This window comes from Novosphingobium sp. MBES04 (genome assembly GCF_000813185.1).
Taxonomy (GTDB): Bacteria; Pseudomonadota; Alphaproteobacteria; order Sphingomonadales; family Sphingomonadaceae; genus Novosphingobium; species Novosphingobium decolorationis.
This window is the reverse complement of record NZ_DF850488.1, coordinates 1761977-1871986: the sequence shown is the minus strand read 5'-3', so window position 1 is coordinate 1871986 and position 110010 is coordinate 1761977. Positions and strand designations below refer to the sequence as shown.

108 protein-coding genes and 6 pseudogenes (1 of these 114 running past the window's edge) are annotated in these 110010 nt (G+C 66.0%); 57 read left to right on the top strand and 57 right to left on the bottom strand.

Features of this window, described 5'->3' with window-relative positions; genetic code table 11:
• Positions 1–156: 156 nt before the first annotated feature.
• Positions 157–1491, bottom strand: a complete 1335-nt coding sequence (locus MBENS4_RS08200) for a hemolysin family protein (protein WP_039390022.1) — start codon at positions 1489–1491, stop codon at positions 157–159.
• A gap of 193 nt (positions 1492–1684) precedes the next feature.
• On the opposite strand from MBENS4_RS08200, the gene MBENS4_RS08195 reads away from it, so the two are divergent.
• Both MBENS4_RS08195 and MBENS4_RS08190 read left to right on the top strand, forming a co-directional pair.
• Entirely contained in the window at positions 1685–2359 is a 675-nt protein-coding gene (locus MBENS4_RS08195) for an OmpA family protein (protein WP_039390019.1), read from the top strand.
• Between the two features lie 651 nt (positions 2360–3010).
• On the top strand, positions 3011–3322 hold the full coding sequence (locus MBENS4_RS08190) for a hypothetical protein (RefSeq protein WP_039390017.1): 312 nt from the start codon (positions 3011–3013) through the stop codon (positions 3320–3322).
• Here MBENS4_RS08190 and MBENS4_RS08185 read toward each other — a convergent pair.
• On the bottom strand, positions 3310–4104 hold the full coding sequence (locus MBENS4_RS08185; RefSeq protein WP_039390016.1) for a 3'(2'),5'-bisphosphate nucleotidase CysQ: 795 nt from the start codon (positions 4102–4104) through the stop codon (positions 3310–3312). The genes MBENS4_RS08190 and MBENS4_RS08185 overlap by 13 nt on opposite strands.
• A gap of 216 nt (positions 4105–4320) precedes the next feature.
• On the opposite strand from MBENS4_RS08185, the gene sucC reads away from it, so the two are divergent.
• The 4 genes from sucC (at position 4321) to MBENS4_RS08165 (ending at position 8532) form a co-directional block, all read left to right on the top strand.
• Complete coding sequence (sucC, locus tag MBENS4_RS08180) at positions 4321–5517, top strand: ADP-forming succinate--CoA ligase subunit beta (protein WP_039390015.1); 1197 nt, start codon at positions 4321–4323, stop codon at positions 5515–5517.
• Between the two features lie 285 nt (positions 5518–5802).
• Complete coding sequence (locus tag MBENS4_RS08175; RefSeq protein WP_039390014.1) at positions 5803–6549, top strand: electron transfer flavoprotein subunit beta/FixA family protein; 747 nt, start codon at positions 5803–5805, stop codon at positions 6547–6549.
• Positions 6549–7478, top strand: a complete 930-nt coding sequence (locus tag MBENS4_RS08170) for an electron transfer flavoprotein subunit alpha/FixB family protein (protein WP_039390013.1) — start codon at positions 6549–6551, stop codon at positions 7476–7478. Before MBENS4_RS08175 ends, MBENS4_RS08170 begins: the two co-directional genes overlap by 1 nt.
• 151 nt (positions 7479–7629) lie before the next feature.
• On the top strand, positions 7630–8532 hold the full coding sequence (locus MBENS4_RS08165; RefSeq protein WP_039390012.1) for a TonB family protein: 903 nt from the start codon (positions 7630–7632) through the stop codon (positions 8530–8532).
• 1 nt (position 8533) lies between these two features.
• On the opposite strand, the gene MBENS4_RS08160 is transcribed toward MBENS4_RS08165, so the two are convergent.
• From MBENS4_RS08160 to sciP, 5 genes are all read right to left on the bottom strand, one after another.
• On the bottom strand, positions 8534–9106 hold the full coding sequence (locus MBENS4_RS08160) for a GNAT family N-acetyltransferase (RefSeq protein ID WP_242404838.1): 573 nt from the start codon (positions 9104–9106) through the stop codon (positions 8534–8536).
• Complete coding sequence (locus MBENS4_RS08155; protein ID WP_039392015.1) at positions 9103–10335, bottom strand: DUF445 domain-containing protein; 1233 nt, start codon at positions 10333–10335, stop codon at positions 9103–9105. The genes MBENS4_RS08160 and MBENS4_RS08155 overlap by 4 nt, the downstream gene beginning before the upstream one ends.
• A gap of 95 nt (positions 10336–10430) precedes the next feature.
• The gene (locus MBENS4_RS08150) at positions 10431–13871 is read right to left on the bottom strand and encodes an efflux RND transporter permease subunit (protein ID WP_039390010.1); all 3441 of its coding nucleotides are present in this window, start codon (positions 13869–13871) and stop codon (positions 10431–10433) included.
• A gap of 20 nt (positions 13872–13891) precedes the next feature.
• A complete protein-coding gene (locus MBENS4_RS08145; RefSeq protein ID WP_039390009.1) occupies positions 13892–15121 on the bottom strand; it encodes an efflux RND transporter periplasmic adaptor subunit in 1230 nt (409 codons plus the stop codon).
• A 292-nt stretch (positions 15122–15413) separates the two neighbouring features.
• Positions 15414–15713, bottom strand: a complete 300-nt coding sequence (gene sciP, locus MBENS4_RS08140) for a CtrA inhibitor SciP (protein WP_039390007.1) — start codon at positions 15711–15713, stop codon at positions 15414–15416.
• A gap of 423 nt (positions 15714–16136) precedes the next feature.
• Between sciP and mnmA the strand changes: the two genes are divergently transcribed.
• Positions 16137–17300 (top strand): tRNA 2-thiouridine(34) synthase MnmA, encoded by a 1164-nt coding sequence (gene mnmA / locus MBENS4_RS08135; RefSeq protein WP_039390004.1) that lies wholly within the window; start codon positions 16137–16139, stop codon positions 17298–17300.
• Between the two features lie 21 nt (positions 17301–17321).
• On the opposite strand, the gene MBENS4_RS08130 is transcribed toward mnmA, so the two are convergent.
• Entirely contained in the window at positions 17322–17801 is a 480-nt protein-coding gene (locus MBENS4_RS08130) for a hypothetical protein (protein ID WP_242404837.1), read from the bottom strand.
• Between the two features lie 32 nt (positions 17802–17833).
• On the opposite strand from MBENS4_RS08130, the gene MBENS4_RS08125 reads away from it, so the two are divergent.
• Positions 17834–19135 carry a serine hydrolase domain-containing protein gene (locus tag MBENS4_RS08125; RefSeq protein ID WP_242404836.1) on the top strand — a complete coding sequence of 434 codons (1302 nt, stop codon included), beginning with the start codon at positions 17834–17836 and terminating at the stop codon, positions 19133–19135.
• Here MBENS4_RS08125 and MBENS4_RS08120 read toward each other — a convergent pair.
• Positions 19132–20091, bottom strand: a complete 960-nt coding sequence (locus MBENS4_RS08120; RefSeq protein WP_039390002.1) for a cation diffusion facilitator family transporter — start codon at positions 20089–20091, stop codon at positions 19132–19134. The genes MBENS4_RS08125 and MBENS4_RS08120 overlap by 4 nt on opposite strands.
• A gap of 28 nt (positions 20092–20119) precedes the next feature.
• Positions 20120–20731 carry a pyridoxamine 5'-phosphate oxidase gene (pdxH, locus tag MBENS4_RS08115; RefSeq protein ID WP_039390000.1) on the bottom strand — a complete coding sequence of 204 codons (612 nt, stop codon included), beginning with the start codon at positions 20729–20731 and terminating at the stop codon, positions 20120–20122.
• A 234-nt stretch (positions 20732–20965) separates the two neighbouring features.
• On the opposite strand from pdxH, the gene MBENS4_RS08110 reads away from it, so the two are divergent.
• Entirely contained in the window at positions 20966–21934 is a 969-nt protein-coding gene (locus MBENS4_RS08110) for a DnaJ C-terminal domain-containing protein (protein ID WP_039389998.1), read from the top strand.
• Positions 21935–22160: 226 nt separating this feature from the next.
• Positions 22161–22865 carry a DUF1013 domain-containing protein gene (locus MBENS4_RS08105; RefSeq protein WP_039389995.1) on the top strand — a complete coding sequence of 235 codons (705 nt, stop codon included), beginning with the start codon at positions 22161–22163 and terminating at the stop codon, positions 22863–22865.
• 210 nt (positions 22866–23075) lie between these two features.
• Here the strand turns inward: MBENS4_RS08105 and MBENS4_RS08100 are convergent, their stop codons facing one another.
• Together MBENS4_RS08100 and MBENS4_RS08095 are read right to left on the bottom strand one after the other, a co-directional pair.
• The gene (locus tag MBENS4_RS08100) at positions 23076–23483 is read right to left on the bottom strand and encodes a bactofilin family protein (protein WP_039389992.1); all 408 of its coding nucleotides are present in this window, start codon (positions 23481–23483) and stop codon (positions 23076–23078) included.
• Between the two features lie 10 nt (positions 23484–23493).
• Positions 23494–24567 carry a M23 family metallopeptidase gene (locus MBENS4_RS08095; RefSeq protein WP_084592005.1) on the bottom strand — a complete coding sequence of 358 codons (1074 nt, stop codon included), beginning with the start codon at positions 24565–24567 and terminating at the stop codon, positions 23494–23496.
• Between the two features lie 383 nt (positions 24568–24950).
• Here MBENS4_RS08095 and MBENS4_RS08090 point away from each other — a divergent pair, with 383 nt between their 5' ends.
• The 6 genes from MBENS4_RS08090 to MBENS4_RS08060 all read left to right on the top strand — a co-directional run bounded on the left by MBENS4_RS08090 (position 24951) and on the right by MBENS4_RS08060 (position 31239).
• Entirely contained in the window at positions 24951–26240 is a 1290-nt protein-coding gene (locus MBENS4_RS08090; protein WP_039389987.1) for a glutamate-5-semialdehyde dehydrogenase, read from the top strand.
• Between the two features lie 361 nt (positions 26241–26601).
• Complete coding sequence (locus tag MBENS4_RS08085; protein WP_039389986.1) at positions 26602–27648, top strand: aldo/keto reductase; 1047 nt, start codon at positions 26602–26604, stop codon at positions 27646–27648.
• Between the two features lie 13 nt (positions 27649–27661).
• A complete protein-coding gene (locus MBENS4_RS08080) occupies positions 27662–28330 on the top strand; it encodes a nicotinate-nucleotide adenylyltransferase (RefSeq protein WP_039389984.1) in 669 nt (222 codons plus the stop codon).
• A 132-nt stretch (positions 28331–28462) separates the two neighbouring features.
• Entirely contained in the window at positions 28463–28861 is a 399-nt protein-coding gene (rsfS, locus tag MBENS4_RS08075) for a ribosome silencing factor (protein WP_199904354.1), read from the top strand.
• Positions 28862–29073: 212 nt separating this feature from the next.
• On the top strand, positions 29074–29499 hold the full coding sequence (locus tag MBENS4_RS08070; RefSeq protein ID WP_039389982.1) for a 23S rRNA (pseudouridine(1915)-N(3))-methyltransferase RlmH: 426 nt from the start codon (positions 29074–29076) through the stop codon (positions 29497–29499).
• Positions 29500–30003: 504 nt separating this feature from the next.
• Positions 30004–31239 carry a murein hydrolase activator EnvC family protein gene (locus MBENS4_RS08060; protein ID WP_039389978.1) on the top strand — a complete coding sequence of 412 codons (1236 nt, stop codon included), beginning with the start codon at positions 30004–30006 and terminating at the stop codon, positions 31237–31239.
• 21 nt (positions 31240–31260) lie between these two features.
• Here MBENS4_RS08060 and MBENS4_RS08055 read toward each other — a convergent pair whose 3' ends face one another.
• Positions 31261–31443, bottom strand: coding sequence for a hypothetical protein (locus MBENS4_RS08055; protein ID WP_039389976.1), 183 nt, complete (start codon positions 31441–31443; stop codon positions 31261–31263).
• A gap of 248 nt (positions 31444–31691) precedes the next feature.
• On the opposite strand from MBENS4_RS08055, the gene MBENS4_RS08050 reads away from it, so the two are divergent.
• The 4 genes from MBENS4_RS08050 to MBENS4_RS08035 all read left to right on the top strand — a co-directional run bounded on the left by MBENS4_RS08050 (position 31692) and on the right by MBENS4_RS08035 (position 34834).
• Entirely contained in the window at positions 31692–33113 is a 1422-nt protein-coding gene (locus MBENS4_RS08050; protein WP_052322105.1) for a S41 family peptidase, read from the top strand.
• Positions 33114–33125: 12 nt separating this feature from the next.
• Complete coding sequence (locus MBENS4_RS08045) at positions 33126–33605, top strand: disulfide bond formation protein B (RefSeq protein ID WP_039389974.1); 480 nt, start codon at positions 33126–33128, stop codon at positions 33603–33605.
• Positions 33606–33610: 5 nt separating this feature from the next.
• Positions 33611–34153 carry a demethoxyubiquinone hydroxylase family protein gene (locus MBENS4_RS08040; RefSeq protein WP_039389972.1) on the top strand — a complete coding sequence of 181 codons (543 nt, stop codon included), beginning with the start codon at positions 33611–33613 and terminating at the stop codon, positions 34151–34153.
• Positions 34154–34282: 129 nt separating this feature from the next.
• Positions 34283–34834 (top strand): hypothetical protein, encoded by a 552-nt coding sequence (locus MBENS4_RS08035; protein ID WP_039392006.1) that lies wholly within the window; start codon positions 34283–34285, stop codon positions 34832–34834.
• Between the two features lie 212 nt (positions 34835–35046).
• Here the strand turns inward: MBENS4_RS08035 and fabI are convergent, their stop codons facing one another.
• The 4 genes from fabI to MBENS4_RS08015 form a co-directional block, all read right to left on the bottom strand.
• Positions 35047–35850 (bottom strand): enoyl-ACP reductase FabI, encoded by an 804-nt coding sequence (gene fabI / locus MBENS4_RS08030; RefSeq protein ID WP_039389971.1) that lies wholly within the window; start codon positions 35848–35850, stop codon positions 35047–35049.
• Positions 35847–36851, bottom strand: a complete 1005-nt coding sequence (locus tag MBENS4_RS08025) for a YhjD/YihY/BrkB family envelope integrity protein (protein WP_039392004.1) — start codon at positions 36849–36851, stop codon at positions 35847–35849. Before MBENS4_RS08025 ends, fabI begins: the two co-directional genes overlap by 4 nt.
• A gap of 87 nt (positions 36852–36938) precedes the next feature.
• On the bottom strand, positions 36939–37586 hold the full coding sequence (locus MBENS4_RS08020; protein ID WP_039389969.1) for a glutathione S-transferase family protein: 648 nt from the start codon (positions 37584–37586) through the stop codon (positions 36939–36941).
• Positions 37587–37640: 54 nt separating this feature from the next.
• Positions 37641–38642, bottom strand: coding sequence for an NAD(P)H-quinone oxidoreductase (locus MBENS4_RS08015; RefSeq protein ID WP_039389967.1), 1002 nt, complete (start codon positions 38640–38642; stop codon positions 37641–37643).
• An 88-nt stretch (positions 38643–38730) separates the two neighbouring features.
• Here MBENS4_RS08015 and MBENS4_RS08010 point away from each other — a divergent pair, with 88 nt between their 5' ends.
• From MBENS4_RS08010 to MBENS4_RS07985, 6 genes and pseudogenes are all read left to right on the top strand, one after another.
• Positions 38731–39021, top strand: a complete 291-nt coding sequence (locus MBENS4_RS08010) for a DUF1192 domain-containing protein (RefSeq protein ID WP_084592133.1) — start codon at positions 38731–38733, stop codon at positions 39019–39021.
• 137 nt (positions 39022–39158) lie between these two features.
• Positions 39159–41558 carry an ATP-dependent Clp protease ATP-binding subunit ClpA gene (clpA, locus tag MBENS4_RS08005; RefSeq protein WP_039389964.1) on the top strand — a complete coding sequence of 800 codons (2400 nt, stop codon included), beginning with the start codon at positions 39159–39161 and terminating at the stop codon, positions 41556–41558.
• Between the two features lie 168 nt (positions 41559–41726).
• A complete protein-coding gene (locus MBENS4_RS08000; protein ID WP_052322103.1) occupies positions 41727–42668 on the top strand; it encodes a formylglycine-generating enzyme family protein in 942 nt (313 codons plus the stop codon).
• 126 nt (positions 42669–42794) lie between these two features.
• The gene (locus MBENS4_RS07995) at positions 42795–43865 is read left to right on the top strand and encodes a ligase-associated DNA damage response exonuclease (protein ID WP_052322102.1); all 1071 of its coding nucleotides are present in this window, start codon (positions 42795–42797) and stop codon (positions 43863–43865) included.
• A 1-nt stretch (position 43866) separates the two neighbouring features.
• Positions 43867–45476: pseudogene (locus MBENS4_RS07990) on the top strand (cisplatin damage response ATP-dependent DNA ligase).
• A gap of 298 nt (positions 45477–45774) precedes the next feature.
• Positions 45775–46158: a group II truncated hemoglobin gene (locus MBENS4_RS07985; RefSeq protein ID WP_052322344.1), complete on the top strand. Its 384-nt coding sequence runs from the start codon at positions 45775–45777 to the stop codon at positions 46156–46158.
• Positions 46159–46173: 15 nt separating this feature from the next.
• Here the strand turns inward: MBENS4_RS07985 and MBENS4_RS07980 are convergent, their stop codons facing one another.
• The 7 genes and pseudogenes from MBENS4_RS07980 to MBENS4_RS26550 all read right to left on the bottom strand — a co-directional run bounded on the left by MBENS4_RS07980 (position 46174) and on the right by MBENS4_RS26550 (position 52658).
• On the bottom strand, positions 46174–46455 hold the full coding sequence (locus tag MBENS4_RS07980; protein WP_039389957.1) for a DUF167 domain-containing protein: 282 nt from the start codon (positions 46453–46455) through the stop codon (positions 46174–46176).
• Between the two features lie 6 nt (positions 46456–46461).
• Positions 46462–47024: pseudogene (locus tag MBENS4_RS07975) on the bottom strand (gamma carbonic anhydrase family protein).
• Positions 47021–49252, bottom strand: a complete 2232-nt coding sequence (locus MBENS4_RS07970) for a fused MFS/spermidine synthase (protein WP_039389955.1) — start codon at positions 49250–49252, stop codon at positions 47021–47023. The pseudogene MBENS4_RS07975 and the gene MBENS4_RS07970 overlap by 4 nt, the downstream one beginning before the upstream one ends.
• On the bottom strand, positions 49249–49827 hold the full coding sequence (locus MBENS4_RS07965; protein WP_039389953.1) for a GNAT family N-acetyltransferase: 579 nt from the start codon (positions 49825–49827) through the stop codon (positions 49249–49251). The genes MBENS4_RS07970 and MBENS4_RS07965 overlap by 4 nt, the downstream gene beginning before the upstream one ends.
• A gap of 10 nt (positions 49828–49837) precedes the next feature.
• Positions 49838–50827 carry a porphobilinogen synthase gene (hemB, locus tag MBENS4_RS07960; RefSeq protein ID WP_039389951.1) on the bottom strand — a complete coding sequence of 330 codons (990 nt, stop codon included), beginning with the start codon at positions 50825–50827 and terminating at the stop codon, positions 49838–49840.
• A gap of 227 nt (positions 50828–51054) precedes the next feature.
• The gene (locus tag MBENS4_RS26555; RefSeq protein WP_242404835.1) at positions 51055–51849 is read right to left on the bottom strand and encodes a M23 family metallopeptidase; all 795 of its coding nucleotides are present in this window, start codon (positions 51847–51849) and stop codon (positions 51055–51057) included.
• Positions 51762–52658, bottom strand: a complete 897-nt coding sequence (locus MBENS4_RS26550) for a hypothetical protein (protein WP_242404834.1) — start codon at positions 52656–52658, stop codon at positions 51762–51764. Before MBENS4_RS26550 ends, MBENS4_RS26555 begins: the two co-directional genes overlap by 88 nt.
• A gap of 197 nt (positions 52659–52855) precedes the next feature.
• Here MBENS4_RS26550 and MBENS4_RS07950 point away from each other — a divergent pair, with 197 nt between their 5' ends.
• The 6 genes from MBENS4_RS07950 (at position 52856) to MBENS4_RS07925 (ending at position 59206) form a co-directional block, all read left to right on the top strand.
• On the top strand, positions 52856–55756 hold the full coding sequence (locus MBENS4_RS07950) for a helicase-related protein (RefSeq protein WP_084592004.1): 2901 nt from the start codon (positions 52856–52858) through the stop codon (positions 55754–55756).
• A gap of 35 nt (positions 55757–55791) precedes the next feature.
• On the top strand, positions 55792–56109 hold the full coding sequence (locus MBENS4_RS24680) for an RNA-binding S4 domain-containing protein (protein WP_084592003.1): 318 nt from the start codon (positions 55792–55794) through the stop codon (positions 56107–56109).
• On the top strand, positions 56106–56444 hold the full coding sequence (gene fdxA, locus MBENS4_RS07940; RefSeq protein ID WP_039389942.1) for a ferredoxin FdxA: 339 nt from the start codon (positions 56106–56108) through the stop codon (positions 56442–56444). Before MBENS4_RS24680 ends, fdxA begins: the two co-directional genes overlap by 4 nt.
• A 401-nt stretch (positions 56445–56845) precedes the next feature.
• Positions 56846–57379, top strand: a complete 534-nt coding sequence (locus MBENS4_RS07935; RefSeq protein WP_039389939.1) for a CarD family transcriptional regulator — start codon at positions 56846–56848, stop codon at positions 57377–57379.
• A gap of 111 nt (positions 57380–57490) precedes the next feature.
• Positions 57491–57823 carry a hypothetical protein gene (locus MBENS4_RS07930; RefSeq protein ID WP_039389936.1) on the top strand — a complete coding sequence of 111 codons (333 nt, stop codon included), beginning with the start codon at positions 57491–57493 and terminating at the stop codon, positions 57821–57823.
• A 42-nt stretch (positions 57824–57865) separates the two neighbouring features.
• Positions 57866–59206: an anti-phage deoxyguanosine triphosphatase gene (locus tag MBENS4_RS07925; RefSeq protein WP_039389933.1), complete on the top strand. Its 1341-nt coding sequence runs from the start codon at positions 57866–57868 to the stop codon at positions 59204–59206.
• A 69-nt stretch (positions 59207–59275) separates the two neighbouring features.
• On the opposite strand, the gene MBENS4_RS07920 is transcribed toward MBENS4_RS07925, so the two are convergent.
• The gene (locus tag MBENS4_RS07920; protein WP_039389930.1) at positions 59276–60223 is read right to left on the bottom strand and encodes an L-threonylcarbamoyladenylate synthase; all 948 of its coding nucleotides are present in this window, start codon (positions 60221–60223) and stop codon (positions 59276–59278) included.
• A 54-nt stretch (positions 60224–60277) separates the two neighbouring features.
• Between MBENS4_RS07920 and MBENS4_RS07915 the strand changes: the two genes are divergently transcribed.
• Positions 60278–61123 (top strand): DUF815 domain-containing protein, encoded by an 846-nt coding sequence (locus MBENS4_RS07915; RefSeq protein WP_199904353.1) that lies wholly within the window; start codon positions 60278–60280, stop codon positions 61121–61123.
• 24 nt (positions 61124–61147) lie between these two features.
• Here the strand turns inward: MBENS4_RS07915 and MBENS4_RS07910 are convergent, their stop codons facing one another.
• On the bottom strand, positions 61148–62647 hold the full coding sequence (locus MBENS4_RS07910; protein WP_039389927.1) for a PQQ-dependent sugar dehydrogenase: 1500 nt from the start codon (positions 62645–62647) through the stop codon (positions 61148–61150).
• Positions 62648–62708: 61 nt separating this feature from the next.
• Here MBENS4_RS07910 and MBENS4_RS07905 point away from each other — a divergent pair, with 61 nt between their 5' ends.
• A complete protein-coding gene (locus tag MBENS4_RS07905) occupies positions 62709–63194 on the top strand; it encodes a GAF domain-containing protein (protein WP_039391997.1) in 486 nt (161 codons plus the stop codon).
• Between the two features lie 138 nt (positions 63195–63332).
• Positions 63333–63716 (top strand): hypothetical protein, encoded by a 384-nt coding sequence (locus MBENS4_RS07900; RefSeq protein WP_039389925.1) that lies wholly within the window; start codon positions 63333–63335, stop codon positions 63714–63716.
• Between the two features lie 142 nt (positions 63717–63858).
• Here MBENS4_RS07900 and MBENS4_RS07895 read toward each other — a convergent pair.
• From MBENS4_RS07895 to MBENS4_RS07870, 7 genes and pseudogenes are all read right to left on the bottom strand, one after another.
• Positions 63859–64847, bottom strand: a pseudogene (locus tag MBENS4_RS07895) (ParB/RepB/Spo0J family partition protein).
• Positions 64844–65620: a ParA family protein gene (locus MBENS4_RS07890; RefSeq protein WP_039389922.1), complete on the bottom strand. Its 777-nt coding sequence runs from the start codon at positions 65618–65620 to the stop codon at positions 64844–64846. Before MBENS4_RS07890 ends, MBENS4_RS07895 begins: the two are co-directional and overlap by 4 nt.
• Positions 65617–66258: a 16S rRNA (guanine(527)-N(7))-methyltransferase RsmG gene (gene rsmG / locus MBENS4_RS07885; protein WP_039389920.1), complete on the bottom strand. Its 642-nt coding sequence runs from the start codon at positions 66256–66258 to the stop codon at positions 65617–65619. The genes MBENS4_RS07890 and rsmG overlap by 4 nt, the downstream gene beginning before the upstream one ends.
• Positions 66255–68044 (bottom strand): annotated as a pseudogene (mnmG, locus tag MBENS4_RS27360) (tRNA uridine-5-carboxymethylaminomethyl(34) synthesis enzyme MnmG). Before mnmG ends, rsmG begins: the two are co-directional and overlap by 4 nt.
• A gap of 9 nt (positions 68045–68053) precedes the next feature.
• A pseudogene (locus MBENS4_RS27355) lies at positions 68054–68116 on the bottom strand (FAD-dependent oxidoreductase); the annotation flags it as partial.
• Between the two features lie 122 nt (positions 68117–68238).
• A complete protein-coding gene (gene mnmE / locus MBENS4_RS07875; RefSeq protein ID WP_039389917.1) occupies positions 68239–69543 on the bottom strand; it encodes a tRNA uridine-5-carboxymethylaminomethyl(34) synthesis GTPase MnmE in 1305 nt (434 codons plus the stop codon).
• Between the two features lie 63 nt (positions 69544–69606).
• A complete protein-coding gene (locus MBENS4_RS07870; RefSeq protein ID WP_039389915.1) occupies positions 69607–69882 on the bottom strand; it encodes a DUF6489 family protein in 276 nt (91 codons plus the stop codon).
• Between the two features lie 151 nt (positions 69883–70033).
• Here MBENS4_RS07870 and MBENS4_RS07865 point away from each other — a divergent pair, with 151 nt between their 5' ends.
• From MBENS4_RS07865 to MBENS4_RS07855, 3 genes are read left to right on the top strand one after another with little or no spacing between them, the layout of a single operon-like run.
• Positions 70034–70732 (top strand): dienelactone hydrolase family protein, encoded by a 699-nt coding sequence (locus MBENS4_RS07865; RefSeq protein ID WP_039389912.1) that lies wholly within the window; start codon positions 70034–70036, stop codon positions 70730–70732.
• Complete coding sequence (locus MBENS4_RS07860) at positions 70729–72345, top strand: FMN-binding glutamate synthase family protein (protein WP_039389909.1); 1617 nt, start codon at positions 70729–70731, stop codon at positions 72343–72345. The genes MBENS4_RS07865 and MBENS4_RS07860 overlap by 4 nt, the downstream gene beginning before the upstream one ends.
• Before the next feature lie 14 nt (positions 72346–72359).
• Positions 72360–73340 (top strand): quinone oxidoreductase family protein, encoded by a 981-nt coding sequence (locus MBENS4_RS07855; protein ID WP_199904352.1) that lies wholly within the window; start codon positions 72360–72362, stop codon positions 73338–73340.
• Between the two features lie 171 nt (positions 73341–73511).
• Here MBENS4_RS07855 and MBENS4_RS07850 read toward each other — a convergent pair whose 3' ends face one another.
• From MBENS4_RS07850 to hemE, 4 genes are all read right to left on the bottom strand, one after another.
• The gene (locus MBENS4_RS07850; protein ID WP_039391995.1) at positions 73512–74222 is read right to left on the bottom strand and encodes a YjbE family putative metal transport protein; all 711 of its coding nucleotides are present in this window, start codon (positions 74220–74222) and stop codon (positions 73512–73514) included.
• 30 nt (positions 74223–74252) lie between these two features.
• A complete protein-coding gene (rho, locus tag MBENS4_RS07845; RefSeq protein WP_039389906.1) occupies positions 74253–75509 on the bottom strand; it encodes a transcription termination factor Rho in 1257 nt (418 codons plus the stop codon).
• Positions 75510–75786: 277 nt separating this feature from the next.
• Complete coding sequence (locus MBENS4_RS07840; RefSeq protein WP_039389904.1) at positions 75787–76230, bottom strand: CopD family protein; 444 nt, start codon at positions 76228–76230, stop codon at positions 75787–75789.
• Between the two features lie 75 nt (positions 76231–76305).
• Positions 76306–77334, bottom strand: coding sequence for a uroporphyrinogen decarboxylase (gene hemE, locus MBENS4_RS07835; RefSeq protein ID WP_039389901.1), 1029 nt, complete (start codon positions 77332–77334; stop codon positions 76306–76308).
• A 370-nt stretch (positions 77335–77704) separates the two neighbouring features.
• Between hemE and MBENS4_RS07830 the strand changes: the two genes are divergently transcribed.
• The 10 genes and pseudogenes from MBENS4_RS07830 to MBENS4_RS07790 all read left to right on the top strand — a co-directional run bounded on the left by MBENS4_RS07830 (position 77705) and on the right by MBENS4_RS07790 (position 84310).
• Positions 77705–78550: a pyruvate, water dikinase regulatory protein gene (locus MBENS4_RS07830; protein WP_039389899.1), complete on the top strand. Its 846-nt coding sequence runs from the start codon at positions 77705–77707 to the stop codon at positions 78548–78550.
• A 43-nt stretch (positions 78551–78593) separates the two neighbouring features.
• Complete coding sequence (locus tag MBENS4_RS07825; protein ID WP_039389897.1) at positions 78594–79178, top strand: Maf family protein; 585 nt, start codon at positions 78594–78596, stop codon at positions 79176–79178.
• An 8-nt stretch (positions 79179–79186) separates the two neighbouring features.
• Positions 79187–80058: pseudogene (aroE, locus tag MBENS4_RS07820) on the top strand (shikimate dehydrogenase).
• Between the two features lie 34 nt (positions 80059–80092).
• A complete protein-coding gene (gene coaE, locus MBENS4_RS23995; protein WP_052322101.1) occupies positions 80093–80689 on the top strand; it encodes a dephospho-CoA kinase in 597 nt (198 codons plus the stop codon).
• A 50-nt stretch (positions 80690–80739) separates the two neighbouring features.
• Positions 80740–81423, top strand: a complete 684-nt coding sequence (gene dnaQ, locus MBENS4_RS07815; protein WP_039389895.1) for a DNA polymerase III subunit epsilon — start codon at positions 80740–80742, stop codon at positions 81421–81423.
• 28 nt (positions 81424–81451) lie between these two features.
• Positions 81452–82039, top strand: a complete 588-nt coding sequence (gene hpf, locus MBENS4_RS07810) for a ribosome hibernation-promoting factor, HPF/YfiA family (RefSeq protein ID WP_039389893.1) — start codon at positions 81452–81454, stop codon at positions 82037–82039.
• 119 nt (positions 82040–82158) lie between these two features.
• The gene (locus tag MBENS4_RS07805; protein ID WP_039389891.1) at positions 82159–82620 is read left to right on the top strand and encodes a PTS sugar transporter subunit IIA; all 462 of its coding nucleotides are present in this window, start codon (positions 82159–82161) and stop codon (positions 82618–82620) included.
• Entirely contained in the window at positions 82610–83107 is a 498-nt protein-coding gene (locus tag MBENS4_RS07800) for a PaaI family thioesterase (RefSeq protein WP_039389889.1), read from the top strand. Before MBENS4_RS07805 ends, MBENS4_RS07800 begins: the two co-directional genes overlap by 11 nt.
• 5 nt (positions 83108–83112) lie before the next feature.
• On the top strand, positions 83113–83442 hold the full coding sequence (locus MBENS4_RS07795; RefSeq protein ID WP_039389886.1) for a DUF1491 family protein: 330 nt from the start codon (positions 83113–83115) through the stop codon (positions 83440–83442).
• Between the two features lie 196 nt (positions 83443–83638).
• A complete protein-coding gene (locus MBENS4_RS07790; RefSeq protein WP_039389884.1) occupies positions 83639–84310 on the top strand; it encodes a cell wall hydrolase in 672 nt (223 codons plus the stop codon).
• A 77-nt stretch (positions 84311–84387) separates the two neighbouring features.
• Here MBENS4_RS07790 and xth read toward each other — a convergent pair whose 3' ends face one another.
• The 3 genes from xth to MBENS4_RS07775 all read right to left on the bottom strand — a co-directional run bounded on the left by xth (position 84388) and on the right by MBENS4_RS07775 (position 86187).
• Complete coding sequence (gene xth, locus MBENS4_RS07785) at positions 84388–85164, bottom strand: exodeoxyribonuclease III (RefSeq protein WP_039389881.1); 777 nt, start codon at positions 85162–85164, stop codon at positions 84388–84390.
• Between the two features lie 132 nt (positions 85165–85296).
• Complete coding sequence (erpA, locus tag MBENS4_RS07780) at positions 85297–85629, bottom strand: iron-sulfur cluster insertion protein ErpA (protein WP_039391991.1); 333 nt, start codon at positions 85627–85629, stop codon at positions 85297–85299.
• Between the two features lie 132 nt (positions 85630–85761).
• Positions 85762–86187, bottom strand: a complete 426-nt coding sequence (locus MBENS4_RS07775) for a CBS domain-containing protein (protein WP_039389879.1) — start codon at positions 86185–86187, stop codon at positions 85762–85764.
• Between the two features lie 333 nt (positions 86188–86520).
• On the opposite strand from MBENS4_RS07775, the gene MBENS4_RS07770 reads away from it, so the two are divergent.
• Positions 86521–86817 carry a hypothetical protein gene (locus tag MBENS4_RS07770; RefSeq protein ID WP_039389877.1) on the top strand — a complete coding sequence of 99 codons (297 nt, stop codon included), beginning with the start codon at positions 86521–86523 and terminating at the stop codon, positions 86815–86817.
• A gap of 9 nt (positions 86818–86826) precedes the next feature.
• On the opposite strand, the gene MBENS4_RS07765 is transcribed toward MBENS4_RS07770, so the two are convergent.
• The 5 genes from MBENS4_RS07765 to MBENS4_RS07745 all read right to left on the bottom strand — a co-directional run bounded on the left by MBENS4_RS07765 (position 86827) and on the right by MBENS4_RS07745 (position 90269).
• Positions 86827–87204, bottom strand: coding sequence for a (2Fe-2S) ferredoxin domain-containing protein (locus MBENS4_RS07765; protein ID WP_242404833.1), 378 nt, complete (start codon positions 87202–87204; stop codon positions 86827–86829).
• Complete coding sequence (locus MBENS4_RS07760) at positions 87201–87623, bottom strand: acyl-CoA thioesterase (protein ID WP_052322100.1); 423 nt, start codon at positions 87621–87623, stop codon at positions 87201–87203. The genes MBENS4_RS07765 and MBENS4_RS07760 overlap by 4 nt, the downstream gene beginning before the upstream one ends.
• A 74-nt stretch (positions 87624–87697) precedes the next feature.
• Complete coding sequence (locus tag MBENS4_RS07755; protein ID WP_039389872.1) at positions 87698–88162, bottom strand: DUF2497 domain-containing protein; 465 nt, start codon at positions 88160–88162, stop codon at positions 87698–87700.
• A gap of 50 nt (positions 88163–88212) precedes the next feature.
• A complete protein-coding gene (locus tag MBENS4_RS07750) occupies positions 88213–89667 on the bottom strand; it encodes a TolC family outer membrane protein (protein WP_039389870.1) in 1455 nt (484 codons plus the stop codon).
• 2 nt (positions 89668–89669) lie between these two features.
• A complete protein-coding gene (locus tag MBENS4_RS07745) occupies positions 89670–90269 on the bottom strand; it encodes a protein-L-isoaspartate O-methyltransferase family protein (RefSeq protein ID WP_039389868.1) in 600 nt (199 codons plus the stop codon).
• Between the two features lie 246 nt (positions 90270–90515).
• Here MBENS4_RS07745 and MBENS4_RS07740 point away from each other — a divergent pair, with 246 nt between their 5' ends.
• The 3 genes from MBENS4_RS07740 to MBENS4_RS07730 all read left to right on the top strand — a co-directional run bounded on the left by MBENS4_RS07740 (position 90516) and on the right by MBENS4_RS07730 (position 94536).
• Entirely contained in the window at positions 90516–92039 is a 1524-nt protein-coding gene (locus MBENS4_RS07740) for a fumarate hydratase (protein WP_199904351.1), read from the top strand.
• Between the two features lie 309 nt (positions 92040–92348).
• Positions 92349–93776: a sensor histidine kinase gene (locus MBENS4_RS07735; protein WP_039389866.1), complete on the top strand. Its 1428-nt coding sequence runs from the start codon at positions 92349–92351 to the stop codon at positions 93774–93776.
• Between the two features lie 7 nt (positions 93777–93783).
• Positions 93784–94536 carry a LytR/AlgR family response regulator transcription factor gene (locus MBENS4_RS07730; RefSeq protein WP_052322099.1) on the top strand — a complete coding sequence of 251 codons (753 nt, stop codon included), beginning with the start codon at positions 93784–93786 and terminating at the stop codon, positions 94534–94536.
• A 251-nt stretch (positions 94537–94787) separates the two neighbouring features.
• Here the strand turns inward: MBENS4_RS07730 and MBENS4_RS07725 are convergent, their stop codons facing one another.
• Positions 94788–95129 (bottom strand): UrcA family protein, encoded by a 342-nt coding sequence (locus MBENS4_RS07725; protein ID WP_039391981.1) that lies wholly within the window; start codon positions 95127–95129, stop codon positions 94788–94790.
• Between the two features lie 317 nt (positions 95130–95446).
• Between MBENS4_RS07725 and MBENS4_RS07720 the strand changes: the two genes are divergently transcribed.
• The 3 genes from MBENS4_RS07720 to MBENS4_RS07710 all read left to right on the top strand — a co-directional run bounded on the left by MBENS4_RS07720 (position 95447) and on the right by MBENS4_RS07710 (position 97607).
• A complete protein-coding gene (locus tag MBENS4_RS07720; protein ID WP_242404832.1) occupies positions 95447–95719 on the top strand; it encodes a hypothetical protein in 273 nt (90 codons plus the stop codon).
• A gap of 38 nt (positions 95720–95757) precedes the next feature.
• On the top strand, positions 95758–96669 hold the full coding sequence (locus MBENS4_RS07715) for a diacylglycerol/lipid kinase family protein (protein WP_084592002.1): 912 nt from the start codon (positions 95758–95760) through the stop codon (positions 96667–96669).
• A gap of 71 nt (positions 96670–96740) precedes the next feature.
• Entirely contained in the window at positions 96741–97607 is an 867-nt protein-coding gene (locus tag MBENS4_RS07710; protein ID WP_039389863.1) for a metallophosphoesterase family protein, read from the top strand.
• Positions 97608–97803: 196 nt separating this feature from the next.
• Here MBENS4_RS07710 and MBENS4_RS07705 read toward each other — a convergent pair whose 3' ends face one another.
• The 3 genes from MBENS4_RS07705 to MBENS4_RS07695 form a co-directional block, all read right to left on the bottom strand.
• Positions 97804–98529: a GIN domain-containing protein gene (locus MBENS4_RS07705; protein WP_039389860.1), complete on the bottom strand. Its 726-nt coding sequence runs from the start codon at positions 98527–98529 to the stop codon at positions 97804–97806.
• Between the two features lie 144 nt (positions 98530–98673).
• On the bottom strand, positions 98674–99117 hold the full coding sequence (locus tag MBENS4_RS07700; RefSeq protein ID WP_242404831.1) for a DUF1700 domain-containing protein: 444 nt from the start codon (positions 99115–99117) through the stop codon (positions 98674–98676).
• On the bottom strand, positions 99104–99502 hold the full coding sequence (locus MBENS4_RS07695; RefSeq protein WP_039389858.1) for a PadR family transcriptional regulator: 399 nt from the start codon (positions 99500–99502) through the stop codon (positions 99104–99106). The genes MBENS4_RS07700 and MBENS4_RS07695 overlap by 14 nt, the downstream gene beginning before the upstream one ends.
• A gap of 314 nt (positions 99503–99816) precedes the next feature.
• Here MBENS4_RS07695 and MBENS4_RS07690 point away from each other — a divergent pair, with 314 nt between their 5' ends.
• A complete protein-coding gene (locus MBENS4_RS07690) occupies positions 99817–101499 on the top strand; it encodes an arylsulfatase (RefSeq protein WP_242404830.1) in 1683 nt (560 codons plus the stop codon).
• Positions 101500–101590: 91 nt separating this feature from the next.
• On the opposite strand, the gene MBENS4_RS07685 is transcribed toward MBENS4_RS07690, so the two are convergent.
• From MBENS4_RS07685 to MBENS4_RS07655, 8 genes are all read right to left on the bottom strand, one after another.
• Positions 101591–102208, bottom strand: coding sequence for a DUF2238 domain-containing protein (locus MBENS4_RS07685; RefSeq protein ID WP_039389856.1), 618 nt, complete (start codon positions 102206–102208; stop codon positions 101591–101593).
• A 140-nt stretch (positions 102209–102348) separates the two neighbouring features.
• A complete protein-coding gene (rpsI, locus tag MBENS4_RS07680; RefSeq protein ID WP_039389854.1) occupies positions 102349–102879 on the bottom strand; it encodes a 30S ribosomal protein S9 in 531 nt (176 codons plus the stop codon).
• A complete protein-coding gene (rplM, locus tag MBENS4_RS07675; RefSeq protein WP_039389852.1) occupies positions 102879–103358 on the bottom strand; it encodes a 50S ribosomal protein L13 in 480 nt (159 codons plus the stop codon). The genes rpsI and rplM overlap by 1 nt, the downstream gene beginning before the upstream one ends.
• A gap of 208 nt (positions 103359–103566) precedes the next feature.
• Entirely contained in the window at positions 103567–104469 is a 903-nt protein-coding gene (locus tag MBENS4_RS07670) for a VOC family protein (protein ID WP_039389850.1), read from the bottom strand.
• Positions 104466–105185: an aromatic ring-hydroxylating dioxygenase subunit alpha gene (locus MBENS4_RS23990; RefSeq protein ID WP_144400870.1), complete on the bottom strand. Its 720-nt coding sequence runs from the start codon at positions 105183–105185 to the stop codon at positions 104466–104468. The genes MBENS4_RS07670 and MBENS4_RS23990 overlap by 4 nt, the downstream gene beginning before the upstream one ends.
• Positions 105095–105493: a Rieske 2Fe-2S domain-containing protein gene (locus MBENS4_RS23985; protein WP_052322096.1), complete on the bottom strand. Its 399-nt coding sequence runs from the start codon at positions 105491–105493 to the stop codon at positions 105095–105097. Before MBENS4_RS23985 ends, MBENS4_RS23990 begins: the two co-directional genes overlap by 91 nt.
• 24 nt (positions 105494–105517) lie before the next feature.
• Positions 105518–106513: an MBL fold metallo-hydrolase gene (locus tag MBENS4_RS07660; RefSeq protein WP_039389848.1), complete on the bottom strand. Its 996-nt coding sequence runs from the start codon at positions 106511–106513 to the stop codon at positions 105518–105520.
• The gene (locus MBENS4_RS07655) at positions 106513–109014 is read right to left on the bottom strand and encodes a TonB-dependent receptor (RefSeq protein ID WP_039389847.1); all 2502 of its coding nucleotides are present in this window, start codon (positions 109012–109014) and stop codon (positions 106513–106515) included. The genes MBENS4_RS07660 and MBENS4_RS07655 overlap by 1 nt, the downstream gene beginning before the upstream one ends.
• Positions 109015–109135: 121 nt before the next feature.
• On the opposite strand from MBENS4_RS07655, the gene MBENS4_RS07650 reads away from it, so the two are divergent.
• Positions 109136–110010, top strand: partial view of a LysR family transcriptional regulator gene (locus MBENS4_RS07650; protein ID WP_052322095.1) — the 5' portion only. It continues 58 nt past the right edge of the window; the window shows 875 of its 933 coding nt (coding positions 1–875); its start codon is at positions 109136–109138; its stop codon lies off the right edge, out of view.

Below are 110010 nucleotides of genomic sequence, written 5' to 3'. Positions count from 1 at the left end.
AAATATCGTTTGGTTTGATGAATGTCCGTCATGGGGCGAAGCCCGAGGTACGAATCTGCCCACGCCGCCTGAATCAAGGCTAGGCATGTAAGGTGCGCTCGACAGTTTGGGGAGCCCGAGGGCGATGGCCCTCGGAAAGCTGCTTCTGGTGGCATCTCACCCCTCGCCGGTGACGCCGTCGCCTTCCGCCTCGTCGCCCTGCCGCTGGACGAGGATCTTGTCGATCTTGAGGCCGTCCATGTCGACCACCTCGAAACGCCAGCCCTGCTCGGTAAAGTGGTCGCCCTCACCCGGCACCTTCTTGAGGACGGCGAGGACATAGCCCGCCGCCGTCGCGAATTCGCGGTCTTCGGGCAGCGTCATGGCAAGTCGGTCGGCCAGCGCATCGGCCGGCATCGCGCCCGAGACGAGCATCGAGCCGTCCTCCCGGTCGATCACCAGCGGCGCGTCGCCCACGTCCTGATGGCTGGCGAAGTTGCCCACCAGCGCCTCAAGCACGTCGGTGGGTGTCACGATGCCTTCCAGGTGCCCGTATTCGTCGTGGACGAAGGCCATCGCCACGGGCGCGCTCTGGAGCTTGCGCAGCGCGTCCATGGCGTCGAGCTGGTCGGGAATGACTTCGGCGCGCGTCATCATGGTCGCGATATCGACGCGCTCGCCTGCGACCAGCGCAGCGAGGACTTCGCGCACCTTGAGGACACCAACGATAGTGTCGCGCGATTCCTCCTGCGCCACGGGCAGGAGGGAGTGCGGTGTCTCCTCGATCCGTGCGCGCAGTTCCTCCTCGGTGGCGTCGAGAACGATCCAGTCGAGCTGGTTGCGGGGTGTCATCAATTCGCGCACCGGACGGTCGGCCAGACGCATGACGCCCGCCATCATCGCGCGCTCCTCTTCCTCGATCACGCCTGAGCGGGTGGCTTCGGCAAAGATCATCTGGAGTTCCTCAGAGGTCAGCCGCTCCTGCGCGCCGCCACGGATCGCCAGAAGGCGCAGGATCAAGCCTGAGGAGCGGTCGAGCAGCCACACGAACGGCGCCATGATGCGCGCCATCCAGGCCATCGGCAGGGCCATCACGATGGCGACCGGCTCGGCCGCGCGCAGCGCGAGCTGCTTGGGGACCAGCTCCCCCGCCACCAGGCTGGCGTAAGTCGTCGCCACGATCACGAGGGCAAAGCCCACTTCGTCGGCATAGGCCGCAGGCACGCCCAGCATGGCCAGACGCTCGCCCACCGGACCGCCCAGGCTCGCGCCCGAATAGGCGCCCGCGACGATGCCGATGAGGGTGATGCCGATCTGGACGGTGGAGAGGAACTTGCCCGGGTCCTGCGCCAGCGCGATCGCGGTCCGGGCCGCCGCATTGCCCTTGTCCGCACTGACCTGCAGGCGCGGGACACGCGCCGACACGATCGCGAGCTCGGACATGGCGAAAAGGCCATTGAGCAGGATCAGCCCAACGATGACGAGAAGGTCGGTCCAGGGAAATGGCGTCACAATGGATCAGCGCTAGCAGAGTTCGACGGCGGCGCGAAGCGGTTGCGTGCCCTCGCCCTGCCAAAAATGTCTTTGGCCCCGCCTGCGGAACACCCTGACCCATTGTTCGTTGTGGGCAAGGTGGACAGGACGGATTAATGTGCACGACAGCACAGACCTCCTGCAGGCATGCGGATCTAGGAAAGGCATCGTTATGAAAAAATCGCGTTTGATCGTCAGTGCAGCGGCCGCTCTTTCGCTGGTGGGCCTCTCGGCCTGTGTCACCGATCCCAACACGGGCGAGCGCAAGGTGTCGCGCACGGCCATCGGCGGTGCCGGCGGTGCGGGCCTCGGCTACCTTCTGGGCAGCGTCATCGGCGGCAAGACCGCACGTATTGTCGGTGCAGGCATTGGCGGCGTCGCAGGCGGCGTGGTCGGCTACCAGATGGACAAGCAGATCAAGGAGCTGAAGGAAGACACCGCGGGTTCGGGCATCGACGTGACGCAGGAAGGCGACGGCATTCTCGTCAACCTGCCCGACGTGACTTTCGCCGTCGATTCGACCGCGATCAGCCCCTCGTTCCAGAGCTCGCTCGACAAGGTCGCGCAGTCGATGGTCGAGTATCCCAACAGCCTCGTCGACGTCTACGGCCACACCGATTCGACGGGCGCGGCCAGCTACAACCTCGACCTTTCCAAGCGCCGCGCCGATTCGGTCGCGCGCTACCTGATCGGCCGCGGCGTCGCATCGGCCCGTCTGCAGACCCAGGGCATGGGTGAGGACTACCCCGTCGCCGACAACACCACCGCCGAGGGCCGTGCGCTCAATCGCCGCGTGGAAATCAAGATCACCCCGGTCACGACCGAGGACGCCCGCTCGGCGAACTGATCCTCCGACATACCAGGCGTGCGCGCTCATCGCGCGCGCCTCTTCATCTTCGCCTGCGCAGGGCAAAAAAAAGGCCGGTCCATGTCGGACCGGCCGTTTTAGTTCATTTGGGAGAGGATGCCTGAAAGGCCCTTCCTCTTTAGGTGCAAGCCCGGATACGGGCAAATGACGAAACGGCGAATGTGGTTGCACAATGCGCAACAGGCACGCTTTTCAGGGCCTAAGGAATCAGGCTCCAGTTGCGCCTGACTCACCCACCATCTCTCGCTTCTTGTTATTTTTCCACCAGATTGACGCTTAACTAGCCCTTCCTCCTCCATACGGGCCGACCTCCTAGTAATCACACCTAAACTCAAATCACCATTGGTCATCCATTACGTGAAATACGAACTCAATTCATTCCTGATTTTATGAAATTTATTGAGAGAGATTATTTTGAGTATGGAGGCGAAAGTGGAAAGAGCGCAGGTTGTATTGATAGACGGCGATGTTCATCGGCGCGCGCGAATCGCATATGAGCTGACAAATCTAGCAAGTTACGTAATTCCACTTGAACATTATTCGGAGCTTACACAATATTGGCCAAGGGATGCCGTCCTGCTGGTCGAGGATTCCGGAGGCACCGTCGATTCTCTGTGCCGCCTCCTCAAGATGCACCAGAAGGACTTACCCTTCGTTGCCTTCTCGGCCGACGCGAGCCCGCAGCGCCGTTCCGCAGCGCTCCTGAAGGGTGCGGGCGCCTACCTGCCCTGGCCCTGCGGCGCCGAGGAACTGAAATCGACGCTGCTCTCTGTGGCCGCAGCGCACTCTGCCAAGGCACCGGCGACCAGCGAACCGGAGAGCGTCTTTCCCCAGCTCGCCCCGAGCGTGATCCAGCCTCAGGAAGATGCGGGTCTTCGCCAGATGCGCGAGCTGTGGCGGGCCTCGAACGAGAGCCACGCCCCCCAGGCTTACGCCGAGTAACGCGCGGCCCGGTCGGCGAGGCGGGCCACCGCCTCGCCGTGCATCGCGCTCGAACAGCACAGGACGCCGAAGGCACGCGGATCGTGCTTGTTGTAGTTGAGCGGCTTGCCGAAGGCATCGGTCACGGCCGCGCCCGCCTCGCGGGCAATCAACCCAGCGGCCGCAATGTCCCATTCGAACCCCCAGCGCAGCGTGGCCAGCAGGTCCGCCTCGTCGGCCGCGACCATCGCCATGCGCAGCGCGATCGAGTTGGGCTGCTCGATGCGCAACAGATCCGCGTCTTCGGGCGCGAGCTTGCGCGCAGGCACCCGCGCCCCCGCCAGGGCGGGACGTGCGCTCGCCGTGAGAGGGATGCCGTTGCGCGTGGCGCCCTGCCCCAGTTCACCTTTCCAGAACTCCCCGCCTTCCGCGCGCCGGCGCGCGGGCGCGTAGAGATAGCCGAAGAGCGGACGGTGGCGGTTGACCAGCGCCACGGACACAGCCCAGCCATCGCGCCCGCCGATGAAGTCGCGCGTGCCGTCGATGGGATCGACCAGCCAGACCAGGTCCTGTGCGCAGCGCGCGCCGCTGTCGAGCGTCTCCTCGCTCAGCCATCCCGCAGCGGGCAGCAGCGCGCGCAGTTCGCGTTTCAGATAGGCATCCACGGCGAGGTCGGCGGCGCTGACCGGACTGCCCGGGTCCTTTTCCCAGTGCGCAAGGACGTGTCCGTCGCCCGGCCAAGCCGCAAGCGCAATACGCCCGGCCTCGCGCACGATCGCTTCGAGACGTGCGCGGTCGATCATCGCGGGAAGCCCTCCGGCGTCGATCTATTGATATTGCTTCGCATTATGCCGAAACTCCCTCGCGATTTGCCGACAAAGTCGCCCGGATGTCCATTTCCCACGTCATGCGGAGCCTTAGAGGCCTTTTCAAGCGCGCAGGGATATGCTTAGGCGGCGTTGCAAAAATCACCATTCGCGCCCTCCTTCGAGGAAACTCCAGCAGAAAGCGACTGACCGATGAACATTCACGAATATCAGGCCAAGGAACTGCTTGCGAAGTACGGCGTGGGCATCCCCGCCGGCATCCCCGCCCTGACCGTCGAAGAAGCCGTTGCCGCCGCCAAGCAGCTCCCCGGACCGCTCTACGTCGTCAAGGCGCAGATTCACGCCGGTGGCCGCGGCAAGGGCAAGTTCAAGGAACTCGGCCCCGACGCCAAGGGCGGCGTGCGCCTCGCCAAGTCGATCGACGAGGTCGAGGAATTCGCAAAGGAAATGCTCGGCAACACCCTCGTCACCATTCAGACGGGTGATGCTGGCAAGCAGGTCAACCGCCTTTACGTGACCGACGGCGTCGACATCGCCAAGGAATACTACTTCTCGATGCTCGTTGACCGCGCCACCGGCCGCGTCGCGATGATCGCCTCGACCGAAGGCGGCATGGACATCGAGGAAGTCGCCCACTCGACTCCGGAAAAGATCACCACGATCACGATCGACCCGGCCGAAGGCTTCCAGCCCCACCACGGCCGCGCCGTCGCCTTCGGTCTCAAGCTGACCGGCGATCTCAACAAGCAGGCGCAGAAGATCGCCAAGCAGATCTATGAGGCCTTCATGGACCTCGACTGCGACATGCTCGAGATCAACCCGCTGGTGGAAAGCGCCGACGGCCAGCTGCTCGTCCTCGACACCAAGATGAGCTTCGATTCGAACGCGCTGTACCGTCACCCCGACGTGCGCGAACTGCGCGACGAGACCGAGGAAGATCCGGCCGAGATCGAAGCTTCGAAGTACGACCTTGCCTACATCAAGCTCGATGGTGACATCGGCTGCATGGTGAACGGCGCAGGGCTTGCCATGGCGACCATGGACATCATCAAGCTCAACGGCTCGTTCCCCGCCAACTTCCTCGACGTGGGCGGCGGCGCCACCACCGAAAAGGTGACCGCGGCGTTCAAGATCATTCTCGGCGATCCCAACGTGAAGGGCATCCTCGTGAACATCTTCGGCGGCATCATGAAGTGCGACGTCATTGCCGAGGGCATCGTGGCCGCGGCCAAGGAAGTGAATCTGGGCGTGCCGCTCGTGGTTCGCCTTGAAGGCACCAACGTGCAGCAGGGCAAGGACATCCTCGCCAACTCGGGTCTGCCGATCGTTCCGGCCAACGACCTGGGCGATGCGGCCAAGAAGATCGTCGCCGAAGTTCAGGCGGCCTGATCGGCGCCACAGGCACCGATACGACATGCAAAGCGGCGGGGGCCTCGGGCTCCCGCCGCTTTCTTTTTGCCCTTCGAACAGGGCCCGGCCCCGCTCTGTACGCCGGGAGCAGACCTCCTCATGCACTTCGCGGGCCAATTGCCCCGGCGCGACTAAAGCCCCTCTTGGGGCGATGGAACAATTGCGGGGGTTGACGTCTTGAGCGTGGGGCGCGATGGCATCCACCGCGCAATTTAATCGCATGGCTAAACAGCCCTGCAGCAGAGTTTGAGAGGACATATTCTCATGAAAATCCTCGTGCCCGTGAAGCGGGTGATCGACTACAATGTGAAGCCGCGGGTAAAGGCGGACGGGTCCGGCGTGGACCTTGCCAACGTGAAGATGAGCATGAACCCCTTCGACGAGATTGCCGTCGAGGAAGCGCTGCAGATCAAGGAAGCGGGCAACGCCGAAGAGGTCATCGTGGTCTCGATCGGCCCGGCCAAGGCCGCCGAAACCCTGCGCACGGGCATGGCGATGGGCGCGGACCGCGCGATCCATGTCGCCACCGACGAGGAAGTCGAGCCGCTCGCGGTCGCCAAGATCCTCAAGGCCGTGGTCGAGGAAGAGAACCCGGGCCTCGTGATCCTGGGCAAGCAGGCGATCGACGACGATTCCAACCAGACCGGCCAGATGCTCGCGGCCCTGCTCGGCCGTCCGCAGGGCACCTTCGCCTCCAAGGTGGTGGTCGAGGGCGATAGCGTGGCCGTCACCCGCGAAGTCGACGGCGGTCTCGAGACCGTCAAGCTCGCGATGCCCGCCATCGTCACCACCGACCTTCGCCTGAACGAGCCGCGCTACGCCTCGCTGCCCAACATCATGAAGGCCAAGAAGAAGCCGCTCGATGCCAAGACGCCCGCCGACTACGGCGTCGACATCGCGCCGCGCCTCAAGACGCTCAAGGTCGCCGAGCCGCCGGTGCGCAGCGCCGGCATCAAGGTCGAGAACGTCGATGCGCTTGTCGCCAAGCTCAAGGAAATGGGAGTCGCGTAATGAAGACGCTTGTTTGGGTCGAACACGACAACGCCGCCGTCAAGGACGCGACGCTCTCCACGGTCACCGCCGCTGCAAAGCTGGGTGAAGTTCACCTCATCGTTGCAGGCGCAGGCTGCGCGGCCGTCGCCGACGAAGCCGCCAAGATCGCCGGCGTCGCCAAGGTGCACCTCGCCGACGACGCGGCTTACGAGCATGGTCTCGCCGAGAACGTCGCCCCGCTCATCGTCGAGCTGATGGGCGATCACGACGCCTTCCTCGCGCCCGCCACGACCACTGGCAAGAACATCGCGCCGCGCGTCGCCGCCCTGCTCGACGTCATGCAGGTCTCGGACATCCTCTCGGTCGAGGGCGAGAAGACCTTCACCCGTCCGATCTATGCCGGCAACGCGATCGCCACGGTCGAGAGCACCGACGCCAAGCTCGTCATCACCGTGCGCGGCACCGCCTTCGAAAAGGCCGATGCCGAGAGCGGTTCGGCCAGCGTCGAGGCCGTCTCGGGCAAGGGCGATGCGGGTCTCTCCAGCTTCGTGGGCCAGGAGATCGCGACCAGCGAGCGCCCTGAGCTCACCAGCGCCAAGGTCATCGTCTCGGGCGGCCGTGCCCTCAAGGACGCGGACACCTTCGAGGCCACCATCCTGCCGCTCGCCGACAAGCTCGGCGCAGCCGTCGGTGCCAGCCGCGCGGCGGTCGATGCGGGCTATGTCCCCAACGACTACCAGGTCGGCCAGACCGGCAAGATCGTGGCTCCCGAAGTCTACATCGCGGTCGGCATCTCGGGCGCGATCCAGCACCTTGCGGGCATGAAGGACTCCAAGACCATCATCGCCATCAACAAGGACGAGGACGCCCCGATCTTCCAGGTCGCGGACATCGGTCTTGTCGCCGACCTCTACGACGCGGTGCCGGAACTTACCGGCAAGCTCTGAGGCCTCGGCCCGAAAGTTTGGAAAGCCCCCGCCAGGCTCCGGCCCGGCGGGGGCTTTTTCGTAGATCGACGCGACATTGCTTCCCCGCAAGAGTCTTGCCCCCTACCCTGCCTCATGCCAGTCTTGGTCAACTGGATAGGGGGATATCGAGATGCGCAGAACGGGTTGGGCCATCGCGGCGGTTTGTGGGCTGCTGACGGCGCAGGGCGCTCAGGCGAAGCCGGACACCTTCGTTCTGGAAGCCTCCTCGCCGTGGAACGTGGATTGGGCCGACAACGCCTGCGTCCTGCAACGCATTTACGGCGAAGGCGACGAAGGCGTCCTCCTGCGCTTCATGACCTTTACGCCTGACGCCAAGTACCAGATCCAGCTCACCGGGGGCCCGGCCAAGCTCAACCTGCCGCACCGGGACATCAAAGTCGCCTTTGCCCCCTTCCCTGCGTACGAAGCCGATGCAATTGCAGCGAAGGTCGATGACACCTACAACTCCCTCCTGTTCAGCACACAGATCGCTCTCGATCATGCCGAATTCGACCGTATGGATGCGGCCCAGCGTGCCCGCGCGCTTGCCAAGGGGAAAGAGCCCAATCCGCACTACGTGCGTCCCGTTTCCGCTGAAATCGAGCGGCTCGATATCGACCTTGGCCCGCGCACGCTCACCTTCGAAACCGGCTCTCTCGACAAGCCCCTCAACGCACTTCGTAAATGCGCGCGCGATCTGCTCAGCCGATGGGGAATTGACCCTGCTGTTCAAGACCAGGTCGAAACCACCCCCAGGCCCCTGGATATCTCGGGTATAGCTCGACAACTGGCGCAGCACTATCCACGCGATCTCGCCCGAAAAGGGGCACAGGCACGCGTTAACGTAGTCCTGACGATTGATCCGCAAGGGAAGGTGCAGGGATGCCGCGTCCCCCTCTCCCAGAACGATGCGCGTTTCGATGACCTGGTCTGCGAACGCATCGCAGGCGTGACGTTCGAACCGGCCCGTCTTGCCGATGGATCTTCCGTGACAAGCTATTGGGCGACCACCACCCTCTTCCGGATCAACTAGCTTACGACAGTCCAACCTTGGGCTGACGCTCGTAAAGGTTGAGCGCGACCGGGTCCTCGGCGTCGGGCTCCTTGCGGCCGTAGGCGACAAAGCCCAGCGCAGCGGCAAGACGCTCGGACGCAAGGTTGCCCTCCTCGATCATGCAGACCATGCGGCGCGGGCCATGGCGTTCCTCGAACCAGGCGAGGCTCGCCTCCATGACCTCGCGCGCAACGCCTTGGCCCCACCAGTCGCGCGCCACGATCCAGCCCGCCTCGGTGGCATCGTCGAACCCCTTGCCGAAGCCCCGGTTGGAGTGAAACAGGCCGCAGCTCGCGATCATCGCCTCCGATCCATGCGGGCGCACCGCGAAGAGCCCATAGCCGTGCTGGAGCCAGCTTTCGGCATGGCGGATCAGACGCTCCATGTGCTTTTCCGGGTCGGGGGGCGTGGGCGCGAGATAACGCGTCACCTCCGGATCGGCGAGCAGCGCCATGTGCGCCGCCAGATCCCCCACCCGCGGCTGCCACAATTCAAAGCGCGTGGTGGTAAGGAGGGGCGCGGTCAGCCCCTCGGGCCACGGCTCCTGGCTCACAGAAAGCGCTCCACAGTATGGATGGCAAGGCCGAAGAGGCCGCCCACCAAGGTTCCGTTGATGCGGATGAACTGGAGGTCGCGGCCGACAGCCCCCTCGATCCGGGCCGACACCGTCTGCGCGTCCCAGCGCTTCACCGTCTCGGAGACGAGCCGCACGATCTCGCTGCCGTAGCGCGCACTCACACCGACAAGCGTGCGGCGGGCAAAGCGGTTGACCATGACCTGCAGGCGCGCGTCGCCGCCGAGCGCCGCGCCCAGCTGGCCAAGCCCCTGCCCCAGCGTCGCGCCGAGCGAGCTGGAGAGCGCGGCCTCGGGGTTGCGCATGGCTTCGAGCAGGGCGGTGCGGCCCCGCTCCCACATCGCCTCTATCCAGGCGCCCAGCGCCGGATTGGCCAGCAGTTCGGCCTTGATGCGCGCCACCCGCGCCTGCATTTCGGGATCGCTGCGCAAGTCCCGCACGAGGGCCGTCAGCGCCTCGTCGACCTTGCCACGCAAGGGATGGTCGGGCTGCACGATAATTTCGGCAAGAAGGCGGTAGGTTCCGTCGAGGACCCCGTTGGCAAGGCGCTCATCAAGGCCGGTCCAGCGCATGATCGTGTTGGCGCGCGCGTGGATCATCTCGCGGATCATCGGCTCGTTGGCCTCGATCACCTCTCCCACCTTGCGCAGCATCGCCTCCAGGACAGGCAGGTGGCGCTGGTCGGCAATCGCGTTCTCGAGCATCTGGGCAAGGAGCGGCGCGGCATCGATCCGCGCGAGCTGGGACTTGAGGCCGGTCTTGACCATGCCTCCCATCTGCTCGGGGTCGAGCGATTCCAGCACATCGGCAAGGAGATTGGCCGCGCCCGCCCGGATCCTCGGATTCTCGCCCCGCGTCGGATCGCCGAGGAAACCGCCCAGGCTCGCGGCAAAGTTGAAGCCCTGCAGGCGCCGGGCGACGACCTGCGGGGTCAGGAAATTCTCGCGCAGGAAGCGCGCCATCGAATCGGCGATCCGGTCCTTGTTCTCCGGGATGATCGCGGTGTGCGGGATCGGCAGGCCCAGCGGCCGACGAAAGAGCGCGGTGACTGCAAACCAGTCCGCCATCCCACCCACCATCGCCGCCTCGGTAAAGGCGATGGCGTAGCCCAGCGGCGTGTCCCAGGCGGGAAAGAGCCCGTGCAGGCGGTGAAGCGCCAGGAACAGCGCGGCCATGGTCAGGAGGAGACCGGTCGCGAAGAGGCGCATGCGGCGCGCCCTGTCGGCCTTGTCAATACCGGCGCCAATGCCGACGCCGATCTCCCTGAATGTACTGTCCTGCGCCAAAACTACGCGCCTTTCCCTTATTCGGCGGGAAGCGCGGTCCCCCCTTGCGAACGGGCGTGCGCCTCCTCGGCATGGTGCGGCTCGAACGTCAGCAGCGTCGTGCGCAGCTTGGGTCCGATCCGCTTCTCGAAACCATCGGCAAGGCTAAAGGCTGCGGGCACAATTACCAGAGTAAGCAGGGTGGAAAGGAGGAGCCCACCGATCACCACGAGGCCCATCGGCGCGCGGAAGGCCCCGTCGCCCGAGATCGACAGCGCGGTCGGCACCATGCCCGCCGTCATTGCGACGGTGGTCATCACGATCGGCTGCGCGCGCTTGTGCCCGGCATCGATGATCGCGGTCACCTTCTCCACGCCCCGGTGCATTTCCTCGATCGCGAAATCGATGAGGAGGATCGAGTTCTTGGCGACAATGCCCAGCAGCATGAGAATGCCGATGAAGACCGGCATCGAGATCGGTTCCCCCCGGATCGCGATGGCCAGCAGGCCGCCGAGCGGCGCCAGGAGGAGCGAGGCCATGTTCACCAGCGGCGAGACGAAGCGCTTGTAGAGCAGTACCAGCACCGCGAAGACGAGGAAAATGCCGCTGATGACCGCGATGATGAAGTTGGTGATCATCTCGGCCTGCCACTGGTCCTCGCCCACCGGCGCGTTGGAGACGCCCATCGGCAGGTTCTGCATGATCGGCAACTGCTGGATCGCCTCCATCACCGTGCCCTTGATCTGCCCGGGTCCAAGGTCGGCGCCAACGAAGACGCGGCGCGCCTGGTTGTAGCGCGCGATCTCGGTCGGACCTGCGCCAAAGCGGATTTCAGCCACGCGCTTCAGGGGAACACTGCCCCCTGCGCTGGTCGTCACCGGCAGGTTCTCGATGGTCGAGAAGTCGCGGCGCGAATCCCGGTCGAGCACCACGCGGATCGGCACCTGCCGGTCCGAGAGCGAGAACTTGGCCGCGTTCTGGTCGATCTCGCCCAGGGTCGCGATTCGGATCGTCTGGCTGAGCGCAGTGGTGGTCACGCCAAGCTGGGCGGCGAGGTCGAGCCGGGGCACGATGACAAGTTCAGGGCGCTGGAGGTCGGCCGCGATACGCGGCGCGACGACGCCCGGGATCGAACGCATCTGGTCGACCAGGATCTGTGCGGTCTCGTTGAGCTGGTCGGAATCGCTGCCCGACAGCATGACCGAGATGTCGCGGCCCGACCCGAAGCCGCCCGACTGGGTGGCAAAGCTCACGCGCGCATCGGGGATGCGCTGCAGTTCGGGCGCCAGGCGGCGTTCGAACTCGATGCTGGTCGCATCGCGCTTATCGGCAGGCTTGAGCGTGATGTAGAGCGTCGCCTCACCCTCGCGCGAGGCGGCCATGACCAGCTCCACCTCGGACTGCGCCTCGATGATGTGGGTCACCTCGTCGGCCACGGCCTCGGTCTGCTCGAGCGTGGTGCCGGGCACCATCTCGATATTGACCCGGCTCGTGTCGGAGTTGTTGGCCGGCATGAACTCCTGCGGCAGGCCCAGCAGCAACGCGAAGGTCACCACCAGCGCGTAGACACCGGCGAGGAAGGCGTAGAAGCGGTGATCGCGCGTGCGCGCGGCCACGCGGTCATGCCAGTAGCGGTACCACTGGCCAAAGGTGCCCATGAGCCCCCAGACCAGTCGGAACACCTTGCCAAGCCCGAAGATCACGAGCGGGACCGCCAGCGGCGCAATCAGCGAGGGCAGGACGACCTGCGCGCTGTTGCCAAGCCCCAGCGCGGCCACGCCTGCGGCCAGCGCCTGGAACGCGGCGACGGCCCCCGCAATACCGGCAAGGAGGAGCACAAAGAGCAGCGCCACGGCCGGGAGCGCATACCAGCGGCCATGCTCCGGGCGCACCAGCGCGGCCTTGCGGCGCAGCGCCTCGCGGCTGTCGAGCGTCCAGGCGAGGATCTTCACGTAAAGGTCCATGATCCGCCCGCCGCCATGCTCGGCATGGCCATGCGACTTCAGGAAATAGGCCGCGACCATCGGCGTGATCATGCGCGCGACCGCAAGGCTGATCAGCACGGCCACGACGATGGTAAGACCGAAGGCCTTGAAGAACTGCCCCGAAATGCCCGGCATCATGCCGACGGGGAAGAACACCGCCACGATCGAGAAGGTGGTGGCGACAACCGCGAGGCCAATCTCGTCGGCCGCGTCGATCGAGGCCTGGTAGGCGCTCTTGCCCATGCGCATGTGGCGCACGATGTTCTCGATCTCGACGATGGCGTCATCGACAAGGACACCGGCCACCAGGCTCAGCGCGAGCAACGAGAGGAAGTTGAGCGTGAAGCCCATGAGATCCATGAACCAGAAGGTCGGGATCGCGGAAAGCGGGATGGCGATGGCGGCGATGAAGGTCGCGCGCCAGTCGCGCAGGAACAGGTAGACGATGACGATGGCCAGCACCGCGCCCTCCACCAGCATCTCCATCGAGCTGGTGTACTGCTCGCGGGTGTAGTCCACCTGCGAGAACAGGCGGGTGAAGTGGACCGACGGGTTGGCCTTGCGGATCGCGTCGAGCTTTTCCATCGCGCCGTCGTAGACCGCGACATCCGAGGCGCCGATGGCGCGGTCGAAGCTGAAGGTGACGACCTCGCGCCCGCGCAGCTTGGCCATGCGGTAGCGCTCGGAATAGCCGTCGTAGACCTTGGCAACATCGGAAAGCTTGACCTGGCGGCCATTGCCCAGGTTGATGCGCGTCTGCGAAAGGTCGTAGGCGCTGTCGGCATTGCCCAGCACGCGCACCGACTGGCGCGAACCGGCAATTTCCGCCTCGCCGCCCGCCGCATCGGTGTTCACCTGGCGCAGCACCGTGTTGATGTCGCGCGCGGTCACGCCAAAGGCGATCATCTTGTCGGGATCGACCACGACGCGGATCTCGCGGTCCACGCCGCCGTTGCGGCTGACCGAGGCAAGCCCCTGGACCGAAAGCAGGTTCTTGGAAACGGTATCGTCGATGAACCAGCTCAGCTGTTCGATGGTCATGTCATCGGCGCTGACCGCGAAGACTGCAAGGGTCCCCCCGCCACCCGCTTCGACCTTGGAAATCTGCGGTTCGAGAATGCCGTCAGGCAGGTCGCCGCGCACCTGATCGACCGCGTTCTTCACCTGGTTGGTGGCCACGTCCGCATCGGTGCCGATGGCAAAGCGCACGAAGGTGACCGAGCTGCCTTCCGAGGCGTTGGATTCAATCTCCTCGACCCCGCTGATCGAGCGGGCGGCGCCCTCGACGATCTGGGTGATCTGGGTCTCGATCTCGGTCGGCGCGGCGCCGGGCTGGCTGATGCGCACGACCACGCCCGGGAAATCCACATCGGGCATGTTGTTGACGTTCATGCGCCCGAACGAGACCATCCCCGCGATCATCAGGCCGATGAAGAAGACGATCGGAATGATCGGGTTGCGGATCGACCAGGCCGAGATGTTGCGAAAGTTCATGTCTGTCCCTGCCCGACGCGTCAGTCCGCGGTCTTGGCCATGCGCGGCTCGACGGTGTCCTCGGGATTGAGGAAGCCACCGGCGCGCAGGACGACCGTCTCGGTGCCGGCAAGGCCCTTGGAGATGACGATGCCATCAGCGGTGACGAGCCCGGTTTCGACCCCGCGCCGCGCCACCTTGTTGTCCTTGCCCACGACATAGACAAAGCTGCCCTCGGCATCGCTCTGGATCGCCGATTCCGGAAGCATCGGCGCCACCACGGTGCCGCTGGTCAGCGTGGCGCTGGCAAAGCCCCCCGGACGCAGCGCGCGGTCATAGGCCAGCGCGATGCGCGCGGTGCCCTGGCGCGAGGTCGGGTCGATGATCGGCGAGACCTGCCAGACCTGCCCGGTGAAGGCGCGCTCCGAGCCGACCGGAGTCACCTCGGCCTGCGCACCGACGCGCACGCGCGCCAGGTCGTCCTCGCTGAGATTGGCGAGCAGTTCCATCTCGCCGCCCTTGGCAAGGCGGAACAGTACGCTCGAGCCGCCGCCCACGACCTGGCCCGGCTCGACATTGCGTTCAAGCACGAGCCCGGCGGCGGGCGCGACGATGTTGAGGCGCGCGGCCTGGGCCTGAAGCTGGCGCAGCGAAGCGCGGGCCAGTTCGACCTGGGCCAGCGCGGCGTCGCGCGTGGCGGTGAGGCGGTCGACGTCGGCCTTGGAGATGAAACCGCGATCGACCAGCTGGAGCGCGCGGTCGAGATTGGACTGGGCGAGGCGCGCGTCGGCCTGGGCGGCCTTGATCTGCGCGGCCTGGCTGGCCTGCTGCTGGACCTGCACCGAACTGTCGACGACGGCGAGCACCTGGCCGGCCTTCACCCAGTCGCCCGGTTCGACGAGGACGCTGCGCACCTGCCCGCCCTCACCCACCGAACCGATCGGCATGGCGCGGCGCGCGGCGAGCGATCCGGTGGCGGTGATCGTGCCCACGACGGTCGAGCGGCCCGGCTTGACGACGGTCACGACCGGCACCTGTGCCGCCTCGACCGGGCCGGTTTCCGAACCGCTGTGGAGGTAGAACCAGATTCCCACGATGAGCACGAAAGCCCCGGCAACGCCAAGCCAGATCAGCCGCGAGGAGCCTTTTTCCGGTCCTTGCGTCTGCGCCTCGTGCGCCTCGAAAGCCCCGTCCGCGCCCGTCTGTGCGCCCAGGTCCTCCTTGCTCACGACTTCGGCGCGATCCTTGTCCAACTTGCTCGTGTAATTCATTCCGTCACCGCACTGGCCGCATCGTCCCGGCACCCTCACAGGTCCCCCAGTTTCCCGTGCAAGGTCACGCATCGCCCCGCACGGCCCGGATCATGGCCGTTAATCCCTGATCCTGACGTATACGTGTGCCTACGACGGGTGGCAACGCGATCTGGCGCCAGATACGCCCCCGGATCGACCAACGACTTCTCGCCTCGTTCAACGGCATGAAAACAACAGGCATAGAAAAACGGCGACAAACCCGGAAGGTTCGTCGCCGTTTGTCGGTCCCGCGGAACTGATCGGGGGGTGATCAGTACTTTTGCTGGCGCTCGTAGAGATCGCGGTAGTGCTGGATGCGCGTGACGCGCAGCCCCTGCATTCCAGAGCGATCCACGGCCCGCTGCCAGGAGGCGAATTCCTCGAGCGTCAGCTGGTAACGTTCACACACTTCGTCGATGGTCAACAGACCGCCATTGACGGCGGCCACGACCTCGGCCTTGCGGCGCACGACCCAGCGCGTGGTATTGGCGGGGGGAAGCGACTCGAGAGTGAGCGGTTCACCCAGTGGCCCGATTACCTGCGCGGGTCTGATTTTCTGATTTTCGATCATCTTAGCCCTCGCCCACCGGTTTTGCTGGAGCCGGTGGTGAGCCTCTCTTTGTCCATGCGGACTTGCCATTGCTTGAAGCAGTACGGTTAACGAGCATTAGGGACTCTTGTTAAGGATTTTCCACGGGGCGTTTGGGGGCTTTCATCAAGTAGGAAAAGTTCGAGAGTTCATTAAGTTGCATCGTCATTCCTGCCTCCCGCACCTCCGGCCCGACGCACATGGCCAGTCAAGGAGCCCTTCGGCGCAGGCAACCTTCCCGTCGCGCCAAGGCAGGACCACACCGAAACGACCCGGCTTATGGCGGCAGGATAGGGCTCACATGGTCAATGGAAGATTAATGACAGGCCTGGTGCGATCCCAATGGCCCTGCCTTCGCGCCGATCGGGTAGGAATTCGCGACAAGGCGCTGTATGAGCGCTGCCCATGTCCCCTGACGCAAATCTCTTCAACGGCCTCGATCCGGCCGACCTGTTCCAGTTGCCCGCGCCGCTCTCGGCGCGCCGCATCGTCGTGGCCATGTCGGGCGGCGTCGATTCCTCGGTCGTCGCCGCGCTGGCCGCAGCCACCGACGCCGAGACCATCGGCATCACGCTGCAACTCTACGACTACGGCGCAGCCACGGGCCGCAAGGGCGCGTGCTGTGCCGGCGACGACATTCGCGACGCGCGCGCGGTCGCCGACCGCCTCGGCATCGCCCACTACGTCTTCGACCACGAGAGCGCGTTTCGCGAAGAGGTCGTCGACCGTTTCGCCGACGACTACCTCGCCGGCCGCACCCCCATCCCCTGCATCCGCTGCAACATGGGGCCCAAGTTCACCGACCTCCTGCAGATGGCCCGGGACCTTGGCGCCGATTGCCTCGCGACCGGCCATTACGTGCGCCGCGTGGAAGGTCCGGCGGGCTCCGAACTGCACCGCGCGGCCGACCCGGCGCGCGACCAGAGCTACTTCCTCTACGGCACGACCGAGGCCCAGCTCGACTTCCTGCGCTTTCCCCTCGGCGGCCTTCCCAAGACCGAGACACGGCGCCTCGCCGAAGCGGCGGGCCTGCGGGTCGCAGACAAGCCCGACAGCCAGGACATCTGCTTCGTGCCCGACGGCGACTACGCCAAGATCGTGCGCTCGGTCCGTCCCGAGGGAGCCGCGCCCGGCGACATCGTCCATGTCGAGACCGGCGCGGTCCTCGGATCGCACCAGGGCGTCATCCACTACACCGTAGGCCAGCGCCGGGGGCTCGAGATCGGCGGCCAGCCCGAACCGCTCTACGTGGTGGGGATCGATGCGCCCTCGCGCCGGGTCCTTGTCGGCCCGCGCCATCTGCTGGCGGTCGCCTCGGCCCGGATCATCGAGACCAACCGCATCGGCCCCCTCCCCGAGGGGGTGCCGCTCACCGCCAAGGTCCGTTCGCTGGCCAAGCCCGTGCCCGTCACGCTCGAAGGTCCGCTCGGCGAGGGCGCGGAGACCACCTTGCGCTTCGCCAATCCCGAATACGGCGTCGCGCCGGGACAGGCCGCGGTGATCTATGCGGGCGAGCGCGTGGTCGGCGGAGGCTGGATCGAGGACACCACGCCCGCCACCCCGCTCTGAGCAACGCGTCGGATCACTCGATCACTCGTCCCAGGGTTCGAGACGGCAGCCATGGCGGCTGTCGTAGCGCGCACTCTGGTAGCCGAGCAGCGGTAGCCCGGCGCTGACGCTGCGCGTCTCGGTATCCTCGCTCAACCAGACGCGCCCCGCGATGCCGCCAAGCGGGGCCACCGCGAGGTCGGCCTCGCAGCTTTTGAGATCGCGCTGCGAGACATGGCGGCACACGCAGCCGAGCCGCGCGGCATAGGCGCCGCCAATACGTGTCCGCTCGCGCAGGTCCGCCCACTGCCAGGCCAGGAGCCCGCCCCCCACCAGCAGCGCAAGGACCACCAGGTTACGCAGCCAGCGCGAAGGCTGGCGCGCGGCGTGACGCGCACGCGCAGCCCCGGAAGCAGCCTGTCCGTCCGGGGCGCGCCCGCGCCCAAGCCCTCCCGACGCCTGCCGCTGCTGCCAGGCCTGCCGCAGCTTGTCCCCGGCTCCCGATTTGGGCGGTGTTGCCATTCCCGATCTTCTCGCACACTACACCGCGCGTCATGCCGGTGCATCCGATCCGCCTTATCCTCCCGCTGCTGGCCCTGCCAAGCCTGTGGGCCTGTGGAGAACCCGCGAGCGAGGGCCCGCCCCCGCCCAGCACCGAGGCCGAAGCCGCCATCGCCAACGACGGCGGGGCCCCCCACGCCGAACTCGGCCGGGCGATCGACGGATTGTTCAACACCGATGCGGTCGGCCCGACGCACGCGCTTGTCATCATGAAGCGCGGGTCGGTCATCGCCGAGCGCTATGGCCCCGGTATCTCCGACACGACGCGCCTGCCGGGATGGAGCGCGGGCCAGTGCCTCACCAGCCTGATGATCGGCCAGCTCGTCAGCGACGGACGCCTGCGCCTCAACGAATCCGCGCCTGTCCCCGAATGGCGCCGGCCCGGCGATCCGCGCGGCGAAGTGACGCTGCGCCAACTTCTCCAGATGCGCTCGGGCCTGCGCTTTGCCAAAGGCCGCCCGGGGCGCGAAGGCGGCATCGCGGAGCAGTCCGATGCGATGCGCCTCCTCTACCTCGACGGGCGCGACGACATGGCCGCCTACGCCGAGGCACAGCCGCTCGAGTCCCCTGCGGGCCAGACTTTCGCGGATTCGGGCGCGAACGCGATCATCCTCGCCGATCTTGCCGCACGGGTCCTCGCCCCCGACGGATCACCCGAAGCGCGCCGCGCCGCGGTCATGGGCTACCTGCAAAGCCGCGTTCTGACCCCCATCGGCATGGAATCGACCCAGGCCGGGTTTGACCGGGCGGGCACCTTGACCGGCTCGGGCATGATTCACGCCAACGCGCGCGACTGGGCCAAGCTCGCCGAGTTCCTGCGCCACCGTGGTTCGGTCGCTGGCGCACAGATACTGCCACGCCGCTGGATCTCCTTCATGCGCGAGCCGAGCCCGCGCAACGCCGCCTACGGCGCCGGGGTCTGGCTCAACACCGCGCCTCCCGGTGAAACCGCAAGGCTCTGGCCCGCCACCGCACCGGCCGACGTCTTCGCGTGCCTGGGCGAGTACGGCCAGTACGTCGTAAGCTCACCCGAACAGCTCCTCACCGTGGTGCGCCTGGGCCGCAGCCACCCAACCAGGAACGCGCCGTGCACGAGCGCATCGGAGCGCTTCTGGCGTTGTTTCCGGGCGGGAAGTAACAGTTCACAGAGCAGGAAAGACGATTCCGAGGGCCATCGCCCTCGGGCTCCCAAAATCGTCACCCTCACCTCCCACGCGCCAGCTTGGCTGCGCAAGGTGAGGTCGACCATTTGGGGGTCAAGGGGTGATGACCCCTTGAAGAATATCAACTTCTAAAGCTTCACGTCCTGCTCCAACCCAACGCGGATCGGCGGCAGCACGTCGCGTCCTGCCTCGCCCTTCTCATCGACCAGGCCATCGGGATCGGTGTGGATGAGGATCTCCACGCCGGGGAAGTCGGCTTCGAGGCGGTGCTCGATCCCGTCCATCACCCGGTGCGCCTCGCGCACGGTCATCTGCGGGTCGACCCAGATATGGAACTGCACGAAGTCCTTGTCGCCCGAGGTCCGGGTGCGCAGGTCGTGGACCCCGCTGATGTCCGGAAACGTCGCCAGAAGTTGGAGGAAGCGTTGCTTCTTCTCCTCGGGCCACTCGTGGTCCATGAGTTGGTCGAGCACCTCGTCCGAGGCGCCCCAGGCCCCATAGGCGAGCCAGGCCGCGATGCCGAAGCCGAACACCGCATCCGCGCCCGCAAGCCCCACATAGGTTTCAAGCACCAGGCCCACGATCACCGCGAGGTTGAGAAACAGGTCCGACTGGTAGTGCACGCTGTCGGTGGTGATCGCGAGGCTGCCAGTGCGGCGGATGACGTGGCGCTGCCAGGCCAGCAACGCAATCGTCACCACGATGGCCGCAATGGAGACGCCGATGCCCTGCTCGGCGGCCTGCACCTCGTTGCCCACGAGCAGCCGCTCGACGGCGCGCGCCGCGATGCCCAGCGCCGAGATGACGATCAGCACGATCTGGAACAGCGCGGTGATCGCCTCGGCCTTGCCGTGCCCGAAGCGGTGCTTGTCGTCGGCCGGCTGCGCGGCGATCCACACGCCCAGCAGTGTCGCCAGGCTGGCGACGAGATCGAGCGTGGTGTCCGCAAGACTGCCCAGCATCGCAGTCGAATCGGTGGTGATCGCCGCCCAGATCTTGAGCACGAGCAGAAACAGCGCCGCCGCGATACTGGCGAACGCCGCACTGCGGGTCAGCATTGCGCGGACCTGGCTGCGTCCATCGCTCATGAATCAATTCCCATCGAAACCAGAGACATCAGGGGTAGAGCAGCGTGCTCGACCAGGGCCCCTCGCCCACCCGCTCGAAGCGGCGGCGTTCATGGAGACGGTAGGGACGGTCCTGCCAGAACTCCATGGCGACAGGCACCACGCGGTAGCCGCCCCAGTGCGCCGGACGTTCGACCTCGCCGCCCTCGAAGCGCGCACGCACCTCTTCGTAGCGGGCAAGGAAGGTCTCGCGGCTGTCGAGCGGGGCGGACTGGTCGGAGGCCACCGCACCCAGCTGCGAATCGCGATGGCGCGAGTGGAAGTACGCGTCAGCTTCCGCCGGCGTCACCGGGCTCAGGGCTCCCTCGATGCGGATCTGGCGGCGCAGGCTCTTCCAGTGGAACAGCAGCGCAACGTGCGGGTTCGCCGCGATCTCACCGCCCTTGCGGCTGTGGCCATTGGTGTAGAACACGAAGCCATCGGGGCCATGGCCCTTCAGGAGCACCATACGCACCGAGGGAACGCCGTCGGGCGTTGCCGTTGCCAGGGCCATCGCGTTGGAATCGTTGGGCTCGGTCCCGCGCGCCTCGTCGTACCAGGCGCTGAACAGGGCAAAGGGATCGCCATCGGGGATGACTTCGCGGGTCTGTTCGGATTCCATCGTATCTCGTCCTGTTGCTGTGGCCGTAGGCTCCACGTCGCCAGCAAGGTACACCCGTACAGGGAAGCGACCTTGATCGGCGGCACGTGGCCGCTTCGCGCCGCCGAATAGCCCGCCCCGCCGCACCTGGGAAGGTCCGGGGCGGGTATTGCAGCCACAGCAAACGAAAAAGCACCGCCCGAGCATCGCGAAGAACTTGTCGGAACGCGCTCTACAACCTAGCTAAGTGGCATTATGGCAACAGATCCTTACACCACTCTCGGCATCGCACGTGGCGCTAGCGAGAAGGACATCAAGTCCGCCTACCGCAAGCTCGCCAAGGAGCTCCATCCCGACCGGAACAAGGACAACCCGAAGGCGGCCGAACGCTTCTCGGACGTGACCCGCGCCTACGACCTTCTCTCCGACAAGGAAAAGCGCGCCCAGTTCGACCGCGGCGAGATCGACGCGGAGGGAAACCCTACCATGCCCTTCGGGGCCGGTGGTTTCGGCGGTGGCGGCGGTCATCGGTCCGGCATGGGCGGCGGCGCGGGCGGTTTTGGTGGTTTCGGCGGAAACGACGGGATCGACCTTGAGGACCTGTTCGGCGGCATCTTCGGCGGCGGCGGCCAGCGCGGCGGCCCCGGAGGCATGGGTGGCGGAATGGGAGGCGGCTTTGGCGGCGGACGTTCGCGCTCGGCCCCGCGCGGCGCCAACGTCAACTACCGCCTCTCGGTCTCGCTGACCGACGCGGCCGAACTCGCCAACCAGCGCATCACCCTGTCCGACGGCAAGACCATCGACCTCAAGCTGCCCAAGGGGGTCGAGGACGGCACCCAAATGCGCCTTTCGGGCAAGGGTGAGCCGGGTCCGGGCGGCGCGGGCGATGCGATCATCACCATCTCCATCGCGCACCACCCCTATTTCGAGCGCGACGGCGACGACCTGCGCCTCGACCTGCCGATCACCCTCGACGAGGCGCTCAGCGGCGCCAAGGTGCGCGCGCCCACCGCGTCCGGCGCGGTCATGCTGACGGTGCCGGCCGGGTCCAGCTCGGGCAAGACCCTGCGCCTCAAGGGCAAGGGCATGACCCGCAAGGACGGCACGCGCGGCGACGAGCTTATCCGCCTCGAAATCACCCTGCCCGAGGGCGACGAGGATCTCGCAAAGCGGCTTGAGGGCTGGAAGGATGCCCGCAACGTGCGCGAACGCATGGGTGGCTGAATAGGCGGTGGCGGATGCGGGGGACAGGTGAGTTCGGCTTGTCCCTTCCCCTGCCTCCCTCGCGCGCAGCGCGGTCTCTTCTGACTCCGATCCGGACCCTCCGGCACCGATTTTCCGCGCAATTCGGGCGCTAGTCCTTGCCCAACGCGCAAAACTCACCTAAGTCGGGCCGGTACGGCCGCTCCGCGAAGGGGCGGCCCTTATTGTTTCCGCCGGAGATAGAGACATGAGCCAGCCCACTCCGCTGATGCCGCACGCGACCGCCTCGTGGCTGGTCGACAACACGGCGCTCTCGTTTGAACAGATCGCGGATTTCTGCGGTCTGCACATGCTTGAAGTCCAGGCCATGGCCGACGATCTGGCCTCGGCCAAGTACACCGGCCGCGACCCCGTGCGCGCGGGCGAGCTGACGATGGAAGAGATCGAGAAGGGTCAGGCGAATCCGGAATACCGTCTGCGCATGCACCGCGCACCGGTAACCGTCAGCCGCACCAAGGGCCCGCGCTACACGCCGGTGTCCAAGCGCCAGGACAAGCCCGACGGCATTGCCTGGATCCTGCGCAACCACCCCGAGGTCTCAGACGCGCAGGTCGGCAAGCTGATCGGTACGACCCGCAACACCATCGCCGCAATCCGCGACCGTTCGCACTGGAACATCGCCAACATCACGCCCAAGGACCCGGTCACGCTGGGCCTGTGCTCGCAGCGCGAGCTGGACGCGATGGTCTTCAAGGCCGCCAAGAAGGCCGGTATCGAGAACGAAGGCGCGACCGACGAACGCCTCGTCGATGACCGCCAGGCCCTCATCGAGGAACTGCGCGCCGAACGTGACGCCGCCGCCAAGGCCGCCAACGAAGCCGCGCAGGAAGCCGAAGCCGCCGCCTGGCTCCAGGCCAAGCGCGCCGCCGAAGCCGAGGAACGCGGCGAATAAGCCCGTCCCCCGCACACCCGCATACGAAAAAGGCCCGTACGAAAGTGCGGGCCTTTTTCGTTGGTAAGACTAGGAGAGAAGGTTTTGATTCAAGGGGCCATCGCCCCTTGACCCCAAAATGGGCGGCCTCACCTTTCTCAACCGCGCTGCGCGCGGGGCGTGAGCCAGACAGTTTGGGGAGCCCGAGGGCGATGACCCTCGGAACCTGCTTCAAGCCGGAACGGCGTCCTTGACGTCGTCCGCCACGACACCGATCGCAGGCGCCATGCCGCCGCCGTTGGGTGCCAGGCGTCCCTCGATACGCGCGCCCTGCTCGACCGTCAGCGTGTCGTAAGCCACATCGCCCTCGATCTTGCCCGAGGCGAGAATGACGATCTCGCGCGCGGCGACAGTGCCGCGCACGGTGCCCGAAATGCGCACGCTGTCCGCCTTGATCGCGCCCGTGATCTCGCTGTCGACGCCCTGCACCAGCGCGGCGCAGGTGATGTCGCCGGTCACTCGGCCATCGATATGCAGATCGGCGCTCGCCTCGATGTCGCCGGTGATGAGCGTGTCACTGCCGAGCACGGAAAAGGTCGCGGAGCCGCTCGAACGCGAGGTGGCAACGGGCTTGGGCATGGGATCGGCCTTACTGCTTTTGAACATGGGCGGAGGCCTCGAGGAAGGGACGTGGATTGACCGGCTTTCCGTTGAGGCGCACTTCGAAGTGGAGGTGCGAGCCGGTAGAACGGCCGGTGCTGCCCATCAGGGCGATGGTCGAGCCGGCTTCCACCTTGTCGCCCACCTTGGACTTGAAACGCGAAAGGTGCGCATAGCGGGTCATCAGGCCATTGCCGTGACGCACCTCGATGCAGTTGCCATAGCCGTGGCGGCGCCCGACGAAGGTCACCTTCCCCTTGGCCGCGGCGTAGATCGGCGAGCCCAGCGGTCCGGGAAAGTCGAGCCCGGCGTGGAACGCAGCGCCGCCCGTGAACGGGTCCGAGCGGTAGCCATAGCTCGACGAGACATAGGCGACCGAAGCGGGCTTCACCTGCGGGATCGAGGCAAGGCCATTTTCCAGCGCATCCATCCGCGCGAGGCTGACGCCCAGGCGCTGGAAACGCGGATCAACGCTTCCATCGGCGCGGGTCGCGAGCTTGATCAGCGGACCACCGCGCGCCGAGGCGCGGCTTGCCGGAGCATTGGCCACCATCGTCTTGGGATTGAGGCCCAGCTTGCGGATCGCCGCACTCGCGCTTTCGGCGCGGCGGTCGGCATAGCGGGTGAGATTCTCGACAAAGGCGAGCTGGCGCGCTTCGAGACGGGCCAGTTCGCTTGCCTCGGGAACGGCCGCGCTGACCTTCTCGATGGTGCGCTTGGCTTCCGCGTCGCTGTTGGAGACGGTTTCACCAGCCTTCGTGTCGCGCGGGAGGTCACCGATGTGCGCCTCGACCATCTGTTCGATGAACTTCTGGCGGCGGGCGAGGTCGGAGGCGACCTCGTCGATGCCATCGCGGTAGTTCTCGACGCGGTCCTCGGCGCGGGCGACTCTGGCCTCACGGCTGAGAAGTTCGGCCTCTTGCGACGAGGCGCTCAGGCGCTCGATTGCGACGGCCCCCATCGACCCGAGCCAGACGGTGGCAAGCGCACCAGCGGCGCCCGCGGCGACCATCTGGGTCCGCGACGAAATCCGGATGAAATGGACATGCCCCTGAGAACGCATGATAAATTCGCGATCCGGGAAGCCTGCCCGCAGGCGCGACCATAGCGCCCTGACAGATGTAAGCTTCAAAACGACCCCACGCTGTGGCTTATTACCAGTCCCCGGCAGACCGGCTAGCAGGGGAGGGTTAACAAGGCGAATCGAGCCGCCGCGCACCATGCGCATTTCAGGGTGAACCGTTCATCGAAAGCGATGAACCGAAGGAACCATTTGCGCTCCCAGTCCTTGTTTGAGTAATGCGCTCAAGATTGCACGTTCATGAATGTACACTTCGTACAAACCATAGGTGAACGCAGAAAAACCGGCGCAGGCGGGCCAATCGGGCCTCCTGCTTGCCGGGCGCGACCGTGACACACTGCAATACAGATGGTAGGCCGCACCCTATGACAGTTGAAACTCTTTCCGCCGACAGCAACGCTGTCGAAACCCCCGAAGCCCTCGTCGCCCGCATTGCCGCCGACGGCCGCGCCGCCCAGCGCGTGCTCGCCCGCATGAGCGATGCGCAGAAGGCCGAGGCCCTGCGCGCCGCCGCCAAGGCGCTGCGCGCGGACGAAGCCGCAATTCTCGAAGCCAACGCCAAGGACATCGCTGCTGGCGAGGAAAAGGGCCTCTCGGGCGCCATGCTCGACCGCCTGCGCCTCGACGCCGAGCGTCTGGCCGGGATCGCCGATGCGGTTGACCAGGTCGCCTCGCTCCCCGATCCGGTGGGCTCGGTGATCGAGGAATCGAGCCGCCCCAACGGCCTCAGGATGAGCCGCGTGCGCATCCCCATCGGCCTCATCGGCATCATCTATGAAAGCCGCCCCAACGTGACCGCGGACGCGGCCGCGCTGTGCCTGCGCTCGGGCAACGCCGCACTTCTGCGCGGCGGCAGCGAGGCGGTGCATTCCAACCACGCGATCCGCGCCGCCTTTGCCAAGGGCCTGGAAGAGGCGGGCATTCCCGCCGCCGCGATCCAGCTCGTGCCGACCCAGGACCGCGCGGTCGTGGGCGCCATGCTGACGGCGGCCGGCCTTATCGACATGATCGTCCCGCGCGGGGGCAAGAGCCTCGTCTCGCGCGTCCAGTCGGACGCCCGCGTCCCCGTGCTCGCGCACCTCGACGGGATCAACCACACCTACATCCACTCCGCCGCCGACCCCAAGGTCGCCAAGGAAGTGGCCGTCAACGCCAAGATGCGCCGTACGGGCATCTGCGGCGCGATGGAGACGCTGCTGCTCGACGCGCAGTTCCCCGGCTCGGCCGAAGTCGTCTCGGCGCTGATCGAGGCAGGCTGCGAACTGCGCGGCGATGCCCGCGCCCGCTCGCTCGACTCGCGCATCCTGTCGGCCGACGAGGCGGACTGGGATACCGAATACCTCGACGCCATCGCCTCGGTCGCCATAGTGGACGGCCTCGACGCGGCGCTCGACCACATCGCCGCGCACTCCTCGGGCCACACCGACGTCATCATCACGAAGGATGACGAAGCTGCCGAACGCTTCCTTGCCGAAGTCGACAGCGCGATCGTCATGGTCAACGCCTCGAGCCAGTTCGCCGACGGCGGCGAGTTTGGCCTAGGCGCCGAGATCGGCATCGCCACGGGCCGCCTCCACGCGCGCGGCCCGGTCGCCCTGGAAGGCCTCACCACCTACAAGTGGCAGGTGCGCGGAACCGGACAGGCACGTCCCTGATCTGGGCGCCTCCGGGCGCTGAAATGGACTGCACGAGCGGCCGCGAGCTTTGCAGCTTCGCGGCCGCTTTCCTATCTGAAGATCATGAGTTCAGCCCCAAGAGCCATGAAAGGCAGAAGAGGAAATGACCTTCTCAAGGGGTTATCGCCCTTTGACCCCAGAATCGGCGACCTCACCTTTCTAGGCTCTGCTGGCGCGCGTAAGGTGAGGCGCACCATTCTGGGAGCCCGAGGGCGATGGCCCTCGGATTCATCTTTCGGCTTGTTTTTCGATTTCTGGGAATTCGGATTGCGCAGAAGCTCAACCCTATAGGTCCGAACCGATCCCCCCTTCTCAAACTGAGTTCAAGGAGCCCGCTCCCATGAAGTACAACCGCCTCGGCCGCACTGGCCTGCTCGTTTCCGAACTGTGCATGGGCACGATGACCTTTGGCGAGAGCGAGGGGATGTGGTCTGTCATGGGTGGGCTGCAGCAGGAGGCGGTGAACGGCCTCGTGCGCCAGGCCCTCGATGCGGGCATCAACTTCATCGATACCGCCAACGTCTATGCCGAGGGGCGCTCCGAGGAAGTGACCGGCAAGGCGCTGAAGGATCTTGGCATTTCGCGCAGCGAGGTCGTGATCGCGACCAAGGCGCTGGGTCCCATGGGCGAAGGCGTCAACCAGCGCGGCGCCTCGCGCTACCACCTCCTGGACCAGATCGACGCGAGCCTGGCGCGCATGGGGCTCGACCATGTCGACCTCTACCAGATTCACGGGTGGGACCCGTTGACGCCGGTCGACGAGACCCTGCGCGCGCTTGACGACATCGTGCGTTCGGGCCGGGCCCGTTACATCGGCGTTTCGAACTGGGCGGCCTGGCAGATCGCCAAGGCACTGGGCATCTCCGAGCGCCTCAGCCTCCACCGCTTTGCCTCGCTCCAGGCCTACTACTCGATCGCCGGGCGCGACCTTGAGCACGAGATCGCGCCGATGCTGGAGAGCGAAGGCTTGGGCCTGATGGTCTGGAGCCCGCTCGCCGGCGGCTTCCTCTCGGGCAAGTACACCCGTTCGGGCGAGGCCGAGAGCGGCCGGCGCACCAGTTTCGACTTCCCCCCCGTCGACAAGGAGCGCGCCTTCGACGTGATCGAGACGATGCAGGCGATGGCCGCCGACAAGGGCTGCAGCGTGCCGCAGATCGCGCTCGCCTGGCTGCTCGCCAAGCCCGCCGTCACCAGCGTGATCGTGGGCGCCAAGCGGCCCGAGCAGCTGGCCGACAACCTGGGGGCAAGCGATCTCGAACTCTCCACCGACGAGATGGCCACGCTCGATTCAGCGATGCCCCGCAGCCCCCTCTATCCGGGCTGGATGATCGAGCGTCAGGGCGGGTACCGCCAGGGCGCCAAGGCGGGCGAGGCACCCCGTTCGTGATTCGGATACGGCAATGACGAGACCGGGCCCCGTCACCGGCCTTCTGGGGGGCAGTTTCAATCCGGCGCACGGCGGGCACCGGCGCATCAGCCTTTTTGCGCGCGAGGCCCTGGCCCTCGACGAGGTCTGGTGGCTGGTCTCACCGGGCAATCCGCTCAAGTCTGCAAAGGGCATGGCGCCGCTCGCCGCGCGCTACGCCTCGGCCCGCGCGCAGAGCCGCCGAGCGCGGATTCGCCCGACCGCGATCGAGCGCGAGCTGGGCACCCGGTTTACCGCCGACACCCTGCGCGCGCTGGTCCGGCGCTACCCCAAGCGGCGCTTCGTCTGGCTCATGGGCGCCGACAACCTCGCGCAATTCCATAAGTGGAAAGACTGGCGCGGCATCGCGCGCACCATGCCGATTGCGGTTATCGCCCGTCCGGGGTATGATGGCCCTGCTTTCGCGAGCCCCGCGATGGCCTGGTTCAGGCGCTACCGGACGCCCGTTGCCAGTCTCAGACGTCCGGTGAGATGGAGCGCACCCGCGCTGGTGACATTGCGATTCGACCCCGATACGCGGTCGGCCACGGATATCCGCAAGGCCGATCCGGACTGGGCCCGGAAGTCCCTGAACGGCCAATCCGGCCACAGGCTTTCGCGCGATGCCGTCACGCACCGCCCCATTGGTGGAGATGCTGCGTGAGCAAGGCGCCCCGCCTTTCCCGCGTATCTTCCGGCCAAACCCGCAAAACCGATCGTGCTTCCACCTGGCCACCCTTTCGGGGTGTCTGCGCCGGTCCTGCATGGTCCCCTGAAAGGAGCAGTAAACCCCTAGATGCCACAGGCACATGTACAGCCGGTGCCGACCGGCGAAACGCCCCCGGCCGTGACGGACAACGACGATCCGCTTCTGGCCGTAGTCCTGCAGTCGCTCGACGACGATCAGGCGCAGGATCTTGTGACGATCGACCTTGAAGGCAAGTCGAGCATCGCCGACTTCATGGTCATCGCGTCTGGCCGTTCGACCCGCCAGGTCGCCGCCATGGCGCAGAAACTCGGCGAAAAACTGAAAGCAAACGGCTTTGGCAACCCCCGCATCGAAGGCCTTCCGGCCGCCGACTGGGTGCTGGTCGATGCCGGCGGCGTGATTGTCCACCTGTTCCGTCCCGAAGTGCGCACGTTCTACAATCTGGAGCGCATGTGGGGCTTTGACGGACCGTCCGGCGCGGCCTGAGGCCGCCCGCCCACGCCGAAGACGATCACCCGGCCCGCTGACAGGGCCGGACAACCGCGAAGGGATTGCCGCAGGGTGCGTGGACGCACGCCCGTGCGCCAACCTGCCCTTTGCGCCTCCGGTGCCGCGCGCTTGCACGCCCACCGAGGGCCAATCCTCCCCACACGGGGCAGGGCTGTTCACATGCGCCCCGGCGCTCTAGAACGCCCGCCATGCTCCTTCACATCATCGCGCGCGGCAAGATCGCTCGGTCACCCGAGGCCGAACTGCTCGAACGCTACGCCAAACGCCTGACCTGGCCCTTCAAGCACACCGAACTGCCCGATGTCGGGGGCAAGATTCCCGCGCCCGTGCAAACGCCCGTGCGCGAGGTTCTCCTCGACGAACGCGGCAAGGCGATGTCGTCCGAAGACTTCGCCGCTCTCCTTGGCCGCTGGCGCGACGATGGCGTGCGCGAATGCCGCTTCCTGATCGGTGCGGCCGATGGCCACGGAGACGAAGCCCGCGCCAAGGCCGACCACCTGCTGTGCTTTGGCAAGATGACCTGGCCCCACCTCATGGCCCGCGCAATGCTGGCCGAACAGCTCTTCCGCGCGACCGCGATCCTGGCCGGGCATCCCTATCACCGCTCAGGGTAAGGCAGGGATTTGATTCAAGGGGCCATCGCCCCTTGACCCCAGAATCGGCAAGCTCACCATTCTCAAACAACGTGGCGCGCGCACGGTGAGGCCGACAGTTCGGGGAGCCCGAGGGCGATGGCCCTCGGATTCATCTTTCTGCCTGTCAGATTCCGTCCTGAAATTTCAGGCCCCACGATCTCGTGAATGAACGCCCTTGGGGCTATTTGCCTTTCCGATTCCCATGGCTCTTCGCCATCAGGAACATCGCCACGGGCATCAGGCAGCCGGCAAGAAATCCGATCCCTGCACCCCACATAGACCCGCTGTTGCCCCCGAGAATCGCTCCGAGGATGGCGCCGGCCACGAACAGGACGGCGGGCATGAGGCACCCGATGGCAAACATGTCTGGTCTTCACTTCTATCCGCTTCTGCCCGCGCAGATAAGTATTTTCCTGAGAATGTCAGCCCTTGCGCCGCCTCTCCCCCTTCCGCCCTGCCCCGCTCTGGCCTAGGAAACCGGGAATGACCCGCACGCTGCGCCTGTCCCTGATCTCCGGCATCGCCGCCGCAGGCCTGCTCGCAGGCCATGCGCTGTCGCAGACGGATCCCTTCTCGGACGCCGCGCCCAGGCTCGATGCCGCGAAGACCCGGGAGGAAATCCGCGCCGCCGAGCGCGAGGGTGCCGAAGTGCGCAAGCGCGCCGAAGCGCTTGAAAAGCGGGCCCGCGCTGCCTCCGAAGCGGTGGAGAAGACGGCCCGCGAGGCCGCCGCACTCGCCGCGCGCATCCAGGAGAACGAGGCCGAGATCGCGGTGCAGGAAGGCAAGGTCGCGCTGGTGACCGCGCAGCGCCGGGATCTGCGTGAACGGCTCGCCACACGGCAGGGCCCGCTTGCCCGGCTGACCGGCGCGCTGCAGCGCCTCTCGCGCCGCCCCACCCTGCTGGCGCTGCTGCGCCCGGGATCGGTGCGCGATGCGGTCTACATGCGCGCCCTGTTCGACACGATGCTGCCCGAAGTCGAAAAACGCACCATAGCGCTGCGGCGCGAGATCGAGGAAGGCCGCAAGCTTGAACGGCAGGCCCAGGCCGCCGAAGCGAGCTTGCGCAAGGCCCACAAGGACATGCTGGCCAAGCGCAAGGAACTGGCCGCGCTCGAAACCCGCCAGCGCCTTGCCAGCCATGAAGTCGGCGGCAACGCCGCGCGCGAAAGCCGACGCGCCCTGGCGCTCGCCGAACGCGCGAACGACCTTGGCGAGCTGGTCGCGGCGATGGATTCGCGCGGTCGGCTGCGCGACGAGCTGGCCGCCCTGCCCGGTCCGCTGATGCGCCCCGCCGATCCCAATGCGCCGCGCGTCATCGACGCCTCGCAGTTCGTACCGCCCCCCGAAGGCCTGTCGAGCTGGAGCCTGCCCGTCATGGGCCGCCTCGTCACCGGGTTCGGAGAAGATGCGCCTGGCGAAATTCGTGCGCGCGGCATCACGCTTGCGACACGGCCCAACGCACAGATCGTGGCGCCTGCGGCTGGACGCGTTGCCTTCGCCGGGCCCTACCGGGGACACGGGCGTATCGTCATCCTGGAGCACGACGGCGACTGGATTTCGCTGGTAACGGGCCTGGCCCGGCTCGACGTGGAGGTGGGCGAGACCCTCGTTGCAGGTGCACCGATGGGCATTGCGGCCCCGCGCGATCCCGAAGTCATGGTCGAACTGCGGCGCGGCGGGGAGCCGGTGAATCCGCTCCAGTTCATCCGCGAACTCTGAGCGCCACCACCGTCTGCCGGGTCATCCCCCGGGCATCAGGCGGCAGATGCGCGAGTGCCCCTTCCATAACTCGACCTCATGCTCGAGCGAGGCGTTGCGGGTCTGCAGAAAGGCATCCGAGACACTCACCGCCTTGAAGGCCTTGCGGCGCCCGGGGCCCCCGGCTGCGTCCGGAAAGACCATCGTGTATTTCTGAAGAGCCATCGTCCTCGTTCCCTGCCACCGGCCATGCGCAAGGATGTGTTCATCCTGTCCCTGCCATGAACGCCGGGTTGTCCTTCGTTCAATGCGACCCGTACAGCTTTGGTTCCCCGGCCCTGCCCCCTCCAAATGCCTGCAAACGCGTTTATATGGGAGGGACGCGCAATTGCGTGAGAGGAGCGCCCCCGGTAGGGTGCATCCACAAACCGGCGGTGGCCACGGCCCCGCCACGAAGAAGAGGCAGACGCCCGATGAAGTTCGCACCCCTGATGCGCGCCGCCCTGCTGGTTTCGGCCGTTGCCGCCGTACCCGTCGCGACATCCGGCCTTGCCGCGCTCGACAGCCAGGTGAACCCCGAGTTCGACAAGCTGTTTCACATCTACGCACTGATCAAGGACAACTACGTCGACCAGGTCGATGACGACAAGCTCCTGAAAGGCGCGATCGACGGCATGCTGGCAAGCCTCGACCCGCATTCCAACTATCTCGACGGGCCTTCGCTGCAGCGCCTCGAGACGATGATCGACGGCAACTATTCAGGACTCGGCCTCTCGGTCGTGGAAGAGGACGGGGCGGTCAAGATCATCTCGCCGTTCAAGGGCAGCCCGGCCGACAAGGCGGGCCTGAAGGCGGGCGACTACATCACCCACCTCGACGGCGTGCTCTACTACGAGCGCGACCTCGACGAGGCGGTCTCCAAGATGCGCGGTCCTGCGGGGAGCTCGATCACGCTCACGGTCTACCGCCCGGGCCGCGACGAGCCCTTCGACGTGACCGTGACGCGCGGCGTGATCGAACTGGAGCCGGTGACCTGGGAGCTCAAGGAAAACGTGGGCTACATCTCGGTCAACGAGTTCTCGCGCGATGTCGGCAACGACGTCGCCAAGGGCATCGCCGATCTCAAGAAGCAGGCGGCAACCACCGGCACCGGGCCGCTGGTCGGCCTCGTGCTCGACCTGCGCTCGAACCCGGGCGGATCGCTCGACGAAGCCATCGCGCTCTCCGACATCTTCCTCGAGAAGGGCGTGATCGTCTCGCAGCGCGGCCGCCGGGCGAGCGAAAACCAGTACTACCGCGCCGAATCGATGTTCAAGGGCGATGCCGTGAAGGGCCTGCCCATCGCGGTCCTCGTCGATGCAGGCTCGGCCTCGGCCTCCGAGATCGTTGCGGGCGCGCTGCAGGACCAGCACCGTGCGGTGGTCATGGGCGAGCGCACCTTCGGCAAGGGCTCGGTGCAGTCCTTCCTGCCGCTCGACCGCGAAAGCGCGATCAAGCTGACGACGGCGCGCTACTACACGCCCTCGGGCCATTCGGTGCAGGAAGGCGGGATCGAGCCCGACATCGAGGTGCCCCAGCTCTCCGACCCCGACGCGCGCCGCCGCGCCGAACGCGCGGTGCGCGAGTCCGACCTTCGCGGCCACCTCATCAACGAGCCCGGACTCGAGGATAAGGACCTGGAGAGCGACAAGACCACCGATCCGCGCTTCTCGGCCACGCCTGAGGAGCTGGAGGAGCAGGGCATCGAGGACTTCCAGCTGCATTACGCGATCTCGACGCTCCAGCGCACCGCAGGCAAGCCCGCCGCGCTGGCCGCCGTCGCCGCCAAGCCGGCTGCGGCCAAGACTCCCGAAGCTGCGGCCAAGCCCGCCGCCTCCAAGCCCAAGAAGAACTGAGACCTTCGCGCCATGAGCGTTCCCGTCCCTGCCCCGGTGCGCGCCGCACGCGCCCTCGCCTTCCTCGTGCCCGCAGGCTGCTGGGGGGGCGCCTACATCAGCCAGTACGTCTTCGGCCTCTATCCGTGCGAGATGTGCTGGTGGCAGCGCTACCCCCACTTCTTCGCACTGGCCCTCGCCGCCCTCGCCTTCGCGCGCGCGCCGGTTCGCCCGCTTGTCGCGGTGGCCGCGCTGGCGATCCTCACGTCCGGCCTGATCGGCGCGTTCCACGCAGGGGTCGAACTAGGCTGGTGGGAAGGCGTGACGTCCTGCGCAACGACGGCAGCGGGCGGTGGCAACCCGCTCGACGCGATCATGGCCGCCCCCGTGATCCGCTGCGACATCGTCCAGTTCAGCTTCCTCGGTGTCTCGATGGCAGGCTGGAACTTCCTCATCTCGACCGCCTCGGCGCTCGCCATCCTTTTCCTGATCGGCTTTGGCAGAAAGGCCTGAACGACATGACTTCTCCCTCCCGCCGGGCGCTGGCCCGCGAAGCGCTGAGCGACCGCATGATCCGCGTGGACCAGGCCGGCGAGTACGGCGCGGTGCGCATCTATGCCGGGCAGATGGCCGTGATGGGCAACCGCACGGCGCTCTCGCAGGAAGTCGTGCACATGGCCGAGCAGGAGGAGGTCCACCGCGAGCGCTTCGATGCGTTCATCGCCGAGCGCGGCGTGCGCCCGACACTGCTGCAGCCGATCTGGAAGGTCGCGGGCTTTGCGCTGGGCGCTGGTACCGCGCTGATCGGCCCGGAAGCGGCCATGGCCTGCACCGCCGCGATCGAGACCGAGATCGACAAGCACTACACCGAGCAGCTCGACCAACTGGGCGAGGATGACCCGGAGCTGGGCGCGGCGATCCGCCAGTTCCGCGACGAGGAGCGCGAGCACCGCGATACCGCACTGGCCTCGGGCGCGGAAAAGGCCCCCGCCTATCCGCTCCTGTTCAACGCCATCCGCATGGGCTGCCGCGCGGCGATCAAGCTCTCGGAACGAATCTGAACGCGCCTGCATTTCCGGACAGGAGAGAGGAATGGAACTCGCTCCGTCCGTCGGGGTGTCGTTCCCCGTCCTGCCGGGTATAGAACGAGAATGGCGGAGCCCATCCGCCGCAAACTGGAGTTCGAGACGATGACCCGCCTTCTGACCGCCGCCGCAGCGCTTACTACCCTGGGCGCAGGGCTTTCCCTCGGCGCCGTCCCCGCCGCCGCGCAGGACGAAGGCGGCGACCGCGTGAATCAGGTCATCGTCTATGGCGAGGACCCCTGCCCGCAGTCCTCCGACGCCGAGATCACCGTCTGCGCCCGCAAGCCCGAGGAAGAGCGCTATCGCATTCCCGCCCCGCTGCGCGGCGTCGACAACCCCACCTCGCAGGCCTGGACCAACCGCGTCGAGGCTTACGAGACGGTCGGCGCGTTCGGCACGCTGAGCTGCTCGCCGGTGGGCCCGGCCGGCCAGGAAGGCTGCACCCAGCAGCTCATCAACCGCGCCGCCTCGGAACGCGACAACGGCAGCGACGTGCGCTTCTCCGAACTGATCGCCGAGGAACGCGCCAAGCGCCTCTCGACCATCGATTCCGAGGCCGAAGCGCAGCAGGAACGCGTCGAGGAAGCCGAAGAAGCCTACTTTGCCCGCCAGCGCGCGCAGGAAGAGGCCGAGGACGGCGAGACGCCGCAGCCGTAAGAAGGAAGGAGGATTTCCGAGGGCCATTGCCCTCGGGCTCCCCGAACTGTCGACCTCACCTTTCGTCCGCCACCTTGGCTGAGAACCGTGAGGTCGCCGATTCCGGGGTCAAGGGGCGATGGTCCCTTGAACCATCTCTTCTTCCCCTGAACCCACGAAAAAGGGGCCGGAACGTCACCGTTCCAGCCCCTTTTCGTGTGCGTGTTCCCGACTCAGCTAAGCGCGATGTCGGGAGCGTCTTCCTGCTTCATGCCGACCAGGTGGTAGCCCGAGTCGACGTGGTGGACTTCGCCGGTCACGCCCGAAGACAGGTCCGAAAGCAGGTACAGGCCCGCGCCGCCCACGTCATCGATGGTGGTGTTGCGGCGCAGCGGCGAGTTCAGCTCGTTCCACTTGAGGATGTAGCGGAAGTCGCCGATGCCGCTCGCAGCCAGCGTCTTGACCGGCCCAGCCGAGATCGCGTTGACGCGAATGCCCTTGGGGCCAAGATCGTTGGCGAGATACTGCACCGAGGTCTCGAGCGCGGCCTTGGCCACACCCATGACGTTGTAGTGCGGAACGACCTTTTCCGCGCCATAGTAGGTCAGCGTCAGGATCGAGCCGCCTTCCGACATCATCGGCATCGCGCGCTTGGTGACGGCGACCAGGCTGTAGGCCGAGATGTTCATCGTCATCAGGAAGTTATCGAGGCTGGTATCGTAGTAGTGGCCCCGCAGCTCGCTCTTGTCCGAGAAGCCGATGGCGTGCACCACGAAGTCGATGGTCTCCCAGCGCTCGGCGAGCGTGGCAAAGGCGGTGTCGAGCGCGTCCATGCTCGACACGTCGCAATCGATCAGGAAGTCGCTGCCCAGGCTCTCGGCCAGCGGCTTCACACGCTTGAGCAGGGCATCGCCCTGGTAGGAAAAGGCGAGCTCGGCGCCCTGTTCGTGCAGCTTCCTGGCAATACCCCAGGCCAGCGACTTGTCATTGGCGAGGCCCATGATCAGGCCGCGTTTACCCTGCATCAGACCGGTCATTCGTTGTCTTCCCGTGTTTCGTTGTCGCGTACACCATCGGTGCGCGCGCCTGAATCGCCCCTGTCTCGATCTTCGGGCGATTCCGCAAGTGCTGCATTCAATTCCGCCCCGACGACCATCCCTAAGCCGACCAGCCAGAAAAAGAAAAGTGCGATCATCACCCCCGCGAGGCTTCCATAGGTGAGATCGTAGACGAAAAAGTTGCGCAGAACGCGCGGGAGCGCCCAGGCGACGAGCAGCCACCATCCGGTGACAAGCGCGGCACCCGGCCACTTGGGATATTCGCGCGCCTGATAGCGGCCCGGCGTCAGAAGGTAAATAAGCCCGTAGATCGAGCCGAACAGGGTCAGTGCGCTGACGCTGCGGGTCACGAGGATGCGGTCAAGTACCCCGTCGAGCCGGGGGAACAGGATCGCAACGATCTCCTGGATCGCGCTGATGAGCACCTGCGAGGAGAGCGAGACAAGCAGGAGCAGTACCGATCCGAAGATGAGACCCGTCGAATAGAGACGATAGTGCCAGTAGGCGCGGCGCTTGGGGCTGCCATAGGCGCGATAGAGGATATCGCGGATCGTCTCGATGAGGCTGGTCGCGGTCCATAGGCCGAACAGGCCGCCCACCCATAAAAGCCAACCATGGCGCGCGGCCACCACGTCGCGCGCGACAGGGGCGAGAACCTCGGACACGCGCGGCGGCATGGCCAGAAGCACCGTGTCGATCGAGGCGTCGAGCCGCCCGGCCTCGCCCAGTACCGAAAAGATCGCCGCCAGGCAGATGAAGAAGGGAAAGAGCGCCAGCAGCGTCATGTAGGCGAGGTTTCCGGCGTGGATGAACCCGTCGTTCCACGCCCCGGTCAGCACCCGGCTCGCAATCGCGAACGTGCGCGTGCCCGGCCCCGCGCGCTGGCGCAGGGTCTCGGCAAGGCCCGGATCGGCGGCCTGGCCAGCCTTCGGCCGGCTCGCTCGCGGGCGCCCATGGTGTGTCGGGGGGTCGGTTTCCACGCCCACTTGATAGGGACGGAAAGCCCCGTATTCAAACCCGATTGCACATTATGCACGCCAAACCACGCGGCGCGCTGACCATCAGGATCAGGGCGAATCCATGGCGACGAACCCCGGCAGCGCGGCGACACGGTGCAGCCAGGCGCAGATCGCGGGGTAATCGGACAGGCGAAAACCGCCCGCCTCGGCCACATGGGTATAGGCGAACAGCACGATGTCCGCGAGCGAGACCGCCTCGCCCACGAACCAGTCGCGCGTGGCCAGGTGCTCGTTCATCTGGCGCAGGGCCTCCTCGCCGCCCGCGCGCTTCATCAGGATCTGCTCACGCTGCTGGGGCGCCAGGTTGGCTTCGCCCACGTAGAGCAGCCAGAAGCGCAGCGTCGCGATGTTGGGCTCGTGGCTGTACTGCTCGAAGAACATCCAGCGCAGCATTTCCGCGCGCGCGAAGCGATCCTCGGGGATGAGCCCCACCCCTTCCGTGCCCTCACGCTCGCCCCCATCGGCCAGGTACCAGCAGGCCGCGTTGCTCTCGGGCAGGAAGCGGGTGCCCACCTGCAGGACGGGAATGCGTCCATGGGCATTGATCTTGCTCAGAAAATCGGGCGTGCGGGTCTCACCGCGCAAAATGTCGTAATCGACACGCTGCAGGGGCAGGCCCAGCAGGGCAGCCGTCAGCCGGATCTTGTAGCAGTTGCCGCTACGGGGATCCTCGTGGAGAACCAGTTGTTCGCGCATGGCGCATCCTTTCCCGCTTCGGGGCCTTGGCCCGCAGGTCCCGGCCGATCGCTGTCAGACCTCCAGGACGATCTTTCCGACGTGCCCGCCCTCTTCCATGTGGCGGTGCGCCGCGGCGGCTTCAGCCAGAGCGAAACGGCGATCCATGACGGGCCGCAGCTCGCCCGAAGCCACCAGCGGCCAGACCTGGGCGCGCAGCTCCTGGGTCAGCAGCGCCTTGAACGTGTCCGAGCGCGCGCGCAGCGTCGAGCCGGTGAGAGTGTAGCGCCGCATCATCACGATTCCCATGTTGATCTGCGCCTTGGCCCCGCCCTGGATGGCAATGGTGACGTGGCGGCCGTCCATCGCGAGGCATTTGAGGTTGCGCGGCACGTAATCGCCCGCGACCATGTCGAGCACGACATCGACGCCGCGCCCCTGCGTGATTGCCTTGACCTCCTCGACGAAGTCGCTGGCCTTGTAGTCGATGGCATGGTGCGCCCCGATTTCGCGCGCCCGATCACATTTCTCGGGTGAGCCGCAGGTGACGATCACGGTCAGGCCGAACAGGCGTCCCAGGCGCGTCGCCATCGACCCGATGCCGCTGGTCCCGCCATGGACAAGGAGCGTCTCCCCCTCACGGGCATGGCCGCGTTCAAAGACATTGTGCCACACGGTAAAGAGCGTTTCGGGAAGCGCGGCCGCCTCCTCCAACGCCAGCCCCTCGGGCACCGGCAGGCAGTGGTCCGCGCGCGCCAGGCAATAGGTGGCATAGCCTCCCCCGCCCACCAGTGCGCAGACCGCATCGCCCAGCGCCCAGTCGGTCACGCCTTCGCCCAGCGCCGCGATCCGGCCCGAAACCTCGAGCCCGGGAAGCGGCGAAGCGCCCGGCGGTGCGGGGTAGTTGCCCTGGCGCTGGACCACGTCGGGCCGGTTGACTCCGGCAAAGGCGACTTCGATGAGGACCTCGCCGGGTGCCGCCTCGGGGACCGGCACGGTCATGCTCTGGAGAACCTCGGGGCCGCCGGGCGATTCGAATCCCACCGCGGTCATCGTCTTGGGCAAAAGGGAAATCATGGGCCTCGTGTTGCCACATTCCCATAGACCTTGGGAACAGTTTTCGAAGGCATTGACACGGGCCCGTCATGGTCCGATGCTGCTGGCAATGGACGACGACGAGCGACCTCGCCCCCCGGCGTCCGAACAGAAGTTCGGCGCGGCCAGTCTCCTCTCCCAAGAGAGTCTGGACAGCTACTCGCTTGATGAACTCGACGGCCGTAAAGCGCTCTTGGAAAACGAGATTTCGCGGATCACCGCGCACCGTGCACAGGCGGCCTCGCATCGTATCGCCGCCGAAGCGCTCTTTGGAAAATCCCCTGCCCCTGCAACGCCCCCGGTAACGGCGGGCGACGAAGGTCCCGGCACACCGCCCGATCCATTCAGGCCGCAATCATGAATGCCGCCTCAGGATCAAGATCGGTTGCACAACGCGACCTCGTAAGCCTCCTGAGACTGCCTATATTGAATTTGCAACGACGATCCATCACCCTTCACCCGCAAGAGGAGCTATCCTCCAACTGGAAAGAGTCCTAAATGCCCAGTTTCGCCCAAAGCCTTGAAAAGACACTGCATTCGGCCCTGTCCCATGCGTCGGAGCGCAGCCACGAATACGCGACGCTCGAGCACCTGCTGCTCGCGCTGATCGACGACACCGACGCGGCGCAGGTCATGCAGGCATGCGGCGTGGACCTCGGCGACCTGGGCGATGTGGTACGCCAGTACCTCGACCAGGAATACCAGTCGCTCAAGACCGAGGACAAGGGCGACCCCTCGCCCACGGCCGGGTTCCAGCGCGTGATCCAGCGCGCGATTCTCCACGTCCAGTCCTCGGGCAAGGACACCGTCACCGGCGCCAACGTGCTGGTCGCCCTGTTCTCCGAGCGTGACAGTTACGCGGTCTATTTCCTGCAGCAGCAGGACATGAGCCGCCTCGACGCGGTGAGCTACATCAGCCACGGCATCGGCAAGGGCGGCAAGCGCATCGAGGACCGCAGCACCAAGGGTGCCGAGGACGCCGCTCCGCAGCCCGAGGAAAAGGCCGAGACCAAGAGCGCCGGCAACAAGAAGGACTCCGCGCTCGACCAGTTCTGCGTCAACCTCAACGAGAAGGCGCTGAACGGCAAGGTTGACCCGCTGATCGGCCGCGGCCCCGAAGTGGACCGCACGATCCAGATCCTGTGCCGCCGCTCCAAGAACAACCCGCTCTACGTCGGTGATCCGGGCGTGGGCAAGACCGCCATCGCCGAGGGTCTGGCGCGCAAGATCGTCGAGGACGAAGTCCCCGAGGTGCTTTCCGAGGCCGTGATCTATTCGCTCGACATGGGCTCGCTGCTGGCGGGCACGCGCTACCGCGGCGACTTCGAGGAACGCCTGAAGCAGGTCGTCTCCGAACTGGAGAAGATGCCCCACGCGATCCTCTTCATCGACGAGATCCACACCGTGATCGGTGCCGGCGCGACCAGCGGCGGTGCGATGGATGCCAGCAACCTCCTGAAGCCTGCGCTGTCGGGCGGCACGATCCGCTGCATCGGCTCGACCACCTACAAGGAATTCCGCAACCACTTCGAGAAGGACCGCGCCCTGCTGCGCCGGTTCCAGAAGATCGACGTGAACGAGCCCACGGTGGAAGACACGATCAAGATCCTCAAGGGTCTGCGCTCGGCCTTCGAGGACCACCACAAGGTCAAGTACACCCCCGACGCGATCAAGACCGCGGTCGAGCTTTCGGCGCGTTACATCAACGACCGCAAGCTGCCCGACAAGGCGATCGACGTGATCGACGAGGTCGGCGCGATGCAGATGCTGGTCCCGCCCAGCCGCCGCAAGAAGACGATCGGCGCGCGCGAAATCGAGCAGGTCATCGCGACGATGGCGCGCATCCCGCCCAAGTCGGTGTCGAAGGACGACAAGAAGGCGCTCGAGAACCTCGAACGCGACCTGAAGCGCGTCGTCTTCGGCCAGGACAAGGCCATCGATGTCCTCTCGACCGCGATGAAGCTCAGCCGTGCGGGCCTGCGCGATCCGGACAAGCCGATCGGCTCGTTCCTGTTCTCGGGCCCCACCGGCGTCGGCAAGACCGAAGTTGCCAAGCAGCTGGCCTCGATCATGGGCATTCCGATGCAGCGCTTCGACATGTCCGAGTACATGGAGCGCCACTCGGTCTCACGCCTGATCGGTGCGCCTCCGGGCTATGTCGGCTTCGACCAGGGCGGCCTGCTCACCGATGCCATCGACCAGCAGCCGCACTGCGTGCTCCTCCTCGACGAAATCGAGAAGGCGCACCCGGACCTGTTCAACATCCTCCTGCAGGTGATGGACAACGGCAAGCTGACCGACCACCACGGCAAGACCGTCGACTTCCGCAACGTGGTCCTCATCATGACCACCAACGCGGGCGCCTCGGACATGGCGCGCAACGGCATCGGCTTTGGCGACATCTCGAAGGCGGACGCGGGCGAGGAAGCGGTCAAGAACCTCTTCACCCCCGAATTCCGCAACCGTCTCGATGCCATCGTGCCCTTCGCCTACCTTGCCAAGGACACCATCAGCCGCGTCGTCGACAAGTTCATCCTCCAGCTCGAACTCCAGCTGGCGGACCAGAACGTGCACATCCAGTTCGACGCGGAGGCCCGCGCTTGGCTGGGCGACAAGGGCTATGACCGCCTCTATGGCGCGCGACCGATGGGCCGCGTGATCCAGGAGAAGGTCAAGCAGCCGCTCGCCGAGGAACTCCTCTTCGGCAAGCTCGCCCACGGCGGCGAGGTCCACGTGACGGTGAAGGACACGAACGGCCTCAACTTCGAGCTGACCCCGTCCGCGCCCAAGGTCTCCAAGACCCGCAAGCGCAAGCCGGCCGCGAAGAAGGCCCCGCCCAAGACGACCGATCCGGACTCCTCGGCTGATCCCAAGCCCGAGGCCAGCTCGGACGACTGATCCGGCCCGGCTCGCCCGGTCCCCAACGCAACACGAAGAGCCCGGCCTCCCGCGAGGTCGGGCTCTTCTGCATGTGGAGGCCTATCCGCAAGGCGATCACTCCCACCCGTTCGGGCCGTCCCCCGACCAATACCCATAGCCTGCCCCCACACGACCAACGGGGGAACCATGCACATTTCCAAGATCCTGATCGCCAGCTCGGCACTTGCAGGCACAGCCCTATCCCAGCAGGCTCTGGCCGGCGAAACCGGCCCTGCCGACATGGTGGCGATTCCCGCAGGGACCTTCCTGATGGGCTCGACCAAGGCCGAGACCGACGCCGAACAGGCCCTCACCCACCACACCGGCCTTGCCGTCGACGATGATTTCGCGCCGCGCGAGAAACCGCAGCACGAAGTCCACGTGCCCGCCTTCGAGATCGCCGCGACCATGGTGACGCGCGGCCAGTTCGCCCGCTTCGTCGCGGCGACCGGCTACACGGCCAAGGGCTGCTACGCGTACCTCGGCACCAAATACGGCATGCGCGAGGACGCCGACTGGCAGTCGATCGGCTTCCCCCAGTCCGACCAGCACCCGGTTACCTGCGTCAACTACGACGATGCCAGCGCCTACGTCTCCTGGCTCTCGCAGGAAACGGGCACGCAGTATCGCCTGCCGACCGAGGCCGAATTCGAGTACGCCACCCGCGCGGGCACCACGACCTCGCGCTACTGGGGCGATGACATCACCCTGCAGTGCACCTACGCCAACGGCGCGGACATCACCGTACAGGAACGCGACAGCGACTGGATCACGGCCCAGTGCCATGACGACTATTACGGCCCCTCCCCCGTCGCGACCTTCGCGCCCAACGCCTGGGGCCTCTACGACATGATCGGCAATCTCTACCAGCTGGTCGAGGACTGCTGGCACGACACCTACGAAGGCGCCCCCAGCGACGGCAGCGCCTGGACCGATGGCGCAAGAGACGGCTCGGCCTGCGAAATGCACCCGATCCGGGGCGGCTCGCACAGCCCGCACCCGGGCTCGATGCGCTCGGCCAGCCGCGTGATGACCAACGCGACCCGCTCCGCCTTCGTGGGCTTCCGGGTGGCGCGTTCGGTGGATTGAGAAGGAGGCAGGCTCCCAAAACTGTCTACCTCACCTCTCTCGCGCCGCCTTGGCCGAGAAAGGTGAGGTCGCCCATTTGGGGGTCAAGGGGCGATGGCCCCTTGGATAGGCTCTTCCTCTTCTCCCATGTCCGAGAATCCCGACCTGAAGGGAACAAGCGCGCGCGCCTGCCATTGTCACCTAGTGGCGCGCGCGTTTTCCTGGATACGCCCCGAACCCTGGGGGATTCACGTCGTTCCAGCCGATTGCTGGATCGACCCGGCGCGCGCGGTCGACCGAGCCCTGGTCACGCATGGCCACGCCGACCACGCCCGCGGCGGCCATGGACAAACGTTTGCCACGCCTGAGACTCTCGCGATCATGAAGTTGCGCTACGCAACTTCGGACGGCGCGGTGCCGGTCGCCTACCACGAGACGATTACGCTTCCCGGCGGGGTACAGGCGACCTGGATTCCCGCCGGGCACGTCCTGGGCTCGGCGCAGATACTGCTCGAACACGCAGGCGAGCGCATCCTCGTCACCGGCGATTTCAAGCGGCGCCCCGATCCGACCTGTCCGCCCTTTGAGGTCACGCCCTGCGACGTCTTCATCACCGAAGCGACGTTTGGCCTTCCTGTCTTCCGCCATCCCCCCACACAGCACGAGATTGCCAAGCTGACCGATGCCCTGGCCGCAGAGCCCGAGCGCTGCGTGCTGGTCGGTGCCTACGCCCTGGGCAAGGCGCAGCGGGTCATCGCCGAACTGCGCGCGGCAGGCCATGTCCAGACCATCTGGCTTCACGGCGCGTTGGAGAAGATGTGCCGTCTCTATGAGGATTTCGGCGTCGATCTGGGGGCCTTGTCCCTCGTCAGCGACGCGCCCTCGAAGGAGGCCATGGCGGGGCATGTCGTGCTGGCCCCGCCGTCGGCTCTCAACGACCGCTGGAGCCGCCGCCTGCCTGATCCGCTGACCGCGATGGCCTCGGGCTGGATGCGCGTGCGCCAGCGCGCCCGCCAGCGCGGGGTCGAGCTGCCCCTGATTATCTCCGACCACGCCGACTGGGACGAGCTCACCCGCACCGTCACGCAAGTTGCTCCACGTGAAACATGGATCACCCACGGCCGCGAGGAAGCCATGCTGCGCTGGTGCGAACTGCACCAGAAGAAGGCCCGCGCCCTGGCCCTAGTTGGGTACGAGGACGAAGGGGGCGACGACTGATATGGAAGCCTTCGCCGCGCTCCTCGACACGCTGGTCTATACCCGCAGCCGCAACGCCAAGATCGCTGCCCTCGCACGCTACCTGCGCGACACGCCCGATCCCGACCGGGGCTATGCGCTGGCCGCCTTGTCCGATGGACTCGACTTTGCGGCCGTGAAAGGCAGCACGATCCGCGCGCTGATGCGCGAACGGGTCGATCCCGAACTCTGGACTCTCAGCCGCGATTACGTGGGCGACAGCGCCGAAACCGCCAGTCTGCTCTGGCCCGAACCGGAGGAAGCTCCCGGACCGCCTCCAACGGTTGCCGAGGCCGTCGACGCGCTGGCCGCGATGACACGCTCCACGGTCGCAAGCGAACTTCCTGCTCTTCTCGACCGGCTTGACGCCGAGGGACGCTACGCGCTCCTCAAGCTGGCCACCGGCGCCATGCGCATCGGCATCTCCGCGCGCCTCGCCAAGACGGCTTTCGCGCAAGCCTTCGATGTGGGAATCGAGGACGTGGAGGAGCACTGGCACGGGCAATCGCCCCCTACACCGCCCTGTTCGACTGGGCCGCCCACGGCGCAGCCCCGCCCGACACCGAGAACCTGCCCCTCTTCCGCCCCTTCATGCTTGCCCATGCCTTCGAGGCCGACGACCTCGACCTCGACGCCTACGTGGCCGAATGGAAATGGGACGGTATCCGCGTGCAGGCAGTCCATGCCCCCGGCGAGAGCGGCACGGGCGAGAGCCGTCTCTACTCCCGCTCGGGCGACGATATTTCGGCCAGCTTCCCGGAAATCCCGGCCGCGCTCGACGTGGCCTGTGTCCTGGATGGCGAACTGCTCGTGCGCGGCGAGGCGCAGGGTGGCAAGGAGGGCGGCGCGGCCAGCTTCAACGCGCTGCAGCAGCGCCTCGGGCGCAAGACCGTCTCGAAGAAGATGCTGCGCGAGGCCCCCGCCTTCGTCCGGCTCTACGACGTTCTGCAGATCGAAGGCGAGGACCTGCGTCCACTGCCCTGGTCCCGGCGCCGCGAGGCCCTCGAATCGCTGTTGCGCCGGCTCGACCCGGAACGCTTCGACCTCTCACGGCTGATCGACGTGCCCGGCTTTGCCGAACTGGCCGCCTTGCGCGAGAACGCCCGCGACGCGGCCATCGAAGGCGTGATGCTCAAACGGCGCGACAGCCCCTACGTCGCGGGCCGCAAGACCGGCCTGTGGTACAAGTGGAAGCGCGATCCCCTGCTGATCGACTGCGTGCTGATGTACGCCCAGCGCGGATCGGGCAAACGCTCCTCGTTCTATTCCGATTTCACCTTCGGCTGCTGGGACGGCGATCCCGACGGCGAGGGCCAGCTGCTGCCTGTCGGCAAGGCCTACTTCGGCTTCACCGATGCCGAGCTGAAGGACCTCGACCGCCACGTACGCCAGCACACGGTCAACCGCTTCGGCCCGGTGCGCGAGACCGACAAGTCGCTGGTCTTCGAAGTCGCCTTCGATTCGGTTCACGCCAGCGCGCGCCACAAGTCAGGCCTCGCCATGCGCTTTCCGCGCATCCACCGCATCCGTTTGGACAAGCCCGCGCACGAGGCGGACCGGATCGAGGCCTTGCGAGCGTTGATACGGGACTGAAGAAGGAAATAGCCTTTTCAAGGGGCCATCGCCCCTTGACCCCGGAATCGGCGACCTCACCTTTCTCAGCCACGGTAGCTCACTCAAGGTGAGGCAGACGGTATTGGGAGCCCGAGGGCGATGGCCCTCGAAGCTGTCTCTTTGCCTTTTCCAATTGACCAACATCAAGTTCGGCTTGGCCCTGCACGTGTACTCTCACACCATCCCGCACGCTGTCTGCAAAGGATGTCGCTCCGTGTCTGCCCCTGCTCCGACTGCCGAAGCTCCCGCGCCCGAGACCCCGCGCACGCCCTTCTACATGCTGGGCGGCATGCCGGTGTTCGAGGCCATCGCCCAGCGCTTCTACGACCTCATGGACGAAGACCCGGCCTACGCCGAACTGCGCGCGATGCATGCCGCCGACCTCTCCCCCATGCGCGAATCCCTGCCGCAGTTTCTCGCCGGATGGGCGGGCGGCCCGCGCGACTGGTTCGAGGCGCACCCGGACCGCTGCATGATGAGCATTCACAAGCCGTTTCGCATCACCGCTTCGGCCGCCGACCAGTGGGCCGGCGCCATGCAGCGCGCGATTGCGGACGTTGCCCCCGAACCCAAGCGCATCGCCGATGCCATGGGGGAGATTCTCGCAGACCTGTGCGCGGCCATGGCCGTGCGCCCGCCGCAGAACCCCGTCACCTCCTGAAAAGCAGGCTCCCGCCTAGCGGGTAAGGCGAAACTGCTTCTCACGCGAAGTTGCGCCGCGCAACAGTTCCAGCCGCGAGGGCGCTACCCGCAGCGCGCTGGCGACGAGCGCGCGCACCGCCTCGTTCGCCTTGCCGCCTTCGGGCTTGGCGCGGACCTTGGCAAGAAGCCGCCCGGATTCGATGGTCAGCCCCTCCCCCTTGGCGCCGGGAGTCACGCGTACAGCAAGGCGCCCCTCGGCATCTAGCAGGGCTTCGACAGCGTCCGTCTCGGGCAGATCGAGCTTGGGCCGCGCCATGGCAGGTCAGGCGCCGCGCAGCGCGGCCGCGTGATCCTTCGCGTTCTGCACGTAGCCGCGCACTCCGGCCTGGTTGGCCGCCTTGGTCGCCTCGTCGAGATCGCGGGCGAACTTGGCCGGACGGCCCATCCACAGCTGCCCTGCCCCGATGCGCTTGCCGGTCAGCATCGCGCCGCCCGCCAGCATGCCGTCGCTCTCGATCACGCTGCCGTCCATGACCACCGCGCCCAGGCCCACGAAGGCGCGGTCCTCCAGCCTGCAGCCGTGGAGCATGGCCATGTGGCCGATCAGGCAGTCGGCGCCGATGATCGTCGCGTGGCCCTCGGGGCGTTGCGGCTTGGGACTGTCGCAGTGGATGACGGTTCCGTCCTGGACATTGGTGCGCGCGCCGATGACGATCCGGTTCACATCACCGCGGATCACGCAGTTGTACCAGATCGAGGCCTCGGGGCCGATCTCGACATCGCCGATGATGCGACAACCGGGTGCGATGAAGGCGCTCTCGTGAATCCGGGGCACCTTCCGTGGATCGCGGCGATTGTGGTGTCGGGGCGGGAAATCTCGGTCATGGCGTTCCTGTCAGCTGGGACCAACGGATATAGGGCAGGATCGAGGCATGGTCATCCGTCCATGGGGCCCCTTGCGCCTCGGGCAGCGCAGTCCAGGCCATGTCAGGGCGCTGCGCGGCAAGGTCATTGAGGATCTGTTCGCTGCGCGAGAGCGCGATCCAGCGCGAGGGAGTATAGCGTTCGCGGTCCTGCGGGAGGTCCAACCGCGACTTCGCTGCCAGCCCAGCATCCTTTGCCAGCGCAGAGATCACCGGGTCGAGATCGATGTAGCGGTTGGAGATATGGACCAGCAGCACGCCATCCTCCGAAAGCGCGCGGATATAGACCGCCAGCGCCTCGCGGGTGAGGAGATGGAGCGGGATCGAATCCGAGGAGAATGCGTCGATCACCAGCGCATCGAAGCGCCCGGGGGCAACGTCCTCCAGCTTCAGGCGGGCATCGCCGATCACCACCTGCGCGCCGGGCGTGCAGTCCCTCAGAAACGTGAAGGTCCCATCGGTCGAATAGCGCCGGATCACCGGATCGATCTCGTAGAAGGTCCAGTCCTGGCCCGGACGCGCCAAACACGCAAGCGAACCGGTGCCCAGGCCCACTACGCCCACGCGGGCCCCCGCTCCGTAGAGCCGGGGCAAGGCCCTCAGCCCAAGGCCGACACCCGAACCGGGACCATAGTAGGTAAGCGCTTCGTGGGCCTGGGCCGGGTCGAGCGACTGCTTGCCGTGAAGCGTTGTCCCATGCGCCAGGGTGCGTGTCCGGCTCTCGGGGTAGTCGCGCAGGGTATAGATGCCGAAATAGCTGCGCGTGCGCTCCCCGCGCCAGGATGAGAGCACCGTCCAGGCTCCGCCCTGCCCGATCATCGCGATCAGCACGAGGGCGGTAAAGGCCGCGCGCGAGGCCATCAGCAGAACACCGATACCGACAAGGAACACGGTCAGGAGCACACTCCAGATGCCCGCCGCCGGATCGACCACCAGGTCCTTGAGCTGCCAGGCCAGGAAGACGGCCAGCGCCAACAGGATATTCTGCGCCAGAAGTGCCATGCCCGGCTCGATATCGTCCCGCTCGCGCCAGCCGAGCAGCGGGCGCAGCGGCATGAGCAGTGCCGCGGCAAGCACCAGCAGGGGATGCTCCCAGCTCCAGTCGAAGATCATGGGGGCGACCAATGCCGTGAACAGGCCGCCAAGTGCGCCGCCCGCCGATTGGACCAGATAGAACTGGGTCAGCCGCTCCGGCCCCGGGCGCAGGTCATAGAGGCGCGTGTGGAGCGCAACCGCGACGCAGAACAGGAGCAGGCACGACAGCGCCACCGCGCCCAGACCACCGATCCCATTCGAGGCCATTGCATAGCCACCCCCCAACACCACGACGACCGGCGCAAGCCGTGAAATCAGGCGGGCAGGTGCGCGCCGGTCCGCAAAGGCGACGGTAAAGCTCAGCAGGTAGAGGCCGAGCGGGATCACCCAGAGCAGCGGCGCGGCGAAGATGTCGGTGGTCAGATGCGTCGTTGTCGAGAGCATGAGCCCGGAAGGCACCGCGGCCAGCGCCAGCCACACGGCAATGCGCCGCGCCGAGGGGGCGGATGCCTGCGCCGTGTCCTCGCCAAAGCCCCATTCACGCCCCGAGCGCGCACGCCGTACATAGACACAGGCCAGCACGCACAGGACGAGCAGGCCATAGCCCAGCGCCCACCCAAGGCTCTGCGCTTGGAGCGAAAACAGCGGCTCGGCCAGCAGAGGATAGGCGAGAAGGCCACCGAAGCTTCCCAGATTCGAGGCAGCGTAGAGGGCCCAGGGCTGCCCGGCCTCGGGATCGGCGGCAAACCAGCGCTGAATCAAGGGTGCCTGCGCGGAAACGGCAAAGAACACCGGCCCGACACTGAGGCCCAACAGCAGCGGCACCCAGAGCACTTCACGGCCTTCGGGCGCCGGAGGTAGATCGACAAGGCCAATAGGCAGAGTCAGTCCGGCCAGCACCAGCAGGCCGCCGTGAATCCACCCTTGCGTGCGCAGTTCAAAGCGCCCCAGCCAATGCGCATAGGCGTAGCCGCCCAGGAGCAGCGCCTGATAGACCAGCATCGCGCTGTTCCAGACATTGGGTGCGCCTCCCAGCAAGGGCAGCGCCATGCGCGCCACCATCGGCTGGACCAGGAACAGCAGGAAACTGCCGACAAGGATCGTGACGAGGAAGAGGATTCGGTCGCTATGGGAGCGGCGCGGCGTGGAACTCATGCCGGGGCAACGCCCGGCCGCGCCGAATGGTCCCCCCGCGCCAGGCGATAGGTCACATGCGGGCAGAGCGGGCTGTAGTGCGGCACATCGGGATGCGCGAAATCCAGGTCAGGCTGATACGTCATGCCCAGACGCTCCATCACCGCGCGGCTGCGCACGTTGCCAAGGCTCGTGATCGCGTAGAGCGCATCATCGCCGAGGTTGGCGAAGGCCCAGTCCCGGCTTGCCCGCGCGGCTTCGCTGGCATAGCCCTGCCCCCAGCAATCGGACGCGAGCCGCCAGCCCAGTTCCGCCTTGCCGGCCACCGGCCCGGTGCGACCGCGAATAAGGCCGCACCAGCCGATCAGACGTGCATCCTCGCCGCGTTCCACCGCCCAGAAGCAGTGGCCATGCTCGGCCTGCATTGCCTCCATCCGGGCGATGGCCGCGGCCGTCTCTTCCCGTGTCAGAGGCGTGCCGAGCGTGGCCATCACGAGGGAATCGCTGCAGATCGCATGAAATGCCGCCAGATCACGCGCGGCGTCCCAGGCCCGCAGGACCAGCCGCTCGGTCCGGATCGGCAGCACGTCCCCCATGTGCCCGCGATCAGCCGTTGAGCAGACGCGCGGCGTGCACCGCATGATAAGTCAGGATTCCCGAGCAGCCCGCACGCTTGAAGGCGAGCAGCGTCTCGAGCACCAGCGCATCGCGGTCCCCCGCGCCGGCCGCGACCGCCGCCTCGATCATCGCGTACTCACCCGAGACCTGGTAGGCGAAGACCGGAACCTCGAAAGCCTCCTTCACCCGGCGCACGATGTCGAGGTAGGGCAGGCCCGGCTTCACCATCACGCTGTCTGCGCCCTCGGCGAGGTCCAGTTCGACCTCGCGCAGCGCTTCCTCGGTGTTGGCCGGGTCCATCTGGTAGGTCTTCTTGTCGCCCTTCAGAAGCCCGCGCGAGCCCACCGCATCGCGGAACGGGCCATAGAACGCCGAGGCGTACTTGGCCGCGTAGGACATGATCTGGACGTTGATGTGCCCCTCGGCCTCGAGCGCGGCGCGGATCGCCTCGATGCGCCCGTCCATCATGTCCGAGGGGGCGATGATATCGGCCCCTGCGCGCGCCTGGTTGAGCGCCTGGCCCACCAGCGCCTCGACCGTATCGTCGTTGAGGACATAGCCCTCGGCGTCGATCAGGCCGTCCTGACCGTGGTCGGTATAGGGATCGAGCGCGACATCGGTAAGCAGGCCGATCGAATCCCCGCAGGCCTCGCGGATCGCGCGGATCGCACGGCACATGAGATTGTCGGGGTTGAGCGCTTCTTCGCCCTTGGCGCTGCGGCGCTCAGGCTGGGTGTTGGGGAAGAGGGCCAAGCACGGAATGCCCAGTTCCACCGCTTCCTTCGCCCGCTCGACCAGAAGATCGACCGACCAGCGCGACACGCCGGGAAGCGAGGCAATCGGCTCTTCCACACCCTCGCCGTCGGTGACGAAGACCGGCCAGATGAGATCGGCAGGCGTGAGAATGGTCTCGCGATGGAGCGCCCGGCTCCAGGCCGTGGCCCGCGCGCGGCGCAGACGGGTGTGCGGATAGGTCATGGGCGCAGGAGATGCCGCAATTCGCAAGGCAATTCAATTGCCCTCACCGGGACGGACTTCCGGTCCCATGCAAGATAAAGAGAGACTCTCCAAGGGCCATCGCCCTCGGGCTCCCCGAACCGTCGACCTCAGGCTTCTCGCGCCGCCCTGGCCGAGAAAGGTGAGGTCGCCCGTTCCGGGGTCAAGGGGCGATTGCCCCTTGAATCAAATTCGTGCTTCGTGTGCCCTCATCCGACCTGCTGCGGCGCGAGCCGGTCGATCTCACGCGTGGTCTCCGCCTCGGCATCGGCGGGCGGGGCGATGTCCGCGAGCGCCGCGCCCGGTTCGAGCGTGAGCAGGTTCTGCAGGCGCGTCTCGAAGGCGGCGCGTTCGCGCTTGTCGAGCTGCGGGCTGGCAAGGATCTTGAGCCCCGCCGGGTTGATCGTACGCCCGCCGCGGTAGGCTTCGAGGTGGAGGTGAGGCCCCGTCGAAAGGCCCGTCGAGCCGACATAGCCGATCACCTCGCCCGCCTTCACGCGCTCCCCGCGCTTCACCGCGATGCGGCTCATGTGGCCATAGCCCGTGGCAAGACCACCCGAATGCTCGAGCCGCACGTAGTTGCCGTGCCCACCGTGGCGCCCGGAAAAGCTGACCCGGCCCGCCGCCACCGCGTGAATCGGTGTGCCATGCCGCGCGCCGTAGTCGATCCCGGCGTGCATGCGCTTGTAGCCCAGGATCGGGTGGCGGCGCATGCCGTAGTTGGAGGTGACCCGCCCGGCGACCGGCGCGCCGATGGGCACTTCACGGGCCTTGCCCGCCGTGTCGGCGGCCAGCATCTGGCCGTCCTCACCCCAGCGCAGGAGTTGAAGGCGCTTCTTCCCCTCATGCGCGATCCCCGCATAGAGCAGCTCACCCAGCTTGCGGTCGCCCTTGGCCGAGCGCTTGTAGGCGAGGATCATGTCGAACTCGTCCTGTGAGCCGATGTCGCTGTCGAGGCTGATATACTTGTCGATGGCGCGCAGGTACGCCTGGATCGCGGCCACAGGGCTCCGGCGGCACGCGCCGAGCGGTAGAGGCTGGAGCCGACCTTGCCGCGAATGCGCAAGGGCGTCGCATCCACATGGATGGGATGGCGCACCAGCCGCAGCGGCCCTTGTGTATTCCCCTCCCCGCGCTCGACCGAAAGATCGAGATCGAAGCGCGCCCGGAAATTGAGCGATTCCAGAACGCGCGGAGAGCGCGGCCCCGGCCGCTGGCCCAGCGTGATGTCGAACTGGGTTCCCGACTCGATTTCGGAGGGCGACAGCGTGCCTTCGATCAGATTCTCGACTTCGGCCACGTCGAGCGCACCGACACCGGCCCGGCCAAGCATGCGCGAGAGACTGTCGCCGCGCCCCAGCGTGGAAACGAGATCGATGCGTGGACGCTCGGGCACGCTGGCGAGCGGGCGGACCAGCGGACTGGCACCCATGTGCCGTCCGCTGTCCGCGCCCAGCGCAAGCGGGGCAATGGACTGGCTGCGAAATTCGTCGCGCACGCGCTCTTCGAGCGGGGTGAACGTCGCGGCTTCCACGGCGGAGAAATCGGGCCAGAAGGCAAAGGCGACCGCGCCGAGCCCCACCAGTGTCGCAAGGCCACGAAACCAGCGGCGGCTGCCGATGTCGCTGGCAAGATCCGGGGCAAGATCGACCCGTTGGCACCAGGCCTCGACGCCTGCGCGCAGACCGCCGCGCGCGCTCCTGGCGCCCGCCCTGTCTGCACCGATCATCTGGTCATGTGACAGACTGGCAGGCGTGCGCGTATCCTGCGCCCCGTCCTGCGATCCCCTGCCATGGCCCTTGAACACCCGCACCGTCCCTTGTTGCCTTGCGTCAATCTACCCGAAAGGCACCACCCCATGTGGCACCTGCGGGGCGCTTTACGCCGAAATCCGCGAAGCGTCGTGCCTGCCCAAGGTTAATTCCAGCCTTACATTGTGGATTATAACCGGCATTGGGGGCGAGACGCCTCTTGCGAGCGGTAAGCGGCAGTGCCACACTTGACCCCATAATGCTTACCCCCCCACCTGCGATGGTGCGCAAAGACACCTCAGACGGGGTGAAGGCGGTCCTGGGACCGACCAACACCGGCAAGACCCACCTGGCGATCGAAAGGCTGTGCGCGCATTCCAGCGGCATGATCGGCTTTCCGCTGCGCCTGCTCGCGCGCGAGGTCTATGACCGTGTGTGCAAGATCAAGGGCGAGGCCAACGTCGCCCTCATCACCGGCGAAGAGCGGATCGAGCCCAAGAACGCGCGCTACCTCCTGTGCACTGTCGAAGCGATGCCGGTGACCGACCGCCAGACTGCCTTCGTCGCCATCGACGAAGCGCAGCTGGGCGCGGATCGCGAACGTGGCCATGTCTTTACCGATCGGCTGCTCCACGCCCGTGGCCGCGAAGAGACGATGATCCTGGGCTCCTCGGCGCTCGAGCCGATGGTGAAGGCCCTGATCCCGGGTGTCGAGGTCATCACCCGCCCGCGCTTCTCCACGCTCAGCCACGTCGCCCCCAAGAAGCTCAGCCGCGTGCCCCCGCGCAGCGCTATCGTCGCCTTCTCGGTCGAACAGGTCTACGCGCTTGCCGAAATGCTGCGGCGTTTCCGGGGCGGTGCGGCCGTGGTCATGGGCGCGCTCAGCCCGCAGACCCGCAACGCACAGGTGGAACTCTACCAGTCGGGCGAAGTCGACTACCTCGTCGCCACCGATGCTGTGGGCATGGGCCTCAATCTCGACGTCCAGCATGTCGCGTTTGCCGGACTCGCCAAGTACGATGGCCAGCGGCACCGACGGCTGACCTCGGCCGAGATGGCGCAGATTGCCGGGCGCGCCGGGCGCCACCAGACCGACGGTACCTTCGGCACGCTTGCGGGCATGCACCGGGGTGGGCGCGGCGGCGAGGAGATCGAGTTCGAGCCCGAGGAAGTCTACGCAATCGAGGAGCATCGCTTCCCCCCGCTGACCAAGCTGTTCTGGCGCGATCCCGAACCGCGTTTCGACAGCCTCGACACGCTCATCGCCGACCTGGAGACGCCGCCCGAGCGCCCCGAACTGCGCCTGGCGCCCGAGGCCATCGACCTCGCCGTCCTCAAGCGTCTCGCCGAAGATCCCGAGATCGTCGATTCGGTGCGCGGCCGCGCCCGGGTCGAGCGCTTCTGGGACGTGTGCCGCCTGCCCGACTTTCGCCAGCAGGGCACCGAGACCCATTCGCGCTTCGTCGCGCGGCTTTGGCAAGACCTCCGACATGGCGAGCTGGGCGCGGATTTCGTCGCCCAGCAGATCGCCCATCTTGACCGCACCGGCGGCGAAATCGACACGCTTCAGGGGCGGATTGCCGCAATCCGATCCTGGGCCTATATCGCGCAGCGACCCGACTGGGTGCTCGCACGCGATGAGATGGCGGCGCGGGCACGCGCGGTCGAAGCCCGGCTTTCCGATGCCCTGCACGGCAAGCTTACCGAACGTTTTATTAATCGCAGGACTGCGCTGCTCATGAAAAAACTGGGACCGGACACAGGGTTGCTCTCTGTACGGCTCGAAGACGAAGAAGTTCTGGTCGAGGGCGAGCATATCGGCTCGCTGCGAGGCTTTGCCTTCCAGATCGACCCGCAAACCCGTCTGACCGACCGCAAGCTCCTGCTTTCGGCCGCCGAAAAGCACCTGCCCGGCCTTCTCGAAGCCCGTGCAGCCGATCTGACCAAGGCGATTCACGAAGGAACGGCCACGCTCGCGCTGACGGGCACGGCGATGACCTGGGACGGCGAACCGCTGGGCGCGCTCGGCGCCGGACGCGGTCTGCTGGCGCCCGTGTTCGTGCCCGACCGTCTGCTCGATGCGATCCCGGCTCCTGCGCGCAAGGACCTCGTCGCCGCGCTCGAAGTCTGGCTCGAGAAGCAGCTCGAACCGCTCGCCCCGCTGGGCAAGCTGGACGAGGCGAGCCGCTCGGAAGAAGCCGGCCCGGACCTTCGCGCCCTTCTCATCCTTCTCGTCGAACGCGGCGGAATTCTCGCGCGCGAGCAGTCGGGCCTTGAGAAGCTCGACAAGGAACGCCGTACGATGCTGGCGCGCCTGGGCGTACGTGTCGGCGCGCTCGACCTGTTCGTGCCCGCCATGCTGCGCCCGAACCCGATCAACCTGTGGCGCGAACTGGCCCGCCTCGCCGGCAAGGCCCCGCGCGGCGGCGCACCCGACGAAACGATGCCGCCGGCTCTGGCCGCCGGGAAGCGCGACCGCCTGCCCGGCTACCGCAGTCTCGGCAAGCAGCTGATCCGCATCGACATGGCCGAAAAGCTCCTGCGCGAAGCGCACACCCAGCGCGAGGACGCCGCCAAGGCACCGACCCCGCCCGCAGTGACCACGGACGCGCCGACCGACATGGCGGCGGTCGAGGACGAAGCGGCGGCAACGCCCGCGCAGGACCAGCCCGAAACCGCCGACGTGCAGGCCTCGGCCGACACCGCGGCCCCCGCAGGCGATGCGGCTGCGGACACTCCGCCCCAGGCCTCCGAAGCAAAGGACGGCAAGGGCAAGGGCAAGGGCAAAGATCGCGGCCGCGACAAGGGTCGTGGCCGGGGCCCGCGTCCCAACTTCCCGCTCGATCCCGCCCGCGCGATCTCGATGGGCCTGACGCCCGAGAGCTACGAGCGCCTGCTGCGTCTGGGCGGCTTCCAGCCGGTCGAACCGCGCGGCAAGCCCGCCAGGGAGGACAAGGCACCGGAGGCTCCCGCCGAGGGCGAGACCGCCGCGCCCGAGACGGCAACGGCCAAGACCGATGCTGCGCAGGGACCTGCTCCCACACAGCTGTGGACCTGGCGCCCTCCGCGTCGCCAGGCCCCCCAGCAGGCGCCCTCCAAGCGTCCCGCGCGCCCGCGTGAAGGCAATGCCTTTGCCGCGCTCGCGGACATGGTGCGCTAAGCGCGATGCGCGTCGGCTGACCCGGACCGATCCCGGTGCGCGTCGACAAGCTGCTCTGGTTCCTGCGCCTCGCCAAGACACGGGCGGTGGCGCAGGGCCTTGCACACGACGGGCACATGCGGCTCAACGGCCGGCGCATCGAACGCGCCCATCAGAAGATCGCTCCGGGCGACATCCTGACCGTACCGATAGGCAGAAACGTGCGGGTGATAGAAATTCTTGCCCTCCCCGAGCGCCGTGGACCCGCTCCCGAGGCCCAGGCCTGTTACAGAGTGCTTGACGTCAACCCGACTCATCCCGTAGCGGCTCCACTTTCAGCCGTAAGTCTCTCAAAAAGGATTTCGCCGTCATGACCTACGTCGTCACCGACGCCTGCATTGCCTGCAAGTACACGGATTGCGTCGAGGTTTGCCCGGTCGACTGCTTCTATGAAGGCGAGAACATGCTCGTCATCAATCCTTCCGAGTGCATCGACTGCGGCGTGTGCGAACCGGAATGTCCGGCCGAGGCGATCATCCCCGACACCGAAAGCGGTGTGGAACAGTGGATCGAGCTCAACGCCAAGTACTCGGCCGAGTGGCCCAATCTCACCACCAAGAAGGACGCGCCCGACAACGCGGACGAGATGAAGGACGTCCAGAACAAGCTGGAAACGCACTTCTCGCCCGAGCCCGGTGAAGGCGACTGATCGCGCCCAGTGCCTGAGGGCCCGCTGGACAGGAATTTCCAGGCTGAACGGGCCCGACGGCAAATAGCGCTAAAATAAATGGGCGAGGATAGACGCCCGGAAACGCAGGCGAATCTGCCTGTCATCGTCTCGAATCGGGACCGCACAGGAGGCTAGCGCAGGAATCCTGCGGCTGCCACTGGATATTTTGTCACATCGGTGCTATATAATACGGCAACTGCCCGAGTCTTCCACTCGTCCGGCAGAGATTTTTCATGACGAGGCAGGGTTCGAAAACAAGCGGTAAGAGCGTGATCTGACCGGTCGGCGAAAGGCATTCGTGCCACAGGTCGCAGCCTACCGGGACACCGACTCTCACCGCCTGTTTGCTCGCATCCACCCTGCAGGTGAAAGGACGATACATGGCAACCAAGGCCGATGCCTTCGATGTTGGAGATTACGTCGTTTATCCCAAGCACGGCGTAGGCCGTGTGATCGAGTTGCAGAAGCAGGAAATTGCCGGGATGCAGCTCGAACTCTACGTGCTGCGTTTCGAAAAGGAGCGCATGACGCTCCGCGTTCCGGTGAACAAGGTGGAATCGATCGGCATGCGCAAGCTGTCGTCCGACAAGACCCTGCGCGAAGCTCTCGACACGCTCAAGGGCAAGCCCAAGGTGAAGCGCACCATGTGGTCGCGCCGCGCCCAGGAGTACGAAGCCAAGATCAATTCGGGCGATCTCGTCTCGATCGCGGAAGTTACGCGCGACCTGTTCCGCGCCGACGACCAGCCCGAGCAGAGCTACTCCGAGCGTCAGATCTTCGAGGCCGCCTCCTCGCGCCTCGCACGCGAACTGGCCGCGATGGAAAAGACCGACGAACCGGCCGCGCTCAAGAAGATCCTCGCGATCCTCAACGAGCATGCGCCCAAGTACTACGACACGGCCGAGACCGCCTAAGCGCGTTTCGCCGTATTCCGCAGGATGAAGGGCCGCTTCGCCGCAAGGTGAAGCGGCCCTTTCCCTTTGCCGCTTGCGAAGGAGCTGCGGGCATGAGACCTCTTGCACGTCATGTCTCCTGCTGTGCGCCCTGCCCCCCTTCTGGCCCTGGCCCTGCTTCCTGTTCTGGGCGGCTGCGTCGCCAGGACCGCGGTCGATGTGGCGACGCTGCCCGTACGCGCGGCGAGCCAGGGCGTGGACTGGGCAACAACCAGCCAGTCGGAAGCGGACGAGAAGCGTGGCCGCGCGATGCGCGAGCACGAGGAAAAGCTGCGCGACCTCCAGCGCCGCTACGAGAAGCATTTGCGCAAGTGCGACGCGGGAAGCCAGAGCGCCTGCCTGGATGCGCGCGACGATTACGCGCAGATGCAGATCCTCCAGGCCCCCCAGAACCGGCCATATTGACGCTGCGGCACGCGGGTGGAATACCCCTCTCATGGTGACGAGATGAGCTGGTACGAGAGGCGCGAATCCTGGGCCGCGCAAAGCGAGGACGCGCGCGAGGACGGCGATATCGACTACGCCCGCGTCGTCCATTCCGCCTCGTTCCGACGGCTCCAGGGCAAGACCCAGATCCTCAACCTGGGCGACAGCGACTTCTACCGCACCCGCCTCACCCATTCGCTCGAAGTGGCGCAGATCGCAGGAGGCCTTGCGCGCCAGCTCGCCAAGAGCTTCCCCGATCATCCGGCGACCGCGTACCTGCCGGACCGTAGCCTCATTCACGCCATCGGCTGCACCCACGACTTCGGCCACCCGCCTTTCGGCCATGGCGGTGAAGTCGCGCTCAACTACTGCATGCGCCGCCACGGCGGCTTCGAGGGCAACGGGCAGACCCTGCGCATCCTGGCCCGGCTTGAGAGCTTCTCGGCCAACGCCGGCGCCAATCTCAGCCGTCGCACAATGCTGGGCGTCCTCAAATACCCGGCCGCGTTCTCGCAGGCGGCAAACCCCTATCTGGAGCCGCGCCTGCTCGACGGCCCCAGTACCCTTCACATCCTCGATTCGCGCCAGTGCAAGCCGCCCAAGGCCTATCTCGACTGCGAACAGGACGTGGTGGACTGGATTCTGGCCCCCCTCTCCCACCACGAGCGCGAGGCCTTCACCGCCATCGAAGCACGCCCCGGCAAGCATGCGAAGACCCTCCACAAGAACTTCGACTGTTCGATCATGGATCTTGCCGATGACATTGCCTACGGCGTCCACGATCTGGAGGATGCGATCGCGCTCGGCCTCGTCGCGCGCGAGCGTTTCGCCAAGGCGCTGGAGAGCGCCAGCGCCCCCTTCCTCGATGCGCTCAAGGAGAAGTACCCCGGCGAAAGTGAGAACGACGTCTTCTCGCGCATGATCGAGGGCCTGTTCGGCGAGGACGAAGGGACGCGCAAGCGCTACATCAGCCGCCTCGTCCACCACTTCCTGACCGGCGCCACCTACCGGGAAGAGACCGCCTTCGACGAACCGCTGCTGCGCTGGCGCGTGCGCCTGGAAGGCCCGCGCCGCGCGTTCCTCGATGCACTCCAGGCCTTCATCGTGAAGGACGTCATCGCCAGCCCCGAAGTCCAGCACCTGGAGTTCAAGGGGCAGGCCATGGTCGTCGCCGTCTTCGAGGCACTTGCCGCCGATCCGACCCGCCTGCTCCCGAAGGCCGCTCTAAGCCGCTACGATGCCTCCTCAGGCGATATCCGGGTCATCTGCGACCACGTGGCCGCCATGACCGACACGCACCTCCTGAAGACCTATGAGAGGCTTTTCAGCCCGCGCATGGGTTCGGTGTTTGACCGGCTTTGACGGGGCTCGGGAAGAGGGAAGACGGACATTCCGAGGGCGATGGCCCTCGGAAAGATCTCTTCCGACCTCCTACGCCGCCGCGCGGCGCAACCGGTCGTTGATAGCCGCCCCAATCCCGGTCTCGGGCACGGGCGCGATGGCGATACGGGGATGGTTGGCGGCCGCGCCCTGATGCAGAAGCGCGTAGAGACGGCTCGCCGCCTCGTTGAGGTCGCCTGTGGGCGAAAGCGAAGCGTCACCCGCAACGGCACCGAAGCCAATATGGAATTCGTCAGCCTCGGCCGCGTCGGCGTCGAGACGCACGGGCTTTCCGGGTGCGTAGTGGCTGGCGAGCTGGCCGGGGGCCTCGATGGCTTGTGAGGTGACTGGATCGGGCTCACAGCCCAGCACCTGAGCCAGCGTATCGGCGGCGATGGGACCCGGCCGCAGGACCTGCCAGCGTCCCCCATCGCGAAGGCCCACGATGGTCGATTCCAGGCCTGCCTCGCAGGGACCACCGTCTATCACGGCATCGACGCGTCCGCCGAGCGAGGCAACGACGTGTGCCGCGCTGGTGGGACTCACCCCGCCGCTGGCGTTGGCCGAGGGGGCGGCGAGCGGCAGGCCGGTTTCAGCAATGACCGCGCGCATAACGGGATGCGCCGGGCAGCGCAGCGCCACAGTCGGCAGGCCCGCCGTTACAGCGGCCGCCACGGGAGCGCCCGCGCGCAAGGGGAGCACCAGGGTAAGCGGCCCCGGCCAGAACGCCTCGGCAAGAGCTGTTGCCCGCGCATCGAGGGTCGCAATGGCCTGCGCGGCGGCGAGGTCCGCGACATGGACGATAAGCGGGTTGAAGCTGGGCCGCCCCTTTGCCGCGTAGATGGCCGCAACGGACTCATCCCGGTCGGCTCTGGCGGCCAGGCCATAGACCGTCTCGGTGGGCACCGCGACCAGACCGCCACTGCGCAGAATCTCGCCCGCTGTGGCAAGATCGGGCGAGGATGAAGTCAGGAGGCGGGGACGACTGGCGGGACTCATACCCTGCCGCTATAGCGCAGCGCAGCGAAAGCCAAGGAAAAGCGCAAGGAAGCCATGACCACACCGCTGCCCGAAACGGACACGCCCGCCCTCCTCTCCCGTATTGCCGAGGCGCTGGAGCGCATCGCGCCGGCCCCCGTCCCCGCGACCGACTGGCTGGCCTTCCCCGCCTATGTCTGGAACGGCACCTCGGCACGCGGCGTAGCCCAGCTGGAGGCCCCCGCGCTCGACATGCTGCGCAGGATCGATGACCAGAAGGCCAGCGTCGTCACCAACGTGCTGCGTCTGGCCGCAGGCCATGCGGCGCACGACATGCTGCTGTGGGGCTCACGCGGGATGGGCAAATCCGCGCTCTTGCGCGCCGCGATCCGCAAGGGCCAGGCCGAGCATGACAATGCCATCGCCCTCGTCCAGGTCGGTCAGGATGCGCTTGCGGGCGTAACCGATCTCTTTGCGACTCTCGGGAAGATCGAGCGCCGTTTCCTCGTCTTCGTCGATGATCTGGGCTTTGAGGAGAACGATGGCGCAGGTCCGCGCCTGCTGCGCTCCTGGCTCGAAGGCGGGGTTGAGGCACGCCCAGCCAACGTGCGCCTTGCTGTCACCTCCAACCGCCGTGCCATCGTCTCACGCTCGATGCACGAACAGGACGATCCCATCAATCCGCGCGACGTGGTCGATGATCGCCTTGCTCTGGCGGACCGGTTCGGTCTCTCGATCGGCTTCCACGCCTGCGACCAGGACGCCTATCTCGCCATCATCGGCGGCTACGCACGGGCGTTTGGGCTGGAGTGGGACCAGGGCGATGCGCTGGAGTGGTCGCGCCGGCGCGGCGCGCGTTCGGGCCGTGTGGCCTGGCAGTACGTCAACGAACTGGCAGGACGCGCGGGCAAGACCATCTGAGGCCCTGCCCGCCCCGCCTGAGGCTTAGTCCTTCTCGCGGTTGAGGATCCGGTCGGTCCCCCGGAAACCGGCCTGGAGACGCTTCTGCGCGGCTTCGGGCGAGTTGGGATCGACGAGGCCCGGCTTGGGCTCGAGATGGTCGGTCACGATGAGCCTGATCTCGGGCGAGGCGTCCGCATCGGGTGCCACGACGCGCCAGATGATACCCGCGGTATCGTCGGTCACGAGAAGCGCACCAGTCCCATCGAAAGCGACCCAGGTCGGACGGCCGTGGGTGGTGCTGCCATCTTCTCCAAGGAATCCGGTCAGCACGCGCTGCGGCTTGACGTCCCGGGGATTTCCGTTGGCATCAAAGGGAATGAAGACGACGTCGTAGCCCACCGCCGGACGGCGATTCCACGACCCATGGCGGGCGATGAAGGCACCGTTCCGGAACGCCTTGCCCAGCTTCGTGCCGCCCTTGTCGAACACCATGCCAAGCGTGCCGGTGTGCGCGCCCATCGCGTATTCGGGCTTGCGTGTGTACTCGATCATGTAGGTCTGCATGTCGTACTGGACGCGATCATCGAAGATGTTCTTCCAGTAGACCCACGGCCAGCCATACTGCGCACCAACCGGCACGTTGGTGAAGTAGTCGGGCACAAGATCAGGGCCCAGCATGTCGCGCTCCTGCACCGTCGCCCACATCTCGCTCGTCGCGGGATTCCAGTCGAGGCCGTTGGGGTTGCGCATGCCCGCCGCGAACTGGCGGCGGCGGCCTGTTTCGGTGTCGATTTCCCAGATGGCCGCGCGCCCGGCCTCTTCTTCCAGGCCGTTGTCGGCGATGTTGGTGGCCGAACCGACCGCCACGTAAAGCGCCTTGCCGTCTTCGCTCAGGAGCAGGTTGCGCATCCAGTGATTGCCGCCCGGCCACAGGTCCATGAGCTTCTTCGGTGTGCCCTCGATCTTCGTGTCGCCCGGAGTGAAGGAAAACTCGAGAATCGCGTCGTGGTTGGCGACGTAGAGCTTGCCGTCCCGGTAAGCCATGCCCGAGGGCGAGACGAGATCGGCCTTACGCAGGTCAAAGGTCTGGTCGGCTTTCCCGTCCCCGTTGGAATCGCGCAGCAGCTTGATGGTGTCGGCCGAAGGGGCGCCTGCGCCCACCTTGCCCATCGCCCAGCCCATGACCATTCCGGTCAGACCGCCACTCTCGCTTGCCTTGGGTGCGCCGGTCTCGGCCACCAGCACATCGCCGTTGGGAAGTGTGAGCATCGTGCGCGGATGCCGGAGGCCTTGCGCGAAACGCGTGACGACAAGGCCCTTGGCGGGCGTCGGTGCCTCACCCTCGGCCCAACCCACCGGATCGACCAGCTTCATGCTGGGGATCGTCTGCGGGTCAGGATCGACCAGGGTCGGGTCCTTGCCCGCAGTGGCATCGCTCGGCAGGTCCGAGCTGTTGGAATACTGCGTCCAGGCAAAGAAGGCGACAAGCGCCAGGACGAGAACGATAAGGGCCGCAAGGGCCTTGAGCAGGATCGAGCGCATGAGCACCGAGATAGATGCCCCCCGTCTATGCGGCAACCTCGAGTTGCGCTACCTGAGGGGCATGTACGATTTTGCCCCCCTTACCGACGCCTCCAAGCCCGAACTCTATGAGGAACTCGCCCGCGCTGCCCAGGCTCTGGTCGAAGGCGAGCCCGATGCCGTGGCCAACATGGCGAACCTGGCCGCGCTCATCTGGCAGTTCGTGCCCGATCTCAACTGGTCGGGTTTCTACCGCATGGTCGAGGACGAACTCGTGCTCGGCCCTTTCATCGGCAAGCCCGCCTGCATCCGTATTCCGCTTAGCTCAGGCGTGTGCGGGGCGGCCGCGCGGACCGGCGAGACCCAGCTCGTGCCCGACGTCCACGCCTTCCCCGGCCATATCGCTTGCGATGCCGACAGCCGCTCCGAGCTCGTTGTGCCCGTCGTGGTCGATGGCAAGGTGATCGCGGTCATCGACCTCGACAGCCCCCTGCCCGACCGCTTCGACGACGAGGACGCCAAGGGTTTCGCACGCCTTGCCGAAATCACGGCCAAGGCCATCGGCTGACGCCTGCAGGCCTGCAGGCCTGCGCCGTTTCGGGACAGCCACGCGCGCGCGATAGTCCGTCCCGGACCTCGGTGCTAATTCGCAAGGGCAGACATTCGGGAGGACTCCCGGCGATGCCCTTGCGAAGGAGACCCTGCGATGCGCCTGTCCTGCCCTCACCTTGCCTGCACGGCGCTGCTTCTGGCTCTATCCACACCCCCAGCCCAGGCTCGGGATACCGTACGCTATGGAGGCTTCGATCCGGTCGCCCGCGATGCCTGGCTTGTCGATTGCTACCAGAAGGTTGCGCAACGCGATGCCCAGGCGGGAATCCAGCCCGCCCCCGACGCCCCGGACGAGTGCCAGACCTATCTCGATGCGTACTATGAACGCTACACCCGCACGCACGCCGCGCCCTCGCAAAGCCAGGCCGCGCCCGGTTTCGCAGCGCCCGGCTACGAGGCAAGCCGCTACGGCGCGGACTATACGGTCGCAGACGCGCCGAACTTCACTTCTGAAGAGGTTGTTCAGAGCCTACCCTGAGGCAAGGACGAAGTGATTCAAGGGGCCATTGCCCCTTGCCCACGGAATCGGCAACCTCACCTCCTTCAGCCTCGTGGGCGCGCGAAAGATGAGCTCGACAGGTCGGGGAGCCCGAGGGCAATGGCCCTCGGAATCACTTTGTTCAAATCGCTCCGCCGGTCAGGCGCTGGCACACGAGATCAAGCTGGTCGAGTGTCGCATACTTTATCGTCACGGTTCCCGAACGCGGGTCCTCATCGGACTGAATCTTGACCGGAAGGCCCAGGAATTCCTCAAGGTGGTCCTGCACGGCAACGATATCGGCATCCTGTGCAGGATCGCGCGCCGGACGGGCGGCACGGCGCGGCGCCGGAGCGGTCTCACCGCGCATCTTCTTGCGTACGAGCTTTTCAACGTCGCGCACCGACATCTGCGCCGAGACGGCCTGCCCCGCGATATCTTCAGCATCCTCGCAGCCGATCAGCGCGCGCGCATGGCCCATCGACAGATCGCCCTTCTCGACGAGCCTGACCACATCGGCAGGCAGCGAAAGCAGACGCTGGAAGTTGGCCACGTGGCTGCGGCTCTTGTCGACCAGGCGCGCGATCTCGGCCTGCGTCATCCCCTCGGATTCGGACAGGCGCTGATAGGCCCGGGCCTCTTCGATGGGGTTGAGATCCTCACGCTGGAGGTTCTCGATCAGCGCCAGCGCCATGACCTCGCGATCGGAAAGATCGGAACCAGCGCCGGGATCTCGTGCAGCTGGGCTTTCTGCGCGGCGCGCCAGCGACGCTCGCCCGCCACAAGCTGGAATACGCCCGTATCGGTCGGACGCACGATGATGGGCTGAATCACCCCGCGCTGGGCAATCGAGGCCGCGAGTTCGTCGAGCGCTTCCTCGTCGAAGTGACGGCGCGGCTGCAGCGGGTCGGGCTTGATCTCGGCAATCGTCAGCGAGCGAAGGCCAAGCCCCCGAGCCGTATCCGCCGTGGCCCCACCCGAGGCCGAAGACGATGGTTCCCCTGCCCCGGACGTGGCGACCGGCTCCTCCCGGCGACTCTCCCCAAGAAGGGCTCCAAGACCGCGACCAAGGCCACGCGACTTCTGGCGCGTCATTGCCGGAGTGCTTCGGGGGGCGGTGTCGTCGCTCATGCTGCCTTCCTCGCTTCGGGGAGCCGCGTAATCAGTTCACGGGCCAGCGCCATATAGGCCCGGCTGCCCGCGCAGGAGTGGTCGTAGATCAGCGCCGGAACCCCGTGGCTCGGCGCCTCGGACAGGCGCACGTTGCGCGGGATATTGGTATCGAAGATCAGGGGTCCAAGGCAGGAGCGCACATCGTCGGACACCTGGTCCGTGAGGCGGTTGCGACGATCGAACATGGTCAGCACGATACCGATAATTCCGAGATCCGGGTTGAAGCGCTGCTGGACACGCTCGACGGTCGTCAGAAGTTGGCTGAGGCCTTCAAGAGCGAAGAACTCGCACTGCAACGGCACCAGCAGCTTGTCTGCTGCGGTCAGGGCGTTGAGCGTCAGGAGGCCAAGCGAGGGCGGACAGTCGATCAGGCAGACATCGTATCCGGAATCGTCGCGCAGCGCGGCGCGCAGGCGGTGCGCGCGGTCATCGGCGTTGACCAGTTCCACTTCGGCTCCCGAGAGATCGACCGTCGCAGCCAGGAGGTCGAGACCGGGGATCGAACTGGGCACCACGCACTCGGCGAGCGGGCGCTTGTCGACAAGGACATCGTAGGACGAAAACTCGCGATCGGCAGGATAAACTCCGATGCCGGTGGAGGCGTTTCCCTGGGGATCGAGATCGACCAGCAGCGTCTTCCATCCAGTGGCCGCAAGGGCGGTCGCAACGTTGATGGCCGTGGTTGTCTTCCCGACGCCGCCCTTCTGGTTGGCGATAGCAATACGGATCACGTGGTCTTTCCCTTCCTGCCGGACAGCGTTCCGACAATAATGCCTGCCTGCGGGTCCGTCAGGGACTGTTCCACGTGGAACACGTGCCGCCACTTGCGAAGGTCGTCCAATTCTTGCTGTGCCGAGCGCCCCTTGGGCAACACCCAGAGGGTGTCACTTGTGGAAAATCGCGCGGATAACTCCAAAAGCTTCTGCAGGGGCGCAAAGGCGCGGGCCGAAATCACCGCAGCGTCGCGAGAGTCGACCTGTTCGAGACGTTGCCCGGCCACGCGCGCCTTAGCCAGACCCATCGCCTCGCGCGCGCGCTCCAGCCACTCGATTCGCCGTGCGCGCGATTCGACCATGACCACTTCACAGTCCGGCCGCAGCGCCGCAATGGCGAGCCCCGGGAAGCCCGCTCCCGTACCAAGATCGAACCAGGGCCCCCGTGTTTCACGTGGAACATGGGTCAGCAACTGGGCCGAGTCGACAATATGCCGCAGCCAGACCTGCTCCAGGCTCGCGGCCGAAACCAGATTCTGGCGCTGGTTTTCCTCGGCCAGCATGGACACCAGACACTCGAGACGTTCCGCCGCCTCTGCATCGAATTCGGGCAGCGCTTCAAGCCAGGCACGCGCCTCGACTTCTGTGGTAATCATGCGGCCGATACCTCCCGACGCGCGCGTACAAGAACAGCGGCAAGCGCCGCCGGGGTGATGCCCGGGATACGGCCCGCAGCCGCCAGTGTTGCCGGACGCGTCTTGGTCAGACGCTCGACCATTTCACGGGACAGACCAGGAATCTGATCGTAAGGAAAATCATCGCCAAGGGGCAGAGCCTCACTGGCCCGCAGGTCCTTGAGTTCCCGTTCCTGGCGTTCGAGATAAGGCGCATAGGCTGCGTCCTCGACAACTTCCTCAGCCAAGGCGGCATCGGCAAGCGGCGATGGCGCCCCATCCCTTTCCAGCCATGGCGCAAGTCGCTCCAGATCGATTCCGTCAAACCGCAACCATTCGCGCAAGGGCAAACGCCCCAGGTCCATGCGCACCGCCATTCCGGCCTGCGCAAGCTCACTGGCCGGAACCTGCTGATGGAGGCCCCTCTCCAGATTGGCGCGGGCCTCTTCACGCTGTGTGAACCAGGCCGCCCGCTCCCCGCCGACAGCCCCGACGCCAAGCGCCAGCGGCGTCAGACGTGTGCTGGCGTTGTTCGCGCGCAGACGCAGGCGATATTCGGCACGCGCCGTCAGCATGCGGTAGGGCTCGCTGACGCCATGCAAGGTGAGATCATCGATCATCACCGCCATGTAACTGTTGGCCCGGTCGAGCGGGGCTGGCGCACGCTCCAGGATGGCCGCGGCGGCATGCATTCCAGCGACGAGTCCCTGCGCCGCAGCCTCTTCGTAGCCCGTCGTCCCGTTGATCTGACCGGCGCAATAGAGCCCGGGCATTTCGCGCAGCTCCAGGCTCTGGCGTAGCGCGCGCGGATCGATGTGATCGTATTCGACCGCATACCCCGGCACGACCATCTCGACGGTCTCCAGCCCTTCCATGCTGCGCATCATGGCCAGTTGGACATCGGTCGGCAGGAGGTGCTGACACCGTTGGGATAGACCAGATGGGTCGAGAGCCCCTCCGGTTCGAGAAAGACCTGGTGCCCATCGCGGTCGGCGAACCGGTGAATCTTGTCTTCGATGGAAGGGCAATAACGCGGCCCCTGTGCGCCAATGGCACCCGAGAACAGGGGCGAGCGATCGAGGTTGGCGCGGATGATATCGTGAGTCTGCGGGTTGGTGCGCGTGATGGCGCAGAAGACCTGCGGAACCGTCCGCTGTCCCAACGCGGACATCGTCCACGCGTCGGCATCGGACGCCTGCTCCTCCAGACGCCCCCAATCGATGGTTCGGCCATCGAGACGCGGCGGGGTGCCTGTCTTGAGCCGGGCCATCGGCAGGTTGGCCCCGCGCATCTGCTGTGCCAGCTTCTGCGCGGAAGCTTCCCCGATCCGGCCACCGACCAGTCGTTCCTCGCCCCGGAACAGGGTCCCGCCAAGAAAGGTGCCGGTGCACAGGATTGTGGCGGGCGCGCTCAACTGGGTCCCGTCGGCAAGACGAATGCCGGTCACCCTTCCCTGCGCAAGGACCAGTTCGGCGGCCTCACCCGCGACCAGGGTGAGATCGCCCTGCTCCTTGAGCAGGCGATGGATCGCCGCCTTGAACAGGCGCCGGTCGGCCTGGATACGCGGCCCTTGCACCGCGCTGCCCTTCGAACGGTTGAGCATGCGGTAGTGAATAGCAGCCGCATCGGCGGCGCGTCCGATCAGGCCATCGAAGGCATCGACCTCGCGCACGAGGTGGCCTTTGCCGAGCCCCCCGATGGCCGGATTGCAACTCATCGCCCCGACCGCGTCGAGATCGAAACTGACGAGCGCCACGCGCGCGCCCATGCGCGCTGCCACGGCCGCGGCTTCACAACCGGCATGGCCGCCACCGATCACGATGACATCAAAGGAATGCATGAGAACGCGCTTACTCCACCGCCCCTGCCCCGTCAAAGTTCCCATTGCATCACCCGTGGTGTTTCACGTGAAACATATGGACAAAGGCAATGAAGCGACCGAGCCCTGAAACCCTACGCCGATTACTTCCCGATACAGAAGCGACCGAAGAGGGCATCAAGCATGTCCTCAGTCGTTGCACGTCCGATCAGGGAATCGAAGGCGACCCGCGCCGTACGCAGTTCCTCGGCGACGATGAGAAGATCCGACTGCGCACCAGCTCCCCGAAGCCCGGTCAGGGCCTGCGAAAGCAACTCCCCCTGCCGCCGATTGAGCGCAAGCTCACCCGGTCGGGGAAGGCAGGAACGGCCATGTGAAACCAGATCACGGCGCAAGTCATCAAGCCCCTCCCCTGTCTTGGCAGAAATACGGTGGCGGGCGTGGGCCTTCGCGTCATGCCCTTCCCGGTCGATCTGGGCGTCAATCTCCCAGGCCAGCTCGGGCCCTTCCCCTTCCGGGCCCAGCCATAGCACGAGGTCAGCCCGCTCCAGTTCGCCACGCGCACGGTCCACGCCAATAGCCTCGATCGCATCGTCCGTACCGTCCCGCAAGCCAGCGGTATCGATGAAGGCAAAGGGAACGCCGTCCAGCGCCACCGCTCGGATCAGGACGTCACGCGTCGTCCCCGCAAGCGGTGCCGTGATCGCGGCTTCATCCTCCACGAGCGCATTGAAAAGTGTGCTCTTGCCCGCATTGGGAGGTCCGGCCAGAACGATGCGCAGGCCTTCGCGCAAGGCTTCGGCCCGTGGCCGGGACAGCCAGGTCTCAAGTTCCTCGGCGAGACTTGCCAGGTCGGTGTAGAACGATGCGGGTAGCGCGGCCACATCGTCTTCGTCCGCGAAATCGAGTACCGCCTCCACACCGGCGGAAGCGCCCAGGACCCGATCACGCCACGCGTGGACCTGCTGGGACAAGGCGCCGCCCGCCATTGCGATGGCCGCGCGGCGCTGCAGCTCGGTCTCCGCGGAAAGGAGATCAGCAAGGCCCTCGGCTTCGGCCAGATCGATCCGGCCATTGGCAAAGGCACGACGTGTGAATTCACCTGGTTCGGCCGGACGGACAGACAGAGCCGGCTGCCCTTCCCCTGCATGCGCCAATCCCGCAAGTGCGGCCTCCACGGCCCGGACAACAGCCCGCCCACCATGTAGATGTAGTTCGGCAAGATCTTCCCCGGTCGCCGTCGCGGGTCCCGGGAACCACAGGATCAAGGCCTGATCGAGCACTGTTTCACGTGAAACACGCAAGGTTCGAAGGCTCGCCCGTCGCGGTTCCGGGAGCGCCCCTGCGAGTGCGTTCAGCGCCTTCCCGGCCTCCTTGCCACTGATGCGGATGACAGCAAGCGCGGCAGGAGGTGCGCCGCTTGATAAGGCGAAGATGGTTTCGGACATGGGCTCGTGTTCACTCAAGCGGAAGGCGAACAGCGTCGCCGGACAGGAACGTGAGCGGCGCCCTTACTCCGATTTGGGCTTCTCGCCCATCCCCTGCGCGGCGCCGCTCATGGCCATGGACATGCCGCTTTCGAGGAACTGCTGGAAAAGCTTGAGGCCCATCTGACCCATCGGTGCCATCTGCTTGGTCAGCTCCTGGAGCTGGTCGAAACTGCCAGCCCCCTTCATCGCATTGGTCACGGCCTCGACGTAAACCTCGTTCGCACGGGTCACATCCGGGAGACCAAGAAAGCGCCGCGCCTCCTCAGGTGAACATTCGACCTCGACATTGACCTTCATGAGGCTCTCCTGATCTCGTTTTTTGTCGAATGAAGGCTGACACATACGCATGGCAAAGTCCATTGCCCGTACCTACCTGCAAGGGGGACGCCGGTGCGCGGCGCCCGCAGCATGACGCCATAAGGCGCCGCACACCAAGGAGACATTCCCCATGGCCACCAACACCATGATTCCCACCCTGGACGGCACCGCCGCGATTCCGGCCTATGTCGCCCGTCCGGAAGGTACTCCGCGTGGGGCCATCATCGTCCAGCAGGAGATCTTCGGCGTGAACCCGGGGATCGTCCAGAAGGCCGACCAGTGGGCTGCCAAGGGCTATCTGGCCGTGGCGCCGGACAGCTTCTGGCGCCAGGAGCCGGGTGTTGAACTCGACGCGGACAAGGAGCCGGAATTCAAGAAGGCGCTCGACCTCATGGGAGGGCACGATTTCGACGCAGGCATCCGCGACATCGAAGCCGTGATTCACTGGATCCGCAACGAGGCCGGTGTCCCCAAGGTCGCCCTCGTCGGCTTCTGCATGGGGGGCAAGATCGCCTACCAGGCGGCCGCGCGCACCGATATCGATGCCTCAGTCGGGTACTATGGCGTGGGGATCGACGAGATGCTGAACGAGAAGCACGCCATCTCGAATGCCCTCCTCCTCCACATTCCGACCGCCGACGGGTTCAATCCGCCCGAAGTGCAGAAGGCCATGCACGAGGGGCTCGACGACCACCCCAAGGTGACTCTCTATGACTACGAAGGGCTCGACCACGGATTTGCCGCCGAAATGGGGTCGCGCCGTGACGAAGCCGGTGCCCAGCTTGCCGACAGCCGCACCGAGGCTTTCATCGTGGAGCACATCGGGTGAAGGCTCTGACGGGTCCGCGCTACCTCGTCCCCCTGGCCGTCCTGGCACTGACTTTGGCCTGCGCGGTCCTCCCCTCACTGCGCTGGCTGCTCGTTATCCTCGTTCCGGTTCTGGGCGTGACTCTTTTGGATTTCTTCCAGAACCGGCACGCGCTGCGCCGCAATTACCCGCTCGTGGCCCGGGTGCGGTGGCTGTTTGAAGACCTGCGCCCGTTCCTGCGCGCCTATATCGTGGAGAACGAACGTGAGGGGCGTCCCTTCACCATCGACCAGCGCGGGCTCGTCTACGCCCGCGCCAAGGGCGAAGTTTCGACGCACCCCATGGGAACCGAACTCGACGTCTACTCGGACGAGTACGAATGGCTTGGCCATTCGATCACGCCCAACGAGGACGCGCCCGAAAGCTGGCACGTGCGCGTCGGCGGCGAGGAATGCGCCAAGCCCTATTCGAGCGCGCTCCTCAACATCTCGGCAATGAGCTTCGGTTCGCTGTCGGCCAACGCCATCGAATCCCTCAACAAGGGCGCGGCCATCGGGGGCTTCGCCCATGACACGGGCGAAGGCTCGATCAGCCGCTACCACCGCAAGCATGGCGGCGATCTGATATGGGAACTGGGCAGCGGCTACTTCGGCTGTCGGAACAAGGACGGATCGTTCAACCCTGAACTGTTTGCCCAGCAGGCAAGCGACAACCAGGTGAAGATGGTCGAGATCAAGCTGAGCCAGGGCGCCAAGCCCGGACATGGCGGGGTCCTGCCCGGCGCCAAGGTCACGCCCGAAATTGCCGAGGCCCGCCATGTGGAGGTCGGCGAGGACTGCATCTCTCCGGCCGCCCATCCGGCGTTCTCGACGCCGATCGAGCTCCTGGAATTCGTCGCGCAGCTGCGCAGCCTGTCCGGGGGGAAGCCCACCGGATTCAAGCTCTGCGTGGGCCAGCCCCACGAAGTGATGGCGCTGGTCAAGGCCATGCTGGAGACCGGTATCACGCCCGACTTCATCGTCGTTGACGGCGCCGAAGGCGGCACGGGCGCGGCCCCGCAGGAATTGACCGACAATGTCGGAATGCCCCTGCGCGAAGGTCTCATGCTTATGCGCAACGCCCTTGTCGGCACCAACCTCAAAGACCGGGTTCGTCTTGCCGCCTCGGGCAAGATTCACTCCGGTGCGGGCATGGCCCGCGCCTTTGCCCTGGGAGCCGACTGGTGCAACGCCGCCCGCCCCTTCATGTTCGCTCTGGGCTGCGTGCAGTCGATGAAGTGTCACACGGGCGAATGCCCCACAGGTGTTGCAACGCAAGTCGACTGGCGCCAGCGCGGCCTCGTCGTTGACGACAAGGCCGAGCGCGTCGCCCGTTTCCAGAAGGAGACTCTGCGGTCGCTGCGCGAGATCGTGGTTGCCATGGGGTATCGCAGTCCCTGGCAGCTCAACGAGCATGACATGTACCAGCGCATCGACAGCGCCAAGGCCGGACCACTTGACGAGGTTTACAGCTTTGTCGCCCCCGGCCAGCTTCTCGACGCTCCCGACAGCACGCACTACGCGCATGCGTGGAAGGTTTCGGCCGCGCACACGTTCCGCCGCGTCTCCAGCCTGGCGGCCTCCCTACACCCCTGACCACAGGAATTGCCATGACTACCGGATACCGCATGATCGTCGCCGAGCACGGTGGCCCCGAAAAGGTTTCACGTGAAACATTCGAGGTCCCTTCCCCTGGTCCGGGCGAACTGCTGATCGAAACCGAGGCTGTCGGCCTCAATTTCATCGACACCTACTTTCGCAAGGGACTCTATCCCGATGCCCTGCCGATCGTGCTGGGATCGGAGAGCGTGGGCTCCATCGTTGCCTTGGGCGACGGTGTCGAGGGCTTCGCCCTTGGCGAGCGCGTGGGCCTGACGAGCAACGGTGGGGCCTATGCCACGCACCGCATCATCCCTGCTGACAAGGCCATCCGCGTGCCCTCCTCGATCGATCCCAGGATCGCTGCCGCTGTCCTCCTCAAGGGTCTGACCGCCTGCTATCTGGCCGAGGACACTTTCCCCGCCAAGTCAGGCGACATCGCCCTCGTCCATGCTGCGGCGGGCGGCGTGGGATCGCTGCTCGTGCCCTGGCTGACCGACAAGGGCGTCACCGTCATCGCGCACTGCGGCAGCGCAGAGAAGGCCGCGCAGGTCCCCGTACCGGATGGTTACTCCCTGCATGGCGATTTCGCCACCCTCGCCGATCAGGTCCGCGAGATCACGAATGGCAAGATGTGTGATGTGGTCTACGATGGCGTGGGGGCCGCAAGCTGGGAGGCCTCGCTTGCCAGCCTGCGCAGCCGCGGCCTCATGGTGAGCTTCGGCAACGCCTCGGGCGCCGTCCCGCCCGTCGCCATGCTCGACCTGATGAACGGCGGCGGGGGATCCCTCTACGCCACGCGCCCTACCCTCGCCCACTACATCGCCACGCCCGAAGCCCGCGATGCGAGCGCGGCGAAGCTGTTTGACCGTATCGCGAATGGGGTTCTCGATGTGAAGATCGGCCAGACGTTCGCGCTTGAAGATGCGGCCGATGCGCACCGGGCGCTTGAGAGTCGGGCGACGACCGGTTCGACGGTGCTTATTCCCTGAGAAGATGAAGAGGAAGTTCCGAGGGCCATCGCCCTCGGGCTCCCAAAACTGTCTGGCTCACCTTTCTCAGCCAAGGTAGCGTGCGGGAGGTGAGGTCGACAGTTTTGGAGCCTTCTTCCTTCCCACGAACAAAAAAGGCCCGGAAGGCTCATGCCTTCCGGGCCTTTTTGGTCAGACCAGCGAGACGATCCCCAACTGCGGATCGATCCAGCCTTCGTAGATCATCTTGCAGGCCACGTAGAGGATGACCGCAAGCCCGATGTAGGCAATCCAGCGGTAGCGCTCGATGTAGCGGGCGATGAAGTTCGCAGCGACGCCCATCAGCACGACCGAGAGCAGCAGGCCGACAATCAGGATGCCCGGATGCTCGCGCGCGGCGCCTGCCACGGCGAGGACGTTGTCGAGACTCATCGAGACGTCGGCCACCGCAACGGCCCAGGCAGCCCCTGCAAAGCTCCTGGCTGACTTCAGGCCGGAATGCTGGTCGCCCTCGATCTCGGGCGAACCGGTCGACTGGCCTACGTCCTCGCGCAGTTCGCGCCAGAACTTCCAGGCCACCCAGAGGAGCAGCAGACCGCCCGCGAAGATCAGTCCGACAACCCCCAGCAGCCACGTCACCGCGAGCGCGAAGACGATACGCAGGACAAGGGCCGCGCCGATGCCGATCAGGATGACTTTCTTGCGATCCGCGGCAGGAAGCCCCGCGGCCAGCGCGCCAACGACGATTGCGTTGTCACCCGCCAGGAGGAGGTCGATCATCAGCACCTGGCCGAAGGCCGCGAGGGCCGCCGGCTCGGTGATGTTGGCGAAGTCCGCCACGATATGCTGCCAGATCTCGGCCGGCCCGCCAATCGAGCCGGACGCGACCAGGGCATCTAGGATAGTCACGTAAGAAAGCCCCCGTTACCCGTTTTACTGGTTCATCGTGGCGAAGAAGTCCTCGTTGGTCTTGGAATCCTTCATCTTGTCGAGCAGGAATTCCATCGCATCGACCGTGCCCATCTGCATCAGGATACGGCGCAGCAGCCACATCTTGGAGAGCTGGTCCTTGGGAACCAGCAGCTCTTCCTTGCGGGTGCCCGACTTGCCCACGTCAAGCGCCGGGAAGATGCGCTTGTCGGCAACCTTGCGATCCAGGACGATTTCCGAGTTGCCGGTGCCCTTGAACTCTTCGAAGATGACCTCGTCCATGCGGCTGCCGGTGTCGATGAGCGCGGTCGCGATGATCGAGAGCGAGCCGCCCTCCTCGATGTTGCGCGCGGCACCGAAGAAGCGCTTGGGACGCTGCAGGGCGTTGGCATCGACACCGCCGGTGAGGACCTTGCCGGAGCTGGGAACCACGGTGTTGTAGGCGCGGCCCAGACGCGTGATCGAGTCCAGGAGGATGACCACGTCGCGCTTGTGCTCAACCAGGCGCTTTGCCTTTTCGATAACCATTTCAGCAACTTGCACATGACGCTGGGCCGGTTCGTCGAAGGTCGAGGAGATCACCTCGCCGTTCACCGAGCGCTGCATGTCGGTGACTTCCTCGGGACGTTCGTCGACCAGGAGGACGAGCAGGAACACCTCGGGGTGGTTGTCGGTGATGGCCTTGGCCATGTTCTGCAGCAGCACGGTCTTACCCGTACGCGGCGGCGCGACGATCAGAGCGCGCTGGCCCTTGCCCTGCGGGCTGATGAGATCGATCACGCGCGCCGACTTGTCCTTGACCGTGGGGTCGAGGGTGTCGAGCTGCAGGCGCTGTTCGGGATAGAGCGGGGTCAGGTTGTCGAAATTGACGCGGTGGCGCACGACGTCGGGATCGTCGAAGTTGACCTTGGTCAGCTTGGTGATCGCGAAGTAGCGCTCTCCGTCGCGCGGGGCGCGAATTTCGCCTTCGACGGTGTCGCCCGTGCGCAGGCCCCACTTGCGGACCTGGTTGGGCGAGACATAGATGTCGTCGGGCCCGGCAAGGTAGTTTGCCTCGGGGCTGCGTAGGAAGCCGAAGCCATCGGGCAGCACTTCGATGGTGCCAAGGCCCATGATTTCTTCGCCGTCCTCGGCGACTTCCTTGAGAATCCCGAACATGAGATCCTGGCGGCGCATCGTGGAAGCGCCTTCGACGCCCATTTCCTCGGCCATGGCGACCAGTTCGGCCGGCGTCTTCTTCTTGAGTTCTTTCAGGTGCATCTTGGTGGTTTCCGAATGGAAAGAGAGAAAGTGTCGGCCGGGCGGATCATTGGGCTTGGGGAAAGCGGATCCGGGCAGGCGAGCTGAAGGCGCCGCCCTGTGCCGGGACGGGCCTGCAAATAGGCTTTTGCGGGCCTGCGGTCAATGAGTCGTGGACTCGCGCAGCCTTCATGCGGGTCCAGTCCGGATTCCCCTGCGGTGAATCGAAAACGCGCATGAAAAAAGGCCCGGGGCTTTCGCGCCGGGCCTTTTTCGGTGAGCCGGATGTCTCAGGGTCTCAGAAGGGTTTGACGACCACCAGGATCACCACCACGACCGCCACGAGACTGGGGACCTCGTTCAGCATGCGCAGCGCCTTGCCGCTCATCCCGCGCTGTCCCTTCGCCAGCTTCTTGCCATAGCTCACCAGCCAGCCATGATAGGCCGAGAGCGCCACCACGAAGAGCAGCTTGGCGTGCAGCCAGGGCATGGACCAGTAGTGCATGGCGGTGGCCAGCGCAATCCCGAAGACCCACACGGCAATGAGCGAAGGGGTGAGGATGATCTTGCGCAGCTTGGCCTCGCGATCGATCCAGCGCGCCTCTTCGGGCGAGCCGGCTTCGGCCTCCTGATGGTAGACGAAATAGCGCGGCAGCATGAACAATCCGGCCATCCAGAAGATCACGAAGATGATGTGGCCGGCCTTCAGCCAGAGGTAGGTGGTCTGCAAGATCTGCTCCATGAGCCTTAATCGTCCCTCTTGAAAGCGTGTGCCCTGTTGGCGGCTATCTAGGGGCTCGACGCGTGCCTGAAAAGATCAGGCGCGGCGCCAGGCCCGGACGGTGGAAAGAAGGCGCTCGACGTGCGCGATCGGGGTATGCTGGCCGATTCCATGTCCGAGATTGAAGACATGGGGACGGTCCGCGAAGGCATCGAGAACGCGCCGGGCCTCGGATTCCAGGTCGTCTCCGCCCGCCAGCACGAGGAGGGGATCGAAATTGCCCTGCACCGGCATTCCGGCAGGCAGTTCGCGCGCGGCCCAGACCGGGTCGATGGTTTCATCCACGCCGACTGCGTCGACGCCGCTCTCGCGGGCATAGGCGGGCAGCTTCTCGCCCGCGCCCTTGGGAAAGCCGATGATGGGAGTCTCGGGATGGCGGGCGCGCAGTTCCTTCACGATCCGCGCATTGGGCGCGATGACCCAGCGTTCGAACTGCGACGGGGAAAGAGTCCCCGACCAGGAGTCGAAAAGCTGGATCGCTTCGGCTCCGGCCTCGATCTGCCCGGAGAGATAGTCGACGGTGACCTCGGTTATACCCTCCACGATAGCCTGAAAGCCCTCGGGATCGCGATAGGCCAGCGCGCGTGTCTCTGCCTGGTCCCGACTCCCTTCACCCGCGACCATATAGGTAGCCACGGTCCAGGGAGACCCGGCGAAGCCGAGCATCGTCTTGGTAGGGTCAAGCTGGGCCCGAACCTTGCGCACGGTATCGTAGATAGGCGTCAGCCGTTCAGGGACCGCTTCCAGCGCGCTCAGGGCACTATCCACAAGGCGTGGAGAAAGCCTGGGACCTTCCCCTGCCACGAAGGTGAGGTCCTGTCCCATTGCGTAGGGGACGATCAGAATGTCGGAAAACAGGATCGCGCCATCAAACCCGAAACGGCGGATCGGCTGCATCGTGATCTCGGCGGCGGCATCGGTGTCATAGACCAGCGCCAGGAAGCCGCCCTTTTCGGCCCGCAACTCGCGGTATTCCGGGAGATAGCGGCCGGCCTGGCGCATCAGCCAGATCGGGCGTTCCTCGGTGTTCGAGCCACGCAGAGTGTCGAGAAGGAGACCAGGCATCGCGTTCTTTTCCGTTCCGAACAAAAAAATTTAGAATTTTTATAAAAGGTTGATGGAGTCTGTTGGCCCTGTGGATATCGGGGATTGGCGGGCAATGCCCGAATTGTCCCCGGATGAACAGGGCGAATGAGTCCGAACGACTCTTCCTGACTCCGGAGTCAAAGATTCATTATCCGCCCTATCCACAGGGTGTGGAAGATTCCGAGAGCCTGTCCAGAAGTGGAGGAGCGAATCCGGGGCACTGGGGAGGATAAGTGCCTCGCGAGTTGTCACCGAAGCTATCCCGTGGTTTATGGCCCTTCTATCCACAGGGCTGTCCCACGGGGCCCCGGCTCCCGAAGTGCCCCGCAAAGGACCTTGCCTGGCCGTCATGGCGCGTTTTCACCTTCATCTTCTTTCGGATTCCACGGGCGAAACGCTCGAGATGATCGCCAAGGCGGCGCTCGCGCAGTTCGACGATACCGAAGTGCTGCGGCACTTCTGGCCGATGGTCCGTTCACAGCAGCACCTCGACCGGATCATGGGGGAGATTTCCACAAACCCCGGGCTCGTCTTCTATACCCTCGTCAACGAGAACACGCGCAGCCGCCTGGAAGAGACCTGCCAGAAGCTGGGCCTGCCCGCGATCGCCGTACTCGACGGGGTGACCGACGCGCTCGAGGCGCTGCTGGGCCAGGAAGCCAAGGGCCGTCCGGGCCGCCAGCACCGCCTCGATGACGCCTACTTCGCGCGCGTGGACGCGATTCAATTCACCATTGCACACGACGACGGCATCGCCTGGGAGGACTGGGAGGAAGCCGACATCGTGCTCGCGGGCGTCTCGCGCACGAGCAAGACGCCGACCTCGATCTACCTTGCCAACCGTGGCTTCAAGGTGGCGAACATCCCCATCGTGCCCGAGAGCCCCCCACCCCCCTCGCTCTATGGCCTGAAGCGTCCGCTGGTGGTGGGCCTGACGACCGCGCCCGAGCGCCTGATCCAGGTGCGCCGCAACCGTCTTCTTTCGCTCAGCCAGTCGCCCGACACCGACTACGTCCAGAGCGAGAAGGTCGAAAGCGAAGTGAAATATGCCCGGCGTATGTTCGCGGACAATTCCTGGCCGGTGATCGATGTCACCCGCCGTTCGATCGAGGAGACGGCGGCCGCGGTCATCAACCTGCACAACGAACGCAAGGCGGCCGGTCGGACCGGCCAGGTCGGCCCGAAGCCGATCTGACCCTGGCGTTGCTATCCCTGACTCACTCATTGCGAAAACACCCATGATCCTGCTTGCATCCAAGAGCGCCTCGCGGCGCGCCATGCTCGAGGCGGCCAACATTGCCTTCACCGCCCAGCCCGCCGATATCGACGAGCGGGCGCTCGAAGCGTCACTTGGCGAGGCCCCTGCCCCCGAAATCGCGCTGGCCCTGGCGCGCGAGAAGGCACTTGCCGTTTCGCAGGCGAACCCGGGCGAACTGGTGCTGGGGAGCGATTCACTCGTGGTGTGCGGTGACATGCGCTTCGACAAGCCGGCCGACCGCGAGGCGGCCGCGGCCCATCTGCGCTTCTTCTCGGGCAAGGTGATGCACCTTCACAGCGCGGCCGCGCTCGCCCGCGGGGGCGAGGTGCTCTGGTCCGAAGCTGCCGAGGCGCGTCTTCATGTCGCCCCTCTCTCCGAGGCCTTCATCGAGACCTATCTTGCGGCCGAGTGGCCCGAGGTGGCCGGGTGTGTCGGCGTGTTTCGCATCGAGGGGCGCGGCGTACAGATCTTCGAGGAGATCGTGGGCGACTATTTCACGATCCTGGGCATGCCGCTGCTCAAGGTGCAGGCGGCGCTGCGCCGCATGGGAGTCCTGGAGCGATGAGTACGAGCATGACGAACGAGGCAGACGTGCTGCCCTATGCCGAAGTGATCGGCGATCCGATTGCCCAATCCAAGTCGCCCGTGATTCACGGCTTCTGGATCGAGAAGCTGGGGCTTTCGGCGCGCTATGACCATTGCCATGTCCGCCTTGAGGACCTGGAGGACTATCTTGCGCGCCGGCGGGCCGATCCGCTCTGGCGCGGCTGCAACGTCACCATGCCGCACAAGCTGGCGGTCCTGCCGCTGCTCGACCGACTGGAGCCGATTGCCGAGTCTATTGGCGCGGTGAACACTATCGTGCGCGAGGATGACGGCACGCTGACGGGCACCAACACCGATGCGCCGGGCTTTCTCGAGCCGCTGCGCGCCACGCTCGACAAGACTCACCTCTTCCGCATGGCGCGCGTGCTCGGGACCGGCGGCGCGGCGCGGGCCATCGTTGCCGCACTGGCGCGCGAGCACTTCACCATCGTGTTGGCCGGACGCAATCCGGAAAAAGCGCGCGCGATGCTGGATGAGCTCGACCCCGAGGGGGAGCACCACGCCATTTCGCTCGACCATTTCGCCGATGCCAACGACTTTGCCTTCGATGATCGGCAGGGCTGTTTCGACCTCATCGTCAACGCCAGTCCGCTGGGCATGACCGGACAGCCCCCGCTCGCCTTCGATTTCAGCCACGCACCGCCCGCCTCGGTGGTCTACGACATCGTCACCAGCCCGCTCGAGACCGATTTTCTGACAGCGGCGCAGGAGGCTGGATTTGCCACGGTCGACGGGCTCTCGATGCTGATCGGCCAGGCGGATGTCGCCTTCGAACGCTTCTTCGGCGCCAAGCTCCGCGCGAGGACGACGAGGAACTGCGCGCGCGGATTCTGGCCTGACACCCTGGCGCCGCCACAAGGAGAGGAGATCGCCATGGCACGACCCCGCATCCTGGGCCTGACCGGATCGATTGGCATGGGCAAGTCGACCGTGGCGAGCATGTTTCGCGACGAAGGCGTGCCGGTCTTCGATGCGGACGCCGAGGTCCATGCCCTGCAGGGCCCGGGCGGGGACTTGCTGGGCGCCATCGAGTCCGCTTTTCCGGGCACGACCGGGCCGGACGGAGTGGACCGCGCGGCGCTGGGCGCGGCGGTGTTCGGCGATACCGAGGCGCTCGCGCGACTCGAAGCCATCGTCCATCCCGCCGTGGCGACTCGGCGCGAGGCATTCGTCGCGGCCAACGCCGGGTGCCCTTTCGTGGTCTTCGATATACCGCTCCTTTACGAAAAGGGCGGATACCGGGACGTGGACGCGGTTGCGGTCGTGTCCGCTCCGGCCGATATCCAGCGCGAACGCGTGCTGGCCCGGCCGGGGATGAACGAGGAAAAGTTCGAGAGGATTCTGAAACTTCAGGTGAGCGATGCGGAGAAACGCGCGCGCGCCGATCACGTGATCGATACCGGAACCAGCCTAGAGGAAACGCGCGCGCAGGTGCACGCCCTCGTCACGGCGCTCGGCGGTGCAGAATAATCGCTGTTCAGACCTTGCGCCCGGGCCCTGTGAGGCAGATATGAGATAAGATGCGCGAGATTATCTTCGATACCGAGACCACCGGCTTTGACCCCAAGAACGGGGACCGCATGGTCGAGATCGGCTGTGTCGAGATGATCAACCGGGTCGAGACGGGCAATTCCTACCACGCCTATTTCAACCCCCAGCGTTCGATGCCCGCCGAGGCCGAGGCGGTCCACGGCCTGTCCGAAGCCTTCCTTGCCGATAAACCCCTCTTCGCCGAGTGCGCGCAGGAGTTCCTCGACTTCGTCCAGGACAGCCCGATGGTCGCCCACAACGCGACCTTCGACTTCAACTTCATCAACGCCGAGCTGGCGATGGCCGGACACCGTGCGATCGACCTTGATCGCATGGTCGACACCATCGTGCTGGCCAAGGCCAAGCACCCGGGCGCGAAACTTTCGCTCGATGCGCTGTGCTCGCGCTATGGAATTGATCGAAGTCATCGCACCAAGCACGGCGCTCTCCTAGACGCCGAATTGTTGGCGCAGGTCTATGTGGAGATGCGGGGCGGCCGCCAGATAGGTCTCGAACTGGTCGCACAAACAACTGAGATCGTGTCGGAAACCAAGGTCCTCACACGAAAGGATCGTCCCTTCCGACAGCCGCGTCCCCACGCGGCCACCGATGAGGAACTTTCCGCGCACGCGGAGTTTCTGAAGTCGGTCGATACCCCGCTTTGGGGTGCCTGATAACGATAGAAAAGAGGAGTATTCGCCCATGGATATCCGTGTCTCCGGTCATCAAGTCGAAACCGGCGAGGCCCTGCAGATCCACGCCAACGAACGGCTGACGGCGATCATCGAAAAGTACTTCAACAGGGCCATATCGTCACAGGTGACTTTCGGGCGTGCCCCGGCCGGAGCGTTCCGCTGCGACATTGTCATGCACGCCATGCAGAATCTCGTGCTTAAGGGCACCGGCATCGCCCACGACGCGCATGTCGCGCTCGACCAGGCGGCCGAGAAGATCGACAAGCAGCTGCGCCGCTACAAGCGCCGCCTTACCGACCGTTCCGAGCAGGCCGCGCACGCGATGGCCATGGCCGATGGGTCGATCGTCGAGGAAGCTGCCTACACCATCTTCGAGGAAGCCCCGAGCGAGCAGGAAGAGGATATCGACACCGATGCCCCCGTCGTGATCGCCGAAACCCGGGTCGACATTCCCGAGGCCACGGTGTCGGATGCGGTGATGATGCTGGACTTGCGCAACACCACGGCGCTCTTCTTCAAAAACGCTGGCACGGGCCGTCATAATATGGTTTACCGCCGCGGCGACGGCTCGATCGGGTGGGTTGAGCCGGCCTGACGCACAGCGCGAGCCCGCAATTTCCACTTCGCGGAAATTCGGCAGCCCCCGAGCATTCGGGGGCTGATCGTGCATAAACGGGACGGAAGAGTGGTCACACGACCGCGATCTTATCTGCAATGACCAGTCTTTTCACTTTGCTTCCGGCCGCAGTCACGTCGATCGACGTGGAGGGCAAGGACGCCATTCTCAAGCATCTCGCCGGGCTCTTTGCCGAGGTCTATGAACTCGACGAGGCGCATGTCCTGGGCGCGCTGCTGGAACGTGAGCAGCTGGGCAGCACCGGGTTCGGGCGCCGCATCGCGATCCCGCACGCCCGCGTCGAGGGCCTCAAGCGCCCCGTTGCAGCCTTTATCCGGCTGGAATCCCCGGCCGAGTTCCAATCGGCCGATGGTCTTCCGGTCGATCTCGTCTTCGGTCTGCTTTCGCCGCTGGGCGCAGGCGCCACGCACCTTCACGCCCTGGCCGCCATCTCGCGCATGATGCGCGATGAACGCATGCACGCCACGCTGGTCGAGGCGACCGGCCCTGAGGCCATCTACGCCCTTCTCAGCAACGTCCTCGACCGCGATGCCGCCTGAGCGTGGCCCCGAGGCCGGGGCCAGCGGCAATCCCCCGGGAGCCAATCTCCACTGGCGCGGGCTGGAAAGCCTCTACGCCTCGGCAGCCATCAACCAGACATTCGCCTCGCGTCTCGAAATTCCGGGCGAGGGCCGCGCGCGCATTCTCTTCGATGTCAGTCCCGAGGTCTTCCACGCAGGGGGCGCGGCGCATGGCACGATCTATTTCAAGATGCTCGATGATGCCGCCTTCTACGCGGCCAATACGCTTGTCTCGGACCGTTTTCTGCTGACGACCGCCTTCAACCTGCACCTGACCAAGCCGGTCACGGGCGGCCGCCTGGTGGCCGAGGGCACCTGGATCAGTGGTCGGCGCCGGGTGTTCGTGGCGGAATCGCGCCTGATCGACGAGGCGGGTGATGAGGTTGGCCGGGGCAGTGGTACCTTCATGCGTTCGCGCATCGCGCTTTCGGGCCTGCCTGGCTACCACACCGCCAGCAAGGACTGAGCCCTATGGACGCGCGTCTCCCGGCCCACATGGAAGTCTCCGCCCTGATCCGACGAATCGAGTCGGAAGGGGGCTTCGGCATGGTGCTCAGCAAGGGCGAGCGCGACGCCGGAACGCTCATGGTCGTGCTTGTCGAAAGAGGCCGCGATTCAAGGGCTTACGAGCGCATGCCACAGCTTGACGGGACCCGGAAATGGACCCTGTCGCGCGAGCAAGATCCTGAAAAACCGTGGGAATTTTCCGAATTTCTCGAGCGTCGCGGGAAGCAGGACCCGGACCTCTGGATCGTGGAACTGGACATCGCCGATGGGGTGCGTTTCATCGAAGCTGAGTAGCTTTTCGGGTTGACTTGCAAGCCTTGCAAGCTAAAGGGCGCCCCGCAAAGGCGAACGCGGCCCGGTGGCATTTCGGCACATCCGGCTAGCACGCAGACGGGGAATCGTCGGCAGGTCCGAACGAAGATGTAACGGCTTTCGCAGCCACTTCGTTCCAACCTGTGTCGGACCGTTCACCGCATTAGATTTTGTCTTAATGGGTACGAAGCTTGAGTGGGCGAGCGCGGTGGCGCTGGCCGCATCAGTTGTCACTGCTGTCGTAAGCACCCAGGGTTCGGGTGCAGCCGCGTCCGATCATCAGCCGGTCCCGGCACTCGATCAGAACCCCGTGGTGGAGGCTGAGGACGCCTCTGCCCTTCCCTCTTCCGATTCCAGCGACGTCGCGTTCGTGGCCGAGCCGGTGGTCCAGGCGCTCCCCGAGAGCGGCGACACCGAGGTTTCGGGCGATGACACCGCCGAGACTCTGGCCCAGCTCGTGGCCATGCAGGATGCCCCCGCCAAGCTGAGCCGCAATATGCGCTGTCTGGCCGGTGCGATCTATTTCGAGGCGCGTGGCGAGTCGCTCGAAGGCCAGCTGGCCGTGGGCCGCGTGGTCATCAACCGCGCCAACTCCGACCGCTTCCCCGACAGCTACTGCTCGGTCGTGCTGCAGCGTTCGCAATTCTCGTTCGTGCGCCGTGGCCGCCTGCCCCATATCCCCGAGCGTTCGGCCGCCTGGAAGCGTGCCGTTGCGGTCGCGCGCATTGCCGCGGCAGATGGCTGGGACAATCCGGCCAAGGGCGCGCTGTTCTTCCACGCGGCCCGTATCTCGCCGCGCTGGGGTCACGCGCGCCTCGCACGCGTCGACAACCACATCTTCTACCGCTGAGCCCTCTAGTGGGCTGAGAAAGGCCGGGGAGCGCCCTTATGCGCTTCCCGGCCTTCGCGTGTCCGGTGCAGACGCTCTTACGCGTCGCGCAGCTCCACCCAGACTGGAGCATGGTCGCTGGCCTTCTCCCGGCCACGGTGCGCCTTGTCGACGCCGCAGGCGACCAGCCGGTCAGCCAGTTCGGGCGAGAGCAGCGCGTGGTCGATGCGAAAGCCATGGTCGCGCGGCCAGGCGCCTGCCTGGTAGTCCCAGTAGGTCCATACGCCGCCTTGCGGGTTGTGCGTCGCGATCGCGTCGGTCCAGCCATCGCCGAGCAGGCGGAAGTAGGCATCGCGCGATTCCGGCTGCATCAGCGCGTCGCTCGCCATCGCGGGCGGTGACCAGATGTCGCGGTCGAAGGGGATGACGTTGAAGTCGCCGGTCACGATGGCGGGGACCTCTTCGGCGCGGATCTGCGCCATGCGTTCGCGCAGGCGCTTCATCCAGCGCAGCTTGTAGTCGAACTTGGGGCCGGGAACAGGGTTGCCGTTGGGCAGGTAGATGCCGGCCACGCGGATACCGAAGACGTCGGCTTCGATATAGCGCGAATGGTCGTCCTCCGGCTCGCCCTCAAGCCCGCGCTGCACCTCGACCGGCATTTCCCCGTCGGCCAGGATGGCCACGCCATTGAAGCTCTTCTGGCCATGCCAGATGCCCTTGTAGCCCAGCTTCTCGAACTCGGCGATCGGGAAGCCCTCGTCCTGCGACTTGATCTCCTGGAGGCAGGCCACGGCGGGCCGCGTCTCGGCGAGCCATTCGAGCAGGCGGGGCAGGCGTGCCTTGACGCCGTTGATGTTGAAGCTGGCGATTTTCATGGCCCGCCTTCTCGGCAGGAGGAGGGGCGCACGTCAAGGCCCGCGCCGTGCCTTTTGGCCTGCGCGGCGCGCTTGTCCGCCGCTATGCGCACGCGCAGGGCGCGCACATTCGTTTGAACCGGAACCTGGGGATCAGATGCTGAAGCTGGAGCCGCAGCCGCAACCTGCGGCGGCCATCGGGTTCTCGACCCGGAAGGCCGCGCCGCCGAGCGATTCGACGTAGTCGACCACGCAGCCGTTGACGAGGTCGAGGCTGATCGGATCGACGACCAGACGCACCCCGTCGGTCTCGACCACGCAGTCCTCGCTGTCGAGAGTCTCGGCCAGGCCGAACTTGTACTGGAAGCCCGAACAGCCCCCACCCTCGACCGACAGCCGCAGGATCGCGGGCTTGTCCTGCTTCTGCGCGATCGTGGCGACACGGGCGGCGGCGGACGGGCTGAGAGTGATCGCGGTGTTTTCCATGCCCCCAATGTAGGCCTGCGGGGCCGTGCCGACAAGTTCGCTGCGCGAGGTTGCGGGCAAGGTCCGGGAATCGCATGCGGATTCCCGGATCGTGTCAGGGCCCCTGCCCCCAGGAGCCCTGCAGAGGACGGATCAGGCCATCTGGATGTAGTCGCGCAGCGCCGCAGCCTCGCCTTCGACCTTGTCGATCCGGTACTTCACGATGTCGCCGATCGAGACGAAGCCGACCATGCGCCCCCCTTCGACCACCGGCAGGTGGCGGATGCGGCGCTTGGTCATCATCGCCAGCGCGGTCATCGCCGAGGTCGTCGGGTCGACCGTGACGGCGGGCGCGGTCATCACCTCGCGCACGGGCTTGTCGAGGAGCTCTGCGCCGAATTCGCGCAGGCGGTAGAGCACGTCGCGCTCGGAAAAGATGCCTGCAATGGACTCGCCGTCCATCACCGGCATCGCGCCGATGCGGCGCTCGGCAAGAAGCCCGGCCGCCTCACGCACCGTGGCCGAGGCGGGGCAGGTTACAATGTCGTGGCGGCCTTCGAGTATCCTTTCAATCGTCATCCTGCTCTCCCTGTTCGTGAGCGACGGCGCCGGACTCGTTGGACCAGCGCAAAGAGAATACCACAGGCCGCGGCCGCCTACTACTTGCGGAGCTTTCCCGGGGTGACGCTTAGGATTGCCGGATAGAGAAGTATAAGGGGTAAAAAGGAAATAGTGATTCAAGGGGTTATTACCCCTTGACCCCAGAACTGTCAGCCGCAGCGCACTTGGCCAACATGGCGTGCGTAAGGTGAGGCTGACCGTTCTGGGAGCCCGAAGGCGATGGCCCTTGGAATCCGTCTCCTGGCCTTGGCCCCCTTGCAGTGAACTACACAAAGGCGCAGAGGTGACCCTATGGTCCCCCCTTCCCCCCTCGATGATCCCGAGAAGGCCGCGCACGCCTGGGCGCGGTACCTGCGCATCATGCGCTGGATGATGCTGGTCACGGTCGGCTTCGTCGCGGCCGCGATCTACCTGCTCTACCGTTCCAACGGCGCGGTCTCGATCCACTTCTACATCGCCGCCGCGCTGGGCGTGGGATTCACGATGTTGCTGGCCTCGGCGCTGATGGGCCTCGCGTTCCTGTCGAGCGGCACGGGGCATGACGAAGCGATCGTCGATCCCCTGGAGGATGAGCGCAACGCGCCCTGAGGATTGGCTTCAGGCCTCCTCGGGAGGGCGCAGACGGTAACGTTCGACCGGGCGGCCCGCGACGAGGTGCTCCTGGATGATCTCTTCCAGAACCTCCTCGGTGCACGAATGGTACCAGACCCCGTCGGGCCAGACGACCGCGACCGGCCCCGCTGTGCAGATGCGCAGGCAATCGGCCTTGGAACGGGCAATGCCCCCCTGCCCTTCGAGACCCAGCTGCTTCAGGCGCTTCTTGAGGTACTTCCAGGCGGCTGCGCCCTTCTCGGGCGCGCAGCACTTGGCCTTCTGGGGCTCGGCGCATAGGAAGATGTGGCGCGAGATATTCTCGCCCCCCGCCTTGGCGAGCGCGGCGCGCGCGATGCGAAGCTCGGCCTCGCTCGCGCTCACGGGCGCAGTGTCCATTCGTTGAGAAGTTCGGGAATGGCGACCGTCTGCCCCGAAGCGTCAACCGCTACCGTCACGCAGCGCGAGAAGACCACGGGGACCTCGTTCTGGGTGACGACGTGAATCATGGTCATGGAGGTGCGCCCGACGCGTTCGACCGCGCAGGCGATGGTCACGGGGTCGGGATAGTGCGTCTGGTTCAGATATTCGAGGTTGAGGCTGACCACCATCGTGCTGAGCCCGGTGAGGTGCTTGCGGTAGCCCGAGGCCTCGTAGAAGCGCACGCGCGCGTCCTCGATGTAGGCCGCCATGGTGACGTTGTTGATGTGCCGGTTGAGATCGAGGTCGGCAAAGCGCGGGACGATCTGGTGGTGAAAGGGGTAACGGCTGGCATCGAGCAGCGCGGGATCAGGTTTGGCCATGGCCGATCAGGTAGGAAGTACCAAGGCCCAGGTCCAGCCCCTGAAGGCGCTCTAGCCCTGCCCTACTGGCCTGATCAGACCTTCTTGCCGACGATGCGCGCGATCTCGTCGGCGACGAGGCGCTCGACCATCGGGGGCAGGTTGCGGTCGAGCCATTCGGCTAGCGCAGGGCGCAGGAGTTCGCGCGTGAGGTCTTCGAGCGAGGTTTCGCCCGAGCGCACGATGCGCGGCTTCATGCCGGGTTCGGACATCATCGCCAGTGCGGCGAGCGAATCCTGCATCGACTTGCGGCTTTGCGGCTGGAGCAGCGACGTGTCGTCCCGGGCGGGCGGGGTCTGCGGAGCATCGTCGGCGAGCGCTTCGGCCTCGTCGAGCTCGAGCACCGATTCCTCGTAGCGGGACACAGGGGTCGGTTCGGGCGCGGCATGGGCGCGTGCGCCTTGCGCATTGGCCCCGATGCCCGAGAGTGTCTCGCGCGCGATCACCTTCTTGATCGACTGGAGAATCTCCTCGACCGAAGGTTCGCCGTTGTGACCCATCTCGTAAAAACCCTTAAAAAGCAGGCCCTCGAGTCGGGCGCGCGGTAGATCTAGCTTTCCGGAATGTCGCCGTCCTGGACCGGCGTGTCAACGGTGCGCGTGGAACGGGCCACAGGTGCAGGGTCGCTTTCCCAGTCGAAGATCTTGTCGTGGACGCGCTCGTAATTGACCTCAGGGTCGTAGAGAATGCCGCCTTCGAGGTTGAGATCGCGCGCTTCGGCGCGGCCCATCGCGGCCAGCAGAGTGAAGCCGGCCACGTAGGAATTGCGCTGTGCGGTGACGAGATCGGTCTGCGCGTTCAGGTATTCCTGCTCGGCATCAAGAATGTCGAGGATCGTGCGGTTGCCCACCGAGTTTTCGGCGCGCACGCCCTCGAGGCTGAGTTCGCTGGCATCGACGGCGACCTGCGAGGATTCGATGAGATCGAGCGCGGCCCGGTAGGCGGTGAAGGCCGAGCGGACCTGCGCGATCACGTCGCGTTCGGCGGCGATCTCCTGTTCGAGCGCGGCCGAGGCCTGGGCCTGGGCCTGACGGCGCTGGGCGGCGGGAAGGCCGCCCTGGAAGAGGGGAATCGAGACCTGCGCGCCGATCTGCGCCTGGCGGTCGGTCTGCGGCACGGCGCTGCTGCCCACGCCGCCGAGCGTATCGAGGTAGTTGCTGTAGCTGCCCCGCCCGAACAGCGCGAGGGTGGGCAGGCGCCCGGCCCCGGCGACGTCGATGTCCTTTTCCGCCGCCCGGCTCGATTCCCGCGCGGAGATCAGCGCGGGGTTGTTGTCGAGCGCGACCATCACCGCCTCGCGCGCGTCGTCCGGCAGGCCGGGCAGAGGCGGAGGCGGGGCCAGCGCTTCGGGCGCCTTGCCGACAAGCTGGATGTAGGTTTCGCGCGCGGCGGCGAGTGTCGCCTCGGCGCTCAGCACGTTGCTCTGCGCCAGCGCCAGGCGCGACTGCGACTGCGCGACATCGGTGCGCGTGACATCGCCGATCTCGAAACGGTCGCGCGTGGCCTGGAGGTTGACCTCCAGCACTGCGACGTTCTTGCGGTTGAGCCCGACCAGCGCCTCGCCCCGGATCACGTCCATGTAGGCCGCGACCACGTTGGCAAAGAGCTGGCTTTCGCTGGCGCGCAGGTCCGCCTGGCCCGCGCCCACACGGATCTTGGCGGCCTTGACGCGGTTCTTGACCGCGCCGCCCGAATAGATCGGCACCTGCACATCGCCCTGCCCCTGTACGAGGCGTTCGGGCGCGGTGAACGAGGTGCGGCTGGTCACCACGAACTCGGTGTAGGTGCCCGAGACGCTGGCGCTGGGAAGGCCGGCTGCGCGGGCAATCGCCACGTTCTCGTCCACGCCGCGCTGACCGGAACGGGCCGCTTCCAGCGTCGGGTTGGTCTGGTAGGCCTGGACGAGAGCTTCGCGCAAGGTATCGGCCCGCGCCGGAAGTACCCCGGCGAGGCTGACCAGTGCAGCGCCTGTCATCATCCCGGCACGCCGCGCGAGCCGGGACATGGTCAGAAGCTCCAGCGCTTGGGCGCTGCGAATTCGGGAACGGCGGGAATGCCCTGTTCGTGGACAGGCAGGAGGGCCAGGTGGCCAGCCGTCTTGACGCCCACGGCGAGACGCGAGACGCCGCGCAGGATTTCCCCGGTGACCACGCGGCCTTCATCGTCCAGGCGGGCGACGAGCGCTTCGGGCAGTTCCTCGGCGGCGCCGTCGACCAGGATCAGGTCGTAGCCGCCCTGGCCGGCTTCGAGCGCCTGTGCCGGGGTGATCGTGTCGAACTCGGCGACGAGCGTGCGCAGCAGCGCGGCGTAGTAGCCATTGGCATCGCCCACCAGCAGGATCTTCTTCGCCTGCGTCGGGTCCGCCTCGGTCAGCGCGGCGCCGTAGAACAGCGGGGCGGCCAGGAAACGGCCTTCGCCCAGCGGCACGGCGCGGTCGATGTAGGCGGCGTCCTTCCAGTCCGCGGGCACGAAATCCTCACGCGCAACGCTCGCCATCGCGGTCAGAACCCAGGGTTCGTTGACGCCGCTGGTGCGCAGCTGGCTGGAGATCATCGCGCGGCGGGCTTCGTTCGGCGCGGTGGCGGACCGGTCCTCGGTCAGGGTCATCTGTTCACTATCCCTCAAGCAAGCGCGGCTGTCGGGCCTGATGGTCCCAGGCAGAAGATGCGCGCGGATAAGTCGGCTTTTGCAAAGCGCCTTCTAGGCCAAGGAGGCCTTCGGGCTCAAGTGCTTTGAACGGCACTGGTCGATCCATCTTGACGCTTTGACGATGGGGGGCACGCGGCCTATGGGAACTCGCAAAAGCACAACAGGTCCCAAGTCCGGGACCGCGCAACAGGAGCGTTTGATCCCATGGCCGAAATGGTGACTATCCGCGAAGACGACCTGATCGAAAGTGTCGCCGACGCTCTCCAGTACATCAGCTACTACCATCCGATGGACTACATCCGCGCGCTGGGCGAGGCCTACGAGGCCGAGCAGGGCCCCGCCGCGAAGGACGCGATCGCGCAGATTCTCACCAATTCGCGCATGTGCGCCGAGGGCCACCGCCCGATCTGCCAGGACACCGGCATCGTCAACGTCTTCATCGAGTGGGGCCAGAACTGCCGCCTCGAGAGCGACCGCTCGCTGCAGGAAGTGGTCGATGAAGGCGTGCGCCGTGCCTACGGCAACAAGGAAAACAAGCTGCGCGCCTCGGTGCTGGCGGATCCCGCTTTCACCCGCCGCAACACCAAGGACAACACGCCTTCGGTCCTTTCGGTCTCGATGGTTCCGGGCAACAAGATCACCGTCGACGTGGCGGCCAAGGGCGGCGGCTCGGAAGCCAAGTCCAAGTTCAAGATGATGAACCCCAGCGACAACATCGTCGACTGGGTGCTCGAAATGCTGCCGCAGATGGGCGCGGGCTGGTGCCCGCCGGGCATGCTGGGCATCGGTATCGGCGGCACCGCCGAGCACTGCGTCAAGCTTGCCAAGCAGAGCCTGATGGACCCGATCGACATGGGCCAGCTCAAGGCGCGCGGCCCCCAGAACGACATCGAGGCGCTGCGCATCGAGATCTTCGACAAGGTCAACGCGATGGGCATCGGCGCGCAGGGGCTGGGCGGCCTTGCCACCATCCTCGACGTCAAGATCCTCGACTGGCCGTGCCACGCGGCGAACAAGCCGGTCGCGATGATCCCCAACTGCGCGGCGACCCGCCACGCGCACTTCACGCTGGACGGTTCGGGCCCGAGCTACCTCGAAAAGCCCAACCTTGCCGACTGGCCGCAGGTGGAATGGAAGCCGAGCAAGGAAGCCATCCGCGTCGATCTCGACACCCTCACCCCCGAGGACGTGAAGAGCTGGAAGCAGGGCGACCGCCTGCTGCTGAACGGCAAGATGCTGACCGGCCGTGACGCCGCGCACAAGCGCATCCAGGACATGCTCGCCAAGGGCGAGGAACTGCCTGTCGATTTCAAGGGCCGCGTGATCTACTACGTGGGCCCCGTCGACCCGGTGCGCGACGAAGTCGTCGGCCCGGCTGGCCCGACCACCGCAACGCGCATGGACAAGTTCATGGACACCATGCTCGAGCAGGGCCTCCTGGCGTGCGTGGGCAAGGCGGAGCGCGGCCCGGCAGCGACCGAGTCCATCGCCAAGCACGAATCCTCGTACCTCATGGCGGTGGGCGGTGCGGCCTACCTCGTGTCCCGCGCGATCAAGGAAGCCAAGGTCGTCGGCTTCGAGGACCTGGGCATGGAAGCGATCTACGAGTTCACCGTCGAGGATATGCCGGTGACCGTGGCCGTCGATTCCGAAGGCAAGAACGTCCACCAGCTCGCCCCGCTGGTGTGGCAGGAAAAGATCGCCAAGGAGCACCTGCTCGCCGACTGAGCGGGAAGACTCTAGCGAACCTGAAGACGGGCGGGCGGCGCAAGCTGACCCGCCCGTTTTGCTGTCAGGGGCAAATATTCAAGGGGCCATCGCCCCTTGACCCCAAAACGGTCTACCTCACCTTTCTCAAGCAACGCGGCGTGCGCAAGGTGAGGTAGACAGTCTGGGGAGCCCGAGGGCGATGGCCCTCGGAACTCTATGACTTTCTGGCTTCTGCCGGATGATCCGCGCACCACTCGACAAAAAGCCATTGCGAACCGACCGGGGAACTGGCCTGATTGCACCTGCCGGGGCTAAGGCAGGGGAACAATGGCCATCGTATCTGAAAATCCACGCGTTCCTGCGCGCATGGTGCTGCTTTCGCTGGCAGCGCTCTGGGCGTGCTATTTCATCGTCGCGACCTTGCGCGGGGCCTTCATGGGCTTCGATTTCGCCTGGCCGATCATCTCGCGAAGGCTGACGATCTGTCTGCTCTCGATGATGGTCATGGCCGCGGTCTGGCCCCTGCTCCAGATGCTCGACCGCAAGTCGAACCTGGTGCGCCTGGTGATCGTGCTGGTGGGCGCCTTGCCGCTTGCCCTGTTGCTCAGTCTCATCAACGCAATGGTCTTTGCCGACCTGGAAATGGCGATGAAGACGGCCGACAAGGAAGGTCTGACCCAGATCGATCCGGGCAAGGTCCGCGTGATGCAGGATGAGGCGGGGAACATCCTCGTCGACCTGCCCAAGTCGTCCTCGCACGAAACGGACCAGCAGGAGGCGCCGCCCGCACCGCCCGCCCCTCCCGTCACGAGCTCGGCCGTGCCCGATGTCGTCCCCGGCATGAGCGATGATGCAGGCCCGCTCCTCGACGATACCGGCCGAGGCCCTGCGTCGGCGGGTATCATGCCCGGCGCGGAAGGGGGCATTACCATCCGCACCAACGGCGGCGCGCGTGACACCCTGTTCGGGCGCTGGGCGGGCATGGCCGACACGACCTTCGGGCGCTACTTCCTCGTCCTGGCCTGGGCCGCACTCTATTTCGCGCTCGCCAAGGCGGAAGAGGCGCGCGCGGCCGAGCGGCGCGAGGGCGAATACCGCCGCGCCGCCGAAGCGGCCGAGCTGCGCTCGCTGCGCTACCAGGTCAATCCGCACTTCCTGTTCAATACGCTGAACTCGCTCTCCGCGCTGGTCATGACCGGGCGCCAGGAGGCGGCCGAGACGATGATCCAGACGCTCTCGACCTTCTACCGCCGCACGCTGAACGGCGATCCCACCAACGACATGCGCCTGCTGGATGAGATCGAGATGCAGAAGCTCTACCTCTCGATCGAGGGGGTACGTTTCCCCAATCGTTTGCAGACTCACTTCACGATTGACGAGGACGTCGCCGATGCGATGGTACCGGGCATGATCCTGCAGCCGCTGGTCGAGAACTCGGTGAAGTACGCGGTCGCGGCCACGCAGCGTCCGGTCACGATCACGATCTCGGCCCGGCGCGGCGAAGGGGAAGACGGTGAGGCCGATCGCCTCGTGCTCACCGTATGCGACGATGGCCCCGGCGTGCCCTTGAACAAGGCCGACGGGTGCGGCATCGGATTGACCAACGTGCGCGATCGCTTGCGCGCGCGCTACGCGAATACGGCCAGGCTGGCCTACGGTCCGCAGGAGGAGGGGGGCTTTGCGACCGTCCTCGACCTGCCGCTGGAGACAGAACAGGGGGCAGCCTGGGCGAGGGAGACGAGATTTGACGGATAGCAACGCCATGCCGAACGGGGCCAACGACACCGTGACCAGTGCGCCGCTGCGCACCCTGATCGTGGACGACGAGCCGCTGGCGGTGGAGCGCATGCAGGTGATCTGCTCGCGGCTGGGTTCGGTCTCGGTGGTCGGCACGGCCAGCGATGGCGAGGCCGCGCTGCGCCTGTGCGAGGCGCTGCATCCCGATCTTCTGCTGCTGGATCTCACCATGCCCGAGACCGACGGGCTGACCGTCGCGCGGCGTCTGGCGCGCCAGGACAATGCGCCCGCGGTGATCTTTGTCACCGCGCACGACGAATTCGCGGTCGAGGCCTTCGATCTCGACGCGGTGGACTATGTCCTCAAGCCCGTGACGCCCGAGCGGCTGGAACGCGCGATCGGGCGCGTCATTGCCCGGCGCGGCGAACGCACCGAGCCCAGGAGCGACTGGCTTGAGGAATTCTGGGTCCCGCACCGCTCCGAACTGGTGCGCGTGCCCGCCGACGATGTGCAGCGCATCGATGCCGAGCGTGACTACGTGCGCCTCCACGTGGGCGAGCAGAGTTATCTCCTGCTCCAGACCATCACCAGCCTGCAGGAGCGGCTCGACCCGGCGCGCTTCATTCGCATCCACCGCAGCCACATCCTGCGCCGCGACCACGTGACGGGACTCAAGCACGAGGGCCTGGGTGTGTGGTCGGTCGAAACGACGAGCGGTGACAGCCTGCGCATCGGGCGCACGTACCTGCCCGAGGTGAAGAAGATGGCGGGGCGCTGATCCTGGGCGCAGCAAGAAGGTATTGATTCAAGGGGGCATCGCCCCTTGACCCCAGAACGGGCGACCTCATTTCTCTCAGATACCGTCGCGCGTGTGAGGTGAGGTTGACAGTTTTGGGAGTCCGAGGACGATGACCCTCGGAAATCTCTCTTTTCCTGTACCCCGCACACACAAAGAGGCGGGCCGCCAGAGGCAGCCCACCAAGTCGGTATCCGGGTCATTTCTTCTTATGGGACCTCGGGGATGGGGGATCAGCCGCCGTAGCGCTGGGCCTTTTCCTGGTCGCGCATGGCGGCCGCGATCTGGCCGTCGACCTTCTCGGTGGCCTTGCGGTAGCAGGCCTGCGACGAGGAGCTGGGCAGGAAGGAGTCGACCGCGCGTTCGTCCATCCGGCAAACCTTGCGGGCCGTCTTCACGAGGCGGCGCTCCAGGGTCTCCTGGCCTTCGACCGTGCTGAGGTCGAGGTCGGTGTAGTAGACGGTCGCGGTGGGGATGCTTTCCTGCGCAGCGGCGGGAGTGGCGGTAGCGGCGAGGCCGACCATGGCAGCGGGACCAACAAGGGCAGCGGCGAAAAGGGCAGTCTTCGTGAACATCGTGTTTCCTCCTATGGTGAGCAGGTCCGCGATGTGTGTGTCGGCCGGCTCGATGAGTTTCTTCTGCACCCATCCCGGCCCCCCTTCACGCGGGCATCTATGGTGGGTCGTTCAAGGTCGACAAAAGGCAAGGGCAGCGGACAAACGACGTTTGTAGTCGACGAACGGCATGGGCCGGAGCCCGCGCAAATGCGGGGATGCCCGCGCAAGGCGGCGACTCGCAGGACCTGATTCGCAAGGGGGCGTGCAGGGCCCCGGTGCAAGCCCCCACGCAGGGGGATTGGCATCGGGGCGCAAGCCGCGTTAGGCTGCGCGATGTGACCATTGCCGTTCTCGTCGTCTTCTGTCTGGGCGTGATCAACTTCGCCGCCCACAAGGCCGTCCTGGAAAGCGGACATCCCATGCTCGCGCAGGTTCCCTGGCTGCTGAAGTCGCTGGGCGGGCGGGCCAGTCTCCTTGTCGAGTTCGTGATGCTGCTGGGCTCGATGCTGATGGTCTCGGCCGGATCGCAAGGGTGGGCGCTGCTCTACCTTGTCTATTCGCTCGTCAACGGTGTTGCCGCCTGGCTGATTGTCACCGAGCGCCTGTAGGTCGGGAACCGGGGGGCTTACGGGGCTTTTCGCCAAGCATGGAACAGGCATCGCAGACACCCGCCGACGTAGCGCAACCCGACGATTCAACGCCCGGCGGCGCAAAGGCGCGGCGTCTCTGGCTGGTGTGCAATCCGGCAAGCGGCAGCAACGACGCGCAGACCCAGCGCGAGGCGAAGCAGGCGCTGGAGTCCGCGGGCTTCGACGTCGCGCGCACCTTGTACTTCCCCGATGATCCCGCGCCCAAGGCGGCGGATCTGGATGAGGAAGGGGTCGAGGTTGTCGCCACGTTCGGCGGTGATGGCACGGTCCATGCGGTCGTCACGGGCCTGTTCGGCTGGGGAGGTGCGGTCCTGGTCCTGCCCGGCGGCACGATGAATCTCCTCGCCAAAACGCTGCACGGCCCGGCCAGCGCGGACGAGATCGCCGCGCGTCTTGAAAGCGGGGAAGGGCGCCGCGTGCGCACGCCTGTCATCGACACCCGGCACGGAACCGCGCTGACCGGCGTGCTTGCGGGGCCGGGCACGATCTGGAACGAGGTGCGGGAGGCTTTGCGCGATGCGAACCTGATCGAGGTGGTCGCCACCGCGCGCCAGGCCATCAACTATTCCACCAACGGGCCCAAGGTCGTGTGTGACCAGAGCGATTGCGGGCGCGAGGACGGCTATGCGGCGATCACGGTCAATCCGGGCGAGGAGGGCCTGTCCGCCCGTGGTTACTACGCACAATCGCTGTCCGACTATGCGGGGCAGGGGATTGCGCTGCTCAACCGCAACTTCCGCAATGGGCCGCACGATGATCTTGGCGTCCACCAGCGTATCCGTCTCGTGTGCCCGGCGGGCGAGCCGATGGGCCTGCTCATCGATGGCGAACCCTTTGATGGCGAGCCCGAGGAAATATTCGAGCTTGCACCCTGCGAGGTCGATCTTATTGCCACGCGCGAGGTATAGGGCGTGAAGGCGAGTTCCTTCGCGCCGGGGCGAAATGGCCCGAAACGCAGACCCAACGCAGGTGAAAGTGCATGAATGACCGCCCGCTCAAGCTGTTTCATCTGAGCGATATCCACTTCGGGCTCGAGGACCGCAGCGCCCTCGCCTGGGTCGAGCGTTGCATCGAGCGCGAAAAGCCCGATGCCCTTGCCATCACCGGCGACCTTACCATGCGCGCGCGCCACCGCGAGTTCGATGCGGCCTGTGCGTGGATTCAGGGGCTGGACCTTCCCGTCACCGTCGAGGTGGGCAACCACGACATCCCCTACGCCAATCTCTACCAGCGCTTCTTCGATCCCTACCGCCGCTTCAACCGGATCGAGCATCTGGTCGAGGCCGAACTGGGCCTGCCGCGTCTTGCCGTGATCCCGCTCAAGACGACCACGCGCGCGCAGTGGCAGCGCTTTCCCTGGTCGAACGGCTGGGTGACGAAGAAGGCGCTGGAGGAAACGCTGGCCGCGATCGATGCGCAGCCCGAAGGCACGCGTATCCTCATCGCCGCGCACCACCCGCTGACCGAGCGGCGCGAGCGTGACAACAAGCTGCTGACCATCAACGGCACCCGCACGATGGAAGCGCTGGCCGGACGCAAGGTCGCCGCGATCCTTTCCGGGCACATCCACGATCCCTTCGATCTTGTCGCGGACACGAAGGCGGGGCCGCTGCGGATGATCGGCGCGGGCACGCTCTCGCAGCGCATCCGTTCGACTCCGCCCAGCTTCAACGAGATCGTGATCGAGGGCGAGGACATCCGGGTCACCGCGCGCAACCTGGAAGACGTGGCAAGCCGCGACATGATGATCTGCGACGTGCCCGAGAACGCGCTGCCCCCGCGCGATCCCGAAGAGCCGGTGGCGCCCGTCGGCAGGGTGCCCGAAGTCGATCCGCCGGTGAGCTGATCTGCACATACGAAAAGAGCCGCAGTTTCCTGCGGCTCTTTTCGTATGTAGTTGGATAGAAAGAACAGATCCGAGGGCCATCGTCCTCGGGCTCCCCGAACTGTGGACCTCACCTTCTGCGCGCCACCTGGGCTGAGAAGGGTGAGGTCGCCCATTCTGGGGTCAAGGGGCGATGGCCCCTTGAGAATCCTTCATCTTACATGTCCGCCTTCGCGTAGTCGTGATCCACCGAGCCCAGGCCGTTGATGTTGCTGCGCAGGATCTCGGGCTTGCGCACCAGGGTCACGTGGCCCACGCCGTTGATCTCGATTTCGGCGAGGCGCTTGGGGCCCAGCGTTACATCGCCCGCGCCGTTGACCTCGACCTTGACGTCATCGCCGTAGAGCTTGGCGAGGTCGATGTTGCCCGCGCCATTGGTGGTGACGGCCATCGTGCGGACCTTGCCCTCGGCTTCGAGGTCGAGCGCGCCATTGGCCTTCAGCGTGAACTGGTCCTGGTCGAGGCCGACCAGCGTGACGTCGCCCGGCGCGTCGAGATCGAGGCCCTCGATCTCGGGCGCGGTGATGACGACCTTGAGGCCATCGCCCCAGTGGCTGCGGCGGCCGTCGAGCTTGAGGCGGCCATCTTCCCAGACCAGGCGTTCCAGCAGCTTTTCAGGCCCCTTGACGGTCATGCTGGCGGTCTCGCCGCGCGTGAAGCTGAGGTCGACGGGCACTTCCATGGCGATCTGCGATCCGCTTTCGATAGCGAACTCGCGGGTCTTGGTGGGACCCAGGTCCTCGTCCTCGTCACCGAAGTGCCAGCCCCCTTCCTGGGCGAACTCGCGGCGGGCGTCCTCTCCCCCGACGATCCAGGCCCCGGCGAAGGCAACGAGCGAGAGGATCGCGGCGCTGGCGAAGACAATGAGCAGTTTGCGGAACATGATGTATCTCCTGCGGGCGCGGTTACTTGTCGGGGTGAATGGCGGGCTCGAGCACCCGGAAGTGCAGGCGGCCGAACCACATCAGGGCGTTGATGACCCAGATGCTGACGAGGATGAGGATAGCCGCGGCCGCGACCGATCCGCTCAGGATCCGAGACCGGCGAGAAGGGCGACGGCCCAGCCTCCCGGGAAGCCGGTGAAAGGGCCGGCGAGAAGGACAAAGCCACCGGCGATGAACACCGCGATGACGGCCACGAACAGCGCGATGAGCACGCCCAGCACAGTCACGATGATCGGCAGCAGCAGGAGGATGTCCAGCGAGGCGAGGCCGACGAAGGCGATGATCGCGGCCCAGGCCGAGGACGGCGAGCGCGCCTCCTTCCAGTTGCGCTGGCCGAACTCGAAGCGCAGTTCGCGGGCCAGGCGCGCCGGATCGCCGAGCGCGGCGGCAATCTCCGCCTCGCTGCGGCCTTCGGCCATGCCGGCCTCGAAGTGCTCGGCGTAGTCGGAGAGGATGTCGTCGACGTCCTCGCGCGGCAGGCCCTTGAGCCCGGCTTCGAGGCGACGGATGAATTCAAGACGCGTCATGGCTGGATTCCCCTTCCTGCACGTTCGCGGGTTCGCCGGTGGCTTCCGGCGCAGTGGCGGCGGGCGCATCGCCCGCGATCAGTTCGTCGACCGCAGCGGTGAAACCACGCCATTCGGTGATCTGCGCGGCAAGGCGCGTCTGGCCGGCTTCGGTGATGGCGTAGTACTTGCGCGGCGGGCCGGACGGCGATTCCTCGAGATAGGTCGAGACCAGACCGTCCTTCTGCATGCGGCGCATCAGCGGGTAGATCGTCCCTTCGCCCATATCGACCGCGTCGGCCATGCGGCTGGCGATCTCGTAGGCGTAGCTGTTGCGCCGCGAAAGCAGGGCAAGCACGCAAAGGCCAAGCACCCCCTTCTTAAGCTGGACTTCGATTTCGGACATCGAATCATCTCCTGTCGATGGAGACTGTATATAGACAGCTAGTGTGTGATGCAAGGTACCTTCTTAAAAGAGGTACAGGGCCATGCTCTATACCGTGCACGGCAAGTTAGGCGCCATGCGAAGGAATGTGTTTTTGTTCGCGACTTCCGTGACTTCGTCAGGGTCAGGCAGCCCTCAACCGGGGGGAAACCCTGATATCGGCGCGATGCCGGGTCGGGCGAGAGTGGCGTCCTGAGAGGTTGGGGGCTTCCTCGCGCGAATCGTCTTCGATTGCGCCGCTGTCCTTCCGCCCGTGTTCAGAGGAGAGTTCCGCGATGCACGACGACGATACGCCGCATTCCGACAGTCCCCACGCCGCACGCGAAGGTGACACGCCCAAGGGCATGTGCCGGCGCAGGATGCTTTCGGCCTCGAGCATGGCGGCGGCACTTCCCGCATTGGGATCGCTGATCGGCACGCAGAAGGCGCTGGCGCAGGCCGCGTCGGGCCGCAAGCCGAACATCCTCGTCATCTGGGGCGATGACATCGGTTGGCAGAACGTCTCCGCCTATGGCCTCGCAACCATGGGTTACCGCACCCCCAACATCGACCGCATCGGGCGCGAGGGCATCAAGTTCACCGACCACTACGCGCAGCCCTCGTGCACGGCGGGCCGCGCGGCCTTCATCACCGGGCAGTACCCGATCCGTTCGGGCATGACGACGGTGGGCCAGCCGGGCGCTGCGCTCGGGCTTCAGGCCGCGTCGCCATGTCTGGCCGAGGTGATGAAGATGGCGGGGTATCGTACCGGCCACTTCGGCAAGAACCACCTGGGCGACCGCAACGAGCACCTGCCCACCGCGCATGGCTTCGATGAATTCTTCGGCAACCTCTACCACCTCAACACCCAGGAAGAGGCCGAGCAGCGCGACTACCAGGCCTTCGGCAAGAAGTTCTCGGGCGACCTTGAGAAGTACGAGGCGCAGTTCGGCACGCGCGGTGTGATTCACAGCTTCGCGACAGACCGGGACGATACGACTTCGGACCCGCGTTTCGGCAAGGTGGGCAAGCAGACGATCCAGGACACCGGGCCGCTCACCCGGAAGCGCATGGAGAACTTCGATTCGGCCGAGATGATCCCGACCGCGCTCGACTTCATGGGCAAGGCCAAGGCCGCGAACGAGCCGTTCTTCGTGTGGATGAACACCTCGCGCATGCACGTCTACACGCACCTTGACGACGAGTGGCGCTACGCGGCGGAGAAGTACACCTCCGAAGCCGATCTTCATGGTTCGGGCATGATGCAGCACGACCGGGACGTGGGCACCGTGCTCGACTGGCTCGCGCAGCAGGGCATCCTGGATGATACGCTGATCTGGTACTCGACCGACAACGGTCCCGAGCACGATTCCTGGCCGCACGGCGCGACCACGCCCTTCCGCGGTGATAAGATGACCACCTACGAGGGTGGTGTGCGCGTGGTCTCGATGCTGCGCTATCCGCGCATGATCCCGCAGGATCAGGTGCTGAACGGCATTCAGGCCCACCAGGACATGTTCACCAGCCTCGCTGCGATTGCCGGTGTGCCGGACGTGAACAGCCGGATGCAGAGCGCCAAGAAGCAGTACATCGATGGCGTGAACAACGTGCCATACTGGACCGGCCAGCAGGAGAATTCCAACCGCGACCACATCTTCCACTACTACGAGAGCAAGCTGACCGCGGTGCGCATGGGGCCCTGGAAGATCCATTTCTCGACCAAGGAAAACTATTACGACAACCTGGTCCCGCGCACGGCGCCGCTCATGTTCAACATCCGCATGGACCCCTTCGAGAGCTACGATTCGGTCGATGCCTACGGGCATCTGCTCCAGAAGGTCTCGTGGCTGATGCAGCCGATGGGCGTCCTGATGAACAAGCACCTCAAGACCTTGGCCGAATACCCGCCGGTGCAGGGCGGGGCCTCGTTCGACATGTCCAATGTCGTGGCCGAGTTCATGGAGCAGGGCCTCCAGTAACCCCCTTGTCCCTCCCCCCGGGAAACCGTGGGGGCCATCCTCCAGCATGCCCCGGATCGGTCCCGGCCGCTCCGGGGCCCTTTTTTGGGGCTCAGGCCTCGATCCGGGCGATCTGGCGGTCGTGCCAGGGGGTGAGGAGGGCCAAGGCACAGATCGCGCCCACAAGGCACATGAGCATGTCCCACTGGGTGTCCCAGGGGTCGCCCTGGGTGCCCAGGAACGCCTCGGCCCCCTGACCCAGCGCCATGGCCGCGCCGAACTCGATCAGCTCGTAGGCCGCGCTCACCGCCAGGCAGCAGGCCGTGACCAGCACACTGGAAAGCCAACCGGGGGCAAGACCGCCCCGGCGCAGCAGCAGTTCGCGCAGCACGATCGCGGGCACGAAGCCTTGCGCGAAGTGGCCGATCCGGTCGTAGGGGTTGCGCGCGAGGCCCAGCAGGTCCTGCAAGGTAAAGCCCAGCGGCACGCGCGCGTAAGTATAGGCTCCCCCCAGCATGAGGATGAGGCCATGCAGGCCAATCAGCGCCAGCGCGAGGCGGGTCAGGGGCAGGCGAGAGTGCGTGGCCCAGAGCACGGGCAGCGCGATCAGGACAGGTGCCACCTCCATCAGCCAGGTCGCACGCTCGTACGGGCTCCATCCCGAGGCCAGCAGGGCCGCCAGCCAGAGGAGGGTGAGGGCGGTCAGGTCGCGAAGGGTGGTCCGTTGCATTCCCGGCAGGATTGGCCAGATACCGGGGACATGCAAGCCCCGGCGCTGCAACGCGCGCCCAAGGGACGTAGGCATGAAAAAAGGGCCGCGGTTGCCCGCGACCCTCTTTTCGTAAACCGGTGCGTCGGTCCGTTCGAAACTTAGCGCTTCGAGAACTGGAACGAACGACGGGCCTTGGCGCGGCCGTACTTCTTACGCTCGACCACGCGGCTGTCGCGGGTGAGGAAGCCAGCGGCCTTGACCGTGGCGCGCAGGACCGGCTCGTACTTCGAGAGTGCCTGCGAAATGCCGTGCTTCACAGCGCCGGCCTGACCCGAGAGACCGCCGCCCTTGACGGTGGCGATGACGTCGTACTGGTCTTCGCGCGCGGTGATCTGGAACGGCTGGGCAATGACCAGACGCAGGGTCGGACGTGCGAAGTAGACTTCCTGGTCACGGCCGTTGACGGTGATCTTGCCGGTGCCGGGCTTGATCCACACGCGGGCCACGGCGTCCTTGCGGCGGCCGGTGGCGTAGGCGCGGCCCTGGGCGTCGAGTTCCTGCTCGCGCAGGGGAACGTTCGAGACGACGGGGGTGAAACCCTGCTCTTCAGCAGCAGCTTCTTCGGTCGCGACTTCGGTGCCGAGGTCCTTGAGGTCGGACAGGCTCTGGACGGTATCAGTGTCGGACATTAGGCACCCACCTTGTTCTTACGGTTCATCGAAGCAACGTCGAGGGCTTCGGGCTGCGTACCACCGTGCGGGTGCTCGGTGCCGGCGTAGACGTGCAGGGCGCGCATCTGGTCGCGGCCCAGCGGACCACGGGGAATCATGCGTTCCACGGCCTTTTCAAGCACGCGCTCGGGGAAGCGACCGGCGAGGACCTTGTCCGCGGTGACTTCCTTGAGGCCGCCGGCGTAGCCGGTGTGCTTGTAGTAGGTCTGCTGCTTGAGCTTGTTGCCGGTGAAGCGGACCTTCTCGGCGTTGATCACGACGACGTGGTCGCCGCAATCGACGTGCGGGGTGAAGCTCGGCTTGTGCTTGCCGCGCAGGAGGTCGGCGATGATGACAGCCAGACGGCCAACCACCAGACCTTCGGCATCGATCAGATGCCACTTCTTTTCCACCTCGGCCGGCTTGATCGACCGGGTGACCTTTGTGAGCGCCTTCATGGCTGGTCTATCCCTTGTGTTTCGTGCGCGCGTCCGGGGGATTGGCGCTGGCGCGAATCCGTCCCGTACGCGGGAAGTGGCGCCAATTCGTCGAAATCGAGCGCCAAGTCAAGCAGGATGCGGCTTTGCGAAGAGGTAATATGATACCGTAATGTATCCTGCAGCGGTTTCCGGGACCGATCCGCAGGAAGGATCGGTCCGGGCCGGCTCAGGTTTGCGCAGGTGTGAACAGGCAGGGGTCCACGGCAGGCTTGGGCATGGTCTGCGGGCCGCCGGTGCCGATTCCCCACTGGTCCATGACCTGGGGGGCAGGCGCGTGGACTTTCGCCTCGTGGGTCTCGAAGTCGACCTCGTCGAGTTCGGAGGTGTATTCGACGGCAAAGCCGCCCGGCGTCACGAAATAGCTGAAGGTGTTGTTGCCCGCCGTGTGGCGGCCCGGCCCCCAGCGCAGATCGGTGCCGCGCTTCTGCAGACGGCTGGCGCCACGCATCATGTCATCGAGGCTGAGCATGTCGTAGGCGACGTGGTTGAGACAGGGCGGGCCTGGCAGAATGGCGATGCGGTGATGGGCCGCGTTGCAGCGCAGGAAGCACATGAAATCGCCCAGCCAGTCCGAGACGCGAAAGCCCAGCACATCGGTGAAGAAGCGCACCAGCGCCTGATGGTCGGGCGAATGCAGGACTATGTGGCTGATCTTCACGGGCACACCTTCCCAGCGCTCCAGCGGGCGCTTGTCGAGGGGCGCGACCTCGGCCGAGATCTCGAAGGGCAGGCCATCGGGGGAGAAGAAGCGGAAGCCGTAGCCGCCTCCGGGCGCGTCGAGCGGGCGGGGCGCGTGGATGATGGAGCACCCTGCGTCCTGCACCGCTGTGTGGAGGGCATCGACATCGTCCCTGCCGGGAGTGGCAAGGGCGATGACCTCGACGCAGTTCGTCTCGCGGCGGTGGAGGCGCAGGACGTGGTGTTCATCGTGCCCCTGCGCCTTGAACCAGGCGGTGTCGTCCTCGGCCGCGACTTCGACAAGGCCCCAGTCCTGGGTGTAGAAGCGGCGCTCGGCGTCGAAGTCCTCGACACCATAGCCGACATAGCGAATCTCGGTCACGCGGCTCATAGGGCGGCCTCTTCCTTCTTGCGTTTCTCGATGATGCGGCGCGCGCGCGTGCCGCCGGTGTCGATGCCGAGCGAGAGCGGTTTGCGCTCCCAGAAGTCGGCGCCGTCGGTGTTGGCGTAGGCGGCCTCGATGATCGGCTTGTCCTCTTCGCCGAAGGCCGCTCCCATGAGACCGGCCAGCATGGCGTCGCCCTCGGGGGAGGGGGGACCTTGCCGCGTGGTCGCCCAGAAGTAGTGGCTGGAACCTTCCGTTTCGGGGGTGAGGATGTGGGCCTGGTGGGCGATCACGCCCTCGGCCCGGTCGCCGCCCTGGGGGCAGGCGCCGACCTGTAGGTACATGCTGGCGGGCGCCTCCCAGCGCATGTCCAGCCAGTGGTCGGTGATCATGGCCGGGTCGTAGATCCCGAAGGTGTGCGCGGGCGCGGGGATTGCGGGCATCCACCAGTTGGAATGGAGCTGGTCGCCCTGCGCCTTGACCTCGTGGGTCCCGGCAAAGATCACGCCGCGCCCGGCAAAGGTGCCCTTGTGGACGAACTCGATGTGCGAGAGGTCCATCAGGTTGTCGGTGCCGTATTCGTAGTTCGCCGCCATCGGCATCACGCCGGTGATGGGGGCATGGCCGTCGATCACGATGGCGGAAAAATCGGGCACCGGCGTCTCTTCGGCAAGCGCGGGATCGCCGGGCCAGAACCAGACGATGTGGTCGCGCTCGACCACGGGAAAGCTGCGCAGCTGCGCGCCGCGGGGATCTTCTCGGAGAAGGGATTGCGCACGCACTGGCCGGCGGCATCGAAGGTAAGGCCGTGGTACGGGCACACGATGGTGTCGCCCTCGCGTTCGCCCTTGCTGAGCGGGGCGTAGCGGTGCGGGCAGCGGTCGACCAGCGCCACGGCGGTGCCGTCCTGTCGGCGCATGAGCAGGATCGGCTCGCCGAGCAGGCGGCGGCGGAGCATGTCCTCGCCCACTTCATGGCTCCAGGCGGCCATGTACCAGGCGTTTTCAAGGAAGGGTTTCGTCTCGGTCATGTCGAAAGTCCTGTGCTTGGACGCTCAGTAGGCGTCCATGTCGTCGGCGATCTCGAAGGGGCCCGGATAGGCGGCGGACAAGGTGGAGAGGTAGGCGAAGTGCTCGGGGCTGCGCGGGCCCCAGCCCGAGAAGTGCGTGACGACCAGTCCGCCCACGTCCGCGCGCGCGGCAAGGGCGCCGAGGTCGGCGGGCGAAAGATGGTGGTGCGCCAGGTGCGTCTGCATCGCCTGCAACTGTCCCTCGGGAATACCGGGGTTGGCCGCGATCAGGCGCGCGATGGTGAGCGGAATGTCCATCATCTCGGCAACCATCAGGTCCGCGCCCTTCGCCAGTTCCTCGAGCCGCGCGCTGGGGCCGGTGTCGCCAGTGTAGACAATCGCGCGGCCCGGCAGGTCGAAGCGCAGCGAGAGCGACTGGAAGCGCTGCGCCATCGCGCTGCCCTCGGGGAAGCTGTAATGGGTGTTGCGCGCCACCGTGACGGTCATGCCGTCCACCTCGATCCGGTCGCCATCGCGCAGCTCGCGCACCGTGATGCCCGCGCGGTGATCGACGGGCGGCGCGCCTTCCACGCCATAGTTCGCGGTGACCCCCGGGACCATCGAGGCGAGCAGTCCCTCGACCAGTTCGCGCGTTCCGGGCGGTCCGTAGATGGTCAGCGGATCGCGCGCGCTGGTCTGGAAGCGCAGGCCGAGGACGGCGGCAAGGCCGCCGGTGTGGTCGAAGTGCAGGTGGCTGAGGAAGATCGCGTCCACCGCGCGCGATTGCACCCCGGCCTGCTCCATCCGCCCCGCCGCGCCATCGCCCACGTCGACCAGGTAGTCCTTTCCGGCAAAGCGCAGCAGGTTCGCAGGCTGCGAGCGCTCGGGCACGACCACGGGCCCCGCATTGGTGCCCAGCGTGATCCAGGTCCCCAGACCTTCCCTGTCCGGTGCCGGCTCCTGCGCCGCGGCGGGCGTACCGGCCGCCGTGAGCAGGAGTAGGGGGAGGACGCGGCAGGCGAACGTGCGAAGAGGACGCATCAGAACGTGTACCCGACCCTGAGGCCGTAGGTGCGCGGGGGTTCATAGGCGGAACTGGCGACGTTGCCCGCGCCCAGCTGGTAGGTCGACTGCACCGCCTGGTCGGTCAGGTTGCGCACGAAGAGCATGACCGTGACGGGAATATCGGTCGGCTCGAAGCGGATCGAGGCGTCCATCTTGAAGTCCGCGCCGCTGTCGCCGGTGGGCAGGTAGGCAAAGCCGATCACGCGGTTGGCGCGGTAGCGGCCATCGAGCGCGAAGGTGATGTCGAGCGGATCGAGTTCGAGCTTCTGCTGGACGCCCAGGTTGAAGCTCCACTTGGGCGCGTAGAGGGCAGGCTTGCCCGAGCAGTCGATGTCGAACGAGCGGACGGGCTCGGAAACCTGGGTGTAGCCGCAGCCCGTGATCGGGGTGAGGAAGTAGGGCGGGTCGCCTTCGTCGGACAGGTCGATCTGGTTGTACTGGAAGCTGTCGTAGGTGGCATCAAGGTACTGCGCGCCGCCATGGACGAGCGTGGTGGGGCCCGCCAGCCACTGGAAGTCCATCTCCACGCCCTTGACCGAGGACTTGCCCACGTTGCGCGTGTAGAAGGCGTTGTTGCCGTTGTCGTCGAGCCCCAGCGCGGCCAGCTGCTGGCCCCGGTATTTCCAGTAGAAGGCCTCCAGGTTCAGCTGCAGGCTGTTGTTGAAGAAGCTGTTCTTCGAACCCAGCGTCCAGGCGTCGATGAACTCCGGTGCGTATTCCTCCTGCCCGAAGGTGATGTTGAAGCCGCCGGCGCGAAAGCCGGTCTCGAAGCTGGCGTAGACAAGGTTGTCGGGGCTGGCGTCGAATTCGACCGCGGCGCGCCAGGTCACCTCGCGGTCGCTCGCTGCGCGGTCGATCACGGTCGGGGTAATCGCAAGAAGCGCGGTGGGGCCCATGGGACCGAACGGGCCGAAGGGGAAGGCGCCGTAGGGGGCAGGCGCATCGAGCGGGCTTCCTGCCGGGAACAGCCCCGGGGCGTACTGTGCAAGCGAATCGCGCAAGGTCAGCCCCACCGGCACGGTCGGCAGGTTCGGGCAACTGGGCTGGCCGGAGGGCAGCTCGGTCAGGCAGATCGCGGCCAGCGAATCGGCCTGGGCCACGATGTCGCGCTTTTCGTCGGAATAGCGAAGGCCGCCCACGAGCCGCAGCGTATCGGTGAGGCTCCAGGTGACGCGCCCGAAGGCAGCCAGCGAGCGGGTGTGCGTATCGAAGCTGTTGAAGGTGGTCGTCGAGAACTGGTTGAACGAATTGACGCCCTTGACCGTCTCGTCGAACCAGTACCCGCCCAGCAGCCATTCGACAGGGCCGCTCGTACCCGAAAGGCGCGCCTCGAGGCTGTACTGCTCGGCGGTGTCGGAGTTGATCGCGGCCTTGAAGGGGGGGCCGTTGAACTGGTTGTCCAGCTTCGAGTGGCGATAGGCGGGGATCACGACGAGATCGACCCCGCCCAGATCGACGTTCACTTCGGCGTTGAGGCCCCAGTATTCATCGTCGCGACGCGGATAGGCATAGCCGGTCAGCGGCGCGAAGAGCGGGGCCGCGGTGGCCGTGTTCTCGATGAAGTCCAGAGCCTCCGGCGTGAACAGGCCGGTGTAGGGCGCGCGCACATTGTCCGGAGCCTCGACGTGGAGCCAGTTGCGGACCGTCGCGCCGGGATTGAAGGGGGTGAAGGTGTAGACGCCCTCGACGTTGAGACCGGGCCCTGTGCCCTTCTGGGTCGAGTAGTCGGCCGAGACGCGCAGGTTGATCGCGGGGCTGAGCTCGGCATAGATCTGCCCGCGCAGGGCCAGATCCTTGGCCGAGCCGGTGCCGTCCGAGAAGTAACCGTCGCGCTCGTTCACCGTTCCGGCAAGGCGCAGGGCGACATCGTTGCCGAGCGGCGCGTTCACCATACCCGTCAGCTCATAGGCATCGTAGTTGCCGTATTGCGCGCTGACCGAGCCTTCCGAAACGCCCAGCTGCGGCGCGTTCGGGATCACGTTGATCGCGCCGCCCGTGGCGTTGCGTCCATAGAGCGTGCCCTGGGGGCCCTTCAGCACTTCCACGCGGTTGACGTCGAGGAAGGAGGCGACGGTCGAGGAGGGGCGCCCGATGTAGACGCCGTCGATGTTGAAGGCGACAGCCGGGCTGGTGTAGCCGTTGTTCGCGAAGTTGCCGACGCCGCGAATGAAGTAGCCGGTGTTCGCGCCGCCGCCCGCCGCGACATAGAGCGCGGGCGCCACAGTGTTGAGCTGGGTCGCGTCGGCGACGCCGTTCTGCACCAGCTGGTCACCGCTGGCCGCGTTGATCGCGATGGCCGCATCCTGCAGGGTTTCGGCGCGGCGCTGTGCGGTGACGATGATGGCGTTGAGCCCGAAGGTCTCGCCTGTCTCGGAGGTCTGTGTCTGAGTGGCCTGAGTCTCAGTGGTCTGGCCCAGGGCGGGCTGCGCCAACAGGGCAAGGGTCATCGCCGTACCGGCGACCAGGGGCGTACGCATCGCTTTCTCTCTCCCTAACGGCAGCTGTTTATCGCTGCACTTGCCATGCGTTCTTTCACCGCGCAGACTATCGGTCCAATTTTTTGTTTTTCTCGATAACTACAAATGGAATGAATGCATCATGCGGATGGATCATTTCGACCTTAACTTGTTGGTTGCATTCGAAGCTTTGCTTCAGGAGCGCAGCGTGACCCGCGCGGCGAAGCGGCTGAACGTGACGCAATCGGCGATGAGCGCCTCGCTCAAGCGCCTGCGCGAGAGCTTTCACGACGACCTTCTGGTGCTGCACGGCAAGAAGATGATTCCCACCCAGCACGCGCTGGCGATCGCGCCCGAAGTCAGCGATGCGCTGATACGTCTCAAGGGGCTGATCGCGATGAGCACGCGGTTCGATCCGGCGGCGTCCCGGCGGTTGTTCTTCGTGAATGCCTCGGACTACATCACCACGGTGCTGCTGGTTCCCCTGGTCGAGGTTCTCCAGCGCGAAGCGCCGGGCATTCGCCTCAACCTGTCGCTCCCCGACATGGACAGCGCGGACAAGCTGGAGGCGGGCGAGGTGGACCTGATCCTCACGCCCGAGGAATTCATGGATTGCGACCATCCGCGCGAACTCCTCTTCGAGGAGCGCTTCGTTGCCGTCGGCGCGCGTGACAACCCCTTGCTGGATAGCGAACTGACGCGCGAGGGCTTCCTTGCCGCAGGGCACGTGGCGGTGCGTATCGGCAATCAGGATACCTTTGTCGAAGGCGTGCTGAACACGCTCGTTCCCGAGCGCCGGATCGAGGTCTGTGCGCAGTCGTTCATCCAGGTGCCCTGGTTGTTGCGCGGCACCAACCGCCTGTCCGTCATGCACGAGCGGCTGGCACAGACCGCGGCGCCCGTGCACGAGCTCGCCATCGCCGAGCTTCCCTTCCATGTCCCCAACATGCGCGAGATGATGCAGTACCATGTCGCGCGCACGCACGATGCCGGGCTGACCTGGCTACGCGAACGCAT

Excerpts from the sequence above, each read along its gene's own strand:
- MBENS4_RS08195 (WP_039390019.1), top strand. The coding sequence starts at position 1,685 with ATGAAAAAATCGCGTTTGATCGTCAGTGCAGCGGCCGCTCTTTCGCTG.
- MBENS4_RS08190 (WP_039390017.1), top strand. The coding sequence starts at position 3,011 with ATGCACCAGAAGGACTTACCCTTCGTTGCCTTCTCGGCCGACGCGAGC.
- MBENS4_RS08185 (WP_039390016.1), bottom strand. The coding sequence starts at position 4,104 with ATGATCGACCGCGCACGTCTCGAAGCGATCGTGCGCGAGGCCGGGCGT.
- sucC (WP_039390015.1), top strand. The coding sequence starts at position 4,321 with ATGAACATTCACGAATATCAGGCCAAGGAACTGCTTGCGAAGTACGGC.
- MBENS4_RS08175 (WP_039390014.1), top strand. The coding sequence starts at position 5,803 with ATGAAAATCCTCGTGCCCGTGAAGCGGGTGATCGACTACAATGTGAAG.
- MBENS4_RS08170 (WP_039390013.1), top strand. The coding sequence starts at position 6,549 with ATGAAGACGCTTGTTTGGGTCGAACACGACAACGCCGCCGTCAAGGAC.
- MBENS4_RS08165 (WP_039390012.1), top strand. The coding sequence starts at position 7,630 with ATGCGCAGAACGGGTTGGGCCATCGCGGCGGTTTGTGGGCTGCTGACG.
- MBENS4_RS08155 (WP_039392015.1), bottom strand. The coding sequence starts at position 10,335 with ATGCGCCTCTTCGCGACCGGTCTCCTCCTGACCATGGCCGCGCTGTTC.
- MBENS4_RS08150 (WP_039390010.1), bottom strand. The coding sequence starts at position 13,871 with ATGAACTTTCGCAACATCTCGGCCTGGTCGATCCGCAACCCGATCATT.
- MBENS4_RS08145 (WP_039390009.1), bottom strand. The coding sequence starts at position 15,121 with ATGAATTACACGAGCAAGTTGGACAAGGATCGCGCCGAAGTCGTGAGC.
- sciP (WP_039390007.1), bottom strand. The coding sequence starts at position 15,713 with ATGATCGAAAATCAGAAAATCAGACCCGCGCAGGTAATCGGGCCACTG.
- mnmA (WP_039390004.1), top strand. The coding sequence starts at position 16,137 with ATGTCCCCTGACGCAAATCTCTTCAACGGCCTCGATCCGGCCGACCTG.
- MBENS4_RS08130 (WP_242404837.1), bottom strand. The coding sequence starts at position 17,801 with ATGGCAACACCGCCCAAATCGGGAGCCGGGGACAAGCTGCGGCAGGCC.
- MBENS4_RS08125 (WP_242404836.1), top strand. The coding sequence starts at position 17,834 with ATGCCGGTGCATCCGATCCGCCTTATCCTCCCGCTGCTGGCCCTGCCA.
- MBENS4_RS08120 (WP_039390002.1), bottom strand. The coding sequence starts at position 20,091 with ATGAGCGATGGACGCAGCCAGGTCCGCGCAATGCTGACCCGCAGTGCG.
- pdxH (WP_039390000.1), bottom strand. The coding sequence starts at position 20,731 with ATGGAATCCGAACAGACCCGCGAAGTCATCCCCGATGGCGATCCCTTT.
- MBENS4_RS08110 (WP_039389998.1), top strand. The coding sequence starts at position 20,966 with ATGGCAACAGATCCTTACACCACTCTCGGCATCGCACGTGGCGCTAGC.
- MBENS4_RS08105 (WP_039389995.1), top strand. The coding sequence starts at position 22,161 with ATGAGCCAGCCCACTCCGCTGATGCCGCACGCGACCGCCTCGTGGCTG.
- MBENS4_RS08100 (WP_039389992.1), bottom strand. The coding sequence starts at position 23,483 with ATGCCCAAGCCCGTTGCCACCTCGCGTTCGAGCGGCTCCGCGACCTTT.
- MBENS4_RS08095 (WP_084592005.1), bottom strand. The coding sequence starts at position 24,567 with ATGCGTTCTCAGGGGCATGTCCATTTCATCCGGATTTCGTCGCGGACC.
- MBENS4_RS08090 (WP_039389987.1), top strand. The coding sequence starts at position 24,951 with ATGACAGTTGAAACTCTTTCCGCCGACAGCAACGCTGTCGAAACCCCC.
- MBENS4_RS08085 (WP_039389986.1), top strand. The coding sequence starts at position 26,602 with ATGAAGTACAACCGCCTCGGCCGCACTGGCCTGCTCGTTTCCGAACTG.
- MBENS4_RS08080 (WP_039389984.1), top strand. The coding sequence starts at position 27,662 with ATGACGAGACCGGGCCCCGTCACCGGCCTTCTGGGGGGCAGTTTCAAT.
- rsfS (WP_199904354.1), top strand. The coding sequence starts at position 28,463 with ATGCCACAGGCACATGTACAGCCGGTGCCGACCGGCGAAACGCCCCCG.
- MBENS4_RS08070 (WP_039389982.1), top strand. The coding sequence starts at position 29,074 with ATGCTCCTTCACATCATCGCGCGCGGCAAGATCGCTCGGTCACCCGAG.
- MBENS4_RS08060 (WP_039389978.1), top strand. The coding sequence starts at position 30,004 with ATGACCCGCACGCTGCGCCTGTCCCTGATCTCCGGCATCGCCGCCGCA.
- MBENS4_RS08055 (WP_039389976.1), bottom strand. The coding sequence starts at position 31,443 with ATGGCTCTTCAGAAATACACGATGGTCTTTCCGGACGCAGCCGGGGGC.
- MBENS4_RS08050 (WP_052322105.1), top strand. The coding sequence starts at position 31,692 with ATGAAGTTCGCACCCCTGATGCGCGCCGCCCTGCTGGTTTCGGCCGTT.
- MBENS4_RS08045 (WP_039389974.1), top strand. The coding sequence starts at position 33,126 with ATGAGCGTTCCCGTCCCTGCCCCGGTGCGCGCCGCACGCGCCCTCGCC.
- MBENS4_RS08040 (WP_039389972.1), top strand. The coding sequence starts at position 33,611 with ATGACTTCTCCCTCCCGCCGGGCGCTGGCCCGCGAAGCGCTGAGCGAC.
- MBENS4_RS08035 (WP_039392006.1), top strand. The coding sequence starts at position 34,283 with ATGACCCGCCTTCTGACCGCCGCCGCAGCGCTTACTACCCTGGGCGCA.
- fabI (WP_039389971.1), bottom strand. The coding sequence starts at position 35,850 with ATGACCGGTCTGATGCAGGGTAAACGCGGCCTGATCATGGGCCTCGCC.
- MBENS4_RS08020 (WP_039389969.1), bottom strand. The coding sequence starts at position 37,586 with ATGCGCGAACAACTGGTTCTCCACGAGGATCCCCGTAGCGGCAACTGC.
- MBENS4_RS08015 (WP_039389967.1), bottom strand. The coding sequence starts at position 38,642 with ATGATTTCCCTTTTGCCCAAGACGATGACCGCGGTGGGATTCGAATCG.
- MBENS4_RS08010 (WP_084592133.1), top strand. The coding sequence starts at position 38,731 with ATGGACGACGACGAGCGACCTCGCCCCCCGGCGTCCGAACAGAAGTTC.
- clpA (WP_039389964.1), top strand. The coding sequence starts at position 39,159 with ATGCCCAGTTTCGCCCAAAGCCTTGAAAAGACACTGCATTCGGCCCTG.
- MBENS4_RS08000 (WP_052322103.1), top strand. The coding sequence starts at position 41,727 with ATGCACATTTCCAAGATCCTGATCGCCAGCTCGGCACTTGCAGGCACA.
- MBENS4_RS07995 (WP_052322102.1), top strand. The coding sequence starts at position 42,795 with ATGTCCGAGAATCCCGACCTGAAGGGAACAAGCGCGCGCGCCTGCCAT.
- MBENS4_RS07985 (WP_052322344.1), top strand. The coding sequence starts at position 45,775 with ATGCTGGGCGGCATGCCGGTGTTCGAGGCCATCGCCCAGCGCTTCTAC.
- MBENS4_RS07980 (WP_039389957.1), bottom strand. The coding sequence starts at position 46,455 with ATGGCGCGGCCCAAGCTCGATCTGCCCGAGACGGACGCTGTCGAAGCC.
- MBENS4_RS07970 (WP_039389955.1), bottom strand. The coding sequence starts at position 49,252 with ATGAGTTCCACGCCGCGCCGCTCCCATAGCGACCGAATCCTCTTCCTC.
- MBENS4_RS07965 (WP_039389953.1), bottom strand. The coding sequence starts at position 49,827 with ATGGGGGACGTGCTGCCGATCCGGACCGAGCGGCTGGTCCTGCGGGCC.
- hemB (WP_039389951.1), bottom strand. The coding sequence starts at position 50,827 with ATGACCTATCCGCACACCCGTCTGCGCCGCGCGCGGGCCACGGCCTGG.
- MBENS4_RS07950 (WP_084592004.1), top strand. The coding sequence starts at position 52,856 with ATGCTTACCCCCCCACCTGCGATGGTGCGCAAAGACACCTCAGACGGG.
- fdxA (WP_039389942.1), top strand. The coding sequence starts at position 56,106 with ATGACCTACGTCGTCACCGACGCCTGCATTGCCTGCAAGTACACGGAT.
- MBENS4_RS07935 (WP_039389939.1), top strand. The coding sequence starts at position 56,846 with ATGGCAACCAAGGCCGATGCCTTCGATGTTGGAGATTACGTCGTTTAT.
- MBENS4_RS07930 (WP_039389936.1), top strand. The coding sequence starts at position 57,491 with ATGTCTCCTGCTGTGCGCCCTGCCCCCCTTCTGGCCCTGGCCCTGCTT.
- MBENS4_RS07925 (WP_039389933.1), top strand. The coding sequence starts at position 57,866 with ATGAGCTGGTACGAGAGGCGCGAATCCTGGGCCGCGCAAAGCGAGGAC.
- MBENS4_RS07920 (WP_039389930.1), bottom strand. The coding sequence starts at position 60,223 with ATGAGTCCCGCCAGTCGTCCCCGCCTCCTGACTTCATCCTCGCCCGAT.
- MBENS4_RS07915 (WP_199904353.1), top strand. The coding sequence starts at position 60,278 with ATGACCACACCGCTGCCCGAAACGGACACGCCCGCCCTCCTCTCCCGT.
- MBENS4_RS07910 (WP_039389927.1), bottom strand. The coding sequence starts at position 62,647 with ATGCGCTCGATCCTGCTCAAGGCCCTTGCGGCCCTTATCGTTCTCGTC.
- MBENS4_RS07905 (WP_039391997.1), top strand. The coding sequence starts at position 62,709 with ATGTACGATTTTGCCCCCCTTACCGACGCCTCCAAGCCCGAACTCTAT.
- MBENS4_RS07900 (WP_039389925.1), top strand. The coding sequence starts at position 63,333 with ATGCGCCTGTCCTGCCCTCACCTTGCCTGCACGGCGCTGCTTCTGGCT.
- rsmG (WP_039389920.1), bottom strand. The coding sequence starts at position 66,258 with ATGATTACCACAGAAGTCGAGGCGCGTGCCTGGCTTGAAGCGCTGCCC.
- mnmE (WP_039389917.1), bottom strand. The coding sequence starts at position 69,543 with ATGTCCGAAACCATCTTCGCCTTATCAAGCGGCGCACCTCCTGCCGCG.
- MBENS4_RS07870 (WP_039389915.1), bottom strand. The coding sequence starts at position 69,882 with ATGAAGGTCAATGTCGAGGTCGAATGTTCACCTGAGGAGGCGCGGCGC.
- MBENS4_RS07865 (WP_039389912.1), top strand. The coding sequence starts at position 70,034 with ATGGCCACCAACACCATGATTCCCACCCTGGACGGCACCGCCGCGATT.
- MBENS4_RS07855 (WP_199904352.1), top strand. The coding sequence starts at position 72,360 with ATGACTACCGGATACCGCATGATCGTCGCCGAGCACGGTGGCCCCGAA.
- rho (WP_039389906.1), bottom strand. The coding sequence starts at position 75,509 with ATGCACCTGAAAGAACTCAAGAAGAAGACGCCGGCCGAACTGGTCGCC.
- MBENS4_RS07840 (WP_039389904.1), bottom strand. The coding sequence starts at position 76,230 with ATGGAGCAGATCTTGCAGACCACCTACCTCTGGCTGAAGGCCGGCCAC.
- hemE (WP_039389901.1), bottom strand. The coding sequence starts at position 77,334 with ATGCCTGGTCTCCTTCTCGACACTCTGCGTGGCTCGAACACCGAGGAA.
- MBENS4_RS07830 (WP_039389899.1), top strand. The coding sequence starts at position 77,705 with ATGGCGCGTTTTCACCTTCATCTTCTTTCGGATTCCACGGGCGAAACG.
- MBENS4_RS07825 (WP_039389897.1), top strand. The coding sequence starts at position 78,594 with ATGATCCTGCTTGCATCCAAGAGCGCCTCGCGGCGCGCCATGCTCGAG.
- coaE (WP_052322101.1), top strand. The coding sequence starts at position 80,093 with ATGGCACGACCCCGCATCCTGGGCCTGACCGGATCGATTGGCATGGGC.
- dnaQ (WP_039389895.1), top strand. The coding sequence starts at position 80,740 with ATGCGCGAGATTATCTTCGATACCGAGACCACCGGCTTTGACCCCAAG.
- hpf (WP_039389893.1), top strand. The coding sequence starts at position 81,452 with ATGGATATCCGTGTCTCCGGTCATCAAGTCGAAACCGGCGAGGCCCTG.
- MBENS4_RS07805 (WP_039389891.1), top strand. The coding sequence starts at position 82,159 with ATGACCAGTCTTTTCACTTTGCTTCCGGCCGCAGTCACGTCGATCGAC.
- MBENS4_RS07800 (WP_039389889.1), top strand. The coding sequence starts at position 82,610 with ATGCCGCCTGAGCGTGGCCCCGAGGCCGGGGCCAGCGGCAATCCCCCG.
- MBENS4_RS07795 (WP_039389886.1), top strand. The coding sequence starts at position 83,113 with ATGGACGCGCGTCTCCCGGCCCACATGGAAGTCTCCGCCCTGATCCGA.
- MBENS4_RS07790 (WP_039389884.1), top strand. The coding sequence starts at position 83,639 with ATGGGTACGAAGCTTGAGTGGGCGAGCGCGGTGGCGCTGGCCGCATCA.
- xth (WP_039389881.1), bottom strand. The coding sequence starts at position 85,164 with ATGAAAATCGCCAGCTTCAACATCAACGGCGTCAAGGCACGCCTGCCC.
- erpA (WP_039391991.1), bottom strand. The coding sequence starts at position 85,629 with ATGGAAAACACCGCGATCACTCTCAGCCCGTCCGCCGCCGCCCGTGTC.
- MBENS4_RS07775 (WP_039389879.1), bottom strand. The coding sequence starts at position 86,187 with ATGACGATTGAAAGGATACTCGAAGGCCGCCACGACATTGTAACCTGC.
- MBENS4_RS07770 (WP_039389877.1), top strand. The coding sequence starts at position 86,521 with ATGGTCCCCCCTTCCCCCCTCGATGATCCCGAGAAGGCCGCGCACGCC.
- MBENS4_RS07760 (WP_052322100.1), bottom strand. The coding sequence starts at position 87,623 with ATGGCCAAACCTGATCCCGCGCTGCTCGATGCCAGCCGTTACCCCTTT.
- MBENS4_RS07755 (WP_039389872.1), bottom strand. The coding sequence starts at position 88,162 with ATGGGTCACAACGGCGAACCTTCGGTCGAGGAGATTCTCCAGTCGATC.
- MBENS4_RS07750 (WP_039389870.1), bottom strand. The coding sequence starts at position 89,667 with ATGTCCCGGCTCGCGCGGCGTGCCGGGATGATGACAGGCGCTGCACTG.
- MBENS4_RS07745 (WP_039389868.1), bottom strand. The coding sequence starts at position 90,269 with ATGACCCTGACCGAGGACCGGTCCGCCACCGCGCCGAACGAAGCCCGC.
- MBENS4_RS07740 (WP_199904351.1), top strand. The coding sequence starts at position 90,516 with ATGGCCGAAATGGTGACTATCCGCGAAGACGACCTGATCGAAAGTGTC.
- MBENS4_RS07735 (WP_039389866.1), top strand. The coding sequence starts at position 92,349 with ATGGCCATCGTATCTGAAAATCCACGCGTTCCTGCGCGCATGGTGCTG.
- MBENS4_RS07730 (WP_052322099.1), top strand. The coding sequence starts at position 93,784 with ATGCCGAACGGGGCCAACGACACCGTGACCAGTGCGCCGCTGCGCACC.
- MBENS4_RS07725 (WP_039391981.1), bottom strand. The coding sequence starts at position 95,129 with ATGTTCACGAAGACTGCCCTTTTCGCCGCTGCCCTTGTTGGTCCCGCT.
- MBENS4_RS07715 (WP_084592002.1), top strand. The coding sequence starts at position 95,758 with ATGGAACAGGCATCGCAGACACCCGCCGACGTAGCGCAACCCGACGAT.
- MBENS4_RS07710 (WP_039389863.1), top strand. The coding sequence starts at position 96,741 with ATGAATGACCGCCCGCTCAAGCTGTTTCATCTGAGCGATATCCACTTC.
- MBENS4_RS07705 (WP_039389860.1), bottom strand. The coding sequence starts at position 98,529 with ATGTTCCGCAAACTGCTCATTGTCTTCGCCAGCGCCGCGATCCTCTCG.
- MBENS4_RS07700 (WP_242404831.1), bottom strand. The coding sequence starts at position 99,117 with ATGACGCGTCTTGAATTCATCCGTCGCCTCGAAGCCGGGCTCAAGGGC.
- MBENS4_RS07695 (WP_039389858.1), bottom strand. The coding sequence starts at position 99,502 with ATGTCCGAAATCGAAGTCCAGCTTAAGAAGGGGGTGCTTGGCCTTTGC.
- MBENS4_RS07690 (WP_242404830.1), top strand. The coding sequence starts at position 99,817 with ATGCACGACGACGATACGCCGCATTCCGACAGTCCCCACGCCGCACGC.
- MBENS4_RS07685 (WP_039389856.1), bottom strand. The coding sequence starts at position 102,208 with ATGCAACGGACCACCCTTCGCGACCTGACCGCCCTCACCCTCCTCTGG.
- rpsI (WP_039389854.1), bottom strand. The coding sequence starts at position 102,879 with ATGTCCGACACTGATACCGTCCAGAGCCTGTCCGACCTCAAGGACCTC.
- rplM (WP_039389852.1), bottom strand. The coding sequence starts at position 103,358 with ATGAAGGCGCTCACAAAGGTCACCCGGTCGATCAAGCCGGCCGAGGTG.
- MBENS4_RS07670 (WP_039389850.1), bottom strand. The coding sequence starts at position 104,469 with ATGAGCCGCGTGACCGAGATTCGCTATGTCGGCTATGGTGTCGAGGAC.
- MBENS4_RS23985 (WP_052322096.1), bottom strand. The coding sequence starts at position 105,493 with ATGACCGAGACGAAACCCTTCCTTGAAAACGCCTGGTACATGGCCGCC.
- MBENS4_RS07660 (WP_039389848.1), bottom strand. The coding sequence starts at position 106,513 with ATGCGTCCTCTTCGCACGTTCGCCTGCCGCGTCCTCCCCCTACTCCTG.
- MBENS4_RS07655 (WP_039389847.1), bottom strand. The coding sequence starts at position 109,014 with ATGCGTACGCCCCTGGTCGCCGGTACGGCGATGACCCTTGCCCTGTTG.